At 56.4% G+C, this 86,259-nt stretch carries 71 protein-coding genes, 2 tRNA genes and 3 pseudogenes; 40 read left to right on the forward strand and 36 right to left on the reverse strand.

Annotated elements, in window-relative coordinates; all coding sequences use genetic code 11:
- From W822_RS46640 to W822_RS45140, 7 genes and pseudogenes are all read left to right on the forward strand, one after another.
- Positions 1-602, forward strand: a pseudogene (locus W822_RS46640) (AMP-binding protein); the annotation flags it as partial.
- 213 nt (positions 603-815) lie between these two features.
- A pseudogene (locus tag W822_RS46835) lies at positions 816-1,070 on the forward strand (phosphopantetheine-binding protein); the annotation flags it as partial.
- Positions 1,067-6,583, forward strand: coding sequence for a non-ribosomal peptide synthetase (locus tag W822_RS45120; RefSeq protein ID WP_024007428.1), 5,517 nt, complete (start codon positions 1,067-1,069; stop codon positions 6,581-6,583). The pseudogene W822_RS46835 and the gene W822_RS45120, both read left to right, overlap by 4 nt.
- The gene (locus W822_RS45125) at positions 6,580-7,746 is read left to right on the forward strand and encodes a saccharopine dehydrogenase NADP-binding domain-containing protein (RefSeq protein WP_024007429.1); all 1,167 of its coding nucleotides are present in this window, start codon (positions 6,580-6,582) and stop codon (positions 7,744-7,746) included. The genes W822_RS45120 and W822_RS45125 overlap by 4 nt, the downstream gene beginning before the upstream one ends.
- A complete protein-coding gene (locus W822_RS45130; RefSeq protein ID WP_024007430.1) occupies positions 7,743-8,852 on the forward strand; it encodes a Gfo/Idh/MocA family oxidoreductase in 1,110 nt (369 codons plus the stop codon). The genes W822_RS45125 and W822_RS45130 overlap by 4 nt, the downstream gene beginning before the upstream one ends.
- 17 nt (positions 8,853-8,869) lie before the next feature.
- Positions 8,870-9,655 carry a thioesterase II family protein gene (locus W822_RS45135; protein ID WP_253272360.1) on the forward strand — a complete coding sequence of 262 codons (786 nt, stop codon included), beginning with the start codon at positions 8,870-8,872 and terminating at the stop codon, positions 9,653-9,655.
- Positions 9,656-10,099: 444 nt separating this feature from the next.
- Positions 10,100-10,522 (forward strand): hypothetical protein, encoded by a 423-nt coding sequence (locus tag W822_RS45140; protein WP_024007432.1) that lies wholly within the window; start codon positions 10,100-10,102, stop codon positions 10,520-10,522.
- A gap of 179 nt (positions 10,523-10,701) precedes the next feature.
- On the opposite strand, the gene W822_RS45145 is transcribed toward W822_RS45140, so the two are convergent.
- From W822_RS45145 to W822_RS45170, 7 genes are all read right to left on the reverse strand, one after another.
- Positions 10,702-10,778, reverse strand: a tRNA-Val gene (locus tag W822_RS45145).
- 85 nt (positions 10,779-10,863) lie between these two features.
- Positions 10,864-11,028, reverse strand: coding sequence for a hypothetical protein (locus tag W822_RS46475; RefSeq protein WP_024007433.1), 165 nt, complete (start codon positions 11,026-11,028; stop codon positions 10,864-10,866).
- 44 nt (positions 11,029-11,072) lie between these two features.
- Complete coding sequence (locus tag W822_RS45150) at positions 11,073-13,337, reverse strand: UvrD-helicase domain-containing protein (protein ID WP_024007434.1); 2,265 nt, start codon at positions 13,335-13,337, stop codon at positions 11,073-11,075.
- A complete protein-coding gene (locus tag W822_RS45155; RefSeq protein ID WP_024007435.1) occupies positions 13,334-14,536 on the reverse strand; it encodes a DesA family fatty acid desaturase in 1,203 nt (400 codons plus the stop codon). Before W822_RS45155 ends, W822_RS45150 begins: the two co-directional genes overlap by 4 nt.
- 376 nt (positions 14,537-14,912) lie before the next feature.
- Positions 14,913-16,136 (reverse strand): RsmB/NOP family class I SAM-dependent RNA methyltransferase, encoded by a 1,224-nt coding sequence (locus W822_RS45160; protein WP_024007436.1) that lies wholly within the window; start codon positions 16,134-16,136, stop codon positions 14,913-14,915.
- Positions 16,137-16,359: 223 nt separating this feature from the next.
- Positions 16,360-16,974: a phosphoribosylglycinamide formyltransferase gene (gene purN, locus W822_RS45165; RefSeq protein WP_051401889.1), complete on the reverse strand. Its 615-nt coding sequence runs from the start codon at positions 16,972-16,974 to the stop codon at positions 16,360-16,362.
- Between the two features lie 277 nt (positions 16,975-17,251).
- Positions 17,252-17,863 (reverse strand): NAD(P)-dependent oxidoreductase, encoded by a 612-nt coding sequence (locus W822_RS45170; RefSeq protein ID WP_024007438.1) that lies wholly within the window; start codon positions 17,861-17,863, stop codon positions 17,252-17,254.
- A 268-nt stretch (positions 17,864-18,131) separates the two neighbouring features.
- On the opposite strand from W822_RS45170, the gene W822_RS45175 reads away from it, so the two are divergent.
- The 8 genes from W822_RS45175 (at position 18,132) to W822_RS45210 (ending at position 26,477) form a co-directional block, all read left to right on the forward strand.
- The gene (locus W822_RS45175; RefSeq protein WP_024007439.1) at positions 18,132-19,097 is read left to right on the forward strand and encodes a bifunctional riboflavin kinase/FAD synthetase; all 966 of its coding nucleotides are present in this window, start codon (positions 18,132-18,134) and stop codon (positions 19,095-19,097) included.
- The gene (ileS, locus tag W822_RS45180; protein ID WP_024007440.1) at positions 19,087-21,954 is read left to right on the forward strand and encodes an isoleucine--tRNA ligase; all 2,868 of its coding nucleotides are present in this window, start codon (positions 19,087-19,089) and stop codon (positions 21,952-21,954) included. The genes W822_RS45175 and ileS overlap by 11 nt, the downstream gene beginning before the upstream one ends.
- Complete coding sequence (lspA, locus tag W822_RS45185; protein WP_031243818.1) at positions 21,947-22,468, forward strand: signal peptidase II; 522 nt, start codon at positions 21,947-21,949, stop codon at positions 22,466-22,468. Before ileS ends, lspA begins: the two co-directional genes overlap by 8 nt.
- Complete coding sequence (gene coaBC, locus W822_RS45190) at positions 22,465-23,685, forward strand: bifunctional phosphopantothenoylcysteine decarboxylase/phosphopantothenate--cysteine ligase CoaBC (RefSeq protein WP_024007442.1); 1,221 nt, start codon at positions 22,465-22,467, stop codon at positions 23,683-23,685. Before lspA ends, coaBC begins: the two co-directional genes overlap by 4 nt.
- Before the next feature lie 32 nt (positions 23,686-23,717).
- Positions 23,718-24,341 (forward strand): DedA family protein, encoded by a 624-nt coding sequence (locus W822_RS45195; RefSeq protein WP_024007443.1) that lies wholly within the window; start codon positions 23,718-23,720, stop codon positions 24,339-24,341.
- Positions 24,342-24,401: 60 nt separating this feature from the next.
- Positions 24,402-24,923 carry a hypothetical protein gene (locus W822_RS45200; protein WP_024007444.1) on the forward strand — a complete coding sequence of 174 codons (522 nt, stop codon included), beginning with the start codon at positions 24,402-24,404 and terminating at the stop codon, positions 24,921-24,923.
- Entirely contained in the window at positions 24,920-25,366 is a 447-nt protein-coding gene (gene dut / locus W822_RS45205) for a dUTP diphosphatase (protein ID WP_024007445.1), read from the forward strand. The genes W822_RS45200 and dut overlap by 4 nt, the downstream gene beginning before the upstream one ends.
- Positions 25,367-25,475: 109 nt before the next feature.
- Entirely contained in the window at positions 25,476-26,477 is a 1,002-nt protein-coding gene (locus tag W822_RS45210) for a Bug family tripartite tricarboxylate transporter substrate binding protein (RefSeq protein WP_024007446.1), read from the forward strand.
- 193 nt (positions 26,478-26,670) lie between these two features.
- On the opposite strand, the gene W822_RS45215 is transcribed toward W822_RS45210, so the two are convergent.
- The 6 genes from W822_RS45215 to clpS form a co-directional block, all read right to left on the reverse strand.
- Positions 26,671-27,822, reverse strand: a complete 1,152-nt coding sequence (locus tag W822_RS45215) for an ABC transporter substrate-binding protein (RefSeq protein ID WP_024007447.1) — start codon at positions 27,820-27,822, stop codon at positions 26,671-26,673.
- A gap of 104 nt (positions 27,823-27,926) precedes the next feature.
- Entirely contained in the window at positions 27,927-28,583 is a 657-nt protein-coding gene (locus W822_RS45220) for a PqiC family protein (protein WP_024007448.1), read from the reverse strand.
- Complete coding sequence (locus W822_RS45225; RefSeq protein WP_024007449.1) at positions 28,580-30,427, reverse strand: PqiB family protein; 1,848 nt, start codon at positions 30,425-30,427, stop codon at positions 28,580-28,582. Before W822_RS45225 ends, W822_RS45220 begins: the two co-directional genes overlap by 4 nt.
- A 91-nt stretch (positions 30,428-30,518) precedes the next feature.
- Positions 30,519-31,757, reverse strand: coding sequence for a paraquat-inducible protein A (locus W822_RS45230; protein ID WP_172642834.1), 1,239 nt, complete (start codon positions 31,755-31,757; stop codon positions 30,519-30,521).
- Positions 31,758-31,798: 41 nt separating this feature from the next.
- Positions 31,799-34,099 carry an ATP-dependent Clp protease ATP-binding subunit ClpA gene (clpA, locus tag W822_RS45235; RefSeq protein ID WP_024007451.1) on the reverse strand — a complete coding sequence of 767 codons (2,301 nt, stop codon included), beginning with the start codon at positions 34,097-34,099 and terminating at the stop codon, positions 31,799-31,801.
- A gap of 46 nt (positions 34,100-34,145) precedes the next feature.
- The gene (gene clpS, locus W822_RS45240) at positions 34,146-34,454 is read right to left on the reverse strand and encodes an ATP-dependent Clp protease adapter ClpS (protein ID WP_024007452.1); all 309 of its coding nucleotides are present in this window, start codon (positions 34,452-34,454) and stop codon (positions 34,146-34,148) included.
- A gap of 257 nt (positions 34,455-34,711) precedes the next feature.
- Between clpS and W822_RS45245 the strand changes: the two genes are divergently transcribed.
- From W822_RS45245 to W822_RS45255, 3 genes are read left to right on the forward strand one after another with little or no spacing between them, the layout of a single operon-like run.
- The gene (locus W822_RS45245; protein WP_024007453.1) at positions 34,712-34,960 is read left to right on the forward strand and encodes a cold-shock protein; all 249 of its coding nucleotides are present in this window, start codon (positions 34,712-34,714) and stop codon (positions 34,958-34,960) included.
- A gap of 57 nt (positions 34,961-35,017) precedes the next feature.
- On the forward strand, positions 35,018-35,503 hold the full coding sequence (locus W822_RS46255) for a DUF192 domain-containing protein (protein WP_024007454.1): 486 nt from the start codon (positions 35,018-35,020) through the stop codon (positions 35,501-35,503).
- 10 nt (positions 35,504-35,513) lie between these two features.
- A complete protein-coding gene (locus W822_RS45255) occupies positions 35,514-35,870 on the forward strand; it encodes a hypothetical protein (RefSeq protein WP_024007455.1) in 357 nt (118 codons plus the stop codon).
- A 174-nt stretch (positions 35,871-36,044) separates the two neighbouring features.
- Here the strand turns inward: W822_RS45255 and W822_RS45260 are convergent, their stop codons facing one another.
- Entirely contained in the window at positions 36,045-36,620 is a 576-nt protein-coding gene (locus W822_RS45260; RefSeq protein WP_024007456.1) for a superoxide dismutase, read from the reverse strand.
- Positions 36,621-36,670: 50 nt separating this feature from the next.
- Positions 36,671-38,005, reverse strand: coding sequence for an exodeoxyribonuclease VII large subunit (xseA, locus tag W822_RS0124235; protein WP_031243824.1), 1,335 nt, complete (start codon positions 38,003-38,005; stop codon positions 36,671-36,673).
- 572 nt (positions 38,006-38,577) lie between these two features.
- On the opposite strand from xseA, the gene lpxK reads away from it, so the two are divergent.
- From lpxK to rpsT, 7 genes and pseudogenes are all read left to right on the forward strand, one after another.
- The gene (lpxK, locus tag W822_RS45265; protein WP_051401890.1) at positions 38,578-39,657 is read left to right on the forward strand and encodes a tetraacyldisaccharide 4'-kinase; all 1,080 of its coding nucleotides are present in this window, start codon (positions 38,578-38,580) and stop codon (positions 39,655-39,657) included.
- Positions 39,658-39,686: 29 nt separating this feature from the next.
- Positions 39,687-39,899: pseudogene (locus W822_RS45270) on the forward strand (Trm112 family protein); the annotation flags it as partial.
- A 76-nt stretch (positions 39,900-39,975) separates the two neighbouring features.
- Positions 39,976-40,764 (forward strand): 3-deoxy-manno-octulosonate cytidylyltransferase, encoded by a 789-nt coding sequence (gene kdsB / locus W822_RS45275; protein WP_024007459.1) that lies wholly within the window; start codon positions 39,976-39,978, stop codon positions 40,762-40,764.
- A 66-nt stretch (positions 40,765-40,830) separates the two neighbouring features.
- On the forward strand, positions 40,831-41,487 hold the full coding sequence (gene adk / locus W822_RS45280; RefSeq protein WP_024007460.1) for an adenylate kinase: 657 nt from the start codon (positions 40,831-40,833) through the stop codon (positions 41,485-41,487).
- A 35-nt stretch (positions 41,488-41,522) separates the two neighbouring features.
- Positions 41,523-42,281 (forward strand): 3-hydroxyacyl-CoA dehydrogenase, encoded by a 759-nt coding sequence (locus W822_RS45285; protein ID WP_024007461.1) that lies wholly within the window; start codon positions 41,523-41,525, stop codon positions 42,279-42,281.
- A gap of 82 nt (positions 42,282-42,363) precedes the next feature.
- Complete coding sequence (gene murJ / locus W822_RS45290; protein WP_024007462.1) at positions 42,364-43,983, forward strand: murein biosynthesis integral membrane protein MurJ; 1,620 nt, start codon at positions 42,364-42,366, stop codon at positions 43,981-43,983.
- A 191-nt stretch (positions 43,984-44,174) separates the two neighbouring features.
- Positions 44,175-44,441: a 30S ribosomal protein S20 gene (rpsT, locus tag W822_RS45295; RefSeq protein ID WP_024007463.1), complete on the forward strand. Its 267-nt coding sequence runs from the start codon at positions 44,175-44,177 to the stop codon at positions 44,439-44,441.
- 408 nt (positions 44,442-44,849) lie between these two features.
- Here the strand turns inward: rpsT and W822_RS45300 are convergent, their stop codons facing one another.
- Positions 44,850-45,143: a DUF3579 domain-containing protein gene (locus W822_RS45300; protein ID WP_034281168.1), complete on the reverse strand. Its 294-nt coding sequence runs from the start codon at positions 45,141-45,143 to the stop codon at positions 44,850-44,852.
- A gap of 248 nt (positions 45,144-45,391) precedes the next feature.
- On the opposite strand from W822_RS45300, the gene argF reads away from it, so the two are divergent.
- On the forward strand, positions 45,392-46,360 hold the full coding sequence (argF, locus tag W822_RS45305; RefSeq protein ID WP_024007465.1) for an ornithine carbamoyltransferase: 969 nt from the start codon (positions 45,392-45,394) through the stop codon (positions 46,358-46,360).
- Between the two features lie 169 nt (positions 46,361-46,529).
- On the forward strand, positions 46,530-47,750 hold the full coding sequence (locus tag W822_RS45310) for an argininosuccinate synthase (RefSeq protein WP_024007466.1): 1,221 nt from the start codon (positions 46,530-46,532) through the stop codon (positions 47,748-47,750).
- 224 nt (positions 47,751-47,974) lie between these two features.
- Here the strand turns inward: W822_RS45310 and W822_RS45315 are convergent, their stop codons facing one another.
- The 5 genes from W822_RS45315 to W822_RS45335 form a co-directional block, all read right to left on the reverse strand.
- The gene (locus W822_RS45315; protein ID WP_024007467.1) at positions 47,975-49,855 is read right to left on the reverse strand and encodes a potassium transporter Kup; all 1,881 of its coding nucleotides are present in this window, start codon (positions 49,853-49,855) and stop codon (positions 47,975-47,977) included.
- Positions 49,855-50,964 carry a sensor histidine kinase gene (locus tag W822_RS45320; RefSeq protein WP_024007468.1) on the reverse strand — a complete coding sequence of 370 codons (1,110 nt, stop codon included), beginning with the start codon at positions 50,962-50,964 and terminating at the stop codon, positions 49,855-49,857. Before W822_RS45320 ends, W822_RS45315 begins: the two co-directional genes overlap by 1 nt.
- Positions 50,965-51,039: 75 nt before the next feature.
- Positions 51,040-51,717 (reverse strand): response regulator transcription factor, encoded by a 678-nt coding sequence (locus tag W822_RS45325; RefSeq protein WP_024007469.1) that lies wholly within the window; start codon positions 51,715-51,717, stop codon positions 51,040-51,042.
- Positions 51,718-51,919: 202 nt separating this feature from the next.
- The gene (locus tag W822_RS45330) at positions 51,920-55,000 is read right to left on the reverse strand and encodes an AAA family ATPase (RefSeq protein WP_024007470.1); all 3,081 of its coding nucleotides are present in this window, start codon (positions 54,998-55,000) and stop codon (positions 51,920-51,922) included.
- Positions 55,001-56,137 (reverse strand): exonuclease SbcCD subunit D, encoded by a 1,137-nt coding sequence (locus W822_RS45335; protein ID WP_024007471.1) that lies wholly within the window; start codon positions 56,135-56,137, stop codon positions 55,001-55,003.
- Between the two features lie 241 nt (positions 56,138-56,378).
- Here W822_RS45335 and W822_RS45340 point away from each other — a divergent pair, with 241 nt between their 5' ends.
- Both W822_RS45340 and W822_RS45345 read left to right on the forward strand, forming a co-directional pair.
- Positions 56,379-56,714, forward strand: a complete 336-nt coding sequence (locus W822_RS45340) for a hypothetical protein (RefSeq protein ID WP_024007472.1) — start codon at positions 56,379-56,381, stop codon at positions 56,712-56,714.
- A 45-nt stretch (positions 56,715-56,759) separates the two neighbouring features.
- Positions 56,760-56,984 carry a hypothetical protein gene (locus W822_RS45345; RefSeq protein WP_024007473.1) on the forward strand — a complete coding sequence of 75 codons (225 nt, stop codon included), beginning with the start codon at positions 56,760-56,762 and terminating at the stop codon, positions 56,982-56,984.
- 195 nt (positions 56,985-57,179) lie between these two features.
- Here the strand turns inward: W822_RS45345 and W822_RS45350 are convergent.
- The 7 genes from W822_RS45350 to W822_RS45385 form a co-directional block, all read right to left on the reverse strand.
- Positions 57,180-57,255 (reverse strand) — tRNA-Val (locus tag W822_RS45350).
- Between the two features lie 56 nt (positions 57,256-57,311).
- A complete protein-coding gene (locus W822_RS45355) occupies positions 57,312-58,244 on the reverse strand; it encodes a DUF808 domain-containing protein (protein ID WP_024007474.1) in 933 nt (310 codons plus the stop codon).
- A 273-nt stretch (positions 58,245-58,517) separates the two neighbouring features.
- A complete protein-coding gene (locus W822_RS45365) occupies positions 58,518-58,790 on the reverse strand; it encodes an HU family DNA-binding protein (protein ID WP_024007476.1) in 273 nt (90 codons plus the stop codon).
- Between the two features lie 196 nt (positions 58,791-58,986).
- Complete coding sequence (locus W822_RS45370; protein ID WP_024007477.1) at positions 58,987-60,231, reverse strand: cystathionine gamma-synthase family protein; 1,245 nt, start codon at positions 60,229-60,231, stop codon at positions 58,987-58,989.
- A 23-nt stretch (positions 60,232-60,254) separates the two neighbouring features.
- Entirely contained in the window at positions 60,255-60,989 is a 735-nt protein-coding gene (gene rlmB / locus W822_RS45375) for a 23S rRNA (guanosine(2251)-2'-O)-methyltransferase RlmB (RefSeq protein ID WP_024007478.1), read from the reverse strand.
- A 75-nt stretch (positions 60,990-61,064) separates the two neighbouring features.
- Positions 61,065-63,518: a ribonuclease R gene (gene rnr / locus W822_RS45380; RefSeq protein ID WP_024007479.1), complete on the reverse strand. Its 2,454-nt coding sequence runs from the start codon at positions 63,516-63,518 to the stop codon at positions 61,065-61,067.
- Between the two features lie 160 nt (positions 63,519-63,678).
- Complete coding sequence (locus W822_RS45385; protein ID WP_024007480.1) at positions 63,679-64,446, reverse strand: TSUP family transporter; 768 nt, start codon at positions 64,444-64,446, stop codon at positions 63,679-63,681.
- A 260-nt stretch (positions 64,447-64,706) separates the two neighbouring features.
- On the opposite strand from W822_RS45385, the gene W822_RS45395 reads away from it, so the two are divergent.
- Positions 64,707-65,096, forward strand: coding sequence for a SirB2 family protein (locus tag W822_RS45395; protein WP_024007482.1), 390 nt, complete (start codon positions 64,707-64,709; stop codon positions 65,094-65,096).
- Between the two features lie 21 nt (positions 65,097-65,117).
- On the opposite strand, the gene W822_RS45400 is transcribed toward W822_RS45395, so the two are convergent.
- Complete coding sequence (locus W822_RS45400; RefSeq protein ID WP_051401888.1) at positions 65,118-65,606, reverse strand: GNAT family N-acetyltransferase; 489 nt, start codon at positions 65,604-65,606, stop codon at positions 65,118-65,120.
- Positions 65,607-65,621: 15 nt separating this feature from the next.
- A complete protein-coding gene (locus W822_RS45405) occupies positions 65,622-67,433 on the reverse strand; it encodes an ABC transporter ATP-binding protein/permease (protein WP_024007484.1) in 1,812 nt (603 codons plus the stop codon).
- A 181-nt stretch (positions 67,434-67,614) separates the two neighbouring features.
- Between W822_RS45405 and W822_RS45410 the strand changes: the two genes are divergently transcribed.
- The 5 genes from W822_RS45410 to W822_RS45430 all read left to right on the forward strand — a co-directional run bounded on the left by W822_RS45410 (position 67,615) and on the right by W822_RS45430 (position 73,604).
- Positions 67,615-69,189 (forward strand): TerC family protein, encoded by a 1,575-nt coding sequence (locus W822_RS45410; protein ID WP_024007485.1) that lies wholly within the window; start codon positions 67,615-67,617, stop codon positions 69,187-69,189.
- Positions 69,190-69,583: 394 nt separating this feature from the next.
- On the forward strand, positions 69,584-70,600 hold the full coding sequence (locus W822_RS45415; RefSeq protein WP_024007486.1) for a sulfate ABC transporter substrate-binding protein: 1,017 nt from the start codon (positions 69,584-69,586) through the stop codon (positions 70,598-70,600).
- 40 nt (positions 70,601-70,640) lie between these two features.
- Entirely contained in the window at positions 70,641-71,477 is an 837-nt protein-coding gene (cysT, locus tag W822_RS45420) for a sulfate ABC transporter permease subunit CysT (protein ID WP_024007487.1), read from the forward strand.
- Positions 71,478-71,485: 8 nt separating this feature from the next.
- Positions 71,486-72,397 carry a sulfate ABC transporter permease subunit CysW gene (gene cysW / locus W822_RS45425; RefSeq protein ID WP_024007488.1) on the forward strand — a complete coding sequence of 304 codons (912 nt, stop codon included), beginning with the start codon at positions 71,486-71,488 and terminating at the stop codon, positions 72,395-72,397.
- Between the two features lie 127 nt (positions 72,398-72,524).
- Complete coding sequence (locus tag W822_RS45430; protein WP_024007489.1) at positions 72,525-73,604, forward strand: sulfate/molybdate ABC transporter ATP-binding protein; 1,080 nt, start codon at positions 72,525-72,527, stop codon at positions 73,602-73,604.
- Positions 73,605-73,847: 243 nt separating this feature from the next.
- Here W822_RS45430 and W822_RS45435 read toward each other — a convergent pair whose 3' ends face one another.
- From W822_RS45435 to W822_RS45455, 5 genes are all read right to left on the reverse strand, one after another.
- Positions 73,848-75,158 carry a sulfate adenylyltransferase subunit 1 gene (locus W822_RS45435; RefSeq protein WP_024007490.1) on the reverse strand — a complete coding sequence of 437 codons (1,311 nt, stop codon included), beginning with the start codon at positions 75,156-75,158 and terminating at the stop codon, positions 73,848-73,850.
- 15 nt (positions 75,159-75,173) lie between these two features.
- Positions 75,174-76,121 (reverse strand): sulfate adenylyltransferase subunit CysD, encoded by a 948-nt coding sequence (gene cysD, locus W822_RS45440; RefSeq protein WP_024007491.1) that lies wholly within the window; start codon positions 76,119-76,121, stop codon positions 75,174-75,176.
- Between the two features lie 56 nt (positions 76,122-76,177).
- Positions 76,178-76,960: a phosphoadenylyl-sulfate reductase gene (locus W822_RS45445; RefSeq protein WP_024007492.1), complete on the reverse strand. Its 783-nt coding sequence runs from the start codon at positions 76,958-76,960 to the stop codon at positions 76,178-76,180.
- Positions 76,961-77,295: 335 nt separating this feature from the next.
- Positions 77,296-78,909 carry a GMC family oxidoreductase gene (locus W822_RS45450; protein ID WP_024007493.1) on the reverse strand — a complete coding sequence of 538 codons (1,614 nt, stop codon included), beginning with the start codon at positions 78,907-78,909 and terminating at the stop codon, positions 77,296-77,298.
- Between the two features lie 174 nt (positions 78,910-79,083).
- Positions 79,084-80,046 (reverse strand): D-2-hydroxyacid dehydrogenase, encoded by a 963-nt coding sequence (locus W822_RS45455; protein ID WP_024007494.1) that lies wholly within the window; start codon positions 80,044-80,046, stop codon positions 79,084-79,086.
- 92 nt (positions 80,047-80,138) lie between these two features.
- Here W822_RS45455 and W822_RS0124240 point away from each other — a divergent pair, with 92 nt between their 5' ends.
- From W822_RS0124240 to W822_RS45475, 5 genes are all read left to right on the forward strand, one after another.
- Positions 80,139-80,933 (forward strand): ferritin-like domain-containing protein, encoded by a 795-nt coding sequence (locus W822_RS0124240; protein WP_031243831.1) that lies wholly within the window; start codon positions 80,139-80,141, stop codon positions 80,931-80,933.
- Between the two features lie 82 nt (positions 80,934-81,015).
- Positions 81,016-82,269, forward strand: coding sequence for a D-amino acid dehydrogenase (locus W822_RS45460; protein ID WP_024007495.1), 1,254 nt, complete (start codon positions 81,016-81,018; stop codon positions 82,267-82,269).
- 197 nt (positions 82,270-82,466) lie between these two features.
- Entirely contained in the window at positions 82,467-82,940 is a 474-nt protein-coding gene (locus tag W822_RS45465) for a TM2 domain-containing protein (RefSeq protein WP_024007496.1), read from the forward strand.
- Positions 82,941-82,996: 56 nt separating this feature from the next.
- The gene (locus W822_RS45470; protein WP_024007497.1) at positions 82,997-83,503 is read left to right on the forward strand and encodes a hypothetical protein; all 507 of its coding nucleotides are present in this window, start codon (positions 82,997-82,999) and stop codon (positions 83,501-83,503) included.
- A 58-nt stretch (positions 83,504-83,561) separates the two neighbouring features.
- Positions 83,562-84,839, forward strand: coding sequence for an amino acid deaminase (locus W822_RS45475; RefSeq protein WP_024007498.1), 1,278 nt, complete (start codon positions 83,562-83,564; stop codon positions 84,837-84,839).
- Positions 84,840-84,842: 3 nt separating this feature from the next.
- On the opposite strand, the gene W822_RS45480 is transcribed toward W822_RS45475, so the two are convergent.
- The gene (locus tag W822_RS45480) at positions 84,843-85,808 is read right to left on the reverse strand and encodes an acyltransferase family protein (protein WP_024007499.1); all 966 of its coding nucleotides are present in this window, start codon (positions 85,806-85,808) and stop codon (positions 84,843-84,845) included.
- Positions 85,809-86,259: the final 451 nt, after the last annotated feature.

The raw sequence follows: 86,259 nt of genomic DNA on the forward strand, positions 1-86,259 counted from the left end.
CGTATCCTGGCCCTCTCGGCGCTGGACTTCGATCTATCGGTCTACGATCTGTTCGGCCTGCTGGGCGCCGGCGCCACCGTCGTGCTCCCGGCTGAAGACGAACGACGCGACGCTGCCGCCTGGCTTGACCTGGTGCATCGCCATCACATCACGCTGTGGAACAGCGTGCCGGTCCTGCTGGGCCCGCTTCATCGCCATGGGCGGCGCCACCGAAGCGGCCATCTGGTCCAATCTGTGCGAAGTGCCCGTGTCAGCAATATCGTGTGGTCGATGCCCTGGGCCGCGACTGCCCCGACTGGGTCCCCGGCGAGTTGTGGATCGGCGGCGCCGGTGTCGCCAACGGCTACCGCGGCGATCCGCAACGCACCGCTGCCGCCTTCGTCACCTACAACAACCAGCGCTGGTACCGCACCGGCGATCTAGGACGCTACTGGCCCGATGGCACACTTGAGTTCCTCGGGCGCCGGGACCATCAGATCAAGCTGCGCGGACACCGCATTGAACTGGGCGAGATCGAAGCGGCGATACTGGCCTGCGGCGGGTTGCGCCAGGCCGTCGCCATGGTCGTCGGACAGCCCCCCGCCCTCGCAGCCGCCATCGTAGCCGACCAGCCCACTCCGCCCGATGCGATCATCGCACAATTGCGTACCTTGCTGCCCGACTACATGCTCCCGACTCAGTGGCTGCAACTTGAGACGCTGCCACTGAGCGCCAACGGCAAAATCGATCGCAATGCTTTGGCGACTCAGCTGGATGCGCTCTCTCCCCAATCTCAATACGAAGCGCCGCAGAACGGTTTGGAAGACGCATTGGCGCAGATCTGGGCCGAGATACTGGGATGCAACCGGATCTCCCGCCATGACGACTTCTTCCTGCTCGGCGGGGACAGTCTGCGTGCCACCCGCCTGGTTGAAACCGTGCGCCAGCGCAACATTGCCGATGCCAGTTTGTCTTTGCGCCAGGTGTTTTCCACCTCCACGATCGCCGCACAGGCGGCATGGCTGCAAGCCCAGGCCGATTCTGCCGGACTCACTTATCAAGACCCTGCATTTGAAGAAGGAATACTATGACGCTCGACTCACTGATCAACGAACTGGATGCACTGGGTATTCTGCTATGGACAGAGGGAGGCCAGCTGCGCTTTCGCGCACCCGCCGGTGCACTGACGGACGAACACAGGGCCTTACTGACATCGCACAAGAAAGAATTGATTGCCCGTCTTGCGCCAGAAGCGGGTGCGCTGCCTGCAGATCCGCAACACAGGCACGACCCATTCCCCCTGACCGATGTACAGGCCGCCTATCTGGTCGGTCGCGGTTCGGCTTATGCCTATGGCGGTGTGGGATGCCATGGGTATGTCGAACTCGACATGCCTGATCTCGATCCGGCCCGCCTGGAACAGGCCTGGCACCGTCTTATCGCCCGGCATGATATGTTGCGCGCAACTATCACGCAGGACGGGTGGCAGCAGGTGCAGGAACACATCAGCCTGCCGGCTCTGGAAACCGACGACCTGCGCAACCAGCCCGAAGACAAAGAGCAGGCTTCGCTGGACCGCACCCGTGCTGCCATGTCGGAAAAATGCTATACCCCCCACGAGTGGCCGTTGTATGAACTCAGACTCAGCCGCTGCAACCAATTCAGCCGGCTGCATTTATCGCTGGACCTGCTGATCGCCGATTTCGTGAGCATTCAGATCATGCTGGCCGAACTCGACCAGTTGTACCGGATGCCAGAGAAACCGTTGCCATCCCTGACGCTGACATTCCGTGACGCGGTGCTCGCACTCAGGCATGACCGGGAACAGGCGGCACAGCGGGCGCGTTTCGCGCGCGATCGTGATTACTGGATGGCGCGGATTCCCAATATGCCGGGCGCGCCTGAGCTGCCGGTTCAGGAGAGGCCTGCCGCGCAGGCGCCGGTCGCATTCTCCCGCCATGCCATGACGCTTTCGTCCGTGCAATGGCACGCATTCTGCCGCCTGGCAGCAGAGCGTCGCACAACGCCCACATGCGCCATTCTGGCGGCCTTTGCCGACACCATTGGGCGCTGGTCCAGACACCCCGGCTACTGCCTCAACCTCACGGTGCTGAACCGCCCGGCGATTCATCCGGAGATTGACCGCATTATCGGCGACTTTACATCGACCAGTGTTCTGGAAATCAGGCCACAGGAGAAATCACAGTTTGCAGAACGGGCGGCGCACTTGCAGCAGCAACTCTGGGAAGACATGGAACACGCCGCTTTCTCTGGCATCGAGGTATTGCGCGAAATGGGCAGAGAGAGGCAGCAACGGGATTTCATCCTGCCGATCGTCTTTACCAGCACGCTGGGTATGCAGCCGATGTCGGCCGAAACCGACGCTGACGGAGAATTCATGCAGGGCGCGCGCCTGGGATACGGCATTACCCAAACGCCACAGGTATGGCTCGACTGCCAGGTGGCGGAACGTGCTGGCACGCTCTATGTCAACTGGGATATCCGCGAGGGCGTATTCCCGCCGGGCTTGATCGAAGACGCTTTTGCCGCGTTCAGTGCGCTGCTGCTCGCGCTGGCCGACGACGCAACTGTCTGGCAGGAGGCGCAACCTCTGGCGTTGCCAGCAAGCACCCGGCAGGCAAGAGAGCAAAGCAATGACACCGCCGTCGCGCTTGCCGCGGGACGATTGCACGACGGATTCCATTTACAGGCACAACAGCAGCCCGACGCAATCGCCATTATCGACGCACAGGGACCCGTCTCTTACGGTGCGCTGTTGCAACGGACCCGCGCAATTGCGCAGGCGTTGCTCGATTCGGGCTGCCAGCCCGGCGATCTGGTCGCGATTGCCCTGGATAAATCGCGCTGGCAAATTGCCGCTGTACTGGGCGTTCTGTGGGTCGGAGCCGCTTATTTGCCACTGGACACCGAGCAGCCTCAGGCCCGACGTGACGCTATCCTGCGCGATGCGGGTGTGCAGCACGTTCTGACGGATGCCGCCGGACCGGACGGGGCGTGGCCGCAATGCATTACCGCGATTGCCACCGATGCGCTTGCTGTCGGCAGCACATCGGCCGCGACAATGGGACCGGCAGACGTCGAACCAACCAGTCTGGCTTACGTCATTTATACCTCCGGCACCACCGGCAAGCCCAAGGGCGTCATGATGACGCATCTTGCAGCCATCAACACGGTGGCAGATATCAACGCGCGTTTTGGCATTCATTCAGGCGACCGGGTCCTCGGTCTGGCGAACCTGGCATTCGATTTGTCCGTTTATGATATTTTCGGCACCCTGGCTGCAGGCGGCACACTCGTGCTGCCCAGCCCGGAACGCCGGCGCGACCCCTCACATTGGGCGGAATGCATGATCGCCAGCGAGGTGACCGTGTGGAATTCCGTTCCTGCCCAAATGCAAATGCTGGCCACTTTCCTGGAATCCGATCCCCACGTCCGCATTTCGACGCTCAGACTGGCGCTCCTGTCCGGTGACTGGATTCCTGTCGGTTTGCCTGCCGTCATGCGCGCACATATCCCCGGGCTGCGTATTATCAGTCTCGGCGGCGCGACCGAAGCCGGTATCTGGTCGATCTGGCATGATATCGGAACGGTTCCGGCAAACGCACGCAGCATCCCCTACGGTCGGCCGCTGGCCAACCAGACCTTCCATGTGCTGGACCCCATGATGAGACCGTGCCCGGATCAGGTGCCGGGTGAATTGTATATCGGCGGCACGGGCCTGGCCCTGGGTTACCTGAACGATCCCGTGCGAACAGAAGAACGCTTCATTGACCATCCGGCCACAGGCGAACGCCTGTATCGTACCGGCGATCTGGGAAAATATCGCCCCGACGGCGTGATCGAATTTCTGGGACGCGAAGACAATCAGGTCAAAATCCGCGGCCACCGGATCGAGCTGGGAGAAATCGAAAGCGCGTTGCAAAGCCATCCGGATATCGGCATGGCCGTCGCGCTCGCCTGCGGGGAGTTTGCACAGGACAGGCATCTGGCTGCCTTCTTTGAAGCCGCCGTTCTGCATCAGCCTGACGGCCATGCCGATCACTCGACGATCACGCAAGCTGCGAATACAGCCGGTGATCAAAGCATCGCCGCTCTGGATCGCCACGCCTTTCTGCAATGGGTCAATACCGCCGACGATATCGCCCGGCTGAACATGCTGGCAGCATTTCGCGAATGTGGTCTGTTTTCAAAGACGGGCGAATCCCATGGCGTCGATCAGATCATTCACAGTACAGGCGCAATCGAATCCAATCATCGCCTGATCCGACGCTGGTTGCGCAATCTCTCCGAAGCCGGCTGGCTCGGTACCGATGAACAAAACAGCGCCTATGCGTTGTTACGTGAACCGGTCGGCGACGAAGCCGAACGACGCTGGGAACAATTGGAGCAGCTTGAACAGAAGATACATTACAGCAGCGAACTGCTGCGTTACCTGCGCGAGTCCGGCGGTCACCTGCCCGGACTCCTGCGTGGCGAAGTCGATCCGCTGGATTTGCTGTTCCCCCAGGGCACGCTGGATACCGCCGTCGCCGCATACAACGACAACCTGGTCAACCGGTGCATGAATGCAGTCGTGTGCGCAGCCGTCCGGGAAATCGCAAAAAACCGCAAGCATACGCAAGACAGCCTGCGCCCTTTGCGCATTCTTGAAATCGGCGCCGGTGTGGGTGGCACGAGCCGGGCCCTGATTCCGGCTGTGGCCGACTTTCCAGTGGACTATCTTTACAGCGATGTCTCCCCGTTTTTCCTGAATGCAGCCCGCGAACGCCACGGCGACTACCCATGGGTGCGCTACGGGCTGTTCGACTTGAACCAGGATTATGTATCGCAAGGGCTGCAGGCGGCCAGTTGGGATGTCATCGTCTGCTCGAATGTTCTGCACAATGCGCACCACGCGCCAACGGTCCTGTCCCGGCTGCGCGAACTCGGCGCGCCAGGATGCACGCTGATCGTCATTGAGGCAACCCGTGAAATTGCGGCCCTGATGACCTCAATGGAGTTTCAGACCGGACTGTCCGGATTCACCGATGAACGTGAAGCGCTTGATCAGACATTCTTCAGTCGTGATCAATGGGAGCGTCTGTTTACTGAAGCCCAGGGCGAAGTGCTTTGCGCCTATCCGCCGCCCGATGAGGCCATCGCCAGTGTCGGCCAGGTCGCCTTCGTGGTACGCCTTCCCGAAACACGCAAGATCACGCATGAACCTCAGATCCGCGAATATCTCAGAGAACGTCTGCCCGAATATATGCTGCCATTGCGACTCGAAGCGCTGCATGCACTTCCGCTGTCGCGCAACGGCAAGGTCGATCGCAACGCTCTGAAGCAACGCGTACATATTGCCGCCCAGCCCATGATTGCTGCCGCATCTGAGCGGCCCATGGACGAACTGGAAAGCCGCCTCATCGGCATCTGGGAAACCGCATTGGGCAGGACTGGGCTGGGCCGCAACGATGATTTTTTCCAGGCCGGCGGCGATTCTCTGCTCATTGCCCAGGTCGTGGCAAAAATGCGGGAACAGATGACCGAGGCAAAAGACTGGGAATGGGACCGGCTGATGCGCGAAGTGCTCAGGACTCCGACCGCTGCAGCGACAGCCACCGCACTGCGAAATAGTGTTAACAGCAGCGACACAGCGACAACGCACGCTGCCTCTCCCCTGCTGTCCCTCATTCCGGGTAAGGCGCAGACCGACACCATTCATGTTCTGGTCCACGACGGCAGCGGCACGCTGGCGCCCTACCGGGCCCTGTTGCCCCTGCTCGAAGCGGCGCCGGAACGGACCGGTGAAATAGTCGGCCTTATGGTGCCGGACGCCCAGGCCTATCTGGACCGCCCCGCGGAACGACTGATTTGCGACCTTGCCACAGAATACGCCACGCTGCTGGCGACCCTTGGCACCTCTCGCATCCACCTGATCGGCTATTGCATGGGCGGTCTGCTGGCGACCGAAATCGCCCGCGTGCTGCTCGACGCCGGCTTACAAGTGGACCCGGTGACCGCAATCAGCAGCGACCGGTTCCGCTACCATATCGATGACGACCTTCTGCTTGAACGGGCTTTCGGCGGTCTCCTGGGGGCTGATATCACCGCTGCCGGACATCATGTCGACGATACCCTGATGGCGCGTGCGCTTTTGCAATTACGTAAACAGCACGGCGACCATATCCCCCCGGCTTCCCTGCAATCGCTCAACGGCGAACTGAAACCCGTCGCCGATTGCTATGCACGACTGGCCGACATCCCTGCCGCCGAACGCCGCGCCGCCCTGGTTGCGACCATGTCGACCAAAGCCTGGGAAGTGCCGGAAGCGCAAATAGAAAGCCAGTTCCGTATATTCAAGCACAGCCTTGCGGCAGTCTCGCTGTATCAGCCTGAAGCGTTCGCCGGTGATCTGCATCTTTTGCTGGACAACGAGGCGCTTCACTTCCTGCCGGGCCTGCAACCGGACATGCGGTCTTTCTGGAATGAGCTGGCTCTGGGCGATGTGCGCATCGACAGTATCCACGGCAACCATCTGAACTGCCTGCAGCCGCCTCATGTGAATGTTGCGCTGGATCATATTCTCCGGGGGCAAACCGCATGACGCGCCCCGTCATTGCGATCGTCGGCGCCAGCGGATCGGTCGGATCAGGGGCCTTGGCCTGCCTTATGCACGACGATCAGCGCTATGTGCTGCGGGCCGCCTATCACACACGTGCGCCACAGGATCCAGACAAATACGATTCCATGTGCTGGAGTCGCGTCAACGTCTATGACGATTCGTCCCTCGCCCGATTCTGCAGCGGTTGTACTGTCGTATTGAATACTGCCGGGCCATCCTCACAGATTGGCGATCGCGTCGCCCGCGCAGCCGACCGGGCTGGTGCCGATTACGTCGATGCCTTTGGCGGCCGACAGTTATCCGATCTGTTCCAGGCAAATCCGCTGTCGATGAACCGGCGCGTTATTCATTCTGCCGGAATTTATCCCGGGCTATCGGAATTACTGCCTCGATGGCTCGCACGTACTCACTTCGATAAGGTGCAAACACTAAGGGGATGGTCCGGCGGACGGGAAGCCTGCTCTCCCGCTGCGGCGGTCGACGTACTCGCCAGCACGCACCAGGGTTTTGGCCGTGCCGGCGCGCTTTGGGAGGATGGGAAGCGGATCACAAATGCAATGGCCGCGTACTCGGCCACAGACTTGCCCGGCTTTCCTGGTCACGTTTACGTGCAACCCTTTCTCAGCGAAGAACTGGAACGGCTGATACGCGACCTGGATTTGCACGACGTCCGATGGGGCAATGTCATGGCCAGTACGCGCGCACTCGAGGTCATTGCACGCTGGAGCAGCCGCCTGGGCATCCACGCCGGCGCAGAAAATACGCAAGCCTATCGGCAGTTGCAGCAGCAGGCGGTCAATGATCTGGTCGAGACGGCCAGCATGGATCTGGCCGGACAAACGCCCTACTACCGGCTGCTCATTGACATGGAGGGAACCGCATCGGGCGCAACCAGACGGCTGCGGGCCGTGCTCAAAGCGAGAGACAGCTATCGCGTAAGTGGCGCGGTCGCGGCAAATGCCGCATCCCTGCTGGTCACGAACCCGCCGCCCCCCGGAACTTACCGGGCCGACAGCATACTCGATTGGGAAGCGGTCCTGAGCACTCTGCAACATAATCGTTGCATTGACGATTTCACTCTGGCCTTTCGTGGCGCCGCCGGCTGCGATGACGGCACTGACCGGATCGAAGAGGGTGTGCTATGACGCAAGCGATCAGCCCGATCCGCGTGGTTGTGTGCGGCACCACATTCGGACAAACCTATTTAAGTGGCATTGCGATGTTGCCAGGCGAATTCCGTCTGGCGGGCATTCTTGCCCGGGGCAGCGACTTTGCCCGGCAATGCGCGCAGCGCTACCGGGTGCCGCTCTACACGTCTGTGGATGAACTGCCCGACGAGATCCAGGCCGCATGCGTCGTCGTGCGGTCATCAATCCTGGGCGGGGCCGGAACCAAGCTCGCCATGGCCCTGCTGGAACGCGGCATCCATGTCCTGCAGGAACAGCCTGTGCATCACGAAGACCTCAGCCAGTTGCTGTTGGCTGCGAGGAAGAACCAATGCCAATATCAGCTTAACGGCTTCTACCCTGATATTCCCAGCGTCGCCCAGTTCATTGAAGCCGCCCGAAGCGTGCTTGCCCAACGCAAGCCTCTGTTTGTCGACGCCGCCTGCAGCGTACACGTCCTTTATCCTCTTATCGACATACTTGGCAAGTCTTTGGGCCGGTTACGCCCATGGTTCTTCACTCTGCACCCCGCCGACAGCGAAGGCCTGGGACCTCTTACATGCCTGACCGGACGCATTGCCGGGCTGCCCCTAACGTTGCGCGTTCAAAACCAGTTCGATCCTGCCGACCCCGACAATCATTTGCATCTGTTCCATCAAATTTCACTGGGTACGCAGGGCGGTACGCTGACTCTGCTGGATAGTCACGGGCAAATCATGTGGCAACCGCGTATGTTCATGAAACGCCGTGATGATGGAATACTCGATCTATCCGTCGCACAGGCATCGCTGGCGTTGCCTGCCAGCACCATTGTCGACACCACTGTCGCCCCCACTTACAACGAGATTCTGACACGGATCTGGCCGCAAGCTGCCGCGCGGGCCTTATTGCGGTTCCATCAGACAATCCAGGAGAAACGCCAGAATCCCGTCATGAATCAATATCTGCTGAGCGCAGCAAAAGCATGGGTCGAGCTTGGCACCGAACTGGGTGTACCTCACGAAATTGCTGCAAAGGATACGCTTCCCCTTGCGATTCAACACATCATACCCTTGACCCCACAGCATTGGAAAACACGATTGTGATAATTACCCAAAAACACGTGTTGTCGCCCTGGCTTCGCATATATCAACCTCGGCCGAAAGCTACTGCGCGAATCGTCTGTCTACCCCATGCCGGTGGAACGGCTAGTTTTTTCAGGGATTGGAACCGATATTTGCCAGGGAATATAGAACTTGTTGCCATTCAGTACCCTGGCCGGCAGGAAAGGCTCGATGATGAGTTAATCAATAATATGGCAGCACTCACCGAAGAACTCGCAGAGGAGATCAGGCCGTTACTGGATCGTCCATATATTCTTTTCGGTCATAGCATGGGCGCCGCGGTCTGCCATGAACTCTGTCTATTGCTAACGCAACGTCGACTGCGATTACCGGAACGGTTGATAGTATCAGCCCGGGAAGCGCCTATGCACAACCTCACCGGTAGGCTGCATCTAGCCCCCGATTCAATATTCTGTGAAAAACTTAGTTCACTCGGAAATACACCGCCGGAACTGCTGCATTCCGACGAATGGCGCAAACTCATGCTTCCCGTTATTCGCAACGACTACCAACTCATTGAAACGTACCAGCCAACGCAGCAAAGTGCACCAATGCCTATTCGCATTAGTGCCTTTGTCGGAAGTAAAGACAATGAACTCACGATTGCCCAGGCGGCAGACTGGTCAGCCGTGACATCGAAACCATTCGAACTACGTATTTTCGAAGGAGATCATTTTTACCTTTGCGAACGTTGTGCTCCCGTTGTTACAGAAGCAATTCGTTCCTTTCAGCTCCAGCTGCTAAATTTGTCATCCGATGCTAAAACTTGGCCTTCCACACCATGAATGCCTTCTCACATGTTCATCTAAAAAGGACCCGACTTCCACTCTCTGGGAGCATTAACGCCAAGGCGATCAATGCCTTTCACTTGCTCCGGGTGCTTTTCAAACAATATGCTCAATATCTGACTGGCACCCGCCGAACGAATTTTCATTAATTGGGTAGTTTTCAATGTATATAGAAAATATCAAAATCCGTGAAATTTGCCAATTTTTTCAGTCCTTGACCTTTTGTTATAGAGCGGAATTGTCCAACAAGCAGTTGTTTTCATCTAACAATCGGGAAGGACATCAAAAGAATTTTTACGAATGTGTAGTAAAGCCCGCTCCGATTTGTCGCATTCGCCGCGCGCTGTTTCAATTGGACACGGACGTTTACAGGCCTTGTGGATAGGCGATGGTATAAAAATTCAGGAGCAGGCTTAATGCCTGGAAATTAAAGGACCTATGATGAACCACAAACTCTTAACTCTGACCGGCCTCGTTTTATGTACCGGACTGGCGGCATGCTCGACGTCAAATGAAATCGGCAAGGACTTGTCGCAACAAACTGTCGAATATAGCTGCGGCCAGGGAAGCACCCAGCCGTTAAGCGTCCAGTACACCTTCCAGGCCGAGGAACCGTTGAGCGCCAGACTCGTATACGGCAACCAGGCAGTAGAGCTCACGCGCGCAACGAACAGCAACGCCGACATGGTAGGTAACACATTCCGTGGAAACGGCTATACATGGACCACCGAAAAATTCACGCGTGAAGACGTCGGTAGTGTGAATGGCAAAATGCTTACCCAGGAAATGCAGCAGAACGCGGGTGGGCAATCGTCTACCGTTAGTAATGTGCTGGTCAAGGACTGCAAGGTCGGCGGCAGCTGAAAAAGCGTGTCACGCATTAGCGGCTGGCACAGATTGCCGGCTGCGCTATACCATCAGCTAGATAGGGATGGCTTCCGATATCAGTCAGGCAGTAAAAAACCCCGTACGCATTCGATTGTCGTCGGGGTTATCTGATGTTCCTGATTTTATTTTCCCATTTTAATACACACAGTATTCAATGGTAGGCAGTACTGGATTCGAACCAGCGACCTCTACGATGTCAACGTAGCGCTCTAACCAACTGAGCTAACCGCCTTCAGGAAAGAAGAGAATTCTACCACTGTGTTCCACTTTTTGTCCAGCGATTGCCGCAACATGCAGCACAATTTCTTAAAAATGTCTCAATCTCGCGAAATGCTGCGTGACCGATAGCCGATGCCGGTATCAACCGTACCATATATCTGAACGCCGCTACCGCTGCGGGCAGCGCTGTCAGGGCGGCTGGCGCAACCGCCCAGCACACTGAAACTCACGATAAAAGTAAGCACACACGCCACTGCTTTCATGAAAATTCCTTTGTATGGTTTCAATGTCGCGCCGACCAGGCTCGTCAGCCGGCGATAATATCCAATTTAGCTACCGCCAATGCAAGGGTTTTGGCGCCCGTGTCTCTGAACACGATTTCTGCCTGCGCGTCAGCTCCCTGCCCGGTCAGACGAATGATCGTACCGTCGCCAAAGCGGGAGTGTCGCACGCCCTGGCCTATTCGGTATTCCTTGCCGCTTACACTGACGCCTGAACTGATGCTGCGCGGGGCGCGCGGTTCTATTCTACCGGTAGATGGCCGTGCATGCGCATCGACATGCAGGCGCATTCCCCAGGAGGGTTCCGCGACTTCGCGGGTACGCGGCGTGAGCCACTTCAGGTGATCGTCCGGCAGTTCTTCCAGGAAACGCGAACGCATTGAGTAACGGGTCTGCCCATGAAGCATGCGGGCATGGGCCAGGCTGAAGGTAAGCCGTTCCTTGGCACGTGTAATCGCCACGTACATTAGACGGCGCTCTTCCTCCAGACCATCTTCGGCCATAATGCTGTTCTCGTGCGGAAAGAGGCCTTCTTCGACACCCGTGATAAAGACGGAATCGAATTCCAGACCTTTGGCAGCATGAATGGTCATAAGCTGAATCGCATCTTCGCCGGCCTGTGCCTGATTGTCCCCCGCTTCCAGCGATGCATGCGACAGAAAAAGCGCCAATGCGCTGGTCAGTTCCTGGGCAAAGGGCGAGTCTGGATCATCGGGGGCCACAGAGCGTTCTACCTGCGCCAGGGCGGCTTTGCCTTCCAGGTTTTCTTCTGCGCAGAATGCAGTTGCGGCGTTGATCAATTCACCCAGGTTTTCCAGGCGCTCGGCCCCTTCCCGTTCCGCTTCGTAATGCGCGTTCAGCCCGGAGGCGTCGGTCACATGCTTGATCAGCTCCGGCAGGCTCAGGGTTTGCGCGTCTTCACGCAGGGTTTCAATCAGTTTGGCAAACGCCAGCAATTTTGTACCACTACGCCCGGACACAGCGCCGACCGCATGAATCAGATTACAGCCGATCTGGCGCGCACAATCGCTCAGGTTTTCCAGCGTTCTGGCACCAATGCCCCGGGTCGGAAAGTTGACGACCCGCATGAACGACGTATCGTCATCACCGCTGGCAATCAACCGCAGGTAAGCCAGCACATGTTTGATTTCCTGGCGCTCGAAGAATCGCAGACCGCCATAGACTTTATACGGAATGTGGGCAGAAAACAGTGCGTGTTCAATAGGCCGGGATTGGGCATTGCTGCGATACAGGACGGCAATTTCACTACGCAGGCGTCCATCATTGATTTGGGCGCGGATTTCGTCAACGACCCACTGCGCTTCCAGCAGATCGGTAGGCTGCTCCACCACTCGCAACAGTTCGCCCTCGCCCCTGTCGGTCCACAGGTTTTTACCCAGCCTTTCGGTGTTATGTTCGATCAGTGCGTTGGCCGCATCCAGAATATGACCATAGGAACGATAATTCTGCTCCAGCCGGATAATATTGTTGCCCGCATAGTCGCGCTCAAAGGCGGACATGTTGCCCACGTTGGCGCCGCGGAAGGCATAGATGGACTGGTCGTCATCACCCACCGCAAACAGCGAGGCGTGGGCGCCGGCCAGCAGGCAGAGCCATTTATATTGCAGCGTATTGGTATCCTGAAACTCGTCGATCAGGATATAGCGAAAACGCCGCTGGTAATGCTCGCGAACAAGCACATTGCGCGACAGCAATTCATAGGCGCGCAGCAACAGTTCGGCAAAGTCGACCACGCCTTCACGCTGGCACTGCTCCTGGTAAAGTTGGTAGATTTCCGCCAGGCGCTTGCGATGCGCGTCCCACACTTCTACGGTGTCGGGCCGCTCACCGTTTTCCTTGGCATTATTGATAAAGCGCTGGACGTCTTTGGGCGGGAATTTTTCGTCGTCGATATCATTGGCTTTGATCAGGCGCTTGATGGCCGCCAGCTGGTCCGCGATATCCAGAATCTGGAAGTTCTGCGGCAGGCCGGCGTCGCGATAATGCGCCCGCAACAGCCGATTGCACAGGCCATGAAAGGTGCCGACCCACATGCCGCGCGTATCAACCGGCAGCATGGCGGTCAGGCGCGTGAGCATTTCGCGGGCAGCTTTATTGGTGAATGTCACGGCCAGCACGCCGTAAGGGCTGACTTTTCCATTCTGGATCAGCCAGGCCATACGGGTGGTCAGGACTTTGGTTTTACCGCTACCGGCACCGGCCAGCACAAGGGTATGTTGCTCGTTGGTGGTGACGGCCGCCAGTTGTTCAGGATTTAACTGCCCGATCATGCTGCATATCGACGCAGACGAAGGGCAAACTGTTCAAGACTCTGGATACCGCTTTGCTGTGCATGCTGGCACCATTGCTGCAAATCGCTCAGCAACTGCTCGCTGCTGGCGGTAGAGCTGGTCCAGACACGATACAGCTCTTCGCGCATATGCACCAGCTTGGCCAACATCGTGTTCTGAGCCAGCATATTGTCCAGTTCCTGCTTTTCCTGGGGGTTCAGAGCCAAGTCGGCCTGACCCAGGCGAGACTGTACTTTCTGCAGCAGCTCGCGTTCCTGGGCGCTGGCGCCCGATTGCGTCAGACGCTTGATTTCAGACTGCACGGACTGACGCAGCATGCTGGCGTAACGGGCCATGATTTCATAGCGGTGCGTAATGACGCCCTGCAATGTTTGTTCCGTGACCGACTCGGATTTTTCCCGGGCCAGTTTCAGCTTGGGCGCGACTTTCTTAACCTGCGCCAGACGCAGGGCCTGAAGAATGCGGATGTAACCCCAGCCAATATCGAATTCATACCATTTGCTGGAGAATTTGGCGGACGTGCCATAGGCGTGGTGGTTATTGTGCAGTTCTTCTCCACCGATAATGATGCCGATGGGGAACAGATTCGTACTGGTATCGGGACTCGAAAAATTACGGTAACCAATATAGTGTCCCAGGCCATTCACAACACCGGCTGCCCAGAAAGGAATCCAGGCCATTTGCACTGCCCATACGGTCAGGCCGATCGCACCGAACAACAGCAGATCGATCACCAGCATGGCAAAAATGCCCAGCGTTGTGTGACGGGAATATACGTTGCGTTCCATCCAGTCGTTTGGCGTGCCGTGACTGAAGCGCTTGATGGTTTCTTCATTGGCCGCTTCCTGGCGATACAGTTCGGCCCCCCTCCATAGCACCCGGTCAATACCGTAGATGATTGGAGAGTGAGGATCGCCTTCGCGTTCGCATTTGGCGTGGTGCTTGCGGTGAATGGCAACCCATTCGCGGGTGACCATGCCCGTGGTCATCCACAACCAGAAGCGGAAGAAGTGCGACACGATGGGGTGCAGATCCAGTCCGCGGTGAGCCTGGCTGCGATGCAGATAGATGGTGACCGCAGCGATGGTAATGTGCGTCAGCACGAGCGTGACAAGAATGACCTGCCACCAGCTCAGTTGCAATAAGCCACCGGAAATGAAATCTAAAATTGTATCCATATACCCTTTAAGGTCTCCTGAGATGCCCAAGAAGCTGGGCAATGCCCACGACGGTGGGCGGTATGCCCTTATGCGGGCAGGATGCTACGCGATGCCAAATCGCGCAGGAATTATAACACCATGATTTAACTAAGAAAAAATATAATTACCCTTTTTTCTTGATTTTGCGCAAGCTGTGAGCAGAATGTCATCATTCAGACACACAAGGCCTATGCAATTGACTATAGCCCTGTTTTTTCAAGCCAAGACGATTCTGGCGGCGTAGAATGTTGCATACGGTTACGGATGCACAGTTTTCTAGAATTGGCGGCATTTTAACCGCCAATTCAATCCAATTAAGACCATTTTACCCGCAAAACGTTCCGCAAATGCAAAATTATTTACTGCGTTCAAGCACGGCGGCAAAGAACCCGTCGGTCCCGTGTACGTCCGGCCGCAGCTTCAGGTAAGACGAAGTCATGCCCAGATCGGGACAACGATCGCCCAGCACCTCCTGCGCGTTCAACAAGGAAAACTCAGGATGCGAGGCCAGAAAGGCATCGATTTGCTGTTCATTTTCCTGCGGCAGCACGCTGCAGGTGGAATACACCAGCCGCCCGCCCGGTGCAACGCAGCGTGCGGCGCTGTTCAGGATACGCGCCTGCAGTTCAGTCAATTCCTGCACGCTGGCAGGAGACTGACGCCATTTGAGATCGGGATTGCGCCTGAGTGTGCCCACACCGGTACACGGTGCATCAACCAGGACTTTATCTGCCTTGCCGGCCAAGCGCTTGACCCGGGCATCGTTCTCGTTCGAAATGGCAATCGGCGTGACATTCGACAAGCCACTGCGCGCGATGCGCGGCTTGGCTTTGGCAAGCCTTGCCGCAGAAACATCGAATGCGTACAGGCGACCGGCCGAGCGCATTAATGCCCCCAGCAACAGCGTTTTGCCGCCGGCACCGGCGCAAAAATCAATCACCATATCGGTCCGGCGCGGCCCGACCAGCAGCGCCAGCAACTGGCTGCCTTCGTCCTGCACCTCGAGCGAACCATTTTCAAACAATGCCCAGCGCTGGATCGCCGGTTTGCCGTTCAGCCGTATGCCCCAGGGGGAATACGGCGTAGGCTGTGGATCGAAATCGGCCACGGACGACGCACGCAGCTCAGCCAATACATTATCCCGGTCTGTTTTGAACGGGTTGACGCGCAAATCCAGCGGAGCTTTGGTATTAAGGGCGGCCACCAGGCTTTCGGGTTCATCCAGCTGGCTCATGTACTCATAAAGCCAGTCAGGCAGGCTCCCACGAATTTCGGGGGCCAGCGAGGCCGGATCGATGGTATCCATGCGCAACAACCAGTCTTTTTCCTCATTGGATAACTGACCCGCGATGGTATCTTTGCCGACGACCGACGCCAGGCCCAGAATGGCCAGGCGCTCCAGCGCCGGACCAGTGCCGCTTTCGGCATATTGCCGGTAGCGACGCAAATGACGCAATACGTCGAACACCGCTTCGGCCACTTCATTGCGATCACGCCCCCCCAGAGCTTTATTGGCGCGAAACCAGGCCGATAGCACAGCATCCGCCGGATGCTTCCACTTGAGCACCTCGCTCAGCACGTCGCGAATCTGGCCCAAGCGTACGGTATAGATGCCGCGTTCCCGGGCGCCTGGCTGCGGCTTGCGCTGCGTGCGTCGCGTAAAGTCGGGTTTGACAGGACGGCGCCCTGAGTCTTTTCTAGCGGATTTGATTGTCATAATTTTTGCCTGATTAACGATATTTCAAATGAGGTCTATCAAGGTTGAAATATCCAATGCTGCCATGAACGCAAGAGCGCCGGTATCAGCTGACTTTGTCGGGGGCGGTGTAAAACTGATGCAACGGCAGGGGTTGAGTCAGGCCCACTTTTCCCTGGGGGTCCAAAAAGACCTGCCCCTGCGCCAGCCACTCCAGAACCTTGGGATAGAGCTTGTGTTCCATCTGCAAGACGCGCGCGGCCAGGGTTTGCACGGTATCGTCGCTCAGTACGGGAACTGCGGCCTGGGCGATAATCGGGCCCTGATCCAGCGCCGGAATAACATAATGCACACTACATCCATGAACCCGCACGCCGGCGTCCAGCGCCTGCTGGTGGGTGTGCATGCCCGGAAAAAGCGGCAGCAGCGACGGATGGATATTGACCAGACGCCCCGAATAATGCTGCACAAATTCATCGCTTAAAATGCGCATGAAACCGGCAAGCAGCACCAGATCGGGCTGGTAACGGTCAATGTGCTGACAGAGCAACTGATCGTATTGCGCACGCGTCTGGCCCCCTGCCGCATCATACACCAGTTGTTCGGTCTCGATTCCCTGAGTCCGGGCCCAGGCCAATCCGTCGCTGTTCAAACTATGCGAGAGCACAGCAACGATATTGACATTGTTCATTTGGCTCGCGGCGCGCACCAGGGCTTGCATATTGGAGCCACGCCCGGAAATAAGGATGACGACCCGGGTTTTTTCAGGATTTGTTGGTTTCAACTGAACACTTCCGTATTGCTTACACGTTTCAAACGCAAACTGCAGACGTGAATATGACACGACAGACAATTTACACTTTCAAATGAGTGGGTTAGCAGTGGGATCGCGGTCGTGCAACTGGACGGGCAACGCCGCAATTAAATGGGACCGCTATAACAGGCCCCAAAGAAGGGGCATAGTATAGCTTATTGTCCTTCACTGACGGCGCTTAGGGTTAATAACCAACAGTAAATCGTTGACGCATGTGCCGCGGGCGCTCAAGCTCGTCAACCATCGCAATAGCGTAATCTTCCATCGAAATGTGACTTTTGCCGTCAGTGTCTGCAAGCAATTGATCTGCGCCAATGCGGAATTTGCCTGTGCGCTCGCCGGGTTCGAACTGGGCCGAAGGCGACAGAAACGTCCAGTCCACCTCTTTTTCGCCTCGCAGGTCGTCCAGAAACTGCTTGCCCGGCACTGCCTCTGATTTGTAGGCATCCGGAAAGTCGGGGCTGTCCAGCAAAATTCTGCCCGGTGAGGTTTCAAGACTGGCAGCACCGCCCACCACCAGCAATCGTTTCACCTCGGCAAGCTTGAGCGCCTGCAACAAAGGAGCCGCTTTCAAATCATGGAACCGCACGGCGCTGACCACGGCATCGTGGCCTCGCAACAACGGCGCCAGGGCGTCCGGCTGATTGGCATCGCCCTGCACGATAGCCACGCCAGCCGGCGCATTTGCCGTCCGGGTCGAATGCACGACCCCGGTAACCTGATGACCGCGACGCAAGGCCTCGGCCGCAATACGCGAACCAACCCTGCCGTTGACCCCAATGATAGCGATTTTCATAAGCAATTCCTTTGTTCGACGTGGACACATTCACAACTGAAATAATGGTCCTCTTGTGCCGGGAACGCAAGAAAAAAGCAACGCCCTACATCGGAATAAATCTGCCACCGTCCCGGGCATACCGGACTCAATCCCATCGTCTTCCTGTAAACTTTCCGGGTTGCGCCGGGCTTGCAAAGTGCGGGATCCCCCTGAACGCATACCCCCATTAATTTGATGAACGTTTCCGAATATAAAGAAAAGCGGCATGATGAGTCGTATTTCCGGCATGAAAAATCCTCTTCTCCTGTCCCGTCAACCTTCCACCTGCGCCCCCCAGCCGGGCAGCGCCCTGACGATTGGTAATTTTGATGGCGTGCACCTTGGCCACCAGCAGTTGCTATCGCACGTGGTAAGCACGGCCGATAGCAAAGGGCTGGAACCTTCGGTCATGACCTTTGTGCCGCATCCGCGCGAGTATTTTGCCTTGCGTGAACAGCGACCCGAACTGGCACCCACCCGTGTATCGACTCTGCGCGATAAAGTGCGTGCCCTGTCCTGTTGCGGCATACGGCATATTCATATCCGGCGCTTTGATCAGGCGTTTGCACAGCAGACACCGGAGCAGTTCATCGAAGATATTCTGGTGCGCCAGCTGGCGGTCAAGTGGCTCTATGTAGGTGAAGACTTCCGTTTCGGCAGCAAGCGGCGCGGCGACATTGCCTTACTTCGCGAAGCCGGCAGCCGCCTGGGGTTCGAAGTAGAAACGCTGCATGATGTGCTGGACCCGCAAGGCATTCGTTATTCCAGCTCAGAACTGCGCCATGCCCTGGCTTATGCCGATATTGAGCGGGCCAGCCAGTTTCTGGGCCACCCCTATGAAATCAGCGGCCATGTCATTCATGGCCGCAAGCTGGGCCGCACGATCGGCTTTCCCACGCTGAATGTACGCGTCATGCCGCGCTGCGCCCTGCGTTCGGGCATTTATGTCGTCAAGGTACACGGCCTGGCAGACGAGCCGCTGGCGGGCGTTGCCAGCCTGGGCGTGCGCCCTACGGTCGAAGAGGACGGACAAGTCCTGCTGGAAGTGCATATTCTCGATAAAAACGTATCGGCATACGGTAAACTTATTACAATAAGCTTTTTGCATGCCGTGCGGGACGAAGAAAAATTCCCCGATTTACAAACACTGACTGACGCCATCCGCCACGATGCGGACGTTGCTCGCAACTATTTTGCTGTCCATGGATTATAAGAACACCCTGAATCTGCCTGAAACCCCTTTTCCCATGCGCGGGAATCTGCCTAAACGCGAACCCGGCTGGGTTCGTGAATGGGAAGAGAAAAAAGTGTACCAGGCGGTACGCCAAGCTTCTGCCGGTCGCCCTGTCTATATTCTGCATGACGGGCCTCCGTACGCCAACGGCGACATTCATATCGGACACGCGGTCAACAAGATTCTCAAGGACATCATCCTCAAAAGCCGCAATATGGCGGGCTTTGATGCCCCCTACGTGCCGGGCTGGGACTGCCATGGCATGCCCATCGAAATCCAGATTGAGAAAAAATACGGCAAGAACCTGCCGGTTGCCGAGGTTCAGTCCAAGGCCCGCGCCTACGCGCTGGAGCAAATTGACCGTCAGCGAGCCGACTTCAAACGACTGGGCGTGCTGGGCGACTGGGACAATCCGTACCTGACCATGAATTTCGGCAACGAAGCCAATGAGCTGCGTGCGCTGGCGCGCATCATGGAAAAAGGCTATGTGTTCCGCGGACTGAAGCCGGTCAACTGGTGTTTTGACTGCGGCTCGGCCCTGGCCGAGGCTGAAGTCGAATATGCCGACCGCAAGGATCCGGCCATTGACGTGGCCTTTCCCTTCGCCGAAAAAGACAAACTGGCCGCCGCATTCGGCCTGGACAGTATAGAAGATGGCGCCGTTGTGATCTGGACCACAACGCCCTGGACAATTCCGTCTAACCAGGCCCTGAATGTGCATCCCGAGGTCGTGTACGCGCTGGTACGGCTGAGCGAACCGCTGCCGACCGGCCCTCTGCTGCTGCTGGCCAAAGACCGCGTCCAGGCCTGCCTGGAACACTGGGAACTGCAAGGTGAAGTGATTGCCGAATGCGCGGGCCAGGCGCTGGACCATATTGCATTCCGCCATCCGCTGGCCAAGGCTGATGCAGGCTATGATCGCCTGTCTCCCGTGTATCTGGGCGACTATGTCACGGTTGATACCGGTACCGGGATCGTGCATTCTGCACCGGCCTATGGTGTAGAAGACTTTCAGTCCTGCAAGGCCAATGGCATGCAGGACGCCAATATCCTGAGCCCCGTGATGGGCGACGGCAAATACGTGCCATCGCTGCCGCTGTTTGGTGGCAAGACCATTTGGGAAGCCAATCCCGAAATCGTCAAGGCCATGCAGGATGCCGGTACGCTGTTGCATGTCGAGTCGCACAAGCATAGTTATATGCATTGCTGGCGCCATAAAACACCGATTATTTACCGTGCCACCAGTCAGTGGTTTGCCGGTATGGATAAAGAGCCGAACGACCAGAGCGGCACGCTGCGCGAGAAAGCGCTGGCAGGCATCGACGCCACCGGTTTTTATCCGGCCTGGGGCCGCGCCCGCCTGCATGCCATGATTGCCAATCGGCCGGACTGGACGCTGTCACGTCAGCGTCAATGGGGCGTGCCCATGGCATTTTTCGTCCATAAAGAAACGGGCGAGCTGCACCCCCGTACCATTGAACTGCTTGAAAAGGTTGCTCAGCGCGTAGAAAAACACGGGATTGAAGCGTGGCAGGCGCTGGATCCGGCCGAATTGCTGGGCGACGAGGCCGCGCACTACGAAAAAAACCGCGATACCCTGGACGTATGGTTTGACTCGGGCACCACGCATTTTACCGTGCTGGGCGGCAAAGACAATGCCACGATCGGTTCGCATTCGGACACCCTGCGCTGGCCCGCCGACCTGTATCTGGAAGGATCTGACCAGCATCGTGGCTGGTTCCACTCCTCGTTGCTGACCTCTTCCATGCTGTTTGGCGAGCCGCCCTATCGTAACCTGCTGACCCATGGTTTTGTGGTAGATGGTCAGGGTCGCAAGATGAGCAAATCGCTGGGCAATGTGATTGCTCCGCAAAAAGTGTCCGATTCGCTGGGCGCCGAAATCATCCGCTTATGGACCGCCTCGACGGACTACTCGGGTGAGCTGTCCATTTCGGACCAGATTCTCAAACGTGTCGTGGAAGGCTACCGCCGTATTCGCAATACCCTGTGTTTTCTGCTGGGTAATCTGAACGATTTTGACGCGGCAAACGACATGGTTGAAACCAGCCAGCTGTTTGAAGTGGATCAGTATGCCCTGGCGCTCACGCAGGATATGCAGAACGAAGTGCTGGCCTATTATGAGGAATTCAATTTCCACCCGGCCATGGCGCGCCTGCAGATTTTCTGCTCTGAAGACCTGGGGTCATTCTACCTGGACACGCTCAAGGATCGACTGTATGTGACCGGGCGCGACAGCCTGGCCCGGCGCTCGGCGCAAACGGCCCTGCTGCACATTACGCAAAGCCTGCTCAGGCTGCTGGCACCAGTGCTTTCGTTTACCGCCGAAGAAGCCTGGCATGAACTGCAACAGTCAACCCTGAAAAATACCGACAGCGCGCACACGGTCACGATTTTTACCGATGTATTTCATACGCTTCCGGAAGTGGCCGACCATGCAGCCCTGAGCAAGAAATGGCAGCGGATTCTTGAAATCCGCGCCGAACTGAACCGGCAACTGGAAGACGTACGCAGCGCCGGCGGTATCGGTTCCTCGCTACAGGCCGAAGTGGACGTCTTTGCCGACGGGCTGGATCTGCAATACCTGCAAAGCCTGAACGATGACCTGCGTTTCATTTTCATTGTGTCCCGCGCGACGGTACATGCGGGCGCCCCGGGCGAAGGCGTGAACTTTACGATTACGCCGTCCGAACACGCCAAATGCGAACGCTGCTGGCATTATCGCGAAGAAGTGGGATCTATAGAAGGCCATCCGGAAATCTGCTCACGCTGCGACGACAATCTGCATCACGGTGGCGAGGATCGCCATTATGCCTAAACCGGCGCCCGCGACAACGCGCATCATTCCATATATTGCCTGGATCGCACTTGCCGTTCTGCTGATCGGGGTCGATCAGGTCAGCAAGCAGTATTTCGAGCAGAATTTCGAGTACCTGCAGCGGATCAACGTGCTGCCGGTGTTCGATTTCATTCTGATCTACAATCAGGGTGCGGCCTTCAGCATGCTGGCCGACGGTGCCGGCTGGCAACGGTGGTTTTTCCTGGCACTGGGCCTTGCTGCCTCTGCGTTTATCCTGTATTTGCTGCGCAAGCACCGTGAGCAGGGGCTCTTTTGTCTGGCGCTGTCGCTGATTCTGGCGGGGGCCCTGGGCAACGTCATAGACAGAACGGTATACGGCCACGTTATTGATTTCCTGCTGTTCTATTGGAACGACGCCTATTTCCCGGCGTTCAATCTGGCCGACACATTCATTACCATCGGGGCAGTCCTGCTGGTGCTGGATGAACTGTTGCGCTATCTGCGCGGCAGGAACAGGGAGCAAAGAACATGAACCCGCTATCCGGCAAACGCATTCTGATCGGTCTCACAGGAGGCATTGCCTGCTACAAGACCGCCGAACTGGTGCGTCGCCTGCAGGATCATGGCGCAATTATTACGGTTGCCATGACCCATGCCGCTACGCAATTTGTCACGCCCACAACATTTCAGGCCCTCTCCGGCAATCCGGTCTACACCGAGACGCTGGACGATCGCATGGAAAACAGCATGGCTCATATCAATCTGAGCCGTCAGTCCGACCTGATCCTGATCGTACCGGCCAGTGCCGATTTTATGGCCAAACTGGCGCACGGCCTGGCCGATGATCTGCTCTCCACTTTATGTCTGGCGCGCGGCTTGTGTCCATTGGTCGTTGTGCCTGCCATGAACCGCGAGATGTGGGCGCATCCGGCCACCCGTCGCAATGCGGCCCAGTTGCAGGATGATGGCGTGACGCTCTGGGGACCCGGCAGCGGCTCGCAAGCTTGTGGTGAAGTGGGTGACGGTCGCATGCTTGAGCCCGAACAGATTGTTTTTGAAACACAGGCCTTCTTTCAGGATAAATCGCTGGCCGGCAGACAGATTCTGGTGACGGCGGGCCCAACCCAGGAAGACATCGATCCGGTACGCTATATCAGCAACCGCTCTTCGGGAAAAATGGGCTATGCCATTGCCCGTGCTGCCTGGGAAGCAGGTGCCCGCGTCACGCTGGTTTCCGGGCCGACGGCGCTGGAGGCACCCTATGGCGTAGAGCGCATCAATGTCAAATCGGGCCGGCAAATGCATGCGCATGTCATGCAACTGGTGCCGGGACAGGATATTTTTATTTCCGTCGCGGCTGTGGCAGACTGGCATGTGAGTAACACCCACCCCCAGAAAGTGAAGAAAACCGGCGCACAAGGTGGCCTGGATCTGGCGCTGTCGGAAAATCCCGATATCCTGGCCGAAGTGGCCGCCCTGCCCAATGGCCCCTGGTGCGTCGGCTTTGCTGCAGAAACCGAAAATCTGCATGACTATGCCGAAGCCAAACGCAAGCGCAAGAATATTCCTTTGCTGGTGGGCAACCTGGCGCAGGAAACCATGGAATCGGATCAGTCCCGCATGGTGCTGTTCGATGAGCAGGGCAACCACCCCCTGCCCCTGCTGGACAAGCCGGCGGCAGCCCGCCGCCTGATTGTTGAAATTGCCAATCGTATCAATCACCTGACGTCATCCGGCAAAACACCCTGACGATCGGGCCGGTCTGCGCTACTCTTACGCTGATGCAACCCTATATCGACCAGATTCTTGCTTTTATTACGCTGCACCAGGATTGGGCAGGGCCTATTATCGGCCTGATTTCCTTTGGCGAATCGCTGCTGATTGTCGGGCTTTTTGTGCCTGCCACAATTCTGCTGCCGCTGACAGGCGTGCTGATCGCCAATGGGTCTCTGGATCTGACCACGATCTGTGTGTGGGGCATTGCCGGCGCCGTCCTGGGCGATGCCGTTTCCTACTGGATCGGCCACGCCTATGGCCCTGCTCTGCTCAGAAGCCGCATCCTGACAAAACGCCGCCGAACCGTGGCCCGCACGCGCCTGCTGTTCTACCGTTACGGATTCCTGGCGGTCTTCGCAGGACGGTTCATGGGCGCATTTCGCTCGCTAATCCCCGGTATGGCTGGCATAATGAAAATGCCGCAAGGCCGGTTTCAGCTTGCCAATGTGCTGTCGGGCGTGATCTGGTTCCCCTGGCTGCTGATGCCAGGCTATCTGGGCGCCCGCGGTGCCGATGCATTGGGCGCGGCAGGCAGCGCCGCAATATTGCTCGTTCTGGCATTGGTGCTGGTTGTTGTCGTCATATCCAGACGTCGGCAACGCTCGCGGCAGATACTGAAAAATCATTGACATGACACCCATGCCACCTCCTCAGTCGACCCTACTGAGACAGTTAAACGGAGCTCAACGATGAATATGGACTATCGTGAACCCAGAAATGGCGACTTTGCCAATTATGTCGAAGAACTGAGCCGCCACTTTGATATGAAAGAGCAGGCAGTCAATCCGGATTTCAGCTCGGGCTTTCCTTCGCAGCTGACGACGACCGGCGCCGCGCGTAGCGCTCAAGCGGGCGCCGCAGCTACCGCGCGCACTTCCGGAACAAGACAGGCGTCTGCCTCCAACGCGTCTGCTGACACCAGTTTCCCGGTACCCCCCAGCGGCACGCAAAATGCCGGTTTCGAAACGAGGCCGGCTGCAACGCCAAAGGCAAAGACCCGCTCTTTCCCCTTTGCCCTTGTGGTGGGTCTGGTCGCCGTTGCCATTTTTATTCTGGCCGATGAGTTCGGTTCCGGTGGAAGCGGCCTGCAGGCCGAAGGCATGCGCGGCCCGCTTATTTTCATCCTGATCGTTCTGTTCATTATTTTCAAACGCATCCGCAACGCAGCCAAACGATTTCCCACCCCCAGCAAAACCACGAAGCAAACATGAAACTTGATGTCAAAATTTTAGATGAGCGCATGCGCGATCAACTTCCTACTTATGCCACTACAGGCTCCGCAGGCCTGGATTTGCGCGCCTGCCTGGATGAGCCGCACACACTGGCGCCCGGCGCGTCGCTGCTGGTGCCAACCGGCATTTCGATTTATGTGCAGGATCCCCGTTATGCGGCCATGATTCTGCCTCGTTCCGGATTGGGACATAAAAATGGTATTGTGCTCGGTAATCTGGTCGGGCTGATTGACGCAGATTATCAGGGCCCCCTCATGGTATCGGTCTGGAACCGAAGCCAGGAGGCCTTTGTATTGAACCCCATGGAGCGCATCGCGCAACTGGTTGTAGTACCCGTCATGCAGGTCACGTTTAACGTGGTCGACACGTTTACCGAAACCGAACGCGGTGCAGGCGGATTTGGCAGTACCGGCAGTCATTGATCTGACTGCCCGCGCCGGGCGGCGCAAAAAGGCCGGTGCCAGCAGAGTTTTTGCTGAGCCGGCCTGCAAGGCCGATTGCCCCGGCATTCCCCTTTTTTATGGAAAAACAATGAACCTTACAAAACGAACGCTGTTAAAAAGCGCACTGGCCACGCTCATGGGCGTTACTCTGCTACAACCCGTCCTGGCCCAGGAAAAATCCTATCCGACCAAACCGATCACCTTCATTGTGCCCTACTCCCCGGGCGGGCCACTGGACGGCGTGGCGCGTTTGTTGGCCGAACATGCTGGCAAAACCCTGAAGCAAACCATTATCGTGGAAAACAAGGCGGGTGCCGGCGGCAATATCGGTGCCGGGATCGTGGCGCGCGCCAAACCGGATGGCTATTCCATCGTCATGGGCGCTGTAGCCACGCACGCCATCAATCCGTGGCTGTACAAAAACCTGAATTTTGATCCGGTGAAGGATTTTGCACCGGTACTGCTTGTATCCGAAGTGCCCAATGTGCTGGTCGTGGGTACGGCCTTTGCCAAGCAGCACGATATCACCGATGTGGCCTCGCTGATCGATTACGCCAAAAAGCATCCGGGCAAAATGAATTATGCATCCGGTGGTAATGGCAGCGCGGGCCATCTGGCCGGGGAACTGTTCAAACAGCGTACCGGGATTGACGCCGTACACGTCCCTTATCAGGGGGCCAGTCCGGCCAAGCTATCGCTGCTGTCCGATCAGACGCAGTTTATGTTTGATAATCTGGCTTCGGCGCTGCCAATGGTCAAGGACGGCAAGGTGCGCGCACTTGCCCTCACCACCAAAGCGAGCTCGGATATCATGAAAGATGTGCCGACCATGGAGTCGGCGGGCATCAAAGATTTTGACATCAGTACCTGGTTCGGCATTTTCGCGACCGGCGGTACGCCGGATGCCGTCGTCAAGACGCTGCATGACGCATTTGCCGCCGCGATGGAAGATGAGTCCGTCAAAAAGCAATTGCTGATCATGGGTTCGGATACCACCCCTTCTTCGTCTGAAGCCTTTGCCGCGAAAGTCAAAAGCGAGATGGAGAAGTATCGGGAGGTTGTGAAAATTTCAGGTGCGACCGCGCAATAAAGCGGTTAGTGGGAGGCTTAATACCCTGGAGCGCCATATCGACGCCCACGTTACTTAGGCCCTCCTTAAACCTTTTAGCACGGCCTTCCGACACCCTTTCTACGCCTTTATAAAGCGTTTTTCAAGCCGTTGGCCCTTAGCCGTTATAAACTTTCACGCCGTTCTGGCGCCTGATCAATATCGCCCGGAAAGACTACTGATCAGTGGCGTACTGGAAGTGTCCATCCTTGATCGTTCCCATGACTCGTGCCCGTTCGTCAAAACCCTGGTGGTCTTTGGCGGTAATATTGAGCACCCCATTGGGAACGACCAGTTCCCGGGTCGACTCGATAGCATCGCGCAAGGCACTGCGAAATTGCGGTGTACCCGGTTTGATGTTTTTCTTCAGGACCTCGCCCACGGCTTTGTCCATGAGCATATACGCGCCCCAGGCATCACCGGCGAACTGCGTCGCCGAATTGGGCCCGTACTTGCTTTCATATTTTTCCGTGAAATCGAGGGCCACTTTCCTGACCGGATTTGCTTCCGGCAGACCCTTGGCCACGACTCCCGGCCCTGTCGGGAACAATGTCCCTTCGACATCCTTGCCGCCTACCTGCAAAAATTCCAGCGTGCCGATGCCGTGCGTCTGATAGATTAGACCTTTGTAGCCGCGCTGTTTGAGCGTTTTGCCGGGCAACACCGCCGGCGTGCCGGAACCGGCAATCAGGATGGCGTCGGGTTTGGCTGCCATCAGTTTCAGCACCTGTCCAGTTACCGATGAATCGGTACGCTGATATGATTCGCGGGCAACCACATCAATTTTACCGGCAGCCAGTTCTGAAAATTCCTTCCACCAGTTTTCACCATAGGAATCGGAAAAGCCGATAAAGGCCACTTTCTTGAAGCCTTTTTTGACCATATCCCGGACCAGAACATCGGCCATCAGGCTGTCGTTCTGGGGCATTTTGAACGCCCAGCGGCGACCCGGATCATCAGGCGGAGTCACGATAGCGGCATTGGCGGCCAGGGCGATCATCGGCGTCTGTGTCTCTTTGAGTACATCCAGAATGGCCAGTGCAGCCGCCGTCGTGTTGGGGCCGACCAGAATGTCGATATTGTCTTCCGAAGTCAGCTTGCGGGCATTGCGCACCGATTTGCTGACGTCGGTGCCGTCATCCAAAACAATATAGCGGGCAGGCTCACCGCCCAGTGTTTTGGGCCACAAATCAATCGCGTTGCGCGACTGGATGCCAATGGCCGCAGCCGGGCCGGTGCTCGACAGATTAATGCCGACCGTCACCTCGGCAAACGCCAGCGGCGACAGGGACAACGCAAGCACGCCGACAAGCATGTTATTGATCATTTTCATAATAAACCTCAGGAAAAAAACGGGACGCCTTCAGGCGTCCGTTATCTCGACAACCCGCGATCCGTCAGATCGGGGAAAACGCATGCAATGGTCGCATTCTACCCCGAATGGCACCCCAGCGACTGTACCTGTGCCACGTTGCCTGCCTGAACCTGGGTGTGGCCGTCAATCGCACCGGCAATCACATCCGACAGCAGGGAGATGGCCTGAGACTGACTTTTCACCAGTGCATCAACACCGCCGGCGGCCGGCACCTGGATCCGTGTCTGGCATACCCTGGCAGAACGCGAACCCATACGCACCGGATTCACGCGCCAGGTCGCATCGAGGACCGCGGCCTTATTCAGGATCATATCGAAGCGGTGAAACGTCGTCTGCACCAGCCACACCGGCAGCTTTTGTTCGTTACCGGTAATGCCCTGAATATTGATGGCGCCAAGCCGACTGACCAGATTGGCCGACAGCGTTTTCTGGATTTCGTCCTGCAGCGACCCGGCCCAACGCGAGCCATTGAGCGGTACGACCGCTGAAGAGTCGCCCGACTGTCGAATCATCAATTGCGCCTTATCAACGGCATCAGGCACCGTGACGTCATGGACATTAATGCCGAACCGGGCCGCGCCCTGCACGGTCGGGTTGTCGCTGGCGGCCAGCGTGTAATACTGCGTCGGCGCAGAGGCGCAGGCGCCGAGCACGGCAGTCAGCGCAACCAGCGTCAGCGGTCGCAAGGCGGCAGACAGGGAACTCTTCATCATTCACTTTCCTTGAAAGGGATATTGTCTTTCGAACGGCCTCTGATCAGCGAACTGGGTTCGGCCTGCAGATAATCGCCCAGACTGCGGATCGACTTGGCGGCGCGCGACAGCTCCTTGATCATGCCATTGAGCTGCAACATGACGGGACTGTCATCATTAACGACCCCGCGCACGCTGCCCATGGTCTTGTTGACCCCATCCAGCGATTTGCCGGCCTTGCGTACCGTCGATGTCAGCTCGGGCACCATCGTCGTGTCGAGCGTGCGAGCCAGTTTGGAGATACTCTGCAGGGCGTCATCAAGCGAATGCCCGATCGAATCAATCGGCAGATTCTTCAGTTTCTCGACAATCACGTTCAACTGCTGCTGTAACTCATCGAAGCTGCCCGGCACCGTAGCGACTTCCACCGGCGATTTACTCAGATCAGGAGCAGGCGGTTTTTTGGCGATTTCCGGGAAATAATCCAGGGCCACATACAGCTGGCCGGTAAAGATATTGGCAAAACGCAGCTGTGCCTGGATGCCGCTGCTGACAAACTCTTTCAGCGCCAGATCGTGCACGGGCTCGCCTTTGTCATCGAATCGCTGGGCATCCGGAATCGCGGCCCCCAGGCGGTTTTCGTAGATAACGCCGTCGACAATCACTGTAGTCTTGCGCGTAGCGATATCAAATTCCATTGAAATATCCTTGACTTCGCCCAGCAGGATACCCTTGAAATCAATAGCCGAACCCGTCTGCAGTCCCCGGACCGATTTGTCAAACTTCATGCGGATCGGAAAGGCCAGGCCATCCGGCTTGGCCAGCGCCTTTTCTTCCGAGGGATTCAGTACAAACGTTGCGCCATCGGCTGCCGGTTTGACGGCCTCTTTCGCCTCTTCTTCGGCAGGCAATTGGCCAAACGCAATACCACCGGCCAGGACAGATACCAGCGACTGTGTTTTCAAATTCAGGCCGCCCGCATTCAGCGAGAGGTCTACGCCGCTGGCATTCCAGAAACGGCTATTTTCGGTAACGAAGCGGTCATAGGGCGCATCAATGAATATCTGAACTTCGACGCCCTTGCCTTCTTTGCTCAGCGTATAGTTGATAACCTGTCCCACCTGCAGGCGCCGGTACAGGACGGGGGAACCCAGATCCAGCGAGTTAAGGCTGGGCGCAGTAATCGTAAAGCGCTTGCCCGGCCGGCCGCTGATCAGTTCGGGCGGTTTTTCCAGTCCGACAAAATCATTGCGGGGTTCCGCCTTAGTCTGTTTAGTATCATCGATGTCCACGCCAATATAGGCCCCCGACACCAGCGTGCCCAGACCGGAGACGCCGCTGACCCCCAGCCGGGGTTTGACGACCCAGAACCGGGCGCCTTCGCGCAAAAGAAAATCGACGCCGTCGGTAAAGGATATCGTTACCTGTACCGAGTTGTGGTCCTCGGTCAGATCGATATCCGAGACAACGCCAACCACCACATCCTTATAGCGAACCTGAGTTTTGTCCACTTCCAGGCCTTCGGCCGTTTTGAAGGTTACGGTGGCGACCGGCCCCTGCTGCATATAGTCGCGAACCAGCAAAGACAAGCCGATGATGGCCGCAATCAACGGCACCAGCCAGATCCAGGATATATTTTTGTTTTTTTTCTGGCTCACGACCGGCTGTTTGGCAATAACCGGATTGGGCTGATTGGTCCCGCCGGGTCGCTCATCGCCTTGCTTGCCCTGATTGCCCTGCTGTGCAGACGCGTCCTGCGCTGCTGCGCCGGTTGTATTATCGGCGGCGGTCGCCGGTGTGTCCGCCGGTTTGTTTGCCGGCGGCTGCGAAGACGAATCCGACGGGGGCAGATCTTTTTCAGACATAAGATGCTCCTGCCAACTGCTGAATCAGTAAACTATGCATTCTATTTAATAAACGGTAACCCGTTCCTGTATTTTTTCTGGAATCAAAGCACTAAGTAAAGGTAGGCGCCGTGGCCGCCGGCTGGTAATCCGGCAATTCGATATCGTCATCGACCTCATCCCAGCCCTTGCGTATATCGAAATTCATGGTCGCAAACATGGTCACAACCACGACCATGCCGAAGGCGGCTGCGCCCACGTCAGGCCTGACCGTCATCAGGGGGCCGAAATTGACCAGCGATGTCAGCAGAATCACGACAAACACATCCAGCATTGACCATTGTCCGATCAGTTCGACCGTCTGATACATACGCGTGTAATGCATCATGGTATCACGCCGCCCTTTTGCAGGACGTCCAAGCAAAATGGCCAGAATGACAATTTTTGTAAGCGGCACCACAAAACTGGCAATAAACACAATCAGCGCCAGGTCCCAGGAGCCCATGTTCCACAGTTCCAGAATACCGCCCAGAATGGTGTGAGATGAGGTTCCCCCCAGCACCGTCGTGTTGATCATGACCGGGTATAGATTGGCCGGAAGATACAGAATAATGGCTGTCAGCAAAATGGCCAGGGTACGGGTTTTGTGCGCTGGCTTGCGGTAGTGGACGCGAGTATGGCAGCGCTGGCAATGGCCTTCGTCAGCCGTGCTCATGGTAATTTGTCCGCACACCTCGCAGTCCAGCGGATGATGCTGCGGTTCAATGGAAACCGGCATGCTCTGAACCGCGCCATCCTGTTCGGCCAGCAACCACACTCTTTCAGAATTCAGCTTGCTCAGGCCGGTCAGCAGGAAGGTGAGCGCTGCGTACGCCCACAGGCCCGCGCCGGGTGTAAGCGAAGCCATATCGGCCAGTTTGACGATGGCGACCAGCGCTCCCAGCATAAAGACCGGCACCATCGCCCAGGGGCGCACATAGTGCAGCCAGCGGCTTAACAGATTCAGGCCCGGCGCCACTCTGCCCTGGCGCGAAAAGGCCAACAGCCACGCCAGGATCAGAATATCCAGCAACGGCATCAGGAATCCGGTGGCAAAACACATGATGGCCACGCTCGGATATCCGGCCCGCCACGTGGCCGCTACCGCATCCAGAAAGGTCGAACTGCTTTTGAGCCCGACCGCCGTGATGGTGCCCACAGGCATGAAATTGGCAATGGTAAACGCGATCAGGGAGGTCAGGACAATCGCCAGCCAGGCCGTGCTGTTCAGGACGCCCTGGGACCAGAGCACGGTACCGCAACGCACGCACGAAGCGCGCTGCCCGGAGGCCAGCGCGCTTCTTTCATGCATTTGCCCACAATGATGACAGGCGATGTACGTACCTGTCATGATCAGGAAACCAGTGCTTCTTCCTCAGAATCCTTTTTTTCTTTCGGATCCGACTCATTGAAGGTAAGCGTCACTTCGTCCTTGTCGTCAATATCGACATACACCGATCCCCCACTGGCCAGGCGGCCAAACAGCAATTCATCGGCCAGGGCACGGCGAATCACATCCTGGATCAGGCGTTGCATCGGCCGCGCGCCCATGACCGGATCAAAGCCTTTTTTGGCCAGATGCTGGCGCAAGGCATCGGTAAACGTCGCTTCTACGCGCTTGGCCTGCAGCTGATGCTCCAGCTCGATCAGGAATTTGTCGACCACCCGCATGATAATGTCCTGCGACAATGCGTCGAACGGAATAATGGCATCCAGGCGGTTGCGGAACTCGGGCGAGAACATGCGCTTGATTTCAGCCATCTCGTCGCCGCTCTGGCGACTGTCTGCAAAGCCAATCGAGCGGCGATTGAGCAATTCTGCACCGGCATTGGTCGTCATGATAATGACGACATTTCTGAAATCAGATTTGCGGCCGTTATTGTCGGTAAGGACACCATGATCCATCACCTGCAGCAGAATATTGAAGATGTCCGGATGCGCTTTTTCGATTTCGTCCAAAAGCAGTACGCTGTGCGGTTGCTTGTTGACAGCCTCGGTCAGCAGCCCGCCCTGGTCAAAACCGACGTATCCCGGAGGCGCACCGATCAGACGCGAAACGGCGTGGCGCTCCATGTACTCGGACATGTCGAAACGAATCAGTTCAACGCCCAGAATAAATGCCAGTTGCTTGGCGACTTCGGTCTTGCCCACGCCGGTCGGGCCGGAGAACAGGAACGAACCTATCGGTTTGTCAGGCTTGCCCAGGCCGGAGCGTGACATTTTGATGGCCGAAGCCAGCGCGGTAATAGCCGCATCCTGACCGAACACGACCGTTTTCAGGTCGCGATCCAGCGTAGCCAGCTTGTTACGGTCGTCACTGCTGACCGACTGCGGCGGAATCCGGGCCATTTTCGAGACCACGTTTTCAATGTCGGATTTGCCGATAACTTTTTTCTGCCGCGACTTGGGCAACAGGCGCTGCGCCGCGCCGCTTTCATCCAGAACGTCGATCGCCTTGTCGGGCAGATGACGATCATTGATGTGCTTGGCCGACAGCTCGGCCGCCGCAGTAATGGCTGCTGCCGAATAGCGAACGTGATGGTGCTCTTCAAATTTGGATTTGAGGCCACGCAAAATAAGAATCGTCTGCTCGACCGTAGGCTCGCTCACGTCGATTTTCTGGAAACGACGAGACAGGGCATGATCTTTCTCGAAAATGCCGCGATATTCTTTGTAGGTGGTCGCGCCCATGCAACGCAGCGCACCGGAAGACAGCGCTGGCTTAAGCAGATTGGATGCGTCCATGGTCCCGCCCGAAGCCGAACCGGCGCCGATCAGGGTATGAATTTCGTCGATGAACAAAACCGCGTCCGGCTGGCTTGCCAGTTGCTTGAGCACCGCTTTCAGGCGCTGCTCGAAGTCGCCACGATACTTGGTGCCGGCCAGCAATGATCCCATATCCAGCGCATAAACCCGCGCCTTGGACAAAATTTCAGGAACATTGCCGCTCATAATGCGCAGGGCCAGCCCTTCAGCGATGGCTGTCTTGCCCACTCCGGCTTCACCCACCAGCAGCGGATTGTTCTTGCGGCGACGGCACAAAATTTGCACCACGCGCTCTATTTCACTGTCCCGCCCGATCAGGGGGTCGATCTTGCCGGCCTTGGCCTGCGCATTCAGATCGGACGCATACAGCGCCAGGGGCGACTTGTTTTCCTCGGGCTCGCCCGGCTGGGCGTCGGACGGCGCAGCACTCTCGTCGGGCGCGGGCGCCGCAGACTTGGTAATGCCATGTGAAATATAGTTGACCACATCCAGGCGGGTAATGTTTTGTTCCTGCAAATAGAAGACGGCGTGCGAATCCTTTTCGCTGAAAATAGCCACCAGCACATTGGCACCGGTTGCGGGGCTCTTGGCGTTGCCGTTGGAGGAAACATGCATGATGGCGCGCTGGATGACGCGCTGAAAGCCCAGGGTCGGCTGCGTGTCTACTTCATCGCTTCCGCCGACAATGGGTGTATTGGTATCGATAAAAGCACGCAGCTTGCTGCGCAACTGCTCAATATCCGCGTCACACGCGGTCAGTACCTCGCGGGCGGCGGCATTATCCAGCAATACCAGCAGCAGGTGTTCGACGGTAATAAATTCATGGCGGGCGGTACGCGCATCCACAAATGCCATATGAAGCGTCACTTCGAGTTCTTGAGAAATCACAATTTCCTCCGTCTAAACAACTGCCCTGGAAATAATGCCAGGACTATTACAAATCCACGGGTTCCATCACACACTGCAAGGGGTGCTGATGGGAACGCGCATACTGCCCAACCATGGCTACTTTGGTCGCGGCGATGTCTCTGGTATAGACCCCGCAAACACCTTTGCCATCATGATGTACTTTTAACATGATCACGGTCGCTTCTTCTTCGGATTTCGAAAAAATTTTCTGCAAAACCGACACCACAAAATCCATGGGGGTGTAATCATCGTTGAGCAACAACACCTGATACATGGGCGGAGGCGCCAATTTTGCCTTTTGCGCTTCAGTGACAATGCCTGACTGCTGAGCCATACCAAACCTGCTGAAGAAAGTATCTATATTGATACTGTATACGATATTTCAAGTAGTGTTGTTTATGAACCCCGAAATTATCGGTAATTTCCACTATTGACTCACATAATTTTAATCTGCATCATTTCCTTATACTGAAAAATAGTATCCACAAATTGATTTCCGTACTTCAATTTCTATTTCAGTATCTTTTCGGCAACGACGCGGCATCGGTCGAGCGCCATTAGTCGGTAACATCTTGAGCAGAGGCTGTAAGTATGTCAGAAACAACAGAGACACCCGTTCCGGAAGAAAGCGGTAATAAACAGACCGGAACAGTGAAATGGTTCAACGATGCCAAAGGGTTCGGTTTCATTACCCCCGATGGCGGTGGAGAAGACCTTTTTGCCCACTTTTCATCCATCCAGATGAATGGTTTCAAAACACTTAAAGAAGGCCAGCGCGTCACGTTTGAGATTGCCCAGGGTCCAAAAGGCCAACAGGCACTCAATATTATGGCAGCATAATCTGTATTTTTTCAGAGTATGCCCATACCCCTGTCCGCAGCAAGGTTCTTGCGATTAGTGTTTTTAGCGGGCTGCACCATTCTGGCAGGCTTTTTGCCTGCCTCGCAGAGTGCTGCGGCCCGCGTTTCCGCATCACCCGCCGCGCCCGCGTCTGTGCGCATTAACCATCACCCCATTACAATTGAAATCGCCGACACGGATTCGCTGCGCGCCGAGGGTCTTATGCACCGCCCGGCGCTGCCTCCGGATCACGGGATGCTTTTTGTCTTTCCCGACAATCAGCCGCGCTGTTTCTGGATGAAAAACACCCTGATTCCCCTGTCGATCGCCTTTATCGACGCACAACGCCGCATCGTTGCGCTGGACGAGATGCAGCCGTTGAGCGAAGAAACCCACTGTTCGGGCAGCGCTGCCCGATACGCACTGGAAATGAACAAAGACTGGTTCCATAGCCGCGGGGTGCGCGTCGGTGATATCATCGAGGCTGTTCAACCGCCCGCCCTGCCCGTCGCACGGGACGAGGGCTCGGCTACTTTACAGTAAAAGGTCATCAATGAAAGCAATCTGGTACGCCCTGTTGGGCAGCAGCATGGGCTTACTCGCAGGATGCGCGGGCATTACCCTGCCTGAATATCAAAAACCCGCAATCGATCGCACCTCTGACGTTCAACCCAAACTGCTGGCCAAATGTATTTTGGAGGGCTGGAAAGGCCCCTATCCCGCCGCCAATCTGACCATGTCTGACGCGGATCATTATTTTGGCGCGATTCCCGGGCCCGATAAACCCAAAGCCAAGATCAGCGTTGCCCCCAAAAGCATGGACAGCAATTCCGGCACACGGGTTACCCTGCGCGTAGCCGAAGGCACCTCACCCGATATCGTCACGATTGTCGAGCAGTGCATGCGTTAAGAGCGCACTGGCTGCCGCCGACATGCTGCGGCAAACAGATCAAACGAGGCGACCAGTCAACAATGCATCGCGATCACATACCCAAAAAAAACACCGCCGGCAATATTTCACCGGCGGTGTTTTTGTTCAGACCGGTCTGATGTGAATCAGATCGACGTGCTTAAAGCGGAACAATCAGCCCAGGTTTTTGTTGGCAAAATCCCAGTTCGCCAGTTTCCAGAATGATTCCAGATATTTGGGGCGCGCATTACGATAGTCGATGTAATAAGCGTGCTCCCAGACATCACAGGTCAGCAGAGGCACGTCATCGGTCGTCAGTGGTGTTTTGGCATTGCTTGTGTTGACGATATCCAGCGAACCGTCGGCTTTCTTTACCAGCCAGGTCCAGCCTGAGCCGAAATTGCCGGCTGCCGATTTATTGAATTCTTCCTTGAATTTATCAACATTACCCCATTTTTTGTTGATACCTTCGAGCACGGCGCCTGATGGCTCGCTTCCGCCTGGAGTCAGAGAGTTCCAGTAGAACGTGTGGTTCCAGATCTGGGCGGCCTGGTTGAACATCACGCCTTCGGATTTTTTAACGGTATCTTCCAGACTGGCATTTTCAAATTCGGTACCGGGAATCAGCTCATTGAGCTTGTCAACGTAAGCTTTATGATGTTTGCCATAATGGTACTCAAGCGTTTCCTTGGAAATGGTCGGTGCAAGCGCATCCATTTCATAAGGAAGTGGAGGTAGACTGTGTGCCATGTAGATCTCCTTGTAAAAGTAAAAAAGGTACCCTGATGATACCTTAAATTCTAGGTACGATTTGCAATGACCCTGACTGGCTGCGTACCTTTCTCCAGTTCGAGCTTCAGGGTCTGACCTTCATGCAGAAGCGCGGGATCACGCTGCACGTGTCCGGCGTCGTCATAGACAATGGCATACCCGCGGCCGAGCACCGCGCGCGGGTTGATGGTTTCAAATTGAGTGAGCACGCGTTCAAAGCGGCGCCCGTTCTGGCTCATGCAGCGATCCGCCGCGCGCTCGAGTCGCGCCAGCAGCGCCCCCACGCGGTTGCGCGCCAGCGTGATATTGGGTGCGGCATGTCCGAGTTTTTGATTCAGCATATCGATGCGATTACGTTTACGCTCGATTGTGGCTCGTACCAGTCCTTCCAGCTGGCGCGCCGCATGCTCGATACGCGCGCGATCGGCACGCATTTTTTGCGCCGGCGAAACCAGCCGGCCCGACAGGCGATCCAGTTTCAGGCTCAGGTGTTCCAGCATGCGCTGCTGATGGCGGGACAGCCGGTCCGTGAAGCCCGCAATCTCGTTCAGCATATCGCGTCGTGGCCGGCACGCCAATTCTGCCGCCGCAGTCGGCGTTGGTGCGCGCAGGTCTGCGACAAAGTCAGCTATCGTAAAGTCGGTTTCGTGGCCCACGCCGGACACAATCGGAATCCGGCTGGCGGCGATCAGGCGGGCAAGCGATTCGTCATTGAAACTCCAGAGGTCTTCCATGCTGCCGCCGCCGCGCACCAGCAGCAGTACGTCCACCTCATTGCGCATTTGCGCCTGGGCCAGCGCACTCATGATTTCACTTGCAGCATCCCGGCCCTGTACGGCCGTCGGGTACACAATGATCCCGACATGCGGTGCGCGTCGGGTCAGGGCCGTCAATACATCATGCAGGGCCGCAGCGCCCAGCGAGGTGATGACGCCAATGCGCCGGACAAAAACCGGCAGCGGCCGCTTGCGCGAGTCATCCAGCAAGCCTTCTTCCTGCAAACGGGCGCGAATGGCCAGGAACTGTTCATACAGATTCCCCTGCCCGGCACAGCGCAGCGATTCGACCTGCAATTGATAGTCGCCACGAGGCTCATACAGGGTCACGCGCGCTCGAACATCAATCCGCTCGCCGGAAGCAGGCACAAAATCCAGCAACGCCGTCTTGCCACGGAACATGACCGCTCGCACCGATGCGCGTTCGTCCTTTAAGGTGAAGTACCAATGGCCCGAAGCGGCACGCACAAAATTGGAAATTTCCCCCGTTACCCAGAGCACAGGCACCCCTTCTTCCAGCAATCGTCCAACGCGCCGATTCAATTGGCCGACCGATAACATTTTTTCGCTTGACATTGCGTCGTTCATTTCCCGATTTTCCAAATTTGAAACTCCAAACTGTCCACAAAATTTAAAAATCAAGCGCCTGGGCATTTTTTCGGCGTTTTACAATGGCTTCCTGATTCAATTTATTAGGATTATTCGATAACTCATTGATTTAAAATAAAATAAAATATTTCAATTAAATTGCACAATGATTAAGCAAACAAACCGGACACTTGTGTAGATACGCCATTACAGCATCTTATTAACAGAATTATCCACAGAAAATGTGAGTAGTTACATTTGTCCACTTTCGGCTCGTTGTCAGGATCAAATTGATGCATTGCAGGATCATTTCACTTCATGAACAAGTCGGCAAAAAAAGCCCAAATCGGTGGCCCGAATCTCCGACAAAAGTATCTTCTGTTAAGCGCGTTTATCCTTCCGTTCAATCGACACGACAGTTTGATGCGATAATGCGCAAAGACAGATTCGGCGCCGACATTCCTCGACAATGCCAAGTTCAGCCTGCTGTCCTTCCGCCTTTCCCTGACCGGGAATGTACAACCCACGGTGGCGCGCCTGCTTCTATCGCAAGACCGCCCTATTTCACTGCCATGGTAATAAAAAAACACGCCACCCTGACCACGACCCTGCTGAAGCAATGGCAAAGCGGCGGACTTCTGTCCGACCTGTTGCTGCCACTATCGTGGATCACACGTCTGGTCGTGCGCGTCAAAAACACGCTTTACGGCCTTGGTCTGAAAAAAACACACCGGCTGCCGGTTCCGGTGATTGTCGTGGGCAATATATTTGTGGGCGGAACCGGCAAAACCCCTTTTGTGCTGGCGCTGATCGAAGCGTTGCGTGAACGCGGCTGGCAACCCGGCATCGTCAGTCGCGGTTATGGCGTGGAGATCGGCCCCGAGCCCCGCTATGGCAGCGGCAGCGATGCCAGCGCCCGCCTGTTGGGTGATGAACCGGCCCTGCTGGCCCAGGCCGCGCCGATCGCAGTGCATCCTGACCGCACGCGGGCAGCCCGTTGCCTGCTGCAGCATTTTCCCGACACCACGGTCATTATTGCCGACGACGGTCTGCAGCATTTGGCGCTCGGGCGCGACATTGAAATCGCAATCCAGGATAGTCGCGGCACCGGCAACGGACGCCTGCTTCCGGCAGGTCCCTTGCGCGAACCCGCGTCCCGACTGAATCGCATCGACTATCTGGTGACCAATTCTCCCGCGGAACTGTCCCCGCAGAACCCGCCAGCCCACGCCACTCAGCCGCAAAATGCTGCGGCGCGGCCAAGACAAGTCAGCATGCAACTGCAGCCGACCCGTTTCATTCATCTGGCTTCAGGCAACACGATCGCGCCCGAGTCCTGGCGGGCGCAGCACCAGCGTGCGCGCATTGCCGCCGTGGCAGGCATCGGACATCCGCCGCGGTTTTTCACAACACTTGAACAGGCCGGCATCGTTGTGCGGCAGACCCTGGCCTTTCCCGATCATCATGCGTATACACAGGCCGAGCTGCACGCCATCGACGCCGACCTGATTTTGATGACCGCCAAGGATGCCGCCAAATGCCGTGACATGCAGGATGACCGCCTGTGGGCGCTCGAAGTGGCCCCTCGGTTTTCCGATGGTGATTTTTTCGACGATATCGCGGAAAAACTCAAATCATTACCGGTATACTGATTCATTCAACAGTTTACACAGCACTTATTATGGACTCTCACTTTATCAAGCTCCTCGTGTGCCCCCTTTGCAACAGCCCGCTGCGCCACGATCAGAGCCGGCAGGAGCTGATTTGCCAATACGACAAGCTCGCCTTCCCCATTAAGAACGGCATTCCCGTCATGCTCAGCCAGGAGGCGCGTTCGCTCAGCGCAGACGCCGACACCCCGGCAAACGGCCTTCCCGCCGCCGGCGCAGAAAACCACCCGACACAGCCCGACACCCGCCCTGCGGCAAATTCTCCCGCCGGCCCCGGCAGCTCTGACGGCAAACACTGATATGTCCGGATTTATCGTGATTGTGCCGGCGCGCGCGGCCTCGACACGCCTGCCCGGCAAAATGCTGGCCGATATCGGCGGCATACCGATGGTTGTACGCACCGCCAGACAGGCAGCCCGTTCCGCAGCCGACCAGGTATATATTGCCACCGACGACGAACATATTTTCGATGTCGTACGCCAGCACGGCTGCACTGCCCTGCTGACCCGCAAGGATCATGTCTCGGGAACCGACAGGCTGGCCGAAGTCGTGGCGCAATTGAACCTGCCTGATGAACAGGTGATTGTGAATGTGCAGGGCGATGAGCCCATGATTGAGCCCGATATTATCAATCTGACCGCCGGCGATCTGCTCAACACCCAGGCCGCGGCCATCTCCACCTGTGCCTATCCCCTTGCCGATGGCAACGATTTTTTCAACCCGAATATCGTCAAGGTCGTGTGCACTGCAGACCAGTTTGCGCTCTACTTCTCCCGTGCGCCCATTCCCTGGGCGCGCAGCCAGTTCGGCCCGGCCATGCCGGCGGTCGGACAGGCTCCGGCGACCCTGCCTACAGGTTTTCCCGCATTGCATCATATTGGGTTATACGCTTATCGTAGCGGGTTCCTGAAAATTTTCCCGACCCTCACCCAGGGGCCGCTGGAAACCTTTGAATCACTCGAACAGCTCCGGGCGCTCGAACATGGCTTTCGGATTCACGTGCTGATTACCGCCAGCGCACCCATGCCCGGCGTCGATACACAGGACGATCTCGAACGAGTTCGCAACTTTTTTCGCGGCTCGCCCTAATTTTTGCAATGCATCATATAAAATAGCATTCCATCAGTAACAGATAACAACATCCAGGAGGGATCCATGCGTCTCATTTTGTTAGGGCCACCAGGCGCGGGCAAAGGCACTCAGGCAACATTCATCACCCGGAAATACGGTATTCCGCAAATTTCCACGGGCGACATGTTGCGTGCCGCTGTCAAGGCCCAAACCCCTGTGGGCCTCGAGGCCAAACAAGTAATGGACAATGGCGGACTGGTCTCCGACGACATTATTATCCGGCTGGTCAAAGACCGCCTGCTCGAAGATGACTGCAAGAAAGGCTATCTGTTCGATGGCTTCCCGCGCACGATTCCACAGGCTGACGCCTTGAAAAATGCCGATATCGGCCTGGATTACGTCATCGAAATAGATGTGCCCGAGGAAGATATCATCGAACGCATGAGCGGTCGACGTGTTCATCCGGCCAGCGGTCGTACTTACCACTTGCGCTTTAATCCACCCAAAGTGGAAGGCAAAGACGACCTGACCGGCGAGTCGCTGGTACAACGCGATGACGACCAGGAAGAAACCGTCAAAAAGCGCCTGGAAGTGTATCGCAATCAGACACGTCCATTGGTACAGTACTATTCCGACTGGGCTGCGCAAAACGATCCGAAAGCGCCCAGGTATGTTCATATTTCGGGTGTGGGCAAGGTGGAAGAAATCACCCGCCGCATCGAAGAAGCGCTAAGCCAGTAACCGTTGAACCCGTCCTAACGTAGCAAGGAAAGTAAATGGAAATCAGGGATAAAGTTTTTATTGTCACAGGTGGTGCTTCCGGTCTTGGTGCCGGCACGGCGCGAATGCTGGTCGAGCATGGTGCCCGCGTCATCATTGCCGATGTGCAGGATGAGGCCGGCCAGCAATTGGCCGCTGAGCTCAAGCAACAATACGTGCATTGCGATGTCACGCGCGAGGAGGATGCCAGCGCTGTAGTGAAGGCTGCCACCGCGGCCGGCAAACTGGTCGGGCTGGTCAATTGCGCCGGCATCGCCCCCGCTTCCCGCACAGTCGGCAAAACAGGCCCCCACCCCCTTGATCTTTTCCAGAAAGTCATCAGCGTCAATCTGATCGGCTCATTCAATATGCTGCGTCTGGCCGCCCAGGCCATGAACGACAACGAACCGGAAGCCACCGGCGAGCGCGGTGTGATTATCAATACCGCTTCAGTCGCCGCTTACGAAGGCCAGATCGGACAGGCGGCTTATTCTGCTTCCAAAGGCGGTGTGGTAGGCATGACGTTGCCGATCGCGCGTGACCTGGCCCGCTCCGGTATCCGCTGCAATACGATCGCACCGGGCATCTTCGGCACCCCCATGATTTTCGGTATGCCGCAAGAGGTTCAGGATTCCCTGGCCGCCAACATTCCGTTCCCATCACGGCTGGGCACGCCCCAGGATTATGCCAAACTGGTCTACAGCATTGTCACCAATGAAATGATCAATGGCGAAACGATCCGGCTTGACGGTGCCATCCGCCTCGCGCCGAAATAATTTTCAAAATCGCTTCTATCACAGGCACGTGAGTCCGCTAAAAGCGTAAGATTCACGTGCCTTGTTTTTTTCTGTCGAATCGATGAGCCTTTTACGGTCTGCCGCTACCATCAGCGGCCTCACCCTGCTGTCGCGCATATCGGGCCTGGCCCGTGATATTCTGGTTGCCCGCACCTTCGGGGCCAGTCCGCTGACCGATGCATTCTGGGTCGCGTTCCGCATTCCCAATTTGTTGCGCCGCCTGTTTGCCGAAGGCGCGTTCTCACAAGCCTTCGTACCTATCCTGGGCGAAGTGCGCAACCGGCACGGTCAGGACAAAGTCAAAATTCTGCTTGACCATGTTTTCATTGTTCTGCTTTACGCGCTGATGGCAATTACGGCGCTGGGCATTATTGCCGCGCCCTGGGTGGTTACGGCGATGGCAACAGGCATGTCGCATGCCTCTACCGACTCCGCTTTTGAGTCTGCCGTCTGGATGACGCGGGTCATGTTTCCGTATATTTTGTGCATGTCTCTGGTGGCCTTCGCCTCGGCTGTGCTCAATACCTGGAGCCGCTTTGCCATTCCGGCCTTTACGCCGATTCTGCTGAATCTCTCGATGATCGTGGCCTGCGTTCTGTTCACGGACCTGTTTACGACGCCCATCTACGCGCTGGCAGTGGGCGTCATGCTGGGTGGCGTGGCCCAGTTGCTCGTGCAATGGCTGGCGCTCGCAAAACTGGGGCTCACGCCCCGTCCCACGGGTTCGTTAAAGCGCGCCTGGGCCGATCCCGTCGTGCGACGCATCATTCGCCAGATGGGTCCGGCGACACTGGGCGTGTCGGTCGCCCAAATATCCATTCTGATCAATACCAACATTGCAACCTGGCTCCCGGCCGGCAGCGTCACGTGGCTGTCTTTTGCCGATCGCCTGATGGAATTTCCCACCGCGCTGCTGGGCGTAGCCCTGGGTACGGTACTGCTGCCCAGTTTGTCTGCGGCACACAGCAAGCAAGACACCCAGGCCTACAGCCACCTGCTGGACTGGGGACTGAAACTGGTGTTGCTGCTCGGTTTGCCCGCAGCAGCAGGCCTGGCGCTCGCCTCTGACGCTCTGGTCGCGACCCTGTTCAATTACGGCGCCTTTGACGCTTCGGATGTGCAACAGACCCGCCTGTCGGTCATGGCCTATGCCGTCGGCCTGATCGGTATTCTGGCCGTCAAAATCCTGGCGCCCGGCTTCTATGCCAAACAGGATATCCGCACGCCGGTGAAAATCGCGATTGGCGTCCTGATTTTTACCCAGATCATGAATGTGGCATTCGTGCCCTACCTGCATCATGCCGGACTGGCCCTGTCGATCGGCCTGGGCGCTACTGTCAACGCAGGCTGCCTGCTGGTGGGACTGCGTCGACGCCACATTTACCTGCCTGGCGCCGGATGGATGGTCTTTTTCCTGAGACTGGCGCCCGCAGTGCTGGCGCTGGCGCTGTGGATTCTGTTTTTGCAGCAGTATATGAACTGGACCGACCTGACACCGGGCACGATCAATGCCTGGATCGGCGACCTGCTGCGTACGTTTCTTCCAGCCGGCCTGACCTTCACGCTATCGCGGCTTTTGGCACTGATCGTGCTGCTGCTATCCTGCGGAGTTGTGTATTTTGCCGCCCTGTTTCTGGCAGGCTTTCGCCCCGCCGATTTCACCCGCCGGCGTGGACAATAGCAGCGGGCCTGGCCGATCAGAACCGACCGGAGGCGGAATGAAGATGGTGCGCGAGGTCAGAATTGTTGTCCTGAGCGCACAATGGGCTAAAAACAGGCTGTAAACCAGTGTTTTTACACAGGTTTCTTGCACTTTAGGCCAAATATGCTATACTACCAGACTTTGCTGAATTAACTTATTAAAGAACTACCATGGCCAATACTGCACAAGCACGCAAACGTGCACGTCAATCCGTTGCTCGTAACAAACATAACTCCAGCCTGCGTTCACTGCTGCGCACGTCTATCAAGCGCGTTCGCCAGGCTGTTGAATCCGGTGATCAGGCTCAGGCAAACGAAGTTTTTGCCAAAGCAACCAGCGTCATTGATCGCGTTGCCGACAAAAAAATCATCCATAAAAACAAGGCCGCCCGTCACAAAAGCCGCCTGTCTGCTGCAATTCGCGCCATCAGCGCCTAATTTGCACTTCTGGCAGTAATCTGCCGGCTCATGATCAGACAATCGCGCGCGTGCGTGCCAGATTGTTTCTGCGCCGGCCAGTATTCCGGTTTGCGTCAATGGTAAACACAGAGCGTGGCTTATTGCCGCGCTTTGTGCTTTGGCTTACCCTTTCCCTCGCCCTATCTGCGCCTGATCCCCGCCCAGTCATTTCGACCGGCGTGCTTTCGTGACGCCTGCGCAAAGCGTGTGCCCTCTGCTGAAGCAGGCAACGTTATCGCGTCAATATTTAATATTCTCCGATATTTAGTATTTATTATCAGATTTGAAATAACATCTGCGCGCCTCTGTGGATTATCAGATGCCGTGGATTCAGAATGTACAGCAGATTGACCCGGTCACTGAAGTGGCGTAGCCGGGCCAGAAGAATCAGAGGGTCCGTTCGGACGTTTTGAGTTTGTTGTCGGTGGCGAAGTCGGCAACGAATTTCCAGGCCAGCGGCTCCAGTTCGCGCAGGCGGAAATCAACAATAATGCATTTGACCCCGTCGATGATATTGGGTACTACGTAAGGCGAGTAGGTAATATGATTGCCCGGGCCGGCATTTCCTCCGGGGCGAAATTGCGACATCACACCCGCAAGTCTTTCGGCCCAGTCGCTTGGACGAAAGCGCTGGCCTTCTTCGGTCACCCCGTGGATAATTAGTTGTTGCACATCAATTATCTTCAAGAAAATGCCTCTTGCCGTTAAAACCGCCAGAGAACAAAGATATACTAAAGACAGAATTGTATATGATAGCGTCTGGCGTCATCCGGAATTAGCAGGGTTATATGAAAGAAACCGCAAGTATACTCCTGCGCCGGCACTGCCGAAATCCATTTCAAGACAGACACGTGGCGTATCCGTAACCGGAACGCCACCGGACGCGCTTTTGTTGTTTTCTGTTTTTGTTATCAACCAATCATCCTGCCATGACAACCTTGCAACCGACCGGCCCGATGCGGCATTTTCTGCAGATCAAAGATTTTACTTCTGATGAACTCCTGTACGTGCTCAATCGCGCACTCATCATCAAAAGCAAGTTCAAGCGATACGAGCCCCATATGCCATTGCACGACCGTACGCTTGCCATGGTGTTTGAAAAAGCCAGTACCCGCACCCGGGTCTCGTTCGAAGCGGGCATGTACCAAATGGGCGGTTCGGTTATCCACCTGACCACCACCGATTCGCAACTGGGACGCTCAGAACCCATCGAAGACACGGCACGCGTGATTTCCCGCATGGTCGATATCATCATGATCCGCACCTTCGAGCAGACGCGTATAGAACGCTTTGCTGCTCATTCGCGGGTACCGGTGATCAACGGGCTGACCAACGAATATCATCCCTGCCAGATCCTGGCCGACATCCTGACTTTTATGGAACATCGCGGCGCCATCAAGGGCAAAACGGTGGCATGGATTGGCGACGCCAATAATATGGCTTATACCTGGATCCAGGCCGCGCAGCTGCTGGGCTTCAAAATGCACGTCTCGGCACCCAAAGGCTACCGGCTGGAAGACGACCGCATTGCGGGCGTGCCGGCTGATGTTCTGGAACAGTTTGATGATCCTGAAGCCGCCTGCCGCGGCGCGGATCTGGTCACGACCGACGTCTGGACCAGCATGGGTTACGAAGAAGAAAACGAGAAGCGCAAACGCGCCTTCAAAAACTGGCAGGTCAATGCCGGCGTGATGCAGGCGGCGCAACCCGATGCCCTGTTCATGCATTGTCTGCCGGCCCATCGCGGCGAAGAAGTCACGGCAGACGTGATTGACGGCCCGCAAAGCGTCGTGTGGGACGAGGCCGAGAACCGGCTGCACGCGCAAAAAGCCCTGATGGAGTTCCTGTTGCTGGGTCGTTTGCCCGACGCTGAAGCATCCGGCGAACAGCGAAGCTGAAACGCGCTAAAATAGTGCCCGTGCGCCGTCTATGCTGCCGCATGCCTGTCTGGGCGTGACCGGCAGCAGGCCGTTGAAGCCTCGTCGCACACGGCCTGCCAATCGGTGCCAGGGCATCCGCCCGGCATCAATGCTATTTCTCACAACCTGCTAAATACACGAGTTCCCAATGAGCGAAGTCAAAAAAGTTGTTCTCGCCTACTCCGGCGGTCTTGATACCTCTGTCATCCTGAAATGGCTGCAGGATACCTATCAGTGCGAAGTCATTACATTTACCGCCGATATCGGACAGGGCGAAGAGCTGGAGCCGGCACGCCGCAAGGCCGAAAAGTTCGGCATCAAGCCCGAGAACATTTTCATTGACGATTTGCGTGAAGAATTCGTGCGCGATTTCGTATTCCCCATGTTTCGCGCCAATGCCGTCTACGAAGGCGAGTATCTGCTGGGCACCTCTATTGCACGTCCGCTGATCGCCAAACGTCAGATTGAAATTGCCAACCAGGTCGGCGCCGATGCCGTTTCGCACGGCGCGACCGGCAAAGGCAATGACCAGGTGCGTTTCGAACTGGGCTATTACGCGCTGAACCCGGCTATCAAGGTGATCGCCCCCTGGCGTGAATGGGATCTGCTCTCGCGCGAAAAGCTGCTGGCCTATGCAGAAAAAGCCGGCATCGAAATCGACATGAAACACAAGAACGGCGGCGCACCCTATTCCATGGATGCCAACCTGTTGCATATCAGCTTTGAAGGACGCCATCTGGAAGATCCCAAAGCCGAAGCCGAAGAAAGCATGTGGCGCTGGACAGTATCGCCCGAGCAGGCGCCCGATACGGCAGAGTATGTCGATCTCGAATACGAACGCGGCGATATCGTCGGCATCAATGGCGAAAAACTCACCCCCGCACAAGTGCTGACCAAATTGAATGAACTGGGCGGCAAGCACGGCATCGGCCGGCTCGATCTGGTCGAGAACCGTTATGTGGGCATGAAATCACGCGGCTGCTATGAAACCCCGGGCGGCACGATCATGCTGCGCGGCCACCGCGCCATCGAATCCATCACGCTGGACCGGGAAGTTGCACACCTGAAAGACGACCTGATGCCTCGCTATGCAGCACTGGTCTATAACGGCTATTGGTGGTCTCCCGAGCGTAAGGCACTGCAGGTGCTGATCGACTACTCTCAGGAACACGTCAATGGCTGGGTACGTCTTAAACTCTACAAAGGCAATGTCTACACGGTTGCCCGCGATTCAAAAGACACGCTGTTCGATAAAACTATCGCCACCTTTGACGACGATGGCGGCGCCTACAACCAGGCAGACGCCGGCGGGTTTATCAAACTGAACGCCCTGCGTATGCGCATCGAAAACAAGGCTGGTCGCAAATAAACAGTCGATGGATAAGCAGTCGACAGGCTGCTATATAAAACCGCAAAATAAAACCGCTGGCAATGTGATTCACTATAAGCCAGCGGTTTTATTTTGCCGATCAATTCACGTTTTGTCGGGCCTTGCTGCGCTCGATCGACGCCCCCCCCCAAGACATCATCTACGTATCATCTACGTATCACCCTGCAGCATCGCCATACAGTATCGTCACTGCATTGTCAGCGCTACAACTCCACCTGTATACCCATTTCAATGACCCGGTTGGGCGGGATCTTATAAAAACGGGTACTGCGGGTCGCGTTCCGCGACATGAAAGCAAACAGCCGGCGGCGATAGCGCCGGATAAACGATCCGCGGTTCGACACCATAATGGTCTGCCGCGACATGAAATATGACACCATCATGGGCGCAAGATTGATTTGCGGATAGGCGGCGTGCACCTGCTCCAGCAATTCAGGGACATTGGGCTCCTGCTTGAAACCGTAGGTCGCCGTGACCTGCCACGCATTCGCATTGACCTCTTCGATCACGAACCGGTCTTCTTTGGAAACAAACGGCACATCTGCACCTTTGACAGAGAGAAAGACCAGCTGTTCATGCAGTACCTTGTTATGCTTCAGATTATGCAGCAGCGCCGACGGCACGCGCTGTGGGTTCGAGTGCATGAACACGGCGGTACCCGGCACGCGCGGCACCGTATCGGCCAGCAACATGGCCAAAAACGGCTTGAGTTGCTGCGCTTCGTCGACATCGATTCTCTCGAGCCGCTCACGTCCCTTGCGCCAGGTCATCATCAGCGTAAACAGCACCAGCGCGATTAACAGGGGCAGCCAGCCGCCCTCTTCGATTTTGATGGCATTAGCCGAAAACAGCAGCACATCAATCACCAGAAACACGCAAAGCAACCCATAGACGATTGTCCGGCGAAAACCCCGATACATGCCCGGCATCACGGAAAACGCCAAGATAGAAGTCGTTAACATTGTGCCGGTCACCGCAAAGCCGTAGGCATGCGCCAGCTTCTCGGAGCTTTGAAACACCAGTACCAGCACAATCACGGCAATACACAACAAGGCATTGACACGAGGCAGGTAGATTTGTCCCTGCTCTTCATTCGAGGTATGCAAAATTTCCATGCGCGGCCACAAGCCGATCTGCACCGCCTGGCGCGTTACGGAAAATGCACCCGAAATCACTGCCTGCGACGCAATAATGGTCGCCATGGTGGCCAGAATCACCATAGGCAGCTGCCCCCAGGCCGGCACCGACATGAAAAACGGGTTTTTCACAGCCGCCGGGTTCTGGATAACCATGGCGCCCTGCCCGAAGTAGCATAACAGCAGCGCCGGCAACACGAACCAAAACCAGGCCCGGCTGATCGCAGGGCGCCCGAAATGCCCCATATCGGCATAAAGAGCTTCCGCGCCTGTCAGGGCCAGTACGACGTAACCCAGCAGCAGGAAACTATGCAACGGATCACGCATGATAAACCGCAGAGCATAGACCGGTTCCAGCGCCTGCAGCACTACAGGATTGTCCACAATATTCCAGATGCCCAGCAGCCCCAATGACAGAAACCAGACAAACATCACGGGTCCGAACAGCTTGCCCACCACGCCAGTTCCGCGGGACTGGATCATGAACAGTCCGAGCATAATGATGATAGACAGCGGCAGGATCCAGTCATCAAACCTGTCCGAGACGACGCTGATTCCTTCCAGTGCAGACAGTACGGAAATGGCAGGTGTAATAACACTATCGCCATAAAACAGACAGGCGCCGAATATCCCGAGTACCAGCAAAATGGACCGGTGCTTCGGCCTGATATTGCGAATGGCCAGCTCCATCAAGGCCAGAACACCGCCCTCTCCCTTATTGTCGGCCCGCAGCACCAGAATCACATACTTGACCGACACGACGATCATGACCAGCCAGAACAGAATGGAGAGAATACCGAGCACGGCATCCCGCTCTGCCCCTACCCCTGCCCCATTCAGGCTGGCCTGAATGGTATAGAGTGGACTGGTGCCAATGTCACCATACACAACCCCCAAGGCGCCCAGCAGCACGCCGGCGCCGGGTGATCGCTTTGAATCTGCCTGCATTATTTTTCCACCTTTGAACGCGTCAACCGGGTGCCGATACGCGGCCCCGGGAAAATAACCGTCACCTGTGTGCCCTGGACCTGTGGCCGGCTCAACAGACTCCACCAGGCGCCATGCGCCCTGGTAATTTCACGCACAATTGTCAGACCCAGACCACTGCCGGTCGCATCGGCCGTCGGTGACCGATAAAATGCATCGAAAATTTGCGCCGCATCTTCGGGCGCAATGCCGCAACCATCATCGCGCACAGTCAATGATGGCGGATTGACGCCCACGGTCAGGCTGATTTGGGTCGCACCCTTTGCGTATTTGAGCGCATTGTCGATCAAGTTGCCCAGCAGTTCTTCAAGCAGCAAGACATCACCGTCAATCCAGACTTCGCTTTCGGGCGCATCCAGATACAAATCGATACCATGCTGTCGGGTTTTCGGGACCCATTCCAGGCCCGTATTTTGTACCCATTCACACAGATTGATCCGGGTAAAGACATCCTGGGGGCGAATCCCCGGGTCGGCCCGCGCCAGCACCAGCAGTTGCTGACCCAGGTGAATAAGGCGGTTGCTGATGGTTTTGATTCTTTCGGCACGCTCTCTGACATCGTCGGGCAGGGTTCGCGCCAGCATCAGTTCGGACTCCAAACGCAGACCGGCCAATGGCGTACGAAACTGATGGGCCGCATGGCCGATAAAGCGGCGTTGCGCAACCAGCGATTCGTCCAGCTTGCGCAGCAGATCATTCAGGCGATCCAGCAGCGGCAACAATTCAGTCGGCACATTATGCAATTCAATAGGCTGCAAATCCTCTTCGGAGCGCTGGGCTATCGCCCGCGCAAGCATATTGACCGAGTGCAGACCCGAGCGCACACCATAAAACACCAGCCACGCAAACAGCGCGACCAGCAGCAATTGCCCGATGATAATCACGATGAAAATATCTTTGACGACCCAGTCCAGCGCGTCCTGCATGATCAGCAAGGTGGCGCTGAAATCCAGAATAATGAGAACCACAAGCGCGGGGATCAACCGGATGATCAAATGACGGAACAACGAGCCTTTTTGTAGGAAGGTGCCGCTGCGTCGGGTACTGCCTTCTTGTTTGGGAGTCGTCATGAAAGAGAGAAAAGAGAGGTCCTGTCGGCGATTCTAGACGATCGCCTGCACCGGATCAACGTCTTCGCAGACTCGTTATGCCGTAACGGCGTCAATTTCAAGCAAATAGCCAAACCCGCGCACCGTCTGGATGGAGGTGCCAGTGCCTTCGAGCCGTTTGCGCAGGCGATAGACATAGACCTCGACCGCGTTCTCGCTGAAGTCGGCATCCCAGGCCGACAGGGAGTTGACGATCTGCCGCTTGGTGACCACGCGTCCGGGACGGGCCATGAGCATTTCAAGGACAGACAGTTCACGCACCGACAAATTCAGGCGTTCGCCATGCACGCGCACTTCACGACCGACTGTATCGAATTGCAAGGGACCCACTTCGATCACAGGACTGGTCTGGCCAGACTGGCGCCGTGCAAAGGTGCGCACCCGCGCCGCCAGTTCAGACAGCTCAAAGGGCTTAGTGACGTAATCATCAGCACCGGCGTCCAGGCCGGCAACCCGGTCTTCGACATCATCCCGGGCAGTGAGGATCAGGGTTGGCTCCTGGTGTCCCTGGGCGCGCAGTTGTTTGAGCACTTCCAGGCCGTTCATATCCGGCAGATTCAGATCCAGGATAAGCAATTGGTATACCTGTCCGGACACGGCGCCAAATACCTGGGTTCCGTTGGACACCCAGTCTACGGCGTATCCCTGTTCGCGCAGGAATTCCTGCAGGGCTGAACCCAGGATGTTGTCATCTTCAATTACTAAAATTCGCATATTGATCGCCGGTAAATTAATGGCCTGATTTATGACCTGATCGACCTGGTTTTCTGACAATAATCTGAAAATTCAGGCACTTAAATTCAGGCCGAATTAATATTCTACTCAATTTCAGCGACCATGCTCAATATTTTTGCTGCACCTGCGTAACTGGCATGCCGGGCACGGACAGATTCATCCCCTCTTTTCGGCACGCCGTTTACTGTTTCGTTCCTGCTTCGGCATCCGGCAGACCGGGCGCACGCACCCGGATCCGACTGCCAGACAGACCCGGCACAATATCGACACGCAGGGGCATTTGCTCTTTCAATTCACTCACGTGCGAAATAATGCCGATGGTGCGCCCGCCTGCCTGCAGATCAATCAGCGTGCGGATCGCCAGCTCAAGCGACTCGGCATCCAGACTGCCAAAACCTTCGTCGATAAAAAGGGTATCGAGGCGAATGCCGCCCGCATAGGCTTGCACGACATCGGAGAGCCCTAATGCCAGCGCAAGCGCAGCCATAAACGACTCGCCGCCCGACAGCGTGGCCACCGCACGCTGCTGCCCGGTGTATTCGTCCATCACATCCAGATCCAGGCCCGACGCACCCCGTCCGGCCTGCTCCCGGCGCACAAGCCAGTAGCGTCCGCGACTCATCTTGCGCAAGCGCTGTGAAGCGCCGATGAGCACGTCATCGAGCAATACACTTAAAATAAACCGCTGCAGACTGACCTTGCTACCCTGTCGACCCGACGCCACCTCGCTCAGCGTACCGTACACGGCATATTCCCTGTCCAGCCCGGCACTGTTTTCCCGAATCGTGACCAGGCGCGCCTGCAGGGTTGTGAGTCCCTGCAGGCGGTCACGCACTTGCTGCCACGCTTGCTCTGATTGCTGCGCTGCGTCATTGGCGTGCTGCAGGGTTTCCGACAACTGCTCCAGATCGGGCGGCGCGACGCCCTCCAGTGCCTTGTTAATCTGCGCAAGGCGGCCTCGGGTCTGATGTAACTCCTCATAATAGTGTTCGATGGCACGCTGCATGGTGTCGCATTGCGCCTGATCGCGTTGTGCGGCCTGCCAGGCCGCTGTGTCCGAAAACTCACTGTCGGCCAGGGCGCGCTCGTAATCGCTCAAGGCCTGGGCTTGCCGCTCGCGATCCTGCGCATGCTGATCGTTCAGCGCTGCGATCGTGGCGTCCAGACCCAATATCTCGTCCTGATGCTGTCGTACTGTCCTCTCTGCCTGCTCCCAGGCGCGTGTCAGCGCATCGATCTGATCGGTCAGCGCCTGCGCCTGTGCCTGCAATTGCGACTCGGCACGACTGTGCTCGGGCAATTCCTGTTCCAGCATCTGAAGGGTGGCCTGCTGGCTGGCGTGCGCCATGCCGGCCTCCTGTAGTTGACCTTGCAGCGACAGCCGCTCCTGTTCCTGCACAGCTCGCTCATCCTCCAGCGCTGCAAGTTTACGCAATCCGTCTTCCAGCTGACGACGCGCCTCCAGGCATGCATCCAGTTGTGACTGATCCTGCGCGTAACGGTTGCGCAATTGCATCATGTCCGCCAGCGCTTCCTCTCCCAGCGCCTGCCGGCGCTGTTGCAACTCTGCCTCTAAATCAGCCTGCTGTTCGGCCAGCCGGTTCACCTGCGCCTGTTGCGTGGCCAGGCGCTGCCCCTCAGCCTGCACGCGCTGTCGCGCGTCGCGTAACATGACTTCACTTACCTGCTGCGCTTCGCCCAGCGCCGGTGCCGGGTGGGAAACACTGCCACAAACCGGACAGGGTTGCCCGTCCTGCAAGCGGGCGGCAAGAATACTAGCCTGATTCTGGTGCCAGAACAATTCCAGCCTGTCCTGTTCCCGCTGCGCAAGCGCGACGGCTTGCGTACTTTGCACCAGCGTATTCCTGGCTGCATCGGCTTGCCCACGCAACGCGTTCAGGCGTTGCGCCAATGTATCGCACGCCAGGCGCTCATTCAAACGCAGTGTATTGCGTTCGACCGTCACGCTCAGCGCAGCAATGGAGTTTACGCTGGCTTGCAGGGCAAGCTGTTCCTGCTTCATGATCAGAATATGCTTCTGCCTCGTGTCTTGCCGGGCATCCAGAGTCGATAATGCCTCTTGCGCATGATTCAACTTCTCGGTCAGCGCTGCCAGGCGTTGCTGTTGTTGTTGCCATTGGCGCGCCTTGGACACGAGCGCCTGCAACTGATTTCGTCGCAGGTTAAGTGCATCTGTCTGCTCATAAGCCCTGGCATGGGCGGCATGCGTGATTTTTTCCTGCTCAAGCAGCCGGCTCAGTTCCTGTTGACGCTGCTGGCTTTGAGTCAGCCGTGCCTGTGTCTGGACGAGCCGTTCGCCGATCTGAACCTGTATGTCAAATAGCGGCCGCAATTTTGCGGCAGATCGCGCCTGGCGCAATACCACCTCCTGCTCCGTAATGGTCTGTTCCCGCTGGGTCAGGACAACAAGATGAGCAGCTACCTGATCGCGTTGCTCCAATTGCACAAGCAGTTGTCTGGCTTCATCGGTCTTGCGTTGCGCCTGTTGCAATCGTTCGCCCGCGAGCTGCCGGCTTTGCCGCGCTGTCGCTTCTGCCGGTAACAGCTCGTCAATGGCCGCAGCAAGCTGCTTTTCATCTGCCACATTGACCTGCTCCAGCAACCCGGAGATATGCAGCTCATTGGCTTCCCGGCGCCTGACGATGTCTTTTGCCCGTTCCTGCAACTGCAGTTCAATTTGCCGGAAAATATCGGTCTGGAACAACTGGGCAAACAGAGTTTCGCGGCGCGACGAGGTTTCCAACAGCAACTCGCGGAACTTGCCCTGGGGCAAAACCATTACCCGCCGAAACTGATCGGCCTTCAAGCCGGTCAGGCTTTCCACCTGCGCCGTGATTTCCCCCGCTTTTTTGGCCACCAGTACTATAGGCGAAGCATTACTCAGATCCAGCATGGTGCCTTCGGTACTGATTTCCCGCTTGCCCTCCCCACGCACTTTCGGTACCCATTGTGTGGGCTGGCGCGAGATTTCATAGGTTTTTGCGCCCAACCTGAAACCGAAGACGACACGGCACAGCGTGGCCGGATCAGCCAGATCCGAACGCAGCGAGCGCGGATCTTTTTCATCGCCCGTGGTTTCGCCATACAGCGCAAAGCAAATGGCATCGAGCAGCGAACTCTTGCCGGCTCCCGTAGGGCCATTGATCAGAAACAGCGGATTGGCTCCCAACTGCGTAAAATCAAGCTTCTGCTCATCCGAAAACGGCCCGAAAGCCTGCAAATGCAAATACAAGGGAATCATTTACGCCTCCTTTTTCAAGACGTGTTCAATGACGTCCTTCATGGCGGCATGCTGCGCCGTTGTCATAGACTGCCCGCTGGCCTGCTCGTAAAAATCGCTGAACAGGGAAAACTCGTCTCGCCGCAGACGGGCGGCAGACAGAACGGGTTGCGTGTCGTCCTGATAAAGGCGGGGCTTTTCCAGTTGCAACAGGTTCGGATACACGGCCCGCAGCTTGCCCAATGGATCCAGAATGGCGTGGGTGTCTGTCAGGCGCGCCAGCAGATAATCATCGCGCTGCGCATCGGTTTGACCCGCATGCAACAGTTGCTCCAGCGTGCCCTCGATACTGCGTACATCGTGCAGAGGCGACAGCGGCAGCATCGTGGTGGTCGCGGTGCCACCCGGATCGATCTGCACCAGCGCAACGCCCTTGTTGTGCTTCTCTTCGGAAAAACTGTATTTCAGCGGCGAGCCGCTGTAGCGGATCCGCCCTTGGCGAAACGCCTGCGGACCATGCAGGTGCCCCAAGGCAACATAGGCAAAACCATCAAACAGCGCGGCCGGCACCTGATCGGCCCCACCCACGGCCAGCGGACGTTCGGATTCACTTTCCTGGCTGCCCGCCAGAAAACAGTGACTGACCAGAACGTGTACGCCCTGTTCAGGCATAGCCTGACGGATGTGCTGCAGTAAAGACTGGTGCGCCTGCTCGTAACTGGCGATGGGTTCCTGCGACCACACCCGGACCGGCTCCGGGTCGGAGTATGGGATGCCATGAAAATACACAGGCCCGATATCGGTCGAAACCAGCACCGGGTGCAACATTTGCTGATAGTCGGCAATGATATGCACGCCCGAACGCTCCAGCGGCGTTGCGGCAAACCCCAGGCGATCGGCGCTATCATGATTGCCGGGAATGATCACAACCGGAATCTGCAGGCCATGCATGCGATTCAGAAAATCGTTGAGCAGACGGACAGCTGCGGCCGGCGGCACCGCGCGATCATAGACATCTCCTGCAATGACCAGGGCGTCAACCGCATGCTGTTGTGCATAAGCGGCGACCTGGTGCAAAACGTGAGCCTGGTCTTCGAGCAGCGGGCGATTGCATAGGGAGCGCCCCAGATGCCAGTCAGAAGTGTGGATGAATTTCATGAAGCAAGGTTAGAAAAAGTCAGGCTCTATCTTAGCCTGTCGTTCAGACATTATCATGCTGCGATTTGTACCCTGCGATTTTTACGCAATATTCCAAGATGCAGACGAAGCGGTTGACAAACGCTAATGCACTGCAATAATATAAATATGTTACAGCGTGTGCTTCGGCACCTGTGATGGGGGAATTTAATCCAACTTGCTGCCCCGACATTCGGTCAAACCAGCTAAACAGGAGCACTCCATGAGTATCTCTGCATCTTCCCGAGTTTCATCCTCCCGATCTTCACACTCTTCTGCTGCCATCCAGCCTGCGGTCAAAATCTTTGTGGATCGCGATCATGCCTCCCATATTGACGACACAGGCAACTGCTATGTCAATCCACGCGATTGCGCCGTGCAATACAGCCCCGGCTCCGATGCGTACATTTTTGATATTGAATTTTTACAGCAGTTGCGCCGGCATATTCGCAAGGCCGGGCGTTTTGAACTGGACATCGCGCCCCTGGCACGGGATCTGCAAAACGTCGCGTCTTCGCTGCGGACCGTTCTTGAAAAGAATCTGACACCCGGTCGATGATAGACTGATCGCATATCGCTTACCACCACAAAGGACAGCTCATCTATGTACAAACTCAATGAACACGGTCGTGAATCGCTCAATACATTCATGGACGCCGTCGCCAAAAACGGCACGGCACGTGATGCGTTTTTTGTGCGCGCAGAGGAAATTGCAAACCAGTCATTTCCGGTAGATCAGGATGCAGTGATGGATATCCAGGGACCAGATACGCAAAGCGGTGACGCCGAATCAGTGCAATTGCTCAAGAGCTGGTTCGACGTTGTTTGAAAACAGGACAGGCAACAAAAAAGGGCGCTACGCATTGACGTAAGCCCTTCATTTATGTTGCGGTCAGCGCTCAGGCTGATTGTTCTTCACTACTTATTCAGTTATTTAGCCATCTTTATTTGGCTATCTGCTTCACCGTGGATATTTCACCGTCTTTGTTAACGGCTTGGTGAGTCAATGCGTTGATCTTCGGATTGGTGGGTGCTACAGGGGTCGAACCTGTGACCTACGCCTTGTAAGGGCGCCGCTCTACCAACTGAGCTAAGCACCCGTCGATCAACTAAGCATTAAATTATAGAGAGGTCTGAAAGCGAATGCAAGCAGTTTTTATGCTGTCTGATCTTTTTTGTGGAAAAGTGACATCACTGCAACAATCACCAGACCCACCACCAGCCCGATAATCAAATGCGCGACCACGATCAACAGTTCGGCAACCCATCCCTGTCCCTGCCCTGGCAACAGGGTTTCGAGCGCGTGTTCGGCGCCGGGTATGCCATGCAATATGATACTGCCACCCACCAGAAACATGGCAATCGTCCCGACGATAGACAGCAGCTTCATCAGATACGGTGCCAGCACAAGAATACCCCGCCCGGCCGATTGCGCTACTGCACTGGTGCGTCGGGACAGATACAGGCCGAGATCATCGAGCTTGACGATGCCGGCCACAAGCCCATAAACAAAGACGGTAATCAGGAGCGCGATCAGGCTCAGGATAATCACCTGCGTCATAATAGGCTGGCTCGATATCACCCCAAGGGCGATGACCACGATTTCTGCTGACAGGATAAAGTCAGTGCGAATAGCGCCCCTGATTTTGGATTTTTCATCCGTGGACACTTGTTTGGTGTGCGCCGCATCGGTGTCTTTATGAAAGAACGTATGAAGCACCTTTTCGGCGCCTTCAAAACATAGAAATGCACCACCCAGCATCAGCAGCGGTGTGATCAGCCAGGGAATGAAATAGCTGATCAGCAACGCGGCGGGCACCAGAATGACTTTATTGAGCAGAGAGCCCTTGGCAACGGCCCACACCACCGGCAGCTCCCGGTCGGCGTTCACGCCACTGACCTGTTGAGCATTCAGTGCCAGATCATCACCCAGAACGCCTGAGGTTTTTTTCATGGCCGTCTTGCCCAGCACCGCCACGTCATCAAAAGTAGATGCAGAGCCTTTGATCGCTGTTTTGCTCATCAGCGCCACATCATCCAGCACGCTCGCTATATCGTCCAGTAACGCCAGTAAACTGCCTGCCGCCATCGTCTTCTCCATTTGCATGTTGGTCGGGTCAGATGCACGATGCATCAGGCGCTTAAGAGGAGCGCCACATCCGAACAATCGACGCAAGCATAATACTTGAGTGTGACAGGAAAAATAAAGTCTTTTTTTCCGGCATCACCGGCCCGGGCGACAGTTCCATCAGGCTGATGCTCGCAAAACAAAAAGCCGATTGCATCGTATCAGCAATCGGCTTTTTGTTTACCTGAACAGTCTGCAAGCCAAAATGCGGCAGCTGACCTGGTGTATGCACACTTAGTTGACAGCGTCTTTCAGTGCTTTGCCCGGACGGAATTTAGGTACCTTGGCTTTTTTGATTTTGATGGCTTCGCCTGTACGCGGGTTACGGCCAGTGCGGGCAGCGCGGGTAGAAACAGCAAATGTACCGAAACCGACCAATGTCACTGTACCGCCTTTTTTCAACTGCTGTTTAACGGCAGCGATAACAGCATCAAGTGAACGACCGGCAGCAGCTTTAGAGATATCTGCTTTGGTAGCAATGTAATCAACGAGTTCTGTTTTGTTCATTCAGACAACCCCAAGTTAAAAATTATGATGGTGAATTCATCTGGAATATGATCGCCTCTAATTCAATGGCTGTCAAGAAAAAAACCCACCAACAACCGCATCTTTACTAGCTTTTTGACAAAATTCAATCAAATTCGCAATATTGTGTTTTTTTTCATACACTGATCAGGCATGATCCAAAGTCACCAATCCCTTGCTATTTACCCATACAGCGATCAAGCGCCTGGGCAAAGTCATCGATCAAATCCTGTTGATCTTCAATGCCGACCGAGATGCGCAACAGATTGTCGCCAATACCCATTTGCGCGCGCCGCTGCGCCCCCATTTCATAATAAATCGTGTGCGCCACTGGTAGCGACAGCGTTCGCGAATCACCCAGGTGCGTCGCCAGAATGACCACCTCCAGCGCATTCAGAAAATCAAAGCAGTCGATACCATCGATCAGTTCGACGCCCAGCAAGGCCCCAAACCGTCCGTTAAACAGTGTTGCCGCCCGCTCATGTTGCGGGTGCCCGGGCAATCCCGGGTAGCGGACACTGGCGATGCCCGGGTGGGACTGCAAATACGTGGCCAGCGCAAGTGCGTTGGAACATGACTGATCCATGCGCAGGGCCAGCGTTTCAGCACCCACGGCAATTTTGTGCGCCGCTTCGGCCGACAGGGTGCCGCCCATATCGCGCAGCCCTTTCTTTTTGATTTGCGTCAGGCCCCAGCTGTCGGGGCTGCCCTTTTTATAGTCATCGTAAATATTTGCATACGCTGACCAGTCATACAGACCGGTATTGGTGACCGCACCACCCAGCGCATTGCCATGTCCGCAAATATATTTTGAGAGTGAATTCATCACTAGCGAAGCATGGACATCTTTGCCCTTGAGCAGGACGGGTGAGGTCAGAGTGTTGTCCACAACATACACCAATCCCTGTTCACGACACAGCAGGCCGATGTTTTCCAGGTCGGCGATCTGGGTTCCCGGATTGGCGATGGTTTCGACAAATACCATGCGGGTCTCGGGTCGGATCGCTTCCCGGACGCCGGCAACGTCGGTCGGATCCACAAAGGTGATCTCCACGCCGAAATTGGCCAGCGTTCCAAGCAGACTGTTGGTGTTGCCAAAAATATAACTGCTTGATACCAGATGATCGCCCTTGCGCAGCAGCGTCAGAAAAATGGCACTTAACGCGGCCATCCCCGTGGCAAAGGTGACCGTTCCCTTGCCTTGTTCGAGCAGGGAGATTTTATTTTCGAGCGCCGCGGTGGTCGGAGTTCCCTGGCGGGCATAAGTGTAGCCAGGCTTGCCCTGGAACACGGCCGCCAGTTCACGTGCATCATCATAAGCATATTCGGTCGATACATGCATGGGCTTGTGAATGGCGCCATGCTCAATTCGATCACGCCGGTCGGCATGCAGTATCGTTGTGCTAAGTTGTTTATCCTTCATTATCGTATCTCTGATCAAACAATTTACTTTCTCTGCCGGACGGTCTCAAACAGACAAACCGCGCTGGCAACGCTCACATTCAGACTCTCCACAGAGCCCAGCATGGGAATACGCACCAGTTGATCGCAGGTTTCCCGGGTCAGTCTTCTGAGGCCCTCGCCTTCGGCGCCCATCACCCATGCCACCCCCTGTCGGGCATCCACGGCGTGCAAATCACTCTCGGCTTCGTCATCGGTACCGATCAGCCAGATATCGCGCTCCTTGAGCGCACGCATGGTTCTGGCCAGATTGGTCACCATGATATACGGCACCGTGTCGGCTGCGCCGCAGGCCACGCGCTGCACCGTGGCGTTCAGGCCGACTGCACGATCCTTGGGTGCAATGACCGCATGCACGCCCGCAGCATCGGCCGTGCGCAAGCATGCACCCAGGTTATGCGGATCAGTGACGCCATCCAGAATAAGCAAATGTGCCGGACCGGTAATCACATCCAGGACATCGTCCACGGTGACCGCCAGTTGCTTCTGATCGGCAACGGCCACCACGCCCTGATGGCGCACTCCTTTGGCCAGGCCTTCGAGCCGGTCAGGGGATACCGGGATGACCTTGATTTCGTTTTTCTTGGCCTGGTCTACCAGGCTTTGCATGCGTTTGTCGCTACGCGACGCTTCAATATAGATTTCCCGGACGGAATCGGGCGCGTGACGCATTCTTGCGGTCACGGCATGAAACCCGGCCAGAATCTGACGGCTGGACATAATCACTTCCTGATAATGATGGAACCGGGACGGCGGCGCGCCCGGAACGGGCACGTCAGCCAGACCGGTCACTGCTTAACGTCGGCGAGGTGCTTTCTTCCCCTTGGGTTGTGCTGCCTTGCTGGTCTTCTTTTTAGCTGCGGCGCGTCGTTCAAGCGCCTGCTGGCCGCGACTTTTTATGCCTGCCGGTTTCGGTTTGGCAGCCCGCTTGGGCTGACGCGGTGGCGCATCCTGACGCAACGCTTCCTTGCGCAGTGAATCGTAAGTGATACCCTTGACCAATGCAAATTCAATGCGGCGCGCTTCCAGGTCCACACGCGTGACCTGCACCTGCACACTATCGGTCAAACGGTATTTCTTGCCGGTGCGCTCGCCGCGCAATTCGTTCAGACTCTCATTGAACTGGAAGTAATCGGTACCCAGTTCCGAAACATGCACCAACCCCTCTACATAGAGTGTGTCGAGCGTGATGAACAGGCCGAAAGACGTGACGCCGGTCACCTTGCCACTGAAGACTTCGCCTACATGTTCACGTACAAACCAGCACTTGAGCCAGGCTTCGACATCGCGCGACGCATCATCAGCGCGCCGTTCGTAGGCCGACAGGACAATGCCCAGTTTTTCCCAGAGCGCGTGTTCATGCTGCTGGCGCGACTCACCTTCCACCCACGGCACGCCGGCCGTCTCGGGTACATAGGCCCGCTTGGCCAGGATCGCCTTGATGACCCGATGGGTCAGCAGATCGGGATAACGCCGGATCGGCGAGGTAAAGTGCGTGTAGCTTGGGTAGGCCAGGCCGAAATGGCCGGCATCATCGGGACTGTAGATGGCCTGTTGCATGGAGCGCAAAGCCATGGTCTGGATAATCTGAAAATCGGGACGGGCTCTTGCCGAATCAAGCAACGCGGCATAATCCTTGCCGCTGGGCTCATCGCCCCCCGCCAGTGACAGGCCCAGGGTGCGCAGGTATTCGCGCAGATTCTTCAGTTTTTCCGGTGTCGGACCTTCGTGCACCCGATACAGTCCAAGCCGCTTGTTGGCCTTGACGAACTCGGCCGCGCAGGTATTGGCAGCGAGCATGCATTCTTCGATCAGCTTGTGGGCATCGTTGCGCACATGCGGGACGATTTGCTCGATTTTGCCCAGTTCGTTGCTGATGATTTTGGTTTCGATCGTATCAAAATCCATCGCACCGCGCTTCTTGCGCGTCCCATCCAGCAACTGATACAGCGTGTACAGATCCTGAATATGCGGCAGCACATGCTTGAGCGCTCGCGCCGTCGGCCCGTCAATCTGCTGCAGGGCCGTCCAGACCTGGGTGTAGGTGGTGCGTTCGTGGGAATGGATAACTGCGTTATAGAACTGGTAGGCCGATACCGTGCCCGCCTTGGCGCCCGTGGCGGGAATCACCATATCACACACCAGTACCAGCCGGTCCACTTGCGGATTCAGCGAGCACAAGCCATTGGAAAGTTTCTCGGGGAGCATGGGAATGACCCGCCGCGGAAAGTAAACGCTGGTGCCGCGCGCCAGCGCGTCGGCGTCCAGCGCATCTTCGGGACGCACGTAATGGCTGACGTCGGCAATCGCCACCAGCAGGCGCCAGCCCTTGCGGCGTCGCTGTTCGGTGCCGATATTGACCGGTTCGCAATAGATAGCATCGTCAAAGTCGCGTGCGTCTTCACCGTCGATGGTGATAAACGGCACGTCGCGCAAGTCAACTCGGCCACCCAGATCGCGCTGCTGGACCGTTTCAGGCAAGGCATCGGTTTGCGCCAGGGCCGCATCGGAAAAACCAACCGGAACATCAAACTTGCGCACGGCAATTTCAATTTCCATGCCCGGATCGTCGATCTCTCCAAGCACTTCCACAATCCGGCCCAGCGGCTGGGTGTGCCGGGTCGGCTGCTGCACGATTTCAACCGTGACCACCTGACCATGCTGGGCACCGCCCAGATCGGAGGCCGGCACCAGGATATCGTGCTTGATGCGCTGATCCTCGGGCGCCACCACATAAATGCCCTGCTCTTGCAGCAAACGTCCCACCAGCTTGTTGGTGCTGCGCTCCAGGACTTCGACAATCGTGCCTTCAGGTTTGCCGCGATATTCACCGGTGGGCTTGACCTGAACCCGGTCGCCATGCAGCACCTTGCGCATTTCGCGCGGTGACAGAAACAGGTCGGCCGAGCCATCTTCGGGAATCAAAAAGCCGAAGCCGTCGCGGTGACCCTGCACACGACCAATCACATACTCTTTGGGTTTCGCCGTAATCTGCCAGCCTTGTGGCGTGCTGTCCAGCTGCCCGTCGCGCAGCATGGCGGCCAGGCGTTTTTCCAGCCCGTCCACGCCGGCCTGCCGGGTGAGATTGAAGTGATTGATCAACTGTTGCAGCACTTGCGGTTTATCAGTACCGCGCAGCAAGTTCAGTATGTTTTCCCGGGAAGGGACATCCGGATCATAATCGTGGCCGGGTTCGGGCAGCGGCAGCGATGACTGCTGGGTATTGCTTGGTTTTTTTCTCGTTGCCATGCGTAATTTCTTTAAAATAGGTGAGTCGCGCAGACGCCCAAATCAGGCTTCTGCGCTTCAGGTTATCACCATTCTATTACATTAATCCGGCATCTTTGTCCAAATAAAGCGCAATGACCGATAAGACAAAATAATCACGGCACGTTGCCCTGCCCGTGGCTCAGGCCCAGAAACGCTGTAAAAGAAAGCGGATGACCATAGCAAAGCAGACCAGCACGATCAGGGGCCGGATCAGCCGCGAGCCGTGGCGTACGGCCACAAGCGAACCGGCAACCGAGCCGATGATCTGGCCGCAAATCATGACCGCCCCAGCCAGCCACAGCACCTGCCCGCCAATCACGAACACCAGCACCGAGGCGACGTTACTGGCAAAATTGAACAACCTTGCCGCGCCTGACGCCTTGACGATATGCATGCCGCGCAGAGTGATGTTGGCCAGCGAAAAAAAAGAACCGGTCCCGGGACCGAAAAAACCATCGTAAAAACCGATGGCAGGCACGACGCCCATTTCAAAGGGCCGCCTGGACATTCTTGCCGCCTTTTCCGTCTGCCCCGCGGACGGCGTCAGCAGGAAATACAGGCCAATGGCGAGCAATACAATGGGAATCAGAAAATCCAGTACGCTGGGGTCAATCATTTGAATGAGCGCCGTACCCAGACATGCGCCCAAAAAAGACATGAACGCCGGCAGCCGCAGCTCCCGATAATTAATCACGCCCCGACGCATCATGGTCAGCGAGGAGGTGAGCGTACCAATACTGCCCTGCAGCTTATTGGTCGCCAGCACATTGAGCACGGGAAACCCCATCAGCATCATGACCGGGATCACAATCAGTCCGCCCCCACCAGCCAGGGCGTCCACGAAGCCCGCCAGCATGGCCACAAAAAACAGGATCAGGGCAATATTCCAGCCTAATTCAACATCCATTCTTCACATCCATTTCTGCCCCTGCAACCAACCCATGCCGAACCGCGGGAGCAGAACAGTCCGGCGGATAAAACTATACCCGAAATCGGCATCGTCCAAGGTAAAATGAGTCGCAACCATCGGCCAGACAGCGAGCGGGCTGGCCGATCTGTCGTTTTTATCCACCCGCTCATCCGTTAAACAGGTCATCGCCCGGTGGTCTGTCACTCTCTGGATCGAACCAGTATTCATCGATACCAGGTATTTTAGGAATCTGTCGTATGTCCGGTTATCTCATGGTCAAGCATTTTCACATGACCTTAGCCATTCTGAGTCTGCTGTTTTTTATCGTGCGCGCCTGTTGGTCGGTAGCCGGTTCGGGGCTGCTGATGCGCCCTTTCGTACGCGTCGCCCCTCATGTGATCGACACGCTCCTGCTGCTCTGCGGGCTTTACCTGCTGTCGTTCATTGGCATGCAGCCGTTTATCGTGGCCAAGCTGATCGGATTGATGCTCTATATTGTTCTGGGTTCGCTGGCCATCAAACGGGCACGTACCACCGGGCAAAAAGCGCTGTTTGCCGTCCTCGCCGTCCTGGTATTCATTTATATTCTGGGTGCCGCGTTCAAGCATAGCCCGTGGTCATGGATGGCGCCGGCGCTGGGGGCCTGAACCGGTCGCCTGAACGCGCCCTCACCCCAACGGGCGATCGCCATTCAGCGGCAGGCTCATGGTTCGATGCTCAATTCCGGCATCCATATAGACCTCGCCTTCCGCAACGAAACCATAACGCGTATAAAAGCCCAGGGCATGCACCTGGGCGCTGAGCACCACTTCGCTGTCGCCACGCTCGCGCGCCGCCTGAATCAGCCGCTGCAGCACCTGTCCGCCAATGCCGGTGCCGCGTGCGCTCTGGCGCACTGCCATGCGACCGATATGGCCATCGGGCAGCAGGCGCCCTGTGGCCACCGGTGTGCCGCCGGCGTCATACGCAACGGCGTGAATGCAGTGCGCATCCATCTCGTCCATTTCCAGTTCCGGCGGCACCTGCTGCTCCAGGACAAACACGTCATGGCGGATAGCCGACGCGTCTTCCCTGAGCGCAGCCCAGGCCCCCACGCGCAATTGCGCCGGATCTGAAGCGCGAGCCTGACTGGCGGTTTGTCGTTCATTCTGCTGCATCGTCACTCTCCAGGATCAGGTCGTCTGCGGCGCCAGAGGCGTATCAATGGGGCGTGAGTACCACGTGCCGTCGCCATTCAAGTGCAGAAGATGGGTGTGCTGAGGAATCAGTGTACTGCGATGACCGACACTGATCAGCTTCAGGTCGGGCAAACGCTGGTGAACCAGGCGGTACATGGCGTCTTCCAGGCCTTCGTCCATGGCCGAGGTCGCCTCGTCGATAAAGGCGACGTCCGGTTCGGCCAGCAACAACCTGGCAAATGCGACCCGCTGCTGCTCACCCAGGGACAGGGTATGGGACCAGCTGACGGTTTCTTCGATGCGCGATTGCAGGTGAGCCAGATGAACATCCAGCAGTGCCTGTTTGCCTTTTTCCAGACCGTCTTCCGGCACGGCATGCGGATAATACAGTGCCCCCAGCAGGGAGCCTTCAGGTACATAGGGCTTTTGCGACAGGAACAGTATATCGTTTTCGGGACGGACGATCTTGCCGCTGGAATAAGGCCACAGCCCCGCCACTGCCCGCAAAATCGTGGTCTTGCCTGAACCGGAGGGGCCCTGCAGCAGCCACGACTGCCCTTTTTCCACCGTCATGTCCAGATCGTTGACCAGCTCCTGTCCCAGGGGCGTGCGGATGCTGACGTCTTCCAGCATCACGGTGTCGCCATTCTGGCTCACGTCGGGCAGGGGCAAGGCGTCGGCGTTTTCGATATTGGTCAGAAAACCGTGCAGACGGTTCAGCGTGGCGCGATAGCCGGCAAACGTATCATACGCATTCCGGAAGAACGACAGATTGTCGTGCAATGTACCGAAAGCCTGGGCGCTCTGGGTCATGGCGCCCAGCGTGATCTGCTGGGAAAAGAAACGCGGCGCCTGGATAATGAACGGAAAAATGACTGCTGTCTGCGACACAAAGAAGTTGAAACCCTGAAACTTGACGCTACGATGTACGATCGCCCAGACGTTGCTGATAATCTGCCGGAAGCGGCCCATCAGCTTGCCCATTTCAATCTTCTCGCCCTTGTAAAAGGCAATGCTTTCTGCATATTCGCGCACGCGCACCAGCGAATAACGGTAATCAGCGTTGAATTTTTCATCCAGAAAATTCAATAAAATCAACGGGCGACCGATTCGGAAGGCAAACACCGTGGCGATGAGGATATAAATAAACAGGGCAAAGACCATGCCCCTCGGGATGGTCACACCGCCCAGTGTCAGATCGCCCGACAGGGTCCAGAGAATGATCGTAAAGGCAACGGCAGACACCAGGGAGCTGACCACGCCCAAACAGAGGTCAAGCGACACCGTGACAAAATTGGCGACGTCCTGCTGGATACGCTGGTCCGGGTTATCGGCCGGTGTGCTGAGGTAGTGGGAGCGATAATAGCTGCTGCGCGACAGCCATTTGGTCAGAAACACACCATTAAGCGACTCGCGCCAGTTGATGGTGAATGCCTGCTGCAGGTAAAAGGCGACCAGCGAGCGGACGATATGAATGGCCGCCAGGATGGTAAAAACACCCATTTGTATCCAGAAATTCGGTTCGTCCAGCTTCTGCAGGGCGGTATACATGCTGTTGTACCAATTGGAAAACAGGACATTGACCCGCACGCCCGACAGGCTGAGCAGCAGAATCACGCTGAACATGACAATGGGACGCACCGAGCGCTTTGGGTTGAAATAGTCGCCCGCCAGCTTCCAGAACTGCCGCCCCCAATGGGTGTAGCGCGTCAGCAGCCAGCCCGCGATGACAATCGAGATAAATGATATCAAATAGGCCTGTATCAGCCAGAGCGCACTATCTCTTAATTCCTGACCCCAGTCCATTCACCACTCCTGTATTCCAATGCATATGCACGTTCCGCAAAAAGAGTCACTTTACCTTAAGTGCCGGGGATACTGTCAATTCCTGAACCTCCGAATGTAATAATTGCCGTGCCCGCAACACGCTGAAACCCCGGCTATTTATCTGCTACTATTTGATGATCTCAATGACTGGAGTCCCTTGATGGAGCTGTTGCTTGACCCAAATATATGGGTAGGCCTGATTACGCTGATTGTTCTGGAGTTGGTTTTAGGCATAGACAATCTTGTCTTTATTGCCATTCTGGTGGATAAACTGCCTCCCAAGCAGCGCGACAAAGCTCGTATTACCGGACTTGCTCTTGCACTGATCATGCGGCTCATGCTGCTGTCGGTCATGTCCTGGCTGATCAAACTGACCGCCCCGCTCTTTTCGATTTACACACTCTCATTCTCGGGGCGGGACCTGATCCTGATCGCAGGCGGTCTGTTTCTGCTCTTCAAGGGCACGCTCGAACTGCACGAAAGACTCGAAGGCAAAGCCAAAGTCTCTACCGGCCCGCGCGTCTACGCCAGCTTCGGCGTCATTGTCACGCAGATTATCGTGCTGGATGCGGTGTTCTCGCTGGACTCTATTATTACGGCCGTGGGTATGGTGGATCACCTGCCGGTCATGTTCGCGGCAGTCATTATTGCCATGGCGGTCATGCTCGTGGCCTCCAAACCCCTGACCAGCTTTGTCAACCGGCATCCTACCGTCGTAGTCCTGTGTCTGGGCTTTCTGCTGATGATTGGTTTTTCGCTGCTCTCGGAAGGGTTCGGCTTCAAGGTGCCCAAGGGCTATCTGTATGCGGCCATCGGTTTTTCGGTCATGATCGAAATTTTCAACCAGATCGCCCGCCACAGCATGAAGCGTTCCGAGGCAATCCGCCCCATGCGGGAACGCACGGCCGAGGGGATTCTGCGCATGCTGGGCAAGCGTCCTCCCGATGAAGCGCATATGGAAAACCCCAGCATGGAAACCGAGCTGCCGGTTGTGTTCGAGGATGAAGAGCGCTATATGGTCAGCGGCGTGCTGACCCTGGCCGATCGCAGCATCCATTCGATCATGACGCCACGCGCCGACATTTCCTGGATCAATATCGACGACGACATCAACCAGATTCGCGACGAAATCATCAACACACCGCATACCTTTTTCCCGATCTGCCGGGGGGCACTGGACGAAATTATCGGCGTGGGCCGGGCGCGCGACCTGGTTGCCGATATTCTGACCGAAGGCCGGATCAACGTCAAAAAACTGCGCAAGCCACTGGTCGTGCCCGAATCCATCAATATTCTGACGCTGATACAGACGCTGAAAGAAAGCCGTGGCCAGCTGGTCGTGATCACAGATGAATTCGGCGCCATCGAAGGGCTGGTCACGCCTATGGACGTATTCGAAGCGATTGCCGGCGAATTTCCGGACGAAGACGAAACGCCCGATATCGTCGATCTGGGAGAAGGTCACTGGATGATCGACGGTGCGGCCGACCTGCGTCATCTGGAGCAGATCCTCAATATCGATGGCCTGTATGATGACAACGAAGAAACCGCCACGCTGGCCGGCTATCTGTTGCGCCAGTTCGACCGGCTGGCCGAACCGGGCGATGTCTTCGAACTGGAGCAGGGGCCGATCAAAACGGTGTTCAAAGTCGTGGCGCTGGATGGCCGGCGCATCGGCCAAGTCAGTGTTGAACAGCATCGCGAAAAAGATCCCGAGGAATTGCTGGACGTCTGAGCGCAACAATCACAAGAGGTGGCCTGACAAGCGACGGCCTCGCGGGAATAACGTCACCACACCCGAACGTTCATTGCAACAGGTTCATTTCAGCGGGTCGCATTATTGAAAACAATAGCCACCACGTTTATTAACTTATTACCCGATTTTCCAAGCCCGCTTCTGCGGGCTTTGTTTTCTCCTGCCGATATTTTTTATCACAATCGAAATAACACGAGGGCTGGCGCGGTGTCTGGCGGCATTGGTTTATTTCCCTGGCTTTGCTGTACCCTGTTTTATATTGTTCCTGCACATATCATTATCAGAATTTAATCGTTCGTCTTCATGGCCGGTTTCTCTACACTGAAGCCCATTGCATCCTTTTTCGCACATTTCTAACCGATACGGGCCGTCCATGATTTCACTTGCACACACTATTCGCAGCCTGACCCTTGCTGCCGTCGCTGTCACCACCTTTTCTGCCGTGGCGCACGCCCGCGACATCACGCTGCTGAACGTGTCCTATGATCCAACGCGGGAGCTGTATCAGGAAATTGACGGGCTTTTTGCCAAGGAGTGGAAAGACAAAACCGGTGACAACCTGGTGATCAAGCAGTCTCATGGCGGTTCCGGTTCCCAGGCACGCTCTGTCGATAACGGACTGGACGCCGATGTGGTTACGCTCGCGCTGGCGATCGATATCAATACCATCGCGCGCAAGAGCAAGCGCATCAATGCCGATTGGGAAAGCAAATTTGCTCACAACAGTACCCCGTTTACCTCAACGATTGTTTTCCTGGTTCGCAAGGGTAATCCCAAGGGAATCAAAGACTGGGGCGATCTGACCAAATCCGGTGTCCAGGTTATTACGCCCAACCCTAAAACCTCGGGCGGGGCACGCTGGAATTATCTGGCAGCCTATGCCTGGGCCAAAGAACAACCCAATGCAACCGAAGAGACCGCCAAGCAATACCTGAAGGACCTGTACAGCCATGTGCCCGTGCTGGACTCGGGCGCACGCGGCTCGACGCTGACCTTTGTGCAGCGTCAGATCGGCGACGTATTGCTGGCCTGGGAAAACGAAGCGTTTCTTGCCCAGAAGGAGCTGGGCCAGGGCCAGTTTGACATCGTGGTGCCTTCGCTGTCGGTCCTGGCAGAGCCCCCGGTTGCCGTGGTGGATAAGGTCGTGGACAAACGCGGCACACGTGAAGTGGCCACTGCCTATCTGAATTTTCTTTATACCCCCGAGGCACAGCGCATCGCGATCAAAAACTTTTATCGGCCAACCGACCCCTCGCTGGCGGCAGAGGCCGGCAAGCTGTTCCCCGCGTTGAAAACGGTCTCGATTGCTGACCTGGGAGGCTGGGATGCGGCCAATGCAAAGCATTTTGCCGACGGTGCCCTGTTTGACCAGATCTATTTGAAAAAATAATGGCAATTGAAATTGCGCGATTTTCCGATCAGATGATTTAATGACACTTCTTCAAAAACAATATTCGGTACTGCCCGGCTTTGGTCTGACGCTGGGCATTACCCTTTTCTGGCTCAGCCTGATCGTGCTGATCCCCTTTGCCGTTCTGTTCGGCTGGGCATCGCAACCGGGCATTGAGGGTTTTATCAAGACGATCGGCCACGAACGTGTGATCCATTCGCTCTACATTACGTTCGGCTCATCACTGCTTGCGGTACTGATCAACGTCGTGTTCGGGGTCATGACGGCGTGGGTACTGGTCCGGTATTCATTCCCCGGCAAGAAAATCATTGACGCCTTTATCGACCTGCCCTTTGCCCTGCCCACGGCAGTGGCCGGGATTGCCCTGACTACGCTGTATGCACCCAACGGTCTGCTGGGCAGCCTGCTGATGCCGCTGGGCATCAAAATCGCCTATACGCCAGCCGGTATTGTCATCGCCCTGATCTTCATCAGCCTGCCGTTTATTGTGCGCACCATCCAGCCCGTACTGGAAGACCTGGAACCGGAACTGGAAGACGCGGCGACCTGTCTGGGTGCCAGCCGATGGCAGATTTTTTCCCGGGTTATTTTCCCGGCCATCGCCCCCGCCCTGCTGACCGGCGCTGCCATGGCCTTTGCCCGGGCGGCGGGCGAGTATGGTTCGGTCATTTTTATCGCCGGCAATATTCCCATGGTGTCGGAAATCACCCCCTTGCTGATTACCGCCAAACTGGAACAATCCGATTACGAAGGCGCAACCGTCCTGGCGATGCTGATGCTGATGATCTCTTTTCTGGTGCTGCTGCTGATCAATCTGATCCAGCGGTGGAATAACAAACGCAATGGCATGAATTGAGGCCTGGCATGAATCAATCTTTTCGTCGCACGGAGAAACCCTGGGTACGCCGCAGCCTCACCGGCATCGCGATGGTGTTTGTGCTGCTATTTATCGCCCTGCCCATGTTTCTGGTATTCGGCGAGGCTTTCAGCAAAGGCTGGGCCTTCTATCGGGACACTTTGAGTCAATCGGACGCCGTCTCGGCCATCGGCCTGACACTGCTGACCGCCGCCATCGCGGTGCCGCTCAATGTCCTGTTTGGTATCGCCGCCGCCTGGGCGATCGCGCGCTTTAATTTCCGCGGCAAGAGCTTTCTGATCACACTGATTGATCTGCCGTTTTCCGTTTCACCCGTGGTCGCCGGCCTCATGTATCTGCTGCTTTTCGGCAACCAGACGGCGCTTGGCGTCTGGCTGGACGACCATGATTTGAAAATCATTTTCGCCGTTCCGGGCATTGTGCTGGCGACCACCTTCGTCACCTTTCCCTTTGTGGCGCGCGAGCTGATCCCGCTGATGCAGTCGCAGGGTGCCGACGAAGAACACGCGGCGCTGGTGCTGGGCGCGGGCAGCCTGCAGACATTCTGGCATGTCACCCTGCCGAATATCAAATGGGGACTGTTGTATGGCGTAATCCTGACCAATGCCCGCGCCATGGGCGAATTTGGTGCCGTGAGCGTGATCTCGGGTCATATCCGTGGCGTAACCAATACCATTCCCCTGCATGTGGAAATTCTGTACAACGAATTCAATATCGCCGGGGCGTTTGTGTGCGCCTCGATTCTGGCGCTGCTGGCGATCGTGACACTGGTGATCAAGTCTTTCGTGGAATGGCAGCAGCACCGGTCGCATCAGCAATCGCTGCGTCGCAGCGGTATTGCGGCGCAAAGTCTGCCCTCAGACAGCGCGGGCCCCGTGACCGCGCTCATTCCATCATGAGCCCGTCCATCCTTGATACAACCATGACTTACCAACAACGCCATCGTCCGCTGCTACCCGGCCAGTCCAATGCAGCCGCCCCCTTTCCGGCCCAATTCCGGTTGGCCGACAGAACAAGGACATTATTGTGAGCATTGAAGTTCATCACGTCACAAAAACATTCGGCAATTTTACTGCCCTGGCCGACATCAGCCTGCAGGTGCGCAGCGGTGAGCTGCTGGCCCTGCTTGGTCCCTCGGGCTGCGGCAAGACAACGCTGCTCAAAATCGTGGCCGGGCTGGAACAGCCCGATTCCGGTCAGTTGCTATTTGAAGGCACCGACGCCACACACAAGCATGTGGCCGAAAGAGGGATTGGTTTTGTGTTCCAGCATTACGCGCTGTTCCGTCACATGACCGTGTTCGATAACGTTGCCTTTGGCCTCACGGTCAAGCCCAGGCGGATCCGTCCGTCCAAAGCGGAAATACGCGACAAGGTCCACCGCCTGCTGAAAATGGTGCAGCTGGAATGGCTGGCCGATGCCTACCCGGCCCAGTTGTCCGGCGGCCAGCGCCAGCGCATTGCCCTGGCTCGATCCCTCGCCGTGGAGCCACGCGTACTGCTGCTGGATGAACCTTTCGGCGCCCTTGATGCCCGCGTGCGCAAGGACCTGCGCCGCTGGTTGCGCCAGTTGCATGACGAGATCCATCTGACCAGTATCTTTGTGACGCATGATCAGGAAGAAGCGCTGGAAGTGTCCGACCGGGTGGTGGTGATGAACCACGGAAAAATTGAACAGGTCGGCACACCCGACGAGATTTATGAGCACCCGGCCAGCGCATTCGTAACCCAGTTCCTGGGCGACGTCAATCTGTTTCACGGCCGGATTCAGGATGAAAAATTCACGCATGGCAATTATGTCCAGCCCTTTTCTGCCGACCATGTGCGCGACAATACAAACGATGAAGTGACTGCCTATATCCGACCGCACGATATCGAATTGTCCCAGGAAGCCGACAATGCACTGGATCGCGGCAGAATCGAACACGTTCACGCCATTGGTCCGGTTGTGCGTCTGGAACTGGGACGCGAAGGATCAGGTGATCCGATAGAAGTGGTGATGACCCGGGAACGCTACCGCCTGCTGGGTCTGAATCCGGGCGACACGGTGTATGTCAAGCCAAGAAAAATGGCAGTTTTCAATCGGAAAGAGAAGACGGCCGCCTGAGGCCGCACCCTGGGTGCATAACCGACCGCGAATACCTGTAAGATCGCCAATACACCGATAGAGAAGTCGCCGGTGTATGAACAAAGATGTCACCCAGCTGTCAAAAAAGAAGTCGGCGATGTGGCGAAAAAGAAGTGGCCGCTGTATCGGCAAAGGTATATCGACGAAAAAACGCCGGCGTACCGGCGTTTTTCATGAAGGCGCCCCGCAAGAGAGCGGAAACGCCACGGACCTTAAACCGGATCAGGCCAGCGCGGGCGCGTTGATAATTCCAGCCGCCACGGTATTGTTGCTGACTTCGTCAATCAGGATAAACGAGCCGGTCACCGCATTCTGGTCATAACTGTCGCTGACCAGCGGTTTTTGCAAAGTCAGTTGCACCTGGCCGATATCGTTCAGGCGCAATTGATCGCTACCGGTTTCGTTCAGCAATGTGCTCACATCCAGCACTTTATTGATCCGGTTGATGCGAACGGGAATCGACGCAAAGGTATGACGCAACAGATATTTGCGCTTCAAATCCAGCGGGTCTGCATCAAACCAGCAAACATCGGCTTCAATCGCGCGGCGCGGGGTGATCTGCGCGTCGGCCGCGACAATAATGTCGCCTCGTGAAATATCAATATCACGATCCAGACTGAGCGTAGGCACATCACCCGCTACTGCGCGATCAAGCTGGCCATCGGGCCCCAGAATTTCTTTTACCACAGCCGTCTGATCACCCGGCAGCACCCGGATGGTCTGCCCGACATGCAATTGTCCGCCGGCTACTTTACCCATGTATCCCCGGAAATCATCGGCCTGACTTCCGTCCTGGCGCACCACCAGTTGCACAGGAAAACGCAGTGCCGCCGGATCGCTATCGGCCGCTTGCGTCAATTCGATCGACTCCAGGATCGACAGTAACGGCAAGCCCGTATACCAAGGCATCTGTTCACTGCGCAATACGACGTTATCGCCGCTGAGCGCCGACACCGGAATATAGCGCACATCTTCAATTCCCAGCTGCGCTGCCAGTTGCGCATAGGCATCACAGATTTTTTCAAACCGTTGCTGGTCAAAACCGATCAGATCCATTTTATTGACGGCCACCACGATATGGCGAATGCCCAGCAGCCGCAATAAGGCGCTATGACGACGCGTTTGCGCCAGCAGTGTCACATTGTCCTCTTCGTCCAGCGCGCGCACCGGATCAATCAGCACCACGGCCGCATCGGCAGTCGAGGCACCGGTCACCATATTGCGCGTATATTGCTCGTGCCCGGGTGTATCGGCAATGATGAATTTGCGGTTGACGGTGGAAAAATACCGATAGGCCACGTCAATGGTAATGCCCTGCTCTCTTTCGGCTTCCAGTCCGTCGGTCAGCAGCGAAAAATCAATCTGCTCGCCCACCGTGCGCTTGTGCCGGGCATTGCGTACCGCCAGTAACTGGTCGCTCAGGACCGATTTGCTGTCAAACAGCAGGCGCCCGATCAGCGTGCTTTTTCCATCGTCAACGGAACCGGCAGTGATAAAACGCAGCAGTCCCTGTGTATTTGTCGTTGTCATCATCATTATCCTGATACGTCAGAAGTAGCCTTCTTTCTTGCGTTTTTCCATAGAGGCTTCGCTGATCTGGTCATCCATGCGCGTCGCGCCCCTCTCGGTAATTTCGGCGATCGCGGTTTCGCGAATGATATCGCCGGGCGTTGCCGCCGTGCTGGCCACCGGGCAGGTGCAACTGATATCGCCCACGGTTCGGAAACGCACGCTGATCACTTCGCTTTGCTCATGCGTCTGTTTCGGGGTCAGCTCAGTCACCGGAACCAGCAGTTCGTTGCGGCGCACGATCTCCCGGTCATGGGCATAATAAATCTCGGGCAGCGCCAGCTTTTCCTGTTCGATATACTGCCAGATATCCAGTTCAGTCCAGTTTGAAATCGGGAACACACGAATCTGTTCACCGGCATGAACACGGGCGTTGTACAGTTCCCATAATTCAGGACGCTGCGCCTTGGGATCCCACTGTCCGAACTCATCGCGGAAGGAAAAAATGCGTTCCTTGGCGCGGGCTTTCTCCTCGTCGCGGCGCGCGCCTCCCATGAGCGCATCAAAACCGTGGGCCTCGATCGTCTCCAGCAGTGTCACGGCCTGCGCCGCATTGCGTGAGTCGGTTGCCCGGCGCAGTTTGACGGTGCCCTTGCGAATTGAATCTTCGACATGCCCCACGACCAGCTTAAAACCGTGCTGGGCGATCAGCGCATCACGAAAGCGGATGACTTCCGGATAGTTGTGGCCGGTATCGATATGCACCAGCGAAAACGGCAAGGCCAATGGCCGGTTGCCAAGCCGGAATGCCTTGCGCGCAAGATGCAGCAAGACAACCGAATCTTTTCCGCCGGAAAACAGCAAGGCGGGCGAGCGGCTTTGCGCGTAGACTTCGCGAATAATATAGATGGACTCGGCTTCGAGTCGTTTCAGGTGTGCGGTGTGCAGGTGGGTAGGCTGAGTGATGGAGCCCGATAGCGTGTCCATAGACAATATATTTCCCTGATAATGTGTTTGTATCGATGCCGATGCGTAATTCAATTTCAATTGTGAACGTGCAGCCCGCACTCCCGGCTGTCCTGGTTTTCCCACCACCAGCGACCGGCGCGCGGGTCTTCGCCCGTCCTGACGGCTTTGGTACAGGGCTCACAGCCGATGCTGGGATAGCCCTGATAGTGCAGCGCGTTGACTGGTACAGAAAACTGTTCGACATATGCCCAGACGTCCTGCTCGGACCAGTCGAACAGGGGGTTGTATTTGCGGATGCCCCGCGCTGTATCATCTTCAGCTAAAGCCAGCTCGCCACGGGTGACCGACTGCTCGCGGCGCTGACCGGTTATCCAGGCGTCGGCGTCGGCCAGGGCGGCAGCAAGCGGGACGACCTTGCGGATGTCGCAGCACTGCTTGCGAGCCGCCAGACTTTCATAGAAGCCATTCAGACCGTAGCGATCGATATAGGCCTGCACCGCCTCGTCCGCCGGCGTATATATCGCCAATTGTGTGCCGTAGTGTGTCTGAATATCATTCAGCAGTGCCAGCGTTTCCGCCGGCAGCCGTCCCGTTTCCAGCGTGAAAATATCAATGCTGCCGGCAATGTCCGGATGCGCATTGCGCAATATCACATCTGAAATAACCATATCTTCAGCCGACAGGCTTGAGGCCAGGCGTACATGCTGATGTTGTCTGGCGATCTGCAGCAGACGCTCACTCAGTTGCTGGCTTTTTTCTTCGATGCACACAAGGCTGGCCACCCGCTTGGGTGGCGACCACAGGACCGGGCGCTCAAATACCGTAGCGGTTGTGGTGTCTGCAGTAAGATAAGCCATGATTCATTCATCCAATGTACGGTCGAGCCGACATGCAGGCAAGACGATCTCAGTGAAGCCTCATCTTATCGGGTCAACGCCCGAAGCTGAACGAATAAATATGTCTTTATTTATAGAAAACGGATATAAACCACAAGCCCGAGAACCGGATTGGGTTGTTAAGAGAGGCCGGGACCGCCTGCCTGCGGCAGGCTTTGCGCTTGCGAGCCAAGACGGCACAGCGTGACGATGATATGGCTGTGGGCTATTTCAATATAAAGCCGACCTATAAGGCTTCCTTACAACGCTTACTTACACGGCTGTATCACAAGACTTGGTCATAAGGCTGTCTATGCCTAGCGTGATGCAAGAATCAGTTGTGCACCTTTTTCTGCGATCAGCATGGCCGGGGCATTGGTATTGCCGGAGGTAATGGTCGGCATGATGGATGCGTCAACCACGCGCAGGCCCTCCACCCCATGCACCTTCAGAGCCGCATCCACGACTGCCATGTCGTCATTCCCCATTTTGCATGTGCCCACGGGATGAAAAATCGTCGTACCGATATTGCTGGCCGCCCGTATCAGGTCATCATCGCTCTTGGCCAGCGGCCCGGGTCGCCATTCCTGCGGCGCATACTTTTCCAGTGCAGACGCAGCAGCGATACGCCGCGTGAGTCGAATACTGTCCAACGCCACCTGCACGTCCTCATCGGTACTCAGATAATTGCACAGAATATCGGGCCGCGATTCGAGCGAAGGCGACACAATGGCCACCGTCCCACGGCTGGTGGGGCGGATATTGCATACCGATGCCGTGAACGCGGGAAACGGGTGCAGGCCTTCGCCGAATTTCTCCAGTGACAGGGGCTGCACGTGATATTCGACATTGGCTCGCGACTGTCTGGATGAAGAACGGGCAAAGAGCCCCAGCTGCGACGGGGCCATGGTCAGCGGTCCCTTTTTCAATAACGCATACTGCAAACCCATATACGCCTTGGCCAGTGGCGACTGCATCATGGTATTGAGCGTGCGGGCCTTGCTGATTTTGTAGATCATGCGCAGTTGCAGATGATCCTGCAGGTTGCGGCCCACACCAGGTAAATGATGAATAAGAGGGATACCCAGAGACTGCATCAGATCACCAGCGCCAATACCCGAGCGCTGAAGAATCTGAACCGAGCCGATCGCGCCGGCACTCAGGATGACTTCGCGGGTGGCATTGGCATGGAAAAAATGATCGTTATGACGAAATTGCAGGCCCTGTGCAGTACGACCATTGAAATTGACCCGGTCGATCATTGCATTTGTGATAACGGTCAGATTGCTGCGCTCTTTGATCGGGCGCAGAAAGGCGGAGGCCGCACTGAAACGCACGCCTTTTTTCTGGGTCACCTGAAAATAGGACGACCCTTCATTGTTGCCGCCGTTGAAGTCGTCTATTTTCGGGATGCCGGCTTCTTCTGCGGCCTCGCGAAAGGCATCCAGAATCGCCCAGCGCAGGCGCTGCTGCTCGACACGCAACTCGCCCGTCCCGCCATGGATCGCCGAGTCACCAGCATAATGGCTTTCGAATTTGCGAAACAGCGGTAAGACATCGTCCCAGCCCCAGCCCGCGTTACCCGCTGCTTTCCAGCCATCGTAGTCTTCGCGCTGGCCGCGCATATAGATCATGCCATTGATGGCAGAGCTGCCGCCCAGTACCCGCCCTCTTGGATAGGCAATGCTGCGACCATTGAGACCGGCATCGGGATGCGTCGTAAAGCACCAATCGGTGTCCGGGTTGCCGATGCAGTAAAGATAGCCGACCGGAATATGCAGCCAGCGCCATTTGTCGTCGCCGCCCGCTTCCAGCAACAGCACCCTGCATGCCGGATCGGCGGACAGGCGATTTGCCAGCAGGCAACCTGCAGAACCTGCACCCGCAATAATATAGTCAAAGTTCCCGTAAAGGGTGGTTGTCTCAGCCATGTTCCCACTCTGCGTGTCTGTGCACTATATTTGTGTACTTGTTTTTATTGGTCAGCCGGATCGCTCCGTATTCTGATTATTATTGAGAATATCCGGCGCCATGACAACGCGTATTTCTACCTATTACAAACACGAGAGGTAACGACTGTAAGCAAAAGCATATTCGCAGTTGGCTCACACCGGGTTGCGAATTTCGCCGCGTTCAAAGGCATTGATATTGTCCACCAGCTGATCGGCCAGGGTCTGGATTGCCTGGCGGCTGGCCCATGCGACATGCGGCGTAAGGATGAAGTCAGACCGGTTCATCAGACGCATGAACGGGTGCGTATCCGGCATGGGCTCCTGGGTAACCACGTCAAAACCGGCACCGCCGATTTGCCCGTTTTCCAGGGCATCGGCGAGTGCGGCTTCATCAACCAGCCCGCCTCGCGCCGTATTGATCAGAATGGCTGTAGGCTTCATTTGCGCCAGTTCGGGTGCACCAATCATGTGGCGCGTTCCGTCGGTAAGCGGCAGATGCAGACTCAATATATCGGCCCTGGCGATGACTTCTTCAAACGGCGTGTGATCTTTCTTGACGGCCGTCTCACCTTTGCGACCGGCAAACAGCACCTTCATGCCCAGCGCCTGTGCCCGGCCGGCCACCGCGCTGCCCAGCGCCCCGGAGCCGAAAATACCGATCGTGCTGTCGGCAAGATCGCTGACGGGATAATCAAAATAACAGAACTGGCCGCTTTGCGCCCAGCGCCCACGGGCGACCGAAAGATGATAGGCCAGCAGACTGCGTCGCAGGGCAAAGATCAACGCAAGGGTATGCTCCGGAACGGTATTGACCGCGTAATTGCGGATATTGGTCACGACAACGCCCTTTTGCCGGCAGGCCTCTACATCCACAATATTCGTTCCCGTGGCCGCCACCGCCACCAGTTTGAGTCCGTCAGTCCGGGCCAGGTCTGCGGCCGACACCGGTACTTTATTGGTGATTACGATCTGTGCCTGTGCAATTCGTCCGGCCACTTCTTCGGGTTTCGTCTGGTCATACGTGATGACTTCATGCGCAAAATCAAATGCCTTCAGTTCGATAAAGTCAGGTAAGGTGGCGCGATCAAGAAAGACAATGCGTACGGCAGCAGACATGAGATTTCCCGGGAAAGTAAAAACACGACTATACCATTGCCCGCCATTGACTAAAATAAAGGTTTGGATGAAAGTATCGTTTGTTTTTTGCCATGACCTCTGCCTTTTCTTCGCTTCGGCAAGCCGCACTGGATGCGCTGGCCGAACCCGATCCCTGCAAAAAGATCACTGCAGTCAACCAACTGGCCTCTACCCTGCCCGTCTGCGCGCATGCCGACATACAGCCAACCCGGCCACTGCCGGGACGTCCTGCCCGTCCGCAACTGGTGGATCCGCGCAAGGTGGCCTTGCGCTCGGCGCATAGCCCTGAAGGCAAAGCCGCCCTGATCCACTCAATCGCCCACATTGAATTTAATGCCATCAATCTGGCGCTCGATATCATCTGGCGATTTACCGGCATGCCCGACGATTTTTACCGCGACTGGCTGCAGGTTGCCCGTGAAGAGGCCTATCATTTCTCGCTGGTGCGCGGCCATCTGGCAGCTTCGGGGTATCAATACGGTGATTTTGCAGCGCATAATGGCCTGTGGGACATGGCCGAAAAAACCCGTGACAACCTCCTGGCCAGACTGGCGCTGGTGCCACGCACACTCGAAGCACGCGGCCTGGACGTCTCGCCCGCGATACAGAAGCGGCTGCGCGACGCCGGCGACCGTAAAGGGGTGGACATCCTGAACATCATCCTGCGTGATGAAATCGGCCATGTGCAGATCGGCAATCGCTGGTACCTATACTGTTGCGAGCGCGACCAGCGGGACCCCGTTGCCACCTACGCCGGGTTGATGGACGCCTACGGGGTCGCCCGGCCGCGCGGGCCATTCAATGTGCAGGCCAGAATGGCCGCCGGGTTCACGCAGGCCGATATTGATTGGCTGAATTCCCTATAATCAGGTAATTGGCAGTCACACGCCTCCCCAGCCCGGGTGCAGGCGGACAAAACCAACACTTTTTCATACTGACGGAAAAATCATGGACGTTCTGGTTCTCGGGGCCGGCATTATCGGGCTGACAACAGCATACTTTCTCAACAAGGAAGGGTTTGAAGTCACCGTTGTCGACCGAAACAACGATGTCGCGCTGGAAACCAGTTTCGCCAACGGGGCGCAGCTGTCCTACAGCTATGTCGCCCCCCTGGCCGGGCCGGGCGTTATGAGCCACGTCCCCAAATGGCTGCTGGACAAAAACTCGCCGCTGCGCTTTCGCCCCAGTCTGGACCCGGCCACCCTATGCTGGAATGTGCGCTTCATGAAAGCCTGCACTGCGACGCAAAGCAATCATACAACCCGCGAACTGCTGACCCTGTCTTTCCTGAGCCGCGATCTGTATCACACCATGATGCAGCAGGAAAACATTGCTTTCGATCACAAGCGGGCCGGCAAGCTGATTGTGCATCGCAGTCGCGATTCATTCGACCATGCCGTTGAACAACTGGATTTTCAACGCTCGCTGGGTTGCGAGCAGCGTGCCCTCTCGGTAGAGGAATGCCTGTCGCTGGAGCCCTCTCTACAGCGCATGCGCGATCATCTGAGCGGTGGTATTTATACCGAAAGCGAAGAAAGCGGCGATTGCTACCAGCTTGCCGTTGCCCTGAAGAAAATACTGCAGCAGCGTGGCGTGACCTTCAGATTCAATACTCCGATCAAAAAACTGGTGACAGACAGCACGCGCAAGGTCAGTGTGCAAACAGACAACGCAGAGCGTTTGTCTGCCGATCATATTGTAGTGGCGCTGGGCTGCGACAGCACTGCCCTGCTCAAGCCGCTGGGTATTGCCGTTCCGGTCAGCCCGCTCAAGGGATACAGCCTGACGCTGCCCATCCAGAGCGCCACCGATGCGCCTGTGGTCAGCATCACCGATTACGAGCGCAAGGTCGTCTATGCCCGCCTGGGTGAACGCCTGCGGGTAGCGGGCATGGCCGATATGGTGGGGTTGGATCGCCATATCGACACCGCACGCATCGAAACCCTGAAACAGGAAGCCCGCAATTTGTTCCCGGACGCCGGCAATTACGATCTGGCTACCCTGTGGGCGGGTCTGCGTCCGGCCACGCCCAAAGGCAAACCGATTATCGATGGCACACGCTATGGCAATTTGTGGCTCAATATCGGCCAGGGCGCGCTGGGCTTTACGCTGGCATCGGGCTCGGCGCGCGTCATGACCGATCTGATCCGCGGCCAGCCCCTGCCCCTCGAACGAAATGTATTCACCCTGGCCGATGCCTAGGCCTGGCCTGTTCCTGCAAGACGCACCCGAAACCCAATGAAGCATCCATGCGCCCGCCGCTTTCGGCCAAACCCTGTTTTTATGCGAATATAGCCTTATTTATCCTTTGTTTACCGCATTCTTAACCTGCTTTCCGTGAGGCGTTGGCGCAACCCGTCAGCCATCACGATCGCTTTGTGCCCAACCGGACCACTGTCATGCTTCAGAAAATTCTCCTGCCTATTATCGTGTTCATCATCGTCCTGATCGGGCTGACCTTCGGCGAAGGCGTCTTCACCGCCCTGGCCGTCTGGCTGCACGACATTACGGGCCTGGTCATCTACAATTTTTCAGACCTGTATTACACAGTCTCCGAGTACGTGTCCCGACATCCAGTCAAGATCGTCGTCGCCCTGGTTGTCACAGCCGTGGTCTGCATCTGGATCTACAAGAATAAGGACGAAGAGCTGACCCGTCAGGCCAGTTCCCGTAAAATAGCTATTTTCCTGGCAATCTTCCTGGGCTGGCTGGGCGCGCACCGATTCTATAACGGCCAGATCGGCATGGGGCTGCTCTACCTGATTATCAGCTTTATCTGGCTGCCACTGACCGTCTTTCTGAGCCTGATCGATGCAGTACGATATATTTTCATGAACGACGAAGAATACCGCCTGCGTATTCAATCGTCCTGACCCGGCAGGCTGCAATCGGCCCGGCTCCTGCCCCGTCACCCACACAAGGAGCACCCGTGAATCTGAACGATCTGACCATTGCCACCGATCAACTTGACCAGCCACGACTGCTCAAACACTGGCAATGGTTGCTGCCGCCAGAAGTGGAAGTACTGCTGGTCACCAAAACAGCCGACTGCTTTTTACTGGATCCAGAAACAGGCCGCATTCTGTTTCTGGATACCACCGATGGCGAACTGGAACAGATAGCGGCCGATTTTGAACAGTTTCGCAATGTCCTTGGCGACCCCGAATTCATTACCGACTATTTCTCGCTGCCTCTGTTGGCGCCGATGCTGGACGTCGCCATGCCGGACAACACCGTCTTCGCCCTTCCCGTACCTGCCGTCCTGGGCGGCTCAGCCGAGACAGACGAGCTCACGCTGGTCGATATTTACGAGTATTTCGAGCAAATGGGCCTTCTTTGGGAAAAATTAAGCCAGATCGATATACAGGATGACGACGCCGACGACGAAACCGACGATCAGCCTAACCGGCCCCTGGATCAGACCAAACCCGATTAGACACACCACCACAACACTGACAGCCCATCGTCGCCTGCTGCCTCACCAGGACATTGACATGACTACCTTCTTTATGCCACCAGCGGCCGGACTGAAGCATTTCCCCCAAGGGCTGAGCCCCATACAGGCAGAAACCTTTGCGGCGGCCCGCCTCAATGTCTACGACAATGACCTGGCGTTTCCGCTGGCAGTCCTGAATCAGCCGGCTCTTGACCACAATTTACGGTGGATGCAGGCATTTGCGCAACGCAAGGGCGTCAGCCTGGCGCCACACGGCAAAACCACCATGTCTGTCGAGCTTTTTCGCAGGCAGCTTGAGGCCGGTGCCTGGGGGCTGACCTTCGCGACCCTATTCCAGGCCCAGGCAGGAATCGAAGCGGGAGCCAGGCGCATCATCATCGCAAATCAGGTTATATGCGATGCTGACCTTGTTACCCTGCATAATCTGTTGCAGCGCCACGCCGACCTGCGCGTCTGGTTTCTGGTCGACTCAATCGAACAGGTTGGTTATATCGAAGCGTGGGCAGCGCGTCAGCAGCCCGGCGCGCAAAACATACACTTTGATTGTCTGCTGGAAATTGGCATTGCTGGCCAGCGTACCGGTTGCCGCGATCTGCAGCAGGCTGTGGAACTGGCCCGGCGCGTCCGTTCTTCGGCGATACTGGCGCTAGGTGGAATTGAATGCTACGAGGGGAGTCTGGCCACCGATACAGACAAAGACAAGGCTTCAGTGGATGAGCTGATGGACCGCTGCGAAGCGGTTGCCCGCCGTTGCGCGCAAGAGGACTTATTTGAAACCGATGAATTGATTATGTCGGCTGGTGGGTCGGCCATTTTCGATCTGGTCGTGCCTGGCCTGACCATCAGCCTGGACCGCCCGGTACGGGGTGTACTGCGATCAGGCTGCTACATTACCCACGACCATGGCGTCTATCACCAACACCTGATCAAAGTCGAGGAACGGGAACACTTGCAGGACAGCCTGCAGGCCGCGCTGGAAATCTGGACCATGGTGCAGTCGGTGCCGGAACCAGGTCTGGCGTTGCTGACCGGTGGCAAGCGCGATATGTCGTACGATATGACACTGCCCTTCGTGACCGGCCTGGCACCGGCGGGTCAGCGTGAACGACAAACACCGCCTGCCGACTGGCGCATTACGGCATTGAATGACCAGCACGCCTATCTGCGTTTTGACAAGGAGGGCCCGGCGCCCGCCGTCGGCGACCGGGTGATCCTGGGCATCTCGCACCCCTGCACCACATTCGACAAATGGAAATGGATGCCCATTCTTGATGAACATGGTCAAGCCGTGTCCTTTATCACGACCCGCTTCTGAGCGTCAAAACAGCATATTCCATTTGCGATCCGACCAGACCAGCACGGCTGACACCACCGTGCTGGCAAACATTACCATGACGAACAATGCGGTTCCCTGCTCCATCCAGCCGGTATTGAGCAGGATATTGATAAAAAAGACATGGGTCAGATAGATCGCAGTAGACAGCTTTGACAGAAAATCGGTATTGAGTCTGGCCGAGCGGCTGTGAAAGAAAATGAAAATCAGCGGACACAAGACCAGCAGAGACAAATACATATCGACCCCAGCCTTGACCGGATGCATATAATAATAGGCCGTGCTCTCGAGCACCAGCAACACCGCGGCCGCGAAAATGGCGCACAGCAATTGTGGGTCCCTTCGGGGAGATTTGTGCACTTTATGTTTGGCAATCAGGTAGCCGATTGAAAACAACGGGAAACCGAAGAACAGAAAATTACGGAACAACCATCCCGAGTTGAACAAATAACCAGCCAGGCCAACTTCCGGTGGAGCAAAAATACTGATTCCCTGAATCACATAGCCAGTAATAAACAGCACAACGGCTGTGATCAGCATCTGTTTGTCGGTGCATTTGCGCATTAAATACAATACGGCGCCGGCGCCGAGTGTACCCACCAGGTACCAGAGATGGTGATAACCAAATATGAATTTTTCCAGCAGACCAATTTGGTCACGGGTCACATCCAGGTGCGCAGGCCAGTAGAATGGCAAATACAGCAGCATCCAGATGGCATACAGCACCGCCAGTCGCCGCGCCCACCCCAGGAAAGGACGCCCTCGGGCAATCAAGGGGTAGAAGTAAAAACCATTGATAATAAAGAAAACCGGTACGGCAATACGCAGCAGGCCGTTAACAAAAACGTAGTTCAGATATTCGGCTGTTTCGGTAAAAAGGGACGCATGCAGTGCGACCACCATCATTGCCAGTGCCATTTTCAGGCCATCGGTTCCTGCGTTCCGCTGCATGTATCATCCTTTGTCCAAAGACATATTGTAACGATACCGCCAGCCACAAGCATGAAGGATGCCTACCAATTGCTGTGGAATGTAACGATTCAACCGAACACTTTGCGCTTATGTGGGCAATAAGCATCAGCAAAAACACTCGCCGTCGGCGAGTGTTGCAATACTGCGATCAGGTCTGAAAAAAGTCTAGATTATTTGCTCAGCGCATTCATGGTCGTGACGAATTTGTCCAGATCCTGTCCCCGTGTGTAGAGGGTGGGAGAAATACGGATGGGCGCCTACCCGAGCACCGCAGCGTGGGTGTTGTGTACCGGGCGGATAATTTTATATTTGTAATTTGGTTTTTAAAGCGTCCAGACGCACAAACGCCCCGGACTCAAGAGAGAAACGGGGCGAATGATTGGAATAAAAAGCCTGACGATGACCTACTTTCACAGATGTCCATCCACTA

Origin of the sequence: Advenella kashmirensis W13003 (assembly GCF_000506985.1) — a bacterium.
GTDB classification, from domain to species: domain Bacteria; phylum Pseudomonadota; class Gammaproteobacteria; order Burkholderiales; family Burkholderiaceae_B; genus Advenella; species Advenella kashmirensis_A.

Bases quoted from the DNA above. Each gene is read 5' to 3' on its own strand.
- W822_RS45120 (WP_024007428.1), top strand. From the start codon at position 1,067: ATGACGCTCGACTCACTGATCAACGAACTGGATGCACTGGGTATTCTG.
- W822_RS45125 (WP_024007429.1), top strand. From the start codon at position 6,580: ATGACGCGCCCCGTCATTGCGATCGTCGGCGCCAGCGGATCGGTCGGA.
- W822_RS45130 (WP_024007430.1), top strand. From the start codon at position 7,743: ATGACGCAAGCGATCAGCCCGATCCGCGTGGTTGTGTGCGGCACCACA.
- W822_RS45140 (WP_024007432.1), top strand. From the start codon at position 10,100: ATGAACCACAAACTCTTAACTCTGACCGGCCTCGTTTTATGTACCGGA.
- W822_RS46475 (WP_024007433.1), bottom strand. From the start codon at position 11,028: ATGAAAGCAGTGGCGTGTGTGCTTACTTTTATCGTGAGTTTCAGTGTG.
- W822_RS45150 (WP_024007434.1), bottom strand. From the start codon at position 13,337: ATGATCGGGCAGTTAAATCCTGAACAACTGGCGGCCGTCACCACCAAC.
- W822_RS45155 (WP_024007435.1), bottom strand. From the start codon at position 14,536: ATGGATACAATTTTAGATTTCATTTCCGGTGGCTTATTGCAACTGAGC.
- purN (WP_051401889.1), bottom strand. From the start codon at position 16,974: ATGCAAGCCCTGGTGCGCGCCGCGAGCCAAATGAACAATGTCAATATC.
- W822_RS45170 (WP_024007438.1), bottom strand. From the start codon at position 17,863: ATGAAAATCGCTATCATTGGGGTCAACGGCAGGGTTGGTTCGCGTATT.
- W822_RS45175 (WP_024007439.1), top strand. From the start codon at position 18,132: ATGAAAAATCCTCTTCTCCTGTCCCGTCAACCTTCCACCTGCGCCCCC.
- ileS (WP_024007440.1), top strand. From the start codon at position 19,087: ATGGATTATAAGAACACCCTGAATCTGCCTGAAACCCCTTTTCCCATG.
- lspA (WP_031243818.1), top strand. From the start codon at position 21,947: ATGCCTAAACCGGCGCCCGCGACAACGCGCATCATTCCATATATTGCC.
- coaBC (WP_024007442.1), top strand. From the start codon at position 22,465: ATGAACCCGCTATCCGGCAAACGCATTCTGATCGGTCTCACAGGAGGC.
- W822_RS45195 (WP_024007443.1), top strand. From the start codon at position 23,718: ATGCAACCCTATATCGACCAGATTCTTGCTTTTATTACGCTGCACCAG.
- W822_RS45200 (WP_024007444.1), top strand. From the start codon at position 24,402: ATGAATATGGACTATCGTGAACCCAGAAATGGCGACTTTGCCAATTAT.
- dut (WP_024007445.1), top strand. From the start codon at position 24,920: ATGAAACTTGATGTCAAAATTTTAGATGAGCGCATGCGCGATCAACTT.
- W822_RS45210 (WP_024007446.1), top strand. From the start codon at position 25,476: ATGAACCTTACAAAACGAACGCTGTTAAAAAGCGCACTGGCCACGCTC.
- W822_RS45215 (WP_024007447.1), bottom strand. From the start codon at position 27,822: ATGATCAATAACATGCTTGTCGGCGTGCTTGCGTTGTCCCTGTCGCCG.
- W822_RS45220 (WP_024007448.1), bottom strand. From the start codon at position 28,583: ATGATGAAGAGTTCCCTGTCTGCCGCCTTGCGACCGCTGACGCTGGTT.
- W822_RS45225 (WP_024007449.1), bottom strand. From the start codon at position 30,427: ATGTCTGAAAAAGATCTGCCCCCGTCGGATTCGTCTTCGCAGCCGCCG.
- W822_RS45230 (WP_172642834.1), bottom strand. From the start codon at position 31,757: ATGCATGAAAGAAGCGCGCTGGCCTCCGGGCAGCGCGCTTCGTGCGTG.
- clpS (WP_024007452.1), bottom strand. From the start codon at position 34,454: ATGGCTCAGCAGTCAGGCATTGTCACTGAAGCGCAAAAGGCAAAATTG.
- W822_RS45245 (WP_024007453.1), top strand. From the start codon at position 34,712: ATGTCAGAAACAACAGAGACACCCGTTCCGGAAGAAAGCGGTAATAAA.
- W822_RS45255 (WP_024007455.1), top strand. From the start codon at position 35,514: ATGAAAGCAATCTGGTACGCCCTGTTGGGCAGCAGCATGGGCTTACTC.
- W822_RS45260 (WP_024007456.1), bottom strand. From the start codon at position 36,620: ATGGCACACAGTCTACCTCCACTTCCTTATGAAATGGATGCGCTTGCA.
- xseA (WP_031243824.1), bottom strand. From the start codon at position 38,005: ATGAACGACGCAATGTCAAGCGAAAAAATGTTATCGGTCGGCCAATTG.
- lpxK (WP_051401890.1), top strand. From the start codon at position 38,578: ATGGTAATAAAAAAACACGCCACCCTGACCACGACCCTGCTGAAGCAA.
- kdsB (WP_024007459.1), top strand. From the start codon at position 39,976: ATGTCCGGATTTATCGTGATTGTGCCGGCGCGCGCGGCCTCGACACGC.
- adk (WP_024007460.1), top strand. From the start codon at position 40,831: ATGCGTCTCATTTTGTTAGGGCCACCAGGCGCGGGCAAAGGCACTCAG.
- W822_RS45285 (WP_024007461.1), top strand. From the start codon at position 41,523: ATGGAAATCAGGGATAAAGTTTTTATTGTCACAGGTGGTGCTTCCGGT.
- murJ (WP_024007462.1), top strand. From the start codon at position 42,364: ATGAGCCTTTTACGGTCTGCCGCTACCATCAGCGGCCTCACCCTGCTG.
- rpsT (WP_024007463.1), top strand. From the start codon at position 44,175: ATGGCCAATACTGCACAAGCACGCAAACGTGCACGTCAATCCGTTGCT.
- argF (WP_024007465.1), top strand. From the start codon at position 45,392: ATGACAACCTTGCAACCGACCGGCCCGATGCGGCATTTTCTGCAGATC.
- W822_RS45310 (WP_024007466.1), top strand. From the start codon at position 46,530: ATGAGCGAAGTCAAAAAAGTTGTTCTCGCCTACTCCGGCGGTCTTGAT.
- W822_RS45315 (WP_024007467.1), bottom strand. From the start codon at position 49,855: ATGCAGGCAGATTCAAAGCGATCACCCGGCGCCGGCGTGCTGCTGGGC.
- W822_RS45320 (WP_024007468.1), bottom strand. From the start codon at position 50,964: ATGACGACTCCCAAACAAGAAGGCAGTACCCGACGCAGCGGCACCTTC.
- W822_RS45325 (WP_024007469.1), bottom strand. From the start codon at position 51,717: ATGCGAATTTTAGTAATTGAAGATGACAACATCCTGGGTTCAGCCCTG.
- W822_RS45330 (WP_024007470.1), bottom strand. From the start codon at position 55,000: ATGATTCCCTTGTATTTGCATTTGCAGGCTTTCGGGCCGTTTTCGGAT.
- W822_RS45335 (WP_024007471.1), bottom strand. From the start codon at position 56,137: ATGAAATTCATCCACACTTCTGACTGGCATCTGGGGCGCTCCCTATGC.
- W822_RS45340 (WP_024007472.1), top strand. From the start codon at position 56,379: ATGAGTATCTCTGCATCTTCCCGAGTTTCATCCTCCCGATCTTCACAC.
- W822_RS45345 (WP_024007473.1), top strand. From the start codon at position 56,760: ATGTACAAACTCAATGAACACGGTCGTGAATCGCTCAATACATTCATG.
- W822_RS45355 (WP_024007474.1), bottom strand. From the start codon at position 58,244: ATGGCGGCAGGCAGTTTACTGGCGTTACTGGACGATATAGCGAGCGTG.
- W822_RS45365 (WP_024007476.1), bottom strand. From the start codon at position 58,790: ATGAACAAAACAGAACTCGTTGATTACATTGCTACCAAAGCAGATATC.
- W822_RS45370 (WP_024007477.1), bottom strand. From the start codon at position 60,231: ATGAAGGATAAACAACTTAGCACAACGATACTGCATGCCGACCGGCGT.
- rlmB (WP_024007478.1), bottom strand. From the start codon at position 60,989: ATGTCCAGCCGTCAGATTCTGGCCGGGTTTCATGCCGTGACCGCAAGA.
- rnr (WP_024007479.1), bottom strand. From the start codon at position 63,518: ATGGCAACGAGAAAAAAACCAAGCAATACCCAGCAGTCATCGCTGCCG.
- W822_RS45385 (WP_024007480.1), bottom strand. From the start codon at position 64,446: ATGGATGTTGAATTAGGCTGGAATATTGCCCTGATCCTGTTTTTTGTG.
- W822_RS45395 (WP_024007482.1), top strand. From the start codon at position 64,707: ATGTCCGGTTATCTCATGGTCAAGCATTTTCACATGACCTTAGCCATT.
- W822_RS45400 (WP_051401888.1), bottom strand. From the start codon at position 65,606: ATGCAGCAGAATGAACGACAAACCGCCAGTCAGGCTCGCGCTTCAGAT.
- W822_RS45405 (WP_024007484.1), bottom strand. From the start codon at position 67,433: ATGGACTGGGGTCAGGAATTAAGAGATAGTGCGCTCTGGCTGATACAG.
- W822_RS45410 (WP_024007485.1), top strand. From the start codon at position 67,615: ATGGAGCTGTTGCTTGACCCAAATATATGGGTAGGCCTGATTACGCTG.
- W822_RS45415 (WP_024007486.1), top strand. From the start codon at position 69,584: ATGATTTCACTTGCACACACTATTCGCAGCCTGACCCTTGCTGCCGTC.
- cysT (WP_024007487.1), top strand. From the start codon at position 70,641: ATGACACTTCTTCAAAAACAATATTCGGTACTGCCCGGCTTTGGTCTG.
- cysW (WP_024007488.1), top strand. From the start codon at position 71,486: ATGAATCAATCTTTTCGTCGCACGGAGAAACCCTGGGTACGCCGCAGC.
- W822_RS45435 (WP_024007490.1), bottom strand. From the start codon at position 75,158: ATGATGACAACGACAAATACACAGGGACTGCTGCGTTTTATCACTGCC.
- cysD (WP_024007491.1), bottom strand. From the start codon at position 76,121: ATGGACACGCTATCGGGCTCCATCACTCAGCCTACCCACCTGCACACC.
- W822_RS45445 (WP_024007492.1), bottom strand. From the start codon at position 76,960: ATGGCTTATCTTACTGCAGACACCACAACCGCTACGGTATTTGAGCGC.
- W822_RS45450 (WP_024007493.1), bottom strand. From the start codon at position 78,909: ATGGCTGAGACAACCACCCTTTACGGGAACTTTGACTATATTATTGCG.
- W822_RS45455 (WP_024007494.1), bottom strand. From the start codon at position 80,046: ATGTCTGCTGCCGTACGCATTGTCTTTCTTGATCGCGCCACCTTACCT.
- W822_RS0124240 (WP_031243831.1), top strand. From the start codon at position 80,139: ATGACCTCTGCCTTTTCTTCGCTTCGGCAAGCCGCACTGGATGCGCTG.
- W822_RS45460 (WP_024007495.1), top strand. From the start codon at position 81,016: ATGGACGTTCTGGTTCTCGGGGCCGGCATTATCGGGCTGACAACAGCA.
- W822_RS45465 (WP_024007496.1), top strand. From the start codon at position 82,467: ATGCTTCAGAAAATTCTCCTGCCTATTATCGTGTTCATCATCGTCCTG.
- W822_RS45475 (WP_024007498.1), top strand. From the start codon at position 83,562: ATGACTACCTTCTTTATGCCACCAGCGGCCGGACTGAAGCATTTCCCC.
- W822_RS45480 (WP_024007499.1), bottom strand. From the start codon at position 85,808: ATGCAGCGGAACGCAGGAACCGATGGCCTGAAAATGGCACTGGCAATG.